General features: G+C 43.7%; 82 protein-coding genes, 1 other RNA gene and 1 pseudogene (1 of these 84 cut by a window edge). 31 read left to right on the forward strand and 53 right to left on the reverse strand.

Annotation, left to right across the window (positions count from 1 at the left end; all coding sequences use genetic code 11):
* The 8 genes from rseP to rpsB all read right to left on the reverse strand — a co-directional run.
* On the reverse strand, positions 1 to 450 hold the 5' end (the start) of the coding sequence (rseP, locus tag VEZ01S_RS00560; RefSeq protein WP_021712059.1) for a sigma E protease regulator RseP. The gene continues 906 nt to the left of window position 1, outside the view; the window shows 450 of its 1356 coding nt (coding positions 1-450); its start codon is at positions 448 to 450; the stop codon falls past the left edge of the window.
* Between the two features lie 11 nt (positions 451 to 461).
* Complete coding sequence (gene ispC / locus VEZ01S_RS00565; RefSeq protein WP_021712060.1) at positions 462 to 1658, reverse strand: 1-deoxy-D-xylulose-5-phosphate reductoisomerase; 1197 nt, start codon at positions 1656 to 1658, stop codon at positions 462 to 464.
* 24 nt (positions 1659 to 1682) lie between these two features.
* Positions 1683 to 2528 (reverse strand): phosphatidate cytidylyltransferase, encoded by an 846-nt coding sequence (locus VEZ01S_RS00570; RefSeq protein WP_021712061.1) that lies wholly within the window; start codon positions 2526 to 2528, stop codon positions 1683 to 1685.
* A gap of 10 nt (positions 2529 to 2538) precedes the next feature.
* Positions 2539 to 3294 carry an undecaprenyl pyrophosphate synthase gene (gene uppS, locus VEZ01S_RS00575; RefSeq protein ID WP_021712062.1) on the reverse strand — a complete coding sequence of 252 codons (756 nt, stop codon included), beginning with the start codon at positions 3292 to 3294 and terminating at the stop codon, positions 2539 to 2541.
* A gap of 102 nt (positions 3295 to 3396) precedes the next feature.
* Entirely contained in the window at positions 3397 to 3954 is a 558-nt protein-coding gene (frr, locus tag VEZ01S_RS00580) for a ribosome recycling factor (RefSeq protein ID WP_021712063.1), read from the reverse strand.
* A gap of 61 nt (positions 3955 to 4015) precedes the next feature.
* Positions 4016 to 4747, reverse strand: coding sequence for a UMP kinase (gene pyrH, locus VEZ01S_RS00585; RefSeq protein ID WP_021712064.1), 732 nt, complete (start codon positions 4745 to 4747; stop codon positions 4016 to 4018).
* A 167-nt stretch (positions 4748 to 4914) separates the two neighbouring features.
* On the reverse strand, positions 4915 to 5757 hold the full coding sequence (gene tsf, locus VEZ01S_RS00590; protein WP_021712065.1) for a translation elongation factor Ts: 843 nt from the start codon (positions 5755 to 5757) through the stop codon (positions 4915 to 4917).
* 130 nt (positions 5758 to 5887) lie between these two features.
* Complete coding sequence (gene rpsB / locus VEZ01S_RS00595) at positions 5888 to 6619, reverse strand: 30S ribosomal protein S2 (RefSeq protein WP_021712066.1); 732 nt, start codon at positions 6617 to 6619, stop codon at positions 5888 to 5890.
* Between the two features lie 346 nt (positions 6620 to 6965).
* Between rpsB and map the strand changes: the two genes are divergently transcribed.
* On the forward strand, positions 6966 to 7841 hold the full coding sequence (gene map, locus VEZ01S_RS00600) for a type I methionyl aminopeptidase (protein ID WP_021712067.1): 876 nt from the start codon (positions 6966 to 6968) through the stop codon (positions 7839 to 7841).
* A gap of 181 nt (positions 7842 to 8022) precedes the next feature.
* Here the strand turns inward: map and VEZ01S_RS00605 are convergent, their stop codons facing one another.
* Positions 8023 to 11160, reverse strand: a complete 3138-nt coding sequence (locus VEZ01S_RS00605) for an HD domain-containing phosphohydrolase (protein WP_040889865.1) — start codon at positions 11158 to 11160, stop codon at positions 8023 to 8025.
* 199 nt (positions 11161 to 11359) lie between these two features.
* On the opposite strand from VEZ01S_RS00605, the gene glnD reads away from it, so the two are divergent.
* Positions 11360 to 13984 (forward strand): bifunctional uridylyltransferase/uridylyl-removing protein GlnD, encoded by a 2625-nt coding sequence (gene glnD, locus VEZ01S_RS00610; RefSeq protein ID WP_040889866.1) that lies wholly within the window; start codon positions 11360 to 11362, stop codon positions 13982 to 13984.
* Positions 13985 to 14192: 208 nt separating this feature from the next.
* Positions 14193 to 14576: a DUF3461 family protein gene (locus VEZ01S_RS00615; protein WP_021712070.1), complete on the forward strand. Its 384-nt coding sequence runs from the start codon at positions 14193 to 14195 to the stop codon at positions 14574 to 14576.
* 47 nt (positions 14577 to 14623) lie between these two features.
* On the opposite strand, the gene truC is transcribed toward VEZ01S_RS00615, so the two are convergent.
* Together truC and VEZ01S_RS00625 are read right to left on the reverse strand one after the other, a co-directional pair.
* Complete coding sequence (truC, locus tag VEZ01S_RS00620; RefSeq protein ID WP_021712071.1) at positions 14624 to 15361, reverse strand: tRNA pseudouridine(65) synthase TruC; 738 nt, start codon at positions 15359 to 15361, stop codon at positions 14624 to 14626.
* Positions 15361 to 15678, reverse strand: a complete 318-nt coding sequence (locus VEZ01S_RS00625) for a YqcC family protein (protein ID WP_021712072.1) — start codon at positions 15676 to 15678, stop codon at positions 15361 to 15363. Before VEZ01S_RS00625 ends, truC begins: the two co-directional genes overlap by 1 nt.
* 80 nt (positions 15679 to 15758) lie before the next feature.
* Between VEZ01S_RS00625 and VEZ01S_RS00630 the strand changes: the two genes are divergently transcribed.
* The 5 genes from VEZ01S_RS00630 (at position 15759) to VEZ01S_RS00650 (ending at position 18318) form a co-directional block, all read left to right on the forward strand.
* Positions 15759 to 16802, forward strand: coding sequence for a DUF3549 family protein (locus VEZ01S_RS00630; RefSeq protein ID WP_021712073.1), 1044 nt, complete (start codon positions 15759 to 15761; stop codon positions 16800 to 16802).
* On the forward strand, positions 16803 to 17099 hold the full coding sequence (locus tag VEZ01S_RS00635; protein WP_021712074.1) for a DUF3301 domain-containing protein: 297 nt from the start codon (positions 16803 to 16805) through the stop codon (positions 17097 to 17099).
* A gap of 151 nt (positions 17100 to 17250) precedes the next feature.
* Positions 17251 to 17532 carry a hypothetical protein gene (locus VEZ01S_RS00640; protein ID WP_021712075.1) on the forward strand — a complete coding sequence of 94 codons (282 nt, stop codon included), beginning with the start codon at positions 17251 to 17253 and terminating at the stop codon, positions 17530 to 17532.
* Entirely contained in the window at positions 17532 to 17981 is a 450-nt protein-coding gene (locus tag VEZ01S_RS00645) for a YaiI/YqxD family protein (RefSeq protein WP_021712076.1), read from the forward strand. Before VEZ01S_RS00640 ends, VEZ01S_RS00645 begins: the two co-directional genes overlap by 1 nt.
* Before the next feature lie 115 nt (positions 17982 to 18096).
* Entirely contained in the window at positions 18097 to 18318 is a 222-nt protein-coding gene (locus VEZ01S_RS00650; RefSeq protein ID WP_021712077.1) for a TA system antitoxin ParD family protein, read from the forward strand.
* Positions 18319 to 18461: 143 nt separating this feature from the next.
* On the opposite strand, the gene VEZ01S_RS00655 is transcribed toward VEZ01S_RS00650, so the two are convergent.
* Positions 18462 to 20075, reverse strand: coding sequence for an NAD(P)/FAD-dependent oxidoreductase (locus VEZ01S_RS00655; protein WP_021712078.1), 1614 nt, complete (start codon positions 20073 to 20075; stop codon positions 18462 to 18464).
* Between the two features lie 304 nt (positions 20076 to 20379).
* Here VEZ01S_RS00655 and fdxA point away from each other — a divergent pair, with 304 nt between their 5' ends.
* Positions 20380 to 20703: a ferredoxin FdxA gene (gene fdxA / locus VEZ01S_RS00660; protein ID WP_021712079.1), complete on the forward strand. Its 324-nt coding sequence runs from the start codon at positions 20380 to 20382 to the stop codon at positions 20701 to 20703.
* A gap of 70 nt (positions 20704 to 20773) precedes the next feature.
* Here fdxA and VEZ01S_RS00665 read toward each other — a convergent pair whose 3' ends face one another.
* The 3 genes from VEZ01S_RS00665 to syd are packed head-to-tail and all read right to left on the reverse strand — an operon-like array spanning position 20774 to position 22885.
* Positions 20774 to 21511 carry an RNA methyltransferase gene (locus VEZ01S_RS00665; protein ID WP_021712080.1) on the reverse strand — a complete coding sequence of 246 codons (738 nt, stop codon included), beginning with the start codon at positions 21509 to 21511 and terminating at the stop codon, positions 20774 to 20776.
* Between the two features lie 47 nt (positions 21512 to 21558).
* Positions 21559 to 22335: a Zn-ribbon-containing protein gene (locus tag VEZ01S_RS00670; protein WP_021712081.1), complete on the reverse strand. Its 777-nt coding sequence runs from the start codon at positions 22333 to 22335 to the stop codon at positions 21559 to 21561.
* Between the two features lies 1 nt (position 22336).
* On the reverse strand, positions 22337 to 22885 hold the full coding sequence (syd, locus tag VEZ01S_RS00675) for a SecY-interacting protein (protein WP_040889868.1): 549 nt from the start codon (positions 22883 to 22885) through the stop codon (positions 22337 to 22339).
* Between the two features lie 86 nt (positions 22886 to 22971).
* Here syd and queF point away from each other — a divergent pair, with 86 nt between their 5' ends.
* The 4 genes from queF (at position 22972) to xni (ending at position 28531) form a co-directional block, all read left to right on the forward strand.
* Entirely contained in the window at positions 22972 to 23826 is an 855-nt protein-coding gene (queF, locus tag VEZ01S_RS00680) for an NADPH-dependent 7-cyano-7-deazaguanine reductase QueF (protein WP_021712083.1), read from the forward strand.
* A gap of 3 nt (positions 23827 to 23829) precedes the next feature.
* On the forward strand, positions 23830 to 26130 hold the full coding sequence (locus VEZ01S_RS00685; RefSeq protein ID WP_021712084.1) for a tetratricopeptide repeat protein: 2301 nt from the start codon (positions 23830 to 23832) through the stop codon (positions 26128 to 26130).
* A 187-nt stretch (positions 26131 to 26317) separates the two neighbouring features.
* On the forward strand, positions 26318 to 27679 hold the full coding sequence (gene ppnN, locus VEZ01S_RS00690; protein ID WP_021712085.1) for a nucleotide 5'-monophosphate nucleosidase PpnN: 1362 nt from the start codon (positions 26318 to 26320) through the stop codon (positions 27677 to 27679).
* Positions 27680 to 27760: 81 nt separating this feature from the next.
* Complete coding sequence (xni, locus tag VEZ01S_RS00695) at positions 27761 to 28531, forward strand: flap endonuclease Xni (RefSeq protein WP_021712086.1); 771 nt, start codon at positions 27761 to 27763, stop codon at positions 28529 to 28531.
* 51 nt (positions 28532 to 28582) lie between these two features.
* On the opposite strand, the gene rlmM is transcribed toward xni, so the two are convergent.
* From rlmM to thiI, 3 genes are all read right to left on the reverse strand, one after another.
* Positions 28583 to 29671 (reverse strand): 23S rRNA (cytidine(2498)-2'-O)-methyltransferase RlmM, encoded by a 1089-nt coding sequence (gene rlmM / locus VEZ01S_RS00700; protein WP_021712087.1) that lies wholly within the window; start codon positions 29669 to 29671, stop codon positions 28583 to 28585.
* A 63-nt stretch (positions 29672 to 29734) separates the two neighbouring features.
* Entirely contained in the window at positions 29735 to 30646 is a 912-nt protein-coding gene (locus tag VEZ01S_RS00705; RefSeq protein WP_021712088.1) for a transcriptional regulator GcvA, read from the reverse strand.
* Positions 30647 to 30981: 335 nt separating this feature from the next.
* Positions 30982 to 32430: a tRNA uracil 4-sulfurtransferase ThiI gene (gene thiI / locus VEZ01S_RS00710; RefSeq protein ID WP_021712089.1), complete on the reverse strand. Its 1449-nt coding sequence runs from the start codon at positions 32428 to 32430 to the stop codon at positions 30982 to 30984.
* Between the two features lie 260 nt (positions 32431 to 32690).
* On the opposite strand from thiI, the gene xseB reads away from it, so the two are divergent.
* The 3 genes from xseB to dxs are packed head-to-tail and all read left to right on the forward strand — an operon-like array spanning position 32691 to position 35721.
* Positions 32691 to 32945 (forward strand): exodeoxyribonuclease VII small subunit, encoded by a 255-nt coding sequence (xseB, locus tag VEZ01S_RS00715; RefSeq protein ID WP_040889840.1) that lies wholly within the window; start codon positions 32691 to 32693, stop codon positions 32943 to 32945.
* Positions 32932 to 33825 carry a (2E,6E)-farnesyl diphosphate synthase gene (ispA, locus tag VEZ01S_RS00720; RefSeq protein ID WP_040889843.1) on the forward strand — a complete coding sequence of 298 codons (894 nt, stop codon included), beginning with the start codon at positions 32932 to 32934 and terminating at the stop codon, positions 33823 to 33825. Before xseB ends, ispA begins: the two co-directional genes overlap by 14 nt.
* 27 nt (positions 33826 to 33852) lie before the next feature.
* The gene (dxs, locus tag VEZ01S_RS00725; RefSeq protein ID WP_021712092.1) at positions 33853 to 35721 is read left to right on the forward strand and encodes a 1-deoxy-D-xylulose-5-phosphate synthase; all 1869 of its coding nucleotides are present in this window, start codon (positions 33853 to 33855) and stop codon (positions 35719 to 35721) included.
* 48 nt (positions 35722 to 35769) lie between these two features.
* On the opposite strand, the gene pgpA is transcribed toward dxs, so the two are convergent.
* From pgpA to VEZ01S_RS00795, 14 genes are all read right to left on the reverse strand, one after another.
* Entirely contained in the window at positions 35770 to 36273 is a 504-nt protein-coding gene (gene pgpA, locus VEZ01S_RS00730) for a phosphatidylglycerophosphatase A (RefSeq protein WP_021712093.1), read from the reverse strand.
* A 34-nt stretch (positions 36274 to 36307) separates the two neighbouring features.
* Complete coding sequence (gene thiL, locus VEZ01S_RS00735; protein WP_021712094.1) at positions 36308 to 37276, reverse strand: thiamine-phosphate kinase; 969 nt, start codon at positions 37274 to 37276, stop codon at positions 36308 to 36310.
* Positions 37277 to 37366: 90 nt separating this feature from the next.
* On the reverse strand, positions 37367 to 37840 hold the full coding sequence (gene nusB, locus VEZ01S_RS00740; RefSeq protein WP_021712095.1) for a transcription antitermination factor NusB: 474 nt from the start codon (positions 37838 to 37840) through the stop codon (positions 37367 to 37369).
* A complete protein-coding gene (gene ribH / locus VEZ01S_RS00745; RefSeq protein ID WP_021712096.1) occupies positions 37840 to 38310 on the reverse strand; it encodes a 6,7-dimethyl-8-ribityllumazine synthase in 471 nt (156 codons plus the stop codon). Before ribH ends, nusB begins: the two co-directional genes overlap by 1 nt.
* Before the next feature lie 137 nt (positions 38311 to 38447).
* Entirely contained in the window at positions 38448 to 39557 is a 1110-nt protein-coding gene (gene ribBA / locus VEZ01S_RS00750) for a bifunctional 3,4-dihydroxy-2-butanone-4-phosphate synthase/GTP cyclohydrolase II (RefSeq protein ID WP_021712097.1), read from the reverse strand.
* A 44-nt stretch (positions 39558 to 39601) separates the two neighbouring features.
* Positions 39602 to 40258, reverse strand: a complete 657-nt coding sequence (locus VEZ01S_RS00755) for a riboflavin synthase (protein ID WP_021712098.1) — start codon at positions 40256 to 40258, stop codon at positions 39602 to 39604.
* A gap of 13 nt (positions 40259 to 40271) precedes the next feature.
* On the reverse strand, positions 40272 to 41366 hold the full coding sequence (ribD, locus tag VEZ01S_RS00760; RefSeq protein ID WP_021712099.1) for a bifunctional diaminohydroxyphosphoribosylaminopyrimidine deaminase/5-amino-6-(5-phosphoribosylamino)uracil reductase RibD: 1095 nt from the start codon (positions 41364 to 41366) through the stop codon (positions 40272 to 40274).
* Positions 41367 to 41372: 6 nt separating this feature from the next.
* The gene (nrdR, locus tag VEZ01S_RS00765) at positions 41373 to 41822 is read right to left on the reverse strand and encodes a transcriptional regulator NrdR (RefSeq protein ID WP_021712100.1); all 450 of its coding nucleotides are present in this window, start codon (positions 41820 to 41822) and stop codon (positions 41373 to 41375) included.
* A 361-nt stretch (positions 41823 to 42183) separates the two neighbouring features.
* On the reverse strand, positions 42184 to 43434 hold the full coding sequence (locus VEZ01S_RS00770; protein ID WP_021712101.1) for a glutamate-5-semialdehyde dehydrogenase: 1251 nt from the start codon (positions 43432 to 43434) through the stop codon (positions 42184 to 42186).
* 39 nt (positions 43435 to 43473) lie between these two features.
* A complete protein-coding gene (gene proB, locus VEZ01S_RS00775; RefSeq protein WP_021712102.1) occupies positions 43474 to 44583 on the reverse strand; it encodes a glutamate 5-kinase in 1110 nt (369 codons plus the stop codon).
* Between the two features lie 111 nt (positions 44584 to 44694).
* Positions 44695 to 45084, reverse strand: coding sequence for a sigma factor-binding protein Crl (crl, locus tag VEZ01S_RS00780; RefSeq protein WP_021712103.1), 390 nt, complete (start codon positions 45082 to 45084; stop codon positions 44695 to 44697).
* A 110-nt stretch (positions 45085 to 45194) separates the two neighbouring features.
* The gene (gene frsA, locus VEZ01S_RS00785) at positions 45195 to 46430 is read right to left on the reverse strand and encodes an esterase FrsA (protein WP_021712104.1); all 1236 of its coding nucleotides are present in this window, start codon (positions 46428 to 46430) and stop codon (positions 45195 to 45197) included.
* A gap of 117 nt (positions 46431 to 46547) precedes the next feature.
* Positions 46548 to 47012 carry a xanthine phosphoribosyltransferase gene (gene gpt / locus VEZ01S_RS00790; protein ID WP_021712105.1) on the reverse strand — a complete coding sequence of 155 codons (465 nt, stop codon included), beginning with the start codon at positions 47010 to 47012 and terminating at the stop codon, positions 46548 to 46550.
* Positions 47013 to 47037: 25 nt separating this feature from the next.
* Positions 47038 to 48330 (reverse strand): NCS2 family permease, encoded by a 1293-nt coding sequence (locus VEZ01S_RS00795; RefSeq protein WP_021712106.1) that lies wholly within the window; start codon positions 48328 to 48330, stop codon positions 47038 to 47040.
* Positions 48331 to 49260: 930 nt separating this feature from the next.
* Between VEZ01S_RS00795 and VEZ01S_RS00800 the strand changes: the two genes are divergently transcribed.
* Positions 49261 to 50733 (forward strand): aminoacyl-histidine dipeptidase, encoded by a 1473-nt coding sequence (locus tag VEZ01S_RS00800; protein WP_021712107.1) that lies wholly within the window; start codon positions 49261 to 49263, stop codon positions 50731 to 50733.
* Between the two features lie 81 nt (positions 50734 to 50814).
* On the opposite strand, the gene VEZ01S_RS00805 is transcribed toward VEZ01S_RS00800, so the two are convergent.
* Positions 50815 to 51351 (reverse strand): DUF3332 family protein, encoded by a 537-nt coding sequence (locus tag VEZ01S_RS00805; protein ID WP_021712108.1) that lies wholly within the window; start codon positions 51349 to 51351, stop codon positions 50815 to 50817.
* Positions 51352 to 51537: 186 nt separating this feature from the next.
* Entirely contained in the window at positions 51538 to 55431 is a 3894-nt protein-coding gene (purL, locus tag VEZ01S_RS00810; protein WP_021712109.1) for a phosphoribosylformylglycinamidine synthase, read from the reverse strand.
* 323 nt (positions 55432 to 55754) lie between these two features.
* On the opposite strand from purL, the gene mltF reads away from it, so the two are divergent.
* On the forward strand, positions 55755 to 57251 hold the full coding sequence (gene mltF / locus VEZ01S_RS00815; RefSeq protein WP_021712110.1) for a membrane-bound lytic murein transglycosylase MltF: 1497 nt from the start codon (positions 55755 to 55757) through the stop codon (positions 57249 to 57251).
* Between the two features lie 356 nt (positions 57252 to 57607).
* On the opposite strand, the gene tadA is transcribed toward mltF, so the two are convergent.
* Positions 57608 to 58138 carry a tRNA adenosine(34) deaminase TadA gene (tadA, locus tag VEZ01S_RS00820; protein ID WP_021712112.1) on the reverse strand — a complete coding sequence of 177 codons (531 nt, stop codon included), beginning with the start codon at positions 58136 to 58138 and terminating at the stop codon, positions 57608 to 57610.
* Positions 58139 to 58154: 16 nt separating this feature from the next.
* Positions 58155 to 59108, reverse strand: coding sequence for a LysR substrate-binding domain-containing protein (locus tag VEZ01S_RS00825; RefSeq protein WP_021712113.1), 954 nt, complete (start codon positions 59106 to 59108; stop codon positions 58155 to 58157).
* Positions 59109 to 59235: 127 nt separating this feature from the next.
* On the opposite strand from VEZ01S_RS00825, the gene VEZ01S_RS00830 reads away from it, so the two are divergent.
* Positions 59236 to 60375 (forward strand): S-(hydroxymethyl)glutathione dehydrogenase/class III alcohol dehydrogenase, encoded by a 1140-nt coding sequence (locus VEZ01S_RS00830; protein WP_040889871.1) that lies wholly within the window; start codon positions 59236 to 59238, stop codon positions 60373 to 60375.
* Between the two features lie 86 nt (positions 60376 to 60461).
* Positions 60462 to 61298: an S-formylglutathione hydrolase gene (gene fghA, locus VEZ01S_RS00835; protein WP_021712115.1), complete on the forward strand. Its 837-nt coding sequence runs from the start codon at positions 60462 to 60464 to the stop codon at positions 61296 to 61298.
* A gap of 83 nt (positions 61299 to 61381) precedes the next feature.
* Here the strand turns inward: fghA and VEZ01S_RS00840 are convergent, their stop codons facing one another.
* The 8 genes from VEZ01S_RS00840 to grpE form a co-directional block, all read right to left on the reverse strand.
* Positions 61382 to 62941 (reverse strand): AbgT family transporter, encoded by a 1560-nt coding sequence (locus VEZ01S_RS00840; RefSeq protein ID WP_021712116.1) that lies wholly within the window; start codon positions 62939 to 62941, stop codon positions 61382 to 61384.
* 289 nt (positions 62942 to 63230) lie between these two features.
* Positions 63231 to 63638, reverse strand: coding sequence for a prepilin-type N-terminal cleavage/methylation domain-containing protein (locus VEZ01S_RS00845; protein ID WP_021712118.1), 408 nt, complete (start codon positions 63636 to 63638; stop codon positions 63231 to 63233).
* Positions 63628 to 64521 (reverse strand): hypothetical protein, encoded by an 894-nt coding sequence (locus tag VEZ01S_RS00850; RefSeq protein WP_021712119.1) that lies wholly within the window; start codon positions 64519 to 64521, stop codon positions 63628 to 63630. The genes VEZ01S_RS00845 and VEZ01S_RS00850 overlap by 11 nt, the downstream gene beginning before the upstream one ends.
* Positions 64511 to 65086 carry a hypothetical protein gene (locus tag VEZ01S_RS00855; RefSeq protein ID WP_021712120.1) on the reverse strand — a complete coding sequence of 192 codons (576 nt, stop codon included), beginning with the start codon at positions 65084 to 65086 and terminating at the stop codon, positions 64511 to 64513. Before VEZ01S_RS00855 ends, VEZ01S_RS00850 begins: the two co-directional genes overlap by 11 nt.
* Positions 65080 to 65580, reverse strand: a complete 501-nt coding sequence (locus tag VEZ01S_RS00860; protein ID WP_040889845.1) for a hypothetical protein — start codon at positions 65578 to 65580, stop codon at positions 65080 to 65082. The genes VEZ01S_RS00855 and VEZ01S_RS00860 overlap by 7 nt, the downstream gene beginning before the upstream one ends.
* Positions 65581 to 65763: 183 nt before the next feature.
* A complete protein-coding gene (dnaJ, locus tag VEZ01S_RS00865; RefSeq protein ID WP_021712123.1) occupies positions 65764 to 66909 on the reverse strand; it encodes a molecular chaperone DnaJ in 1146 nt (381 codons plus the stop codon).
* Between the two features lie 259 nt (positions 66910 to 67168).
* Positions 67169 to 69079, reverse strand: a complete 1911-nt coding sequence (gene dnaK / locus VEZ01S_RS00870; protein WP_021712124.1) for a molecular chaperone DnaK — start codon at positions 69077 to 69079, stop codon at positions 67169 to 67171.
* A gap of 228 nt (positions 69080 to 69307) precedes the next feature.
* A complete protein-coding gene (grpE, locus tag VEZ01S_RS00875; protein WP_021712125.1) occupies positions 69308 to 69934 on the reverse strand; it encodes a nucleotide exchange factor GrpE in 627 nt (208 codons plus the stop codon).
* 149 nt (positions 69935 to 70083) lie between these two features.
* Between grpE and nadK the strand changes: the two genes are divergently transcribed.
* The 3 genes from nadK (at position 70084) to VEZ01S_RS00890 (ending at position 73264) form a co-directional block, all read left to right on the forward strand.
* On the forward strand, positions 70084 to 70968 hold the full coding sequence (nadK, locus tag VEZ01S_RS00880) for an NAD(+) kinase (protein WP_040889847.1): 885 nt from the start codon (positions 70084 to 70086) through the stop codon (positions 70966 to 70968).
* 103 nt (positions 70969 to 71071) lie between these two features.
* On the forward strand, positions 71072 to 72733 hold the full coding sequence (recN, locus tag VEZ01S_RS00885; RefSeq protein WP_040889849.1) for a DNA repair protein RecN: 1662 nt from the start codon (positions 71072 to 71074) through the stop codon (positions 72731 to 72733).
* Between the two features lie 171 nt (positions 72734 to 72904).
* Entirely contained in the window at positions 72905 to 73264 is a 360-nt protein-coding gene (locus VEZ01S_RS00890; protein WP_021712128.1) for an outer membrane protein assembly factor BamE, read from the forward strand.
* A gap of 69 nt (positions 73265 to 73333) precedes the next feature.
* Here VEZ01S_RS00890 and VEZ01S_RS00895 read toward each other — a convergent pair whose 3' ends face one another.
* Both VEZ01S_RS00895 and VEZ01S_RS00900 read right to left on the reverse strand, forming a co-directional pair.
* Positions 73334 to 73624, reverse strand: coding sequence for an RnfH family protein (locus tag VEZ01S_RS00895; RefSeq protein ID WP_021712129.1), 291 nt, complete (start codon positions 73622 to 73624; stop codon positions 73334 to 73336).
* Between the two features lie 6 nt (positions 73625 to 73630).
* A complete protein-coding gene (locus tag VEZ01S_RS00900; RefSeq protein ID WP_021712130.1) occupies positions 73631 to 74074 on the reverse strand; it encodes an SRPBCC family protein in 444 nt (147 codons plus the stop codon).
* Between the two features lie 102 nt (positions 74075 to 74176).
* On the opposite strand from VEZ01S_RS00900, the gene smpB reads away from it, so the two are divergent.
* Positions 74177 to 74662 carry an SsrA-binding protein SmpB gene (gene smpB, locus VEZ01S_RS00905; protein ID WP_021712131.1) on the forward strand — a complete coding sequence of 162 codons (486 nt, stop codon included), beginning with the start codon at positions 74177 to 74179 and terminating at the stop codon, positions 74660 to 74662.
* Between the two features lie 66 nt (positions 74663 to 74728).
* Positions 74729 to 75095: a transfer-messenger RNA gene (ssrA, locus tag VEZ01S_RS16455) on the forward strand.
* Between the two features lie 294 nt (positions 75096 to 75389).
* Here ssrA and VEZ01S_RS00910 read toward each other — a convergent pair.
* On the reverse strand, positions 75390 to 76292 hold the full coding sequence (locus VEZ01S_RS00910; RefSeq protein ID WP_021712132.1) for a DMT family transporter: 903 nt from the start codon (positions 76290 to 76292) through the stop codon (positions 75390 to 75392).
* A gap of 90 nt (positions 76293 to 76382) precedes the next feature.
* On the opposite strand from VEZ01S_RS00910, the gene VEZ01S_RS00915 reads away from it, so the two are divergent.
* From VEZ01S_RS00915 to VEZ01S_RS00935, 5 genes and pseudogenes are all read left to right on the forward strand, one after another.
* Positions 76383 to 77306 (forward strand): LysR family transcriptional regulator, encoded by a 924-nt coding sequence (locus VEZ01S_RS00915; protein ID WP_021712133.1) that lies wholly within the window; start codon positions 76383 to 76385, stop codon positions 77304 to 77306.
* Positions 77307 to 77339: 33 nt separating this feature from the next.
* Entirely contained in the window at positions 77340 to 77867 is a 528-nt protein-coding gene (locus VEZ01S_RS00920; RefSeq protein ID WP_021712134.1) for a DUF4823 domain-containing protein, read from the forward strand.
* A gap of 201 nt (positions 77868 to 78068) precedes the next feature.
* Positions 78069 to 79259 (forward strand): efflux RND transporter periplasmic adaptor subunit, encoded by a 1191-nt coding sequence (locus VEZ01S_RS00925; protein ID WP_021712135.1) that lies wholly within the window; start codon positions 78069 to 78071, stop codon positions 79257 to 79259.
* A 3-nt stretch (positions 79260 to 79262) separates the two neighbouring features.
* Positions 79263 to 82385: an efflux RND transporter permease subunit gene (locus VEZ01S_RS00930; RefSeq protein WP_021712136.1), complete on the forward strand. Its 3123-nt coding sequence runs from the start codon at positions 79263 to 79265 to the stop codon at positions 82383 to 82385.
* A gap of 72 nt (positions 82386 to 82457) precedes the next feature.
* Positions 82458 to 83075, forward strand: a pseudogene (locus VEZ01S_RS00935) (L-ribulose-5-phosphate 3-epimerase); the annotation flags it as partial.
* Between the two features lie 77 nt (positions 83076 to 83152).
* Here the strand turns inward: VEZ01S_RS00935 and VEZ01S_RS00940 are convergent.
* The 3 genes from VEZ01S_RS00940 to VEZ01S_RS00945 are packed head-to-tail and all read right to left on the reverse strand — an operon-like array spanning position 83153 to position 83984.
* Positions 83153 to 83545, reverse strand: coding sequence for a hypothetical protein (locus VEZ01S_RS00940; protein WP_021712138.1), 393 nt, complete (start codon positions 83543 to 83545; stop codon positions 83153 to 83155).
* The gene (yidD, locus tag VEZ01S_RS16460; protein ID WP_369370208.1) at positions 83545 to 83820 is read right to left on the reverse strand and encodes a membrane protein insertion efficiency factor YidD; all 276 of its coding nucleotides are present in this window, start codon (positions 83818 to 83820) and stop codon (positions 83545 to 83547) included. The genes VEZ01S_RS00940 and yidD overlap by 1 nt, the downstream gene beginning before the upstream one ends.
* Complete coding sequence (locus VEZ01S_RS00945; protein WP_021712139.1) at positions 83772 to 83984, reverse strand: DUF4177 domain-containing protein; 213 nt, start codon at positions 83982 to 83984, stop codon at positions 83772 to 83774. Before VEZ01S_RS00945 ends, yidD begins: the two co-directional genes overlap by 49 nt.
* 594 nt (positions 83985 to 84578) lie before the next feature.
* Here VEZ01S_RS00945 and VEZ01S_RS00950 point away from each other — a divergent pair.
* On the forward strand, positions 84579 to 85622 hold the full coding sequence (locus VEZ01S_RS00950) for a polysaccharide lyase family 7 protein (protein WP_021712140.1): 1044 nt from the start codon (positions 84579 to 84581) through the stop codon (positions 85620 to 85622).
* A 280-nt stretch (positions 85623 to 85902) separates the two neighbouring features.
* Here VEZ01S_RS00950 and VEZ01S_RS00955 read toward each other — a convergent pair whose 3' ends face one another.
* The 3 genes from VEZ01S_RS00955 to VEZ01S_RS00965 are packed head-to-tail and all read right to left on the reverse strand — an operon-like array spanning position 85903 to position 88077.
* Positions 85903 to 86754, reverse strand: a complete 852-nt coding sequence (locus VEZ01S_RS00955; RefSeq protein WP_084621657.1) for an amino acid ABC transporter ATP-binding protein — start codon at positions 86752 to 86754, stop codon at positions 85903 to 85905.
* Positions 86747 to 87412, reverse strand: coding sequence for an amino acid ABC transporter permease (locus VEZ01S_RS00960; protein WP_021712142.1), 666 nt, complete (start codon positions 87410 to 87412; stop codon positions 86747 to 86749). Before VEZ01S_RS00960 ends, VEZ01S_RS00955 begins: the two co-directional genes overlap by 8 nt.
* Positions 87413 to 87435: 23 nt before the next feature.
* Entirely contained in the window at positions 87436 to 88077 is a 642-nt protein-coding gene (locus tag VEZ01S_RS00965) for an amino acid ABC transporter permease (RefSeq protein WP_021712143.1), read from the reverse strand.
* Between the last annotated feature and the right edge of the window lie 24 nt (positions 88078 to 88101).

Consider the following 88101-nt stretch of genomic DNA (forward strand, 5'->3'; position numbering starts at 1 on the left):
TTCCATCCCCGGTTGGATTCCTGCTTGTGCAACAATGGAATTGGGAGTGACTTGACCAATAATGGGTTTTACGGCGGGAACGCCAATTAGAAAAACGAACCAGTATGCGACTAGTGCAAACAAAAAGTTCGCCATTGGGCCTGCGGCAACAATCGCACTGCGCTGCCATAATTTCTTTTGATCAAAGGCGAGCGGTTTTTCATGCTCTGCCACCTCTTCAACTCGGCTATCAAGCATTTTGACGTAGCCACCAAGAGGTATCATGGAAATAGAGTATTCGGTCCCAGTCTTGCCTATTTTTTTCCAAATAGACTTACCGAAGCCGATAGAGAATTTATGAACTTTTACGCCACAACGGCGAGCAACCCAAAAATGTCCGTATTCATGCACGGCAACTAAGATGCCAAGTGCCACAATAAATGAAGCAAAATTCCATAAAGCGGAAGTCATTACATCAATCCCTAATTTAGTTGCTCACTAGCAAAAGTACGTGCCATTTTATCTAGCTCAATCAAGCTTTCCAAGCTATCCAACTGATGAGCGTGTTCAGTTGCACAAACCTTGTTCATTACTCGTCGATTCACTTGTGCGATATCAGTGAATGCGATTTTTTGCTGTAAGAATGCCTGTACTGCAACTTCATTTGCCGCATTCAGTGCTGTGGTCGCATGCTGTCCACTATAACAAGCTTCAATCGCCAGTTCCAAACAAGGATAACGAGCAAAGTCGGGTTTAATGAAAGACAACTCTCCCATTTCGGTGAAGTCTAACGGCTTAACGCCTGCCTTCACACGATTTGGATAAGCGAGGGTTAATGCAATAGGGGTACACATATCTGGTTCACCCATTTGGGCTAAGGTTGAACCATCGTTGTACTGCACCATAGAATGAATCACAGATTGAGGGTGGATAACCACTTTCAGCTGCTCTTTACTCGCATTAAATAGCCAGCGCGCCTCAATGTACTCCAGCCCTTTATTCATCATACTCGCAGAATCAACAGAGATTTTAGGCCCCATAGACCAGTTAGGATGAGCAATGGCTTGTGCAGGCGTTACCGATGCTAATGATTCAATATCACTGTATCTAAATGGCCCGCCAGAACCTGTTAATAAAATTTTATGTACGCCAGCTTTATCTAATTCACAGTGCCCTAAATTGGTTTGAATACGTTCAGGCAGACATTGAAAAATCGCGTTGTGTTCGCTGTCGACAGGCATAAGCTCAGCGTTATATTTTTTCACTGCGTCGACAAAAAGCTGCCCAGACATCACTAACGCTTCTTTATTTGCCAATAGCACTCGTTTGCCGGCTTTTACTGCGGCCATCGTAGAGAGTAGACCGGCAGCGCCAACGATCGCTGCCATAACCATATCCACCTCGGGTAACTCAGCAATATGGCAAAGCCCTTCTTCTCCCGCCAATACTTGAGCCTTGTTGCCAACGGCACGCAGTTCTTTTTGCAGCGCAAGTGCGGCCGATTTATCCGCCATAGCGACGTATTTAGGTCGCCACTGCTGGCACAAGGTAAACATTTGCACATGGTTAGTGCCCGCCCCTAATGCGTACACCTGATAATGCTCAGGGTTTTCAGCAATGACCTTTAAGGTACTACTACCGATAGAGCCAGTAGCGCCAAGTATTGTGATATTTTTCATGCTTATTGACTCGTCAAGTGCCGTTTACTGCAACATGAAATAAAGGATAGTAAATACAGGAAACGCTGCCGTTAAGCTGTCTACGCGATCCAGTACACCGCCATGTCCTGGAATGATATTACTGCTGTCTTTAATTCCGGCAACGCGTTTAAACATGCTTTCGACTAAGTCACCCAAAACAGAAATAACGACAGTGACTAAAGTCAGTAATATCATCAGCCAAGGCGTTGAAAATTCAAGCTCAAACCAAGTGGCGAAACCCCAGCCAACCAACAAAGCGACGACTAAACCGCCAACCAAACCTTCAATGGTTTTATTCGGGCTCACATGCGGTGCCATTTTATGCTTACCAAAGCGTTTACCCGTAAAGTAAGCGCCACTATCCGCGGCCCAAACTAAGGCACATACGTACATAACAAGCTTAGCGCCATAGTAGAAGTCAGCATCGAGATTGACCGCTCTTAGCGCCACAATACTCCAGAAAAACGGCAATAATGTAAGCAAACCAAACGCAAACCTTAGAATGTCTGATTCTTTCCATAATGGGGCACTTTTCGGGTAAGTAATGGCCAATCCACTCGCGACAATCCACCAGATTGCGCCAATTAATATCACCACAGCTAACGCCCCACTTAATTCAGGGGACAGTACGGATTGAGAAGGTATGCAGGAAAAAGAGGTGAGAAAGCCAGTCAACAGCAAAATCATTTTGGTTGCACGATTGCCTGATTCAATAAATTGGGTCCACTCCCACAAGCCAATCAAAGTAATAGCGCCTAGCATCAGCATAAAACCAATAAATGGCAGCTGAAAGACGCCTAAAATGACCAGAGGGCCGAGGATTAAAGCCGTTATAATACGTTGCTTCAAGGCTACTTCCTTATTTGTTATCCATGAGTGCTTTGATCTGCTCTCCGGTACAACCAAAGCGACGCTCGCGATTGATATACCAAGAGATAGCTTCGGCTAAGCCGTCTTCATCAAAGTCAGGCCAGTGTTTGTCACAGAAATAAAATTCTGCGTACGCCACTTGCCATAATAAAAAGTTACTGAGGCGAGATTCGCCACTGGTACGAATCAATAGATCCACATCAGGCAAATCTGCGAGGCATATTTCTTGTGAAATCAGATCTTCGGTAATGTCAGTGGGTTGTATCTCACCACGTATTGCTTTTTCAGCAATGCGTTTTGTTGCCTGTGTAATATCCCATTTACCACCGTAGTTGGCCGCCACATTGATAACCAATCCAGTATTATCTTGTGTCAGTGCTTCTGCTTCCGCTATTTTTTTCTGTAAACGAGAATTAAACCCCGTTTTATCGCCAATGATTCTCAGTTTAAGATCATTTTTATGTAATCGCTTCACTTCGGTAGAGAGCAAAGTGATAAATAATTCCATTAATAGACTGACTTCTTCTTGTGGTCGGCGCCAATTTTCACTGCTAAACGCAAATAGAGTCACTGACTTAATACCCAGCTTAGCGGCTGCGGTAATGGTTTTTCTGACTGCGTTCACCCCTTTCTTATGGCCATAAACTCTAGGTTTGCCATGAGATTTCGCCCAACGTCCATTTCCATCCATGATGATGGCAACGTGTTGAGGAATTGAGCTAGGTGTTACTGAAGTGTCAGACATAAAGAAGATATTGAATAATTAACAGGTGGGAGATAATAGCAGAAAAAAACGCTGCACTGTAGATGTGCAGCGTTTTAACAATCAATCGACAGTCAGTTTTGCTTAAACTTCCATCAACTCTTTTTCTTTTGCAGCAAGAACTTCATCAACGTTCTTAACAGCAACGTCAGTCAGTTTTTGAATTTCTTCTTGTGCTTTACGATCTTCATCTTCAGAGATTTCTTTATCTTTTAAAAGCGCTTTAAAATCACTGTTTGCGTCACGACGGATATTACGGATTGCAACACGTGCACCTTCAGCTTCGCCACGAACGATCTTAACTAGATCCTTACGACGCTCTTCTGTTAGCGGTGGAAGTGGTACACGGATAACCGTACCCGCAGACATAGGGTTTAGACCTAGATCTGATTGTAGAATTGCTTTTTCAACTTTAGGCGCTAATTCTCTATCAAATACCGTGATGGCTAGAGTACGAGCATCTTCAGCAACTACGTTTGCTACTTGGTTAAGAGGCGTTGGTGCACCGTAGTACTCTACTGAAAGACCAGATAGAAGACTTGGGTGAGCACGACCAGTACGTACTTTTGAAAGAGTGTTCTTTAGCGCTTCAACGCTTTTGTCCATACGCTGTTGCGCATCTTGCTTGATTTCGTTAATCACGATTTCACCTTTGAAATTATCTAGGCCAAATACATGGCCATGCTAAGTTGTGCTAGGGCGATTATTCAGCGCTGCTGATAAGAGTACCTTCAGCTTCACCCATCACCACGCGACGCAGTGCGCCTGGCTTGTTCATATTAAATACGCGAATTGGCATGTTGTGATCGCGTGCCAATGTAAATGCGGCTAGATCCATAACTTTAAGCTCTTTATCTAGAACTTCATTGTACGTTAACTGGCTGTAAAGTTCAGCGTCTGGGTTCTTTGCAGGGTCAGCATTGTATACGCCGTCAACTTTTGTTGCTTTTAATACAAGATCCGCTTCGATTTCGATGCCGCGTAGACATGCTGCTGAGTCTGTAGTGAAGAACGGGTTACCTGTACCTGCAGAGAAGATCACTACACGGCCTTGACGTAATTCGCGAATCGCATCCGCCCAGTTGTAGTCGTCACACACGCCTTTCAGTTGAATCGCAGACATTACGCGAGCGTTAACATAAGCACGGTGAAGAGCATCGCGCATTGCAAGGCCGTTCATTACGGTTGCCAGCATACCCATGTGATCGCCTACTACGCGATTCATGCCTGCTTCTGCAAGACCTGCGCCACGGAAAAGGTTACCACCGCCGATCACAACACCCACTTCGACACCCAGTTCAACTAACTCTTTTATCTCCTGAGCCATACGCTCAAGAATCGTTGGATCAATACCAAAACCTTCTGAGCCCTGTAGAGCCTCACCACTCAGTTTTAATAGGATACGCTGATATGCTGGTTTAGGATTTGTAGTCATGAAGTATACCTTCTAAAAGAGTTATCGATTAACAGTTGAGAATAGAGACTCACTGATCTTGGAAAGATAGGTTGAATCCCAATTCTGAACCACTAAATAGTAGCGTTTATTCGTAAAAAGACCGCAGCATAAGCCACGGTCTTTTAAAATATTAACAAGGCTATAAATTAACCTTTTTGAACCGCTGCTACTTCGTCAGCAAAGCTCATTTCGGCAGCTTTCTCGATGCCTTCACCTACTTCTAAGCGAACGAAATCAGATACTGATGCGCCACGCTCTTTTAGGATTTCACCAACAGATTTCTTAGGTTCCATAACGAACGCTTGACCTGTTAGAGAGATTTCGCCAGTGAATTTCTTCATGCGGCCAACAACCATTTTTTCAGCGATAGCTTCTGGTTTGCCTTCGTTCATTGCGATTTCAACTTGAACCGCTTTTTCTTTCTCAACAACTTCAGCTGGTACGTCTTCTGGGTTTAGGAACTCAGGACGAGAAGCAGCAACGTGCATTGCTACGTGCTTAAGTGTTTCTGCGTCGCCTTCACCAGCAACAACTACACCGATTTTCTCACCGTGACGGTAAGAAGCGATAGCAGTACCTTCAACGTACTGTACGCGACGGATGTTGATGTTTTCGCCGATTTTAGCAACTAGAGCAATACGAGTGTCTTCGAATTGTGCTTGAAGTTCTTCAGCAGTCGCTTTAGAAGCTAGAGCAGCGTCAGCTACTTCGTTTGCAAATGCAGTGAAGCTTGCATCTTTAGCAACGAAGTCAGTTTGACAGTTAACTTCAAGAAGAACAGCAACGCCGTTTGCATCTTTAACAATGATTTTGCCTTCAGCAGCTACGTTACCTGCTTTCTTAGCAGCTTTAGCAGCGCCTGATTTGCGCATGTTTTCAATTGCTAGTTCGATATCACCGTCAGTCTCGTTAAGAGCCTTTTTACAGTCCATCATACCTGCGCCAGTACGGTCGCGCAGTTCTTTTACTAGAGCAGCAGTTACAGCCATTCTCTAATTCCTCAAGTTGATTCAAAAGGTAAAATTCAGGGGCCTAAATTGGGGCCCCTGATGTATACTAGCACTTAGTCTTTGTTAATCGGTATTCCGACAAACAACTAAGTGTGACGCGGAGCAGATATTATTCAGCTTCTTCTACGAAACCGTCTTTATCAGCAGCAGTTGCAACGTCTTTGTTACGACCTTCAGTCACAGCTAGTGCAGCCGCGTTAAGGTATAGTTGTACCGCGCGGATTGCATCGTCGTTACCAGGGATGATGTAATCAACACCGTCTGGATCAGAGTTAGTATCTACAACAGCGTATACAGGGATACCTAGGTTGTTCGCTTCTTTAACTGCGATGTGTTCGTGATCAGCATCGATAACGAATAGAGCGTCAGGTAGACCGCCCATGTCTTTGATACCACCAAGAGATTTCTCTAGCTTCTCCATTTCGCGAGTACGCATTAGAGCTTCTTTCTTAGTTAGTTTCTCAAAAGTACCGTCTTGAGCTTGAGCTTCAAGTTCTTTTAGACGCTTGATTGATTGACGAACAGTTTTGTAGTTAGTCAACATACCACCTAACCAGCGGTTGTTAACGTAGAATTGGTTGCTTGCGATAGCAGCTTCTTTAACAGCTTCAGATGCAGCGCGTTTAGTACCAACGAAAAGAACTTTACCTTTTTTCTCGCCAACTTTAGCAATTTCAGCTAGAGCGTCGTTGAACATAGGAACAGTTTTTTCTAGGTTGATGATATGAACCTTGTTACGAGCACCAAAGATGAATGGTTTCATTTTTGGGTTCCAGTAACGAGTTTGGTGACCGAAGTGAACACCAGCTTTTAGCATATCGCGCATTGATACAGTTGCCATTTTATAATCCTCTATTGGGGTTAGGCCTCCACATTCCCCATGAATTCGACTCCCTCAATTTGCTTAAGCAAACCGTGGAGCACCCCGAAACATGTGTCGAAATGTGTGTGATTTAAATTAAGTAAGTTTATGAGTTAGGTCGCCATATCGCCCTAACAAGTAGGAAGACAATGGAATCTATCTCGGCGCGCTTTATACCATATTTTTCGGTCTAATTACCAGAAATATCCTGTTTATTTTACTTTTAAGACTAAAGATGTCGCTAGCTGAGTTTTATTTTCATTTGCGAGTAAGCGCAGTATTGTTAGAATAAAGGCAATTGTAGCAAGAGTTAACTGAGTACAGCATGTCAATAAAAATTAAAACTGAAGCTGAAATCGAAAAAATGCGCGTTGCTGGTAAGTTAGCCGCGGATGTTTTAGAGATGATTGCCCCACACGTAAAAGAAGGGGTAAGCACCGAAGAATTGAATAAGATCTGCCATGAATATTCCTTAGAGCACGGCGCTTATTCAGCCCCATTGGATTACCACGGATTTCCAAAATCAATCTGTACTTCTATCAACCATATTGTCTGCCACGGTATCCCAGCCCTAGAAGATGAAGTGGGCAGTAACGGTCAGAAAAAACCCGCAGTGCTTAAAAATGGTGACATCGTTAATATCGATATCACTGTCATTATCCCAGATGATGAAAATGCCGACCTTAGCACCCGCCCTGAAGGCTACCACGGTGACACCTCTAAGATGTTTTTGATTGGCGATGTAGAGCCAAGCGACAAACGTCTATGTATGGTCGCTCAAGAAGCACTGTATTTGGGGATGAAGCAAGTTAAGCCAGGAGCTACGGTAGGCGCAATTGGCACCGCCATTGAAAAATACATCAAAGAAAACAACAAAAAGAACCCTCGTAATAAGTTCTCTATTGTTAAAGACTTCTGTGGTCACGGTATTGGCAATGAGTTCCATGAAGAGCCGCAAGTCGTTCACTATAAAAACTTTGATCGTCGCGTGCTTAAAGAAGGCATGTGTTTCACCATTGAACCTATGATCAATGCGGGCAAGTTCGGTTGTACTATCGATGCCAATGATGATTGGACTGTTTACACTGGCGACGGTAAAAACTCAGCACAGTGGGAACACACAATTGTGGTGACTAAGCAAGGCTGTGAAGTACTGACCCTGCGCAGTGATGAGTCGATTCCTCGCTTCATGATCAACTAGTTTTACGCATACATCAAACCTTCAAAAGCCAGCGTTTGCTGGCTTTTTTTATGCGCCACTAGATAGCCAATTCATACCCATCACAGTAAGTCAGTGATCAGAAGTAGCGCCGGAAAAATGCTCGAGAACAAAGCAGATTTTTTCGGTAAGCCGTTATTGAGTACGATAGGTATAACTGCGGTTAAACCCAGTAATCGTCAATATTCACATCGTCTATTTGCTCTGGCTCTAGGTATCTTTGGGCATAATATAAATAAGTCTTACTTTGTAAGAATAAACGGTACACGTCTTTATCTAGGTGCTCGTCCAACACCATAAATTTCATGATGGTTAATGACTCACTGAGAGTCTTTGATTTCTTATACGGCCGATCAGCCGCGGTAAGAGCCTCAAATACATCCGACAGTGCTAAGATTCGCTCAGGGATGGTCAACTCATCTCCTTTTAGCTTTCTCGGATAACCCGTCCCTTTCATCGTTTCATGATGGGTTGACGCATAACGAGGGACTTTTGATAAATCTTCAGGAAAAGGCATCGCCTCTAGCATTTTGATGGTACTAATAATGTGCTCATTAATCTTGAATCGATCTTCGGGGGTCAATGTCCCTCGGCGAATGCACAGGTTGTACAGCTCCCCTTGATTGGCAAGATACTCCGGTACTTCCATTTTAATGTTAAAGCTCGGGTCAAACTCAACCTTGTGTAAATGAGGGATCAGGTGCTCTGGTTTATCCGATAACACATTCTCCACCCCAGAGGTGTTGGCTTTCTGTTGCGCATACGTTTGAGCAAGGTGGCGCTGCTCCTCTGGAGATAGTCCAATGCGATTGTCCAAATATCGAACCCAGGTTTTTTGCGCAATTTGTTGAATGCGCTCGATGGCCTCATCGTCCATCATTTCTCCCCCGACATTGGCTTTCGCAACCAATGAAAACTCCTGTTTTAACTCCTCGATACTCGCTTGTAAATGAGCATCAAGGTCGGGATTAATTTGCGGAGACTGTTGCTGATAAAACGCAATAATCTGATCTCGAATCAGGACCTCAAAGCGGGTTCGAATCTCATGAATTCGGTTGTAATTCACTTCTAATTTTGAACCTTTGTCCACGATGTATTCTGGCGTGGTGATCTTCCCGCAATCGTGCAGCCAAGCGGCAATTTTGAATTCTCTTCGCTGCTCATCATTGGCAAAATTAAACTGCGCAAATGGGCCTTGTTGCGCATTTTCAGCCTCACTCACTAACTTAATGGCCAATTCAGGTACTCGGTTACAATGACCTGCGGTATACGGCGATTTATCATCGATAGCTTGAGCGATGAGCTGAATAAATGAATCCACAAATTCTTGTTGCTGTATCTCATAATGATTCAAGGCATCCGCCGTGGTTTGTATAGAGTTGGACAGCTCGTCCAATTCTTTAATCACGGTCGGGACCAACTCAACACTGCTGTATTTTCGTTCTCGTACTTTACTGGTCTGGCGAATCAAAGCGTGGATAGGTTTCACAATCGGATTTGAAAACACGTGAGAAAGAGGAATAAGAAGCAACAAAATAGCGGCTGAACTGAGAGTCACAGTCATGACATTGCTTAATGCGACTTCTAACAACGCTTCGGCAGGGATGGTAATACTGAGAAATTCAGTTCCATCTTCAAATAGATCCAGCTGCTGAACAAAGCCAAAATAAGGCACACCATTCACATCAAACTGAGACAATTTATTACGTAAACTGGGGGTGCGAATCGCATCAATCAGAAACTTATGCGGCACAACACTGCTTGGGCTATCTGCCCCAAACCATTTGTTTTCCAAAAAATGAATTTCGCTCGGGGTTAAACTTTCCACCGCTAAGTTCATAATATCGACAAGCTTAGGATCGAGTCTATTCGTCACAAAATGAAATGAATTTTTAGCTTGTAATTGGCTGTCCGCTTTGAGTTGATGAACACGGATCCCCTCTAAAAAATGCCGGTTTATTTTGCTTTGCAAGATCACTGACAGATCCATTACCGCATCTAGCTGACCTGTTTTTAACTGTGTGAGTCCAATATAAATGTCCTCTAACTCCACCAGCTCGATTGAAGGGTGCTCTTGCCTGATCTCATCAATAATCGACCACCCTTGCAAAATACCGATTTTCTTACCGTGTAAATCACCTATGCTAACAGTGCTGTTATCTGATGTCGCAAGGGCAAAATCAAAACGAGCCAAAGGTGAGCTTAAGCGCCCCAAACTCTGGGTTTTCGCGTTATGTGCCATCGGATAGAGAACTTCAATATCTCCTCTCTGATAAGCTTCGACCATCTCCTGCCAAGTCAGCCCATTAATGAACTTAAACTGAATGCCCGTTTTTAATGACACAATGCGCATCAGATCGACAAAGTATCCGGTAGGCTTACCCGAAACCGCAAAATCCAACGGTGACCAATCGGTCTGATTTGATATCTCAATGGCGTCTGATTCAGCCACTACCGTTTGCTGAGAAGGCGTTAAACTCAAAGGACGAACGCCAGGTAGTAATGAAAATTGCTCTTCATGAGAAGACGCTTTTAACATGCCCGTTTCATCATAAATATAAAATTGAGCAGACACATGTGTTTGTACAGGCCCTAGACTAGATTTTACTTCATGAGCTAGCGAGGCCACCACTACATCGATACCCACCACACTGCCAAATTTTGAATTTTTAATCCGTGAGGCGTAAGTTTGACCATTTAATTGTATGTTGTGGAATAAATAAGGCTCGGTTTTGAATACTTCGGCATGACTTGCTCCCACAAACCAAGGGCGTTCTACTGCGTTATACTTACTCTTCTGTTGAACGCTTTCTCTAAGCTCAAAAGTATCGCTATAGTAAGAAGTGACTTTACTGTTTCCTTGGCCGTTGTTTTTGATTTCCACCAGCGCCCAACGATCCTCACTGCGCGCACCAATCCTCGAACGCAGCGCTTCCACAGAATCCAAATTAATTAACTGGTAAAAGTGTCCGTTATTTCTTGCCAGATAAACACTATAAAACCATGGGCTATTTTCCATCAGCTGCGCAAATGCATTTCGCGCAATGTGGTTGTGTTCAAATTGCTCTAACTCTTGCTCAAGACTGGCTAATACTTTGGTTATATTGGTGATGAACTCATCAAACTCACGCACTTCGGTACCGACGCTGTAAGCGATGTTTTGATATTTTTCTAAAGCGGTATAAAGGGCTTGCTGCCGACTAAAATAGTATTGCAAACTGATCGCAACACCCGCCGTTATACAGGTTGTCAGAATAAAGAGACTGATGACCGTCACCTTTATTGAAAATCGCCTTTTCATCTCACCCTCATCCATGAAGAATCTACCTAGTTAGATTAGAACAAGATTTATGAAAGTGTATGAATATATTGGTTTTTTATTGTAATTAGCGGTGTATAACCTATTTTGATTTCGAACTTTATCTTGCTATCACTGACAATTTCAGGAAATATCAATTGCAGTAACTCTACTGCATAAAAGGACTTAGTGCGTGCCAAACATCGATGCTCTATCCCCAGCTCAACTGTCTGATGAACAGCTTGATATCCAAAATCTACGTCATTTACTGCACAACTTTAGTGAACAGCAGAAAAGTGCCTTTTTAGATCACCAACCTGTAGCAGCCTTAGTTCAGCAGCGCAGTGATTTCATGGATTCGTTGTTAGAACGGATCTGGACCTACTTTGGCTTTCACAATATCGAAGGAATCTCACTGATTGCCGTGGGCGGCTACGGTCGCAGCGAACTGCACCCTCTGTCAGATATCGATATTCTGATCTTGTCTAAGCGAACACTAAAAGAAGAACTCATTCCAAAAATCAGTGAATTTGTCACTTTGCTTTGGGATTTGCGACTTGAGGTTGGGCACAGTGTGCGCAGCGTTAAGGAATGTCTTGAAGTCGCAAAAGATGACCTAACCGTTGCAACCAACTTGCAAGAATCACGTCTTATTTGTGGCAGTCAAGATTGCTTCCAACTGTTAAGAAATGACATTCATGCCGACAGCTTTTGGCCAAGCGCCCTATTTTATAGCGCTAAGCTAGAAGAACAAAAACAGCGTCATGCTCGCTATCACGATACGGGCTACAACCTAGAACCCGATATTAAATCAAGCCCTGGTGGTTTACGTGATATCCATACGTTAAGCTGGGTCGCCAGACGACATTTTGGTGCTTCCTCTTTGCTAGAGATGAGCCATCATGGCTTCTTAACCGACGCTGAATACCGAGAATTACAAGAATGCCAAAACTTTCTCTGGCAAGTTCGATTTGCCCTACACATAGAACTCAAGCGCTATGACAACCGCCTCTCTTTTGCCTACCAAGCAAAAGTGGCTGAAAACCTAGGCTTTACTGGAGAGAAAAACCAGCCTGTTGAACGCATGATGAAAGAGTTCTATCGAACCTTACGTCGCATCATAGAGCTGAATAAAATGCTGCTTAAACTGTTTGATCAAGCCATTTTAAATCAAGGTAAATTGGTGCCTGCGGAAATTATCAATGAAGACTTCCAACGCAGAGGTCACCTCATTGAAGCTCGCAAGCCAGCGTTATTCCAAGCTCGCCCCGATACCATTTTAGATATGTTTATTCATATCGCTAATGACTCAACCATCACTGGCGTGGCACCCCCAACTCTGCGCCAATTGCGCACCGCAAGAAGACGACTCAATCGCTTTTTACATGATATTCCAGAAGCTCGTGAAAAATTCATGTTGTTGGTTAGACACCCTAACTCACTCAATAGAGCCTTTCGTCTCATGCATCAACTGGGGGTCTTATCAGCGTATCTGCCACAATGGAGCCAAATAGTAGGTCAAATGCAATTCGACCTTTTCCATGTCTACACGGTAGATGAGCATAGTATGCGACTGCTACAGCATATTCATAGATTCAGTGATATCGCCAACCGAGATAAACACCCTATTTGCTGTGAAGTACTGCCCAGAATTCAAAAGCCTGAATTACTGATCATTGCTGCTATTTTCCATGATATCGGTAAAGGTCGCGGTGGCGATCATTCTGTCATTGGCGAAGGTGAAGCCTATGATTTTTGTATTGAGCATAATCTCTCCATACCCGAAGCAAAACTGGTCTCTTGGTTAGTCAGACACCATCTATTAATGTCCGTCACCGCCCAAAAGCGTGATATTCAAGATCCTGAGGTTATTGCGGATTTTGCGAAAAAGGTCAAAACGGAAGAGTATCTAGAATTTTTAGTCTGTCTGACCGTGGCCGATATTTGTGCGACCAATCCAGAGCTATGGAACAGCTGGAAACGATCCCTTCTTACTGAGCTATTTTATTCGACACAACGAGCATTGCGACGCGGGCTTGAACACCCTGTCGATGTCAGAGAAAGGATCCGTCACAATCAACAGCAAGCCTCAGCAGTGCTAAGAAGTCAGGGCTTTACCCCAAGAGAAATCGAAGTGCTATGGCAACGTTTTAAAGCGGATTATTTTTTACGCCACACACCACAACAACTGGCGTGGCACGCTCAGGCTATTTTACAACAAGAAGATCCAGACTCACCTCTGGTTCTGATCAACCCGCAACCCACGCGCGGTGGCTCTGAGCTGTTCGTGTACACCAAAGATCAACCGGTATTGTTCGCCAGCGTTGTCGCAGAGCTCGACCGTAGAAATTTCAATGTGCATGATGCGCAAGTCATGATCAGTCGTGATAAGTATATTTTAGATACCTTTATCATCTTAGATCAAAACAACCAGCCGTTAGAAGAGAACCGTCATGAGGGGATCATAAAGCAGCTGCAAAACGTCATTAAAGATGGTCGATTAACAAAAATTAAACCAAGACGTACCCCGCGAAACTTAGTGCACTTTAAGGTCAACACCCGCACTGAGTTTATTGCCACTAAAAATAATAACCAAACCTTAATGGAGCTTATCGCACTGGATACTCCGGGATTATTAGCCGCAGTGGGAGCAACCTTTGCTAAGCTCGACTTACATCTGCACGCAGCAAAGATCACGACCATAGGTGAACGAGCAGAAGATTTGTTTATTATTACCTCTCCAGAAGGCAAAAAATTAGACGAACAACTTCAGCAAACACTGCAAAGCAAGTTAATTGAAAATATCAGTAAACTGGCGCCTCATTAAAGTGTGAATAAGAGCAGAGTTGCGAGGGAAGTCTCTACCTAAGTTGTTGCTTCCCTGTTAAATTGAGGATTCCTTATAAAAGGCGTCCTCTTTTTATATTCGTCATAGTAAGTCCGCTTTCCGTGGTCACATTCGCCCACTAGCACGGTTTATGACTGACGACGATGAGTACAGCTGCCTTTTGTTCTATTTGTCTATAGAGGTGCCTATGTATCAACATCTAACCGGGTTGGGAATCAATGAGCCAACACAGATTGAGCGCTACTCTTTACGCCAAGAAGCTCAAAAAGATGTACTGAAGATCTACTTTAAAAAGCAGAAAGGTGAATTGTTTGCAAAGAGCGTTAAGTTTAAATACCCAAGGCAAGTAAAAAGCGTGTTACTGGATGACGGTAGCGGTCAGTATCGAAACAAAACTGAGGTCAATCGTAATTTAACTTTACTCATCGATGAGCTTAATACACTGACAAAACCCATCAAACCGAGCGAACTTGATACCAAGCAAAAAATCTTGTCTGATTTGCGCCACTTAGAAAAAGTCGTTTCCAGTAAAATTGCTGAAATAGAAGCGGATATAGAAAAGCTACAATAACCCTTTTGATTAAAGCTCATAGCCTACTATGAGCTTTTTTACGCTGATCAGCATTCGCTTTCAGCCAACGCCTCTTGCCAAGCAAAGCGCTCAATTAGCTGACGCCATGTATCATCAAATTGCGCTTCTAACACCAGCTGAACCCCCGTGTAAGGGTGTTCAAACTGCAACCTTGACGCATGCAATAGTAAGCGGTCACTCGCAAGGTTATCCTTGAACAATCTATTATGTTTACCATCACCATGGGTTGTATCACCCACAATAGGGTGACGTAAATGCTTCATGTGGCGACGCAGTTGGTGCTTACGCCCCGTTAGCGGTTGCAACTCCATCAAACAATAGCGAGAGGTAGGAAAACGCCCCGTTGAAAACGGCACCTCTACACTGGCTAAGGGCTTATAATCGGTAATAGCCTCTTGTGCTTCTTTATCTTTATTGGCGAATTTATCGGCAATTTTGTCGTATTCCACTTTCAGGGCGTAATCGAGTCTAGCCCCTTCTTCAATCCACCCGCGCACAATCGCATGATAGGTCTTTTGCATTTGATGCTCAGCAAACATAGGCATCATCTGTGAAGCCACTTCACTGGATAAAGCAAAAACCAACACTCCAGAAGTAGGACGGTCTAAACGATGTAAAGGAAACACATGCTGACCAATTTGATCACGTAAGGTCTGCATGACAAATTGCGTTTCTTTTTTATCTAACCAAGAGCGGTGCACTAACATACCCGCCGGCTTATTTACCGCCACTATGTAGTCGTCTTGATAAATAATATCTAACATTATGCGCACACCTCATCAATCTGTCTTAATACATCTAACACTGGATACCAACGAATATCATCGCCGCATGCTTGCTCAAAATAGGGCGTAATCTCAAAGCCACTCGGCAAGGTTAAGTTCATCGTTATCAATTGCTGCATTTTGGGGATGAAAATCCATTGCAACCATTGCTCTGGGCGCAAAGTATCAATCGCGAACGGTTGCAAACTACTTAACGCTTCCTGAGAAGGCATATTCGCTTCCCACAACCCAGCATCTTCTAGGCGACTTTGTGCAGATAATAGCAATTTTTGCATTTGTTTAGAGATAGTATTCAAGGTATTTCTCATTTGCTCTTGAAATTCGGCGCAAGATTACCATGTTATAGGGAGAGTATGGGCTATTTAGACGCAGGCAAATGAAAACTATTTCTACACTGACACAAATTTTGAACGACAGCGACTGTCAATTTAAAGTGCATGACCTAGGTCGTCGCATTGAACTGATAGCCAATGAAGAGTTTGAGAACATCGAATTAGGCCGACAAGCCTACCCTTATCCTATTCAGCGCCAAGCTCAATTTGCGATTACTTATTGGAATGAGAAAAAACAGCCGTGGATATGGTTCCTCAAATTCGATCTCGATGAGCGTGGCCTATTAAGCGCAACCGATATCGGCAACTTTATTAAATTTGTACTTGAAGCTATGGGCTCTCGCTTACAAAAAGATCTCAGCGAAGAAGCGCAAGAACAACTGGCAAATAACCCATACACCTTTAAACCAAAAGAAGACAAATTAGCCGTCTTTAATAGCCAAGTTAGCGCAGAGCTTGAGCTGTCCGCTAGCCAATACTACGCGCATGCACTGACTTACTTTAAGGGTGATTTAGGCTGGAGCAACTGGCAAACCGTTGGACTGCAAGGCATTACTGATATTTGTGCACGCTTAAAAGAATCCGGTAATGAGCTTATGGTGAAGAAAAGCTTACCTCATTTGCCAACCCAACCTCTATACGCACTACTCGGTGCATTAGAGCACTGTGATATTAGCGACTCTCTGGCCGCTAGATTGTACGACTTAGCCTTAGAGCAGTTGAATAACCCACAAGGGGATTTATTTTTGCTATCGGCTTTAGCACGCGCACTTGCGGGAGATAAAGGTCATAAACTCTCGTCATTAGTCACGGCAATACTGTCAGAAACTAAATACTGTCACCAAGAAGTATTGATTGCCATTGCCGGTCGCTGTTGGGCGCCGCTACAAGACAGTACGCTGGCTGAGCAATTCCTAATACGCCTTGCTGAGACAAATAATCAAGAGTTGTTCAACCAACTGTTTGCTGATTTGGTCATGCAGCCACAATTACGTATGGTGATACTGCCAATGCTTCATCAAGCACCGTCTAAAAAGCTGGCTGAGGCACTCATCCACTTACAAAATCGTGCAAAAGGGCAACGCTAAATGGAGCATCTGCTGGCGATATTGGGATGCACCCTAGTACTGACCTTGTTTTGGCAACATAGGCGACAAGCCGAACTGGCTAAAGTCGCCATCTCACGCCACTGTAAGCAACTTGAACTGCAAATTGTCAGTATCTCATCGGGTAGCCATCGAATTCGTTATCCTAATGGTAAACTGGGCTGGCATACTGTTTTTTGCTTCGAATTTTCAGCCCTAGGAGATGATTGCTATCAAGGTGAACTGACGATGACTGGTATGCGACTGGCACACTTCTATACCCAGCCCTATCGTATTTAACCCAATAGGTTACCCCTCATAACATAACCTAAGAGACTGACATCAGTTCTCTTAGGTTTGTACAGCTCATCGAGATATGATCGTCGAGACAGTGTACTCGTGATACCGATTTCGATAGGATGAACCTAAACCTTCAACGAAAAAACAGACTATGCCAACCAAAGAAGTGACAGACGAACTCAACCAAGTGTTCCTATCCCTAGAAGCAGAAGGCAAAGAGCCGACTTTAGCGCTCGTCAAAGCGCGCCTAGCAAGCAAAATTCCTATGCCCGCTCTGATTAGTGCGATTAAAAATTGGAAGAGCAGCAAACGCGTACCTAAAATTGAAGTGGCTGATGACAGTCGCAGCGCCGACGGCAAAATCGAAGCCCTTGAACAGCAAATAGTGGCGCTAACTCGTCGTATAGAAGCCCTAGAAAAAGGACAGCAGTAATGAAGATTTGGGTTGATGCTGATGCTTGTCCAAAAGTGATTCGAGAAACCTTAATTCGCGCCTCAGAGCGCACCGGTATTGAGTGTATTTTCGTTGCCAACCACCCTATCCCGCTCCCGCAACGAAACACCATTCGTTTTGTTCAGGTAAGCCAAGGCTTTGATATCGCCGATGACGAGATTGCTCTGCGCATCGAAGCGAATGATCTGGTAATCACCTCTGACATTCCCTTAGCTGATGAAGTCATAACCAAAGGCGGGCAAGCCCTGAGCAGTCGCGGTGAGCTATTTACCAAAGACAATATTAAAGCACGCCTTAACGTGCGTGACTTTATGGATACCATGCGCTCATCAGGCGTACAAACCGGTGGCCCTAGCGCATTGTCCCAAACAGATAGACGCGACTTTGCCAATGCGTTAGATAAAATTCTTGCACGTGCTCCGAAATAACTCTCATTTTTTGCAGATAGTAGTACCTAGAGATAGCCACTTACAGATGTAGCAACTTGCTACATTTGTAGCTATCAACAACAATTCCATATTAGAACCACTATGAGGCTAAATTATGGCAACAATAAGTGTACGAATTGATCAAGAGCTCATCGATAAAGCGGCGATCATGGCAAAAGCTCTAAACCGAACAACCTCTAAGCAAATTGAGCATTGGGCAAAGATCGGAAAGATGATGGAAGATAATCCAGACTTGCCTTATGAATTAGTAAAACAAGCTATCACAGCTAAAGCAGAAAAAGACACAGGCAAACTTGAGGCTTACAGCTTTGACTAAAATTACTACTGTTCTTCATAAAAACCAAAAAGGCTAGAGCATATTTTTGCTCTAGCCTTTTTATCTGATGACATAATAACCAGTAACAGGAATGCACAATGCTTGAGCCTTGCGACTATTTCCTCTTACTATAAACGCAAAAATTAACCTTGCGCTTTCTCAACCATAGACAGTGCTAACGCTTCTGCGACTTTAATACCGTCGATGCCGGCAGACAAAATACCGCCCGCATAACCAGCTCCTTCACCCGCAGGATAGAAGCCTTTTAGATTAACGCTTTGATAGTCTTTATCACGCTTAATGCTAAGCGGTGATGAGGTGCGCGTTTCTACGCCAGTCAATAAACCATCGGCGCTAGCAAAGCCTTTAATTTTCTTATCAAAAGCAGGGATCGCTTCACGAATCGCTTCGATAGCGTAATCAGGCAGTGCTTTGGAAATATCCGTTAGCTTGATGCCCGGCGTGAATGACGGTTCAACATTACCAATCGCTGTTGGATCTGAGCCTTTTAAGAAGTCGCCAATTTTCTGCGCGGGCGCATCGTAAGTTTCGCCGCCCAGTTTAAAGGCACCTGACTCCAACTCTCGTTGTAAACGAATACCGGCCAGTGCATCACCTGGGTAATCTTGCTCAGGTGAAATGCCCACCACAATAGCGCTGTTTGCGTTACGCTCGGCGCGAGAGTATTGACTCATGCCATTAGTCACTACGCGCCCTTCTTCTGAGGTTGCCGCAACCACAGTGCCGCCTGGACACATACAGAAGCTGTATACCGTGCGACCATTTTTACAGTGATGCACTAGTTTATAATCCGCCGCGCCCAAAATTGGATTACCCGCATTTTTACCAAAGCGAGCTTCATCAATCATGGATTGTTTATGTTCGATGCGAAAACCCACTGAAAACGGTTTGGCTTCCATGTATACGCCACGCTCATGCAGCATTTCAAACGTATCACGCGCACTGTGTCCAACCGCCAACACCACATGACGAGATTTGATCTCTTCGCCATTAGACAGGGTAACGCCCGTCAGTTGACCATCTTCGATGTGCAAATCATCCACGCGCGTACTAAAGCGGATTTCACCGCCCAGTTCGATAATTTTAGCGCGCATTTTTTCAATCATAGTCACCAGCTTAAAGGTGCCAATGTGTGGCTTGCTAACGAATTTGATTTCGGCAGGAGCGCCCGCATCGACAAATTCATTAATCACTTTGCGGCTATAAAACTTAGGGTCTTTGATTTGGCTGTATAACTTACCATCAGAGAATGTACCTGCGCCGCCTTCACCAAACTGTACGTTAGATTCAGGGTTCAGATTACGCTTACGCCAAAAACCAAAAGTATCCTTGGTGCGTTCACGCACTTCTTTACCACGCTCAACAATGATTGGGTTAAAGCCCATTTGCGCTAGCACGAGTCCAGCAAACAAACCACAAGGGCCAAAGCCAATCACTACTGGACGCTCGGTCAAATTCTGTGGCGCTTTCGCAACAAACTTGTACTCCATATCAGGAGTCACTTTTACGTGCGGATCGCTCGCAAAGGCTTCTAACAGCTCAGCCTCGTTGGCCACTTCAACATCGAGTGTGTAAATCAATAAAATCTTAGATTTTTTACGAGCATCATAGCCACGTTTAAATACATTAAAGGAAAGAACTTCTGCTGCGGTAATGCCAAGCTTTTTAGTAATGGCTGCCTGAATCGCCTCTTCCTTATGATCTAAAGGAAGTTTAATTTCGGTTAAACGTATCATAGTGATGTCTCGTAGTCGGTGTCTTAGCTAGGTTTTGACTATTCGGTTGTGGTAACAAGCGGTGAATAATTGTACGCCCAGCTCACAATGGCAGGGATTTTACGCCAACTTGAAGGTGCTGTCATATTTATTCCCTATCACCTGCCTAACCACGATCACCCACCTAACCACTATGCCCTACGTAAGTGCTAAACTGAGCCATACCACCAACAGGGGATATGGATATTTTCGGTGACAAATATTGTTTTTTCAAACGGTATCCGTATCATCGCCCCTCAGAAAAATAGAACATAGAGAGCTCATCATGGCGTTTGTCGTAACCGATAACTGTATACAGTGTAAATATACTGACTGCGTGGCTGTATGCCCTGCGGACGCGTTTTATGAAGGGCCTAATTTCATGGTCATCAGTCCTGTTGACTGTATTGACTGCGGGTTATGTGTGCCAGAGTGTGATGCGCAAGCTATCTTTCAAGAAGATGAATTAACGCCAGACCAAGAGGTTTTCATTGCGTTAAACGAAGAACTTGCCGAAGTTTGGCCGAACATCACAGAAGTAAAGCCAGCACTGCCTGAAGCTGAAAAGTGGAATGGTGTTGCCAATAAATTGGATATGCTGGAAAAATAAAGTCTATATAAACAAAATAGAGCCGATGATCGGCTCTATTTATTCAGGTTAGCAGTTTACTGTATCGCTGCTATTTACTGTGCTGACGGCGAATATTATCCAAAATAATCCCCGTTGCCATGGCAACATTTAGCGACTCTGCCTGACCAAACGCAGGAATGGTCACTTTATCAGTGACAAACTTTGCCGCAGCCTCACGCACGCCGTGCGACTCGCTACCCATCAGTAAAATCCCCTCACTGCTAAAGGCTTTTTGATGAGTACTTTCCCCTTCCAAAAATGCGCCATACACAGGAATTTGTGCTTGCTCTAAATAGCTCGGCAAATCTAACTGACTGACGAATACGCGCCCAAAACTGCCCATAGTGGCACTGATGGTTTTAGGATTGTATGGGTCTGCGCAATCGGTGCTGGCAATAATGTGCTTAATGCCATACCAATCTGCAACGCGAATAATCGTGCCTAAGTTACCCGGATCGGAAACGCCATCTAAAGCGATCATCAAACCTTGTGCGGCTGGCGTTGCAACGGTTGGGATCTCCACCACCGCTATGGCCGCATTGTTGCTGACCAAAGTGCTGGCTTTAGTTAAATCATCAAGAGAGGCTTCTACGCAGTCAAAATTTTGCAGAGCTTGACCGTTTGCCTGTAAAAACTCTGAAGTCGCAAATACAGTTTTAACGACTAACTGGCTATTACACAGCTCCAACACGTTTTTCTCACCTTGTACTAAAAACAAGCCATGAGCTTTACGTTGTTTCTTTTGCCCTAACGCGCGCAGAAGTTTAATTTGGTTTTTCGAGATCATTCTTTTTCCACTCAGTTGTCTCACATCTAAAATCCCTCATTACCGGGCTATTTTAGGTGATCCCATGAAATATTAGACAGCAAACGGCATTGGTCGCATTTAAAATGAAACATGTCATGCAAAGGCTCATCTAAGCGCCATTCACCACCACATTTAGGGCATTTTCGTTGCTGCTCTTGTTGCAAGCTTTCTCCACCTACTCGATATAGATAGTAGTAGGTTGGGATCTTAGTAATATATTCAATGCGGCCGCGCAAATCCCAACCACGACGATAAATATCACTGTCGATAGAGGTAAGTTCACGCAAAGCAGCAAATTCGGCCTTACAGCCACCCGCCATTTGCAACTCATCGCAGGCTTGCCATTCCGTTTGCCATTTTACAATGGACTTATGGTCACCATTTAATGTTGGTGGATTACGATACAGCGGTATGGGCATAAAAGAGTCGCCACTGCGCAGCGGAGAGCAGGTATGCACATAAGTGGTGTACAAAATTTGCCAGCTTGGCTGTTCATCTGGCGCAGTTTGCTCTGAGTTAAGATCTTGCCCTAGCACGCGGATCTTCGGCGTTAATACGCCCGCTTCAGAAAGTTTAGCCAGTGAAAAACGCACAAAATCCGAATGATTTCTAGGGTGTAAACTGTCCTCTTCAGGGCAAACACAGCGCAGGCTAAAACTGGCGTCGTCCATAGCTAATGGAAATTCTCGACCGAGCACTTGCCCATTAAAGCGCAACGCTTCCATTAAGCCATTTATTGATTTTTCTACTGCGGTAATCGTGGTGTTTTCAAAGCACTCGAACTGCATTTCACACACGAACATATTAAACCTCTACGTCTAATGCTGACAAAAACTCTACCAGATTGTCAGCCAGCACTTCTCGTTTGCTAGTACCTAGCGTTTCCAAAACCACATTCCCGCTCAGATTACAGATAGAGATAACATCCAGATCGGAGTCAATGGCGGCAATAAAGATGGTGGGTTTAATTTTTAAACGACGCTGAGTCACTAGGTGCCCTAAGATGTTTTCTTGTAGACGCACATAATCTTCATCACTCCACACTTGCAAAAGTGTCAAAGGTTTACCTTTCCAGCTCATCTCAAGATCAGCGCTATAGTAGCTACCATAAAACTCAGCAATACTTGGATGAAGCAACAACTCAATGCCCTGCTCTACATTGCTAAGATCGGCTTGCGGATCTCGTTGAACAGGTTTCCAATACACCACCTCTCCTGCTTTCGTTTCTTCAATACAAGGAGAAGCTACCCCGACTAACTCAGCACTAGCGGGCAAAGTACCATGCTCTTGCTCAAACGTTTTTAGATATTGTTGATGAATTGAGCTAAGTGAACTAGCGATTGAATTTGACATAAGTAACCCTACAAGCGTTCCGTTGATGACATCTAAGTATCTATTCAGTAAAATTCCCAACATTCTACTCTATAACGCAGTGTAAAATGAGCAAATATTCAGACGCAAAAGAACTCGCCGGCCTAACACTGGGACAGAAAACACAATATTCGTCGTCCTATGACCCAAAACTGTTGCAAGCCGTACCAAGAAGTTTGAACCGAGATGACCTGGAGCTTGGTGATACATTGCCGTTTAAAGGGCACGACATTTGGACGCTTTACGAGCTTTCTTGGTTAAATAATAATGGCTTACCACAAGTAGCGGTTGGGCACGTGGTGATTCCGGCCAACACGCCAAACCTCATTGAATCAAAATCGTTCAAGCTCTACCTTAATAGCTACAACCAAACCCAATTTGCGCATTGGGATGACGTACAAACGCAATTGATTCAAGATCTCTCTGCATGTGCCGGTGGCGATGTTTCTGTCACTCTCAGTAAAGTACAAGATTTTAACCAACAGCCCATTATTGATATGCAAGGTACTTGCATTGATGAGCAAGAGATTAGAGTGACCAGTTACGAATTTAACGCCGACTATTTAAAAGACAGCGTCAGTGAAGAGTGGGTCACGGAAACGTTACACAGCCATCTGTTAAAATCAAACTGTCTCATCACCAATCAACCGGACTGGGGCAGTGTAGAGATCCGCTACACGGGCAAAAAAATCAATCGTGAAGCACTGCTACGCTACTTAGTTTCTTTTCGTGAACATAATGAATTTCACGAACAATGTGTGGAGCGTATTTTTACTGACATTCGTTCGCTATGCCAACCTAAAGAGCTGTCTGTGTATGCTCGCTATACTCGTCGTGGAGGATTAGACATCAATCCTTTTAGAACCAGTCTGCACAGTGAAAACTCTTCACCTGACAATACTTTGCGTTTAGCGAGACAATAAAATATGCCCCGTTTACTCAGGCTCATTCCGCTGTCACTTTTTGTGTTTGTACTGTTTTCATTTTCCACGCCTTCTGTGGCCAATGAATCCAGTATTTACATACCAAAAACACTGCTCGATGCGCGACGCTTGGTGAAAATCACCCCTTTGCAATCCAAAAACAAAGCCAAGATGTTCCTGAGTGAACAAAACAACCCCAACTACGACGAAAACTTTTCAACCAGTGGCGTAAAACGAAAGGTCACTCCACTGGCGAAAGCGCGTAATCAGATCCACGCTTATCAGACCATAGGTATTGCCGATTATATTCTGGGGAATTACCGCTCCTCTTTGAACATCTTAGAAAAAAGCCTTTCTATTTCTCAGAGTAAACACCTGCTCGTCCCAGAAATTGAATCAAAGATCTTGCGGGTCAGTCTATTATGGAAGATGACCGCAGATTTACGTAAAGTCGAGCAACCTTTAACTAAAATTGAAGAGAAGCTTAACGCTTCACACATGAAAAACGACCAAAAAGAGCGATTGGAATATTGGCTGAGTCTGACCCATGCCAAAATATACTCAGATCTTGGTAAAAATGAGCAAGCCGAAAAAAGCTACCTTTTTGCCAAAGACTATGCCAAAACCTCTGGTAACTATGAAGATGGCCTAGAAGCAAGCTTAAGGCTAGGTAAGCATTATCTCAAAGCCCATCACTTTAATTTAGCGTTAAAAGAGTTGATTGAAAGCTATTGGATTGCGATTGGGAAAGACAACGCACAGTACATTGCCCGCGCCAATCACCTGCTGGCAGACCTGTACCTAGAATGCAAAATTTATGACAAAGCTCAAGAGCACCTTTCTCAAGCTGCCAGTTTTTATGGGCACTATGAACAATCGCCAATGTTTGCCAATGTATTGCAAAAACTGGCCGATGTGTACTTTATCCAAGGGCGCTACAACCTTGCTCTCGTGCACTATTTCAATGTGTTGGACTTAGAACTTGCGGAAAAAGACATCAGTAAAATCATCGATCTACGCCTAAAGTTGACCGAAACGTATCTTAATTTATATAACTTTACGCTCGCAAAACGCTATTTAACTCGAGCTTCTGATCTTCTTGAATATGCCGACATAAAAGCACAAAAAACCAGAGCGACCCTACTCACGGCTAAACTAAACTTCTTACAAAAACACTCGAAGGAAGCAGAAGATCAAGCCAAATATGCATTGCAACAAGCACAAGCGATTGAGAATAATGACATCCAATTGCAAGCCTTGTCACTACTGCACCTTATTACCAAATCAACCGATAATACCAAGGATTCACTGCACTACCTTGAAGAATACAATCGATTGGCTGCCGTCAACCTTAAAGAGAAAGATGAACAACTCAGCCAAAGTTTTCTCAATCAGATCACCTCTATTGAGCAGTCTTTGCACTACAAAGATCAAGTCAATGAATTTACTAACCTGAGCACTGACTACAGCAAAACTAAGACATTGACCCTCATTCTTGGAATATCGTGTACGGTGCTGTTCTTTTTATTCGTGATGAAATCACGCCGATTAGGGCAAAAAAATAAACTGATTCGTGAACTGAATAAAGAATTGTATACGCATCCTCGCTCTGGGCTAAAAAACCTAAGAATGCTCACTCGTAAACTGCCTGATTCATTAAATCGTTCTACTCGAAGTTATGATCAATGGCGCTTTGGGCAATTAATCAATGAACCCTTAAACGATCGTCTAAAGTTTTCGCTCATTGATATCCCTATGCTTTCAGATATCTATATCACGCATGGCTATAAAGTGGGACGCATCGAAGAAAAATCCTTTGGTGAACACATTGCAAGTTTAATTCCTAATAGTGCTCGTCTGTACCACTTATCTGATCGTTCATTCTTGTATATCGAACCCAATCCAGAAAAACGACATCAACCCGAGAAACTGTTTGAGCAATTTAAGCAGATTATTGACAGCTTTGAGACCGAGGTTGCGGTAAATCGTGTATTTAGCATCAGCATTGCTGACTACCCATTTTTACCGCGCGCTTACACCGCAATCAATGATGAAGACCTGATTGACTTATTGTTATTAGCATCGGACATTGGTAATACCTTGGTTAGATTCGAGCAGCAAAGCCAATGGGTCTCTTTTACCGCGATACCGTTGGCTCCAGCGGCGAGCTTTGCACAAAACGACATGCGCCGCTCTAGCCTCAACGCAATCCAAAAAGGCCTGATCAAAGTACACACTTCAGGCGCTGAAGAAAACCTTGCGACCATACTCAGTGAACTGCCTAAACATGAGCAAGACGAATAGCGGTAAACATTGAGGTAAATAATTCATTCTATTGGATTTTTACATTGCTATTGTAGATGAGGTATCTAGTATAAAGGTGAGGCTATTGGTGAATAATACCCCCAAATGGCCTCATGAGAGTTTTCTCATGAACCCCATCACTGAACGCGCCAACGCGTAAAGCAAGGGTAGTGAACAAGGAGCCGCTATGATAACAACGATCAATCCTGTCGGAAGTATGGATCTTCTCTCTCAACTCGAAGTTGAGCGTCTCAAAAAAACCGCCTCTAGCGAACTGTATACGCTGTACCGAAACTGTACTCTTGCGGTACTCAACTCAGGCAGCCATACCGATGACAGTAAGAAGTTACTCGAACAATATCAATCATTTGATGTCAATGTACTGCGCCGTGAACGCGGCATAAAACTCGAATTGAACAACGCGCCAGAAGAAGCGTTTGTCGATGGTACTATTATCAAGGGGATTCAAGAACACCTGTTTTCAGTGCTGCGTGATATCGTCTTTGTGCACATGAACATGGCGCAAAATACCACCTTAAATCTTGATAATCCTGTGCACGTAACCAACCTTGTATTTGGTATCTTACGTAATGCCAAAGTGTTAATTCCCGGAATAGAGCCTAATCTCATCGTGTGTTGGGGCGGGCATTCAATCAACGAAATTGAATATCAATATACTCGCCTCGTGGGACATGAACTTGGCCTAAGAGAACTGGATATTTGTACCGGTTGTGGACCCGGCGCAATGGAAGGCCCAATGAAAGGCGCCGCCATTGGTCACGCCAAGCAAAGACACAAACAAACTCGCTATATTGGCTTAACTGAACCGTCAATTATTGCCGCAGAGCCGCCAAACCCGATAGTCAATCAACTGATCATCATGCCGGATATTGAAAAGCGTTTAGAAGCTTTCGTACGTATTGCACACGGTATTGTCATTTTCCCGGGAGGCCCAGGCACCGCTGAAGAGCTGCTGTACGCTTTAGGCATTATGATGCACCCAAAAAACAAGCATCAGCCACTGCCGATTGTATTAACCGGCCCGAAAGAAAGCGAAGCCTACTTCCGCTCTATTGATCAGTTTATTCACGATACCTTGGGCGAAGAAGCACAAAAATACTATGAGATCGTTATTGATGATCCCGCTAAAGCAGCACGCATCGTAAAAAGCGCCATGCCTGCCGTTAAGCAGTACCGTAAAGAAAACGAAGATGCCTACAGCTACAACTGGTCTTTATACATCGACCCTGAGTTTCAAAAGCCCTTCGACCCCACTCATGAAAATATGCACAACTTAGATCTACACTTAGATCAAGCACCAGAGCGTTTAGCAGCAAACCTTCGCCGCGCCTTTTCAGGCATAGTGGCGGGCAATGTAAAAGCAGAAGGCATACTTGAGATAGAGAAAAAAGGCCCCTTCATCATCGACGGTGATAAAGAGTTGATGAAGAAAATGGATGTCTTACTGGGTGACTTCGTCAAACAGCAACGCATGAAGTTGCCAGGCTCTAAATACACCCCCTGCTATCAAGTGCAAACCTCAGACTGATTCTGGCTCTGTGATTTAACATTAAACAGTTTCAGCTGTTTTCGATACAATAGGGCTACGGCCCTATTTTTTATTGATTTTATGTCTATACATCTGGTTATCATTGATGCATTGAATCTCATTCGCAGAGTACACTCAGCACAGCCTGATGAAACGGATATCCAGCGAACGATAGAAACGACCTCTCGCACGCTAAAACGTATCCTAAGTGAAACTGAGCCTAGCCACATTATTGCGGTGTTTGATCACCACCAGCAAGTGCGCGGTTGGCGAGAAGAACGCTTTCCTGAGTACAAACAAAACCGCAAGCCTATGCCTGAACCGCTGGCATTAGGTTTAGATGCCATTCAGCAAGCTTGGTGGCAGCTAGGAATAGACTCTTTACTTTCTGATGGCGATGAAGCTGATGATTTAGTGGCAACCCTTGCCGTTAAACTGGCTAAGCAGCAACATCAAGTCACCATTATCTCTACCGATAAAGGCTACTGCCAGCTACTATCACCGTCATTGCGTATCCGAGATTACTTCCAGCATCGCTGGCTTGATCAAGCGTTTGTCGAAAAAGAGTTTGCTGTGAAAGTCGAACAGCTGAGTGATTATTGGGGACTGACAGGCATCAATGGTACAGGTTTAAGTGGCATTACAGGCATTGGCCCTAAAGCGGCGCGGGAAATATTGGCCAATCACGACACTTTAGAACAAGCTTTTGCCGATGAAGAGTTGCCAGATAAATACAAAAAGAAAATTGCAGGTAACGAACAGCATGCGCTGTTGTGCCGAGAATTGGCGTCTTTAAAAACCGACCTTGAGTTAGGCTTTAATTTACAAGATTTACGCTGGACTAAACCGTAGACACTGCCAATAACGCAGGTCTACGATTTTATCCTTGCGATCAAAGCGGGATTACCAACCTAAATTGGTATGCGCTTGCACATGTACCGTGATCTCTTCGCGGTCATGGTAAAGATGCTTAGCTTGTAGGGTAAACTTAATGCCATTCTCTTTTAAGAAGACTTTTAAGTTTTCAATATCACCCAACACTTCATCATAACGGCCTTTCATTGGCAGTTTCAGATTAAAAATGGCCTCTTTACACCAACCTTGAATGATCCACTCACCCATCAATTGTGCAACACGAGAGGGTTTTTCGATCATGTCACAAACAAGCCAAGTGACGTTCTTACGAGGTGGCTCAAACTTAAAACCATCCGCCTGATGGTGTTTCACCTGGCCCGTATCCATTAAGCTTTGTGCCATCATGCCATTATCAATGGCGTGTACAAACATAGAACGTTTCACTAACTGATACGTCCAACCACCAGGACATGCGCCTAAATCAACAGCCCACATACCGGAAGCCAATCTTTCATCCCACTCATTTTTAGGAATAAAGACATGAAACGCTTCTTCAAGTTTCAGCGTTGAGCGACTTGGCGCATCCGCAGGGAATTTCAAACGAGGAATGCCCATAAAGAACTGAGAATTATTGTTTGGGTAAGAGTACCCAACATAACACTTACCCGGCTCTACAAAGCACAGGTGCATAACGGGTTTGTTGAGGTTGTCTTTCTTATATAACAGCCCTTTACCACGCATAGCTTGGCGCAGAGGCACCGTAAACTTACGGCAGAACTTCAACAACTCTTTAGCTTCGTTGGTATCTGGGGTCTCAATACGCAAATCGCCACATGTCGGAACAGACTCCTGCTCAGACAACGCCTCTAAAATTGGCGTAATACGGTCAGCAACAGGTAAGTCTTCTAAACTGGCTGCCACTGCGAACATCTGACGTGCAAAAATCAACGTTTTAAAATCAATCTCGCGAACCAGACGGTTTGCATCACCTTCTGTATAACATTCAAATAAAACGTAACCACTGTTGCGTTTTACACGTGGAAAGCCAAACACTTCAATATTGTTTGCTTTATCTTGAATCTCACCAGCACAATCTTTTTCAAAGCCAGCGCGACAATACAAAATAACCTGTTTCAAGTTAAACCTCGTTTTCATGCGATGAATCTCTTCATCGCGCGACGCACATGCGTCAAAAATAAATTAGTGTTGACCGATGGAAGGATCGCCTTCACTGGCCGCGATGCTCAGCATCCAATCTCTAAATGTAGCAATCCGTCCTACATCAGCTTGTTTTTCATGACATACCACATAAAACGCATTTTTGCTGACCAGTACTTCGTCAAATGGACTGATTAATCGGCCTGCTTCAATGTCCGGTTGCGCTAATACATTGTTGCCCAGCGCAATCCCCTGCCCATGCACAGCCGCTTGCAATACCATCGTTGAGTGACTAAATATAGGCCCGTAGTTAACATTGATATGATTTAATCTATGCTCCCTCACAAACTGCTTCCAATCTTTACGAGAAGTGTCGTGCAATAAGGTGTGGCCGGCTAAATCACTCAATGAATTGAGCGGCTTATGACTATCTAATAAACGGGGTGCGCATACAGGAATCAAATACTCTTGATAGAGTTTGTCAGCTCGTAATCCTGGCCAATTTCCTCGCCCATAGTAAATCGCAACATCCACATCATCGGTTAGAGAACTGTCATCCATATCCACCGCTTTGATTCGCACATCGATATCAGGCTCTTGAGCATTAAAGTCAGCCAGTCTAGGTACCAACCACTGAATGGCAAAGCTGGGTTGTAAACTGATGGTCAAAGAACCTTTTTCACTGCGTTCTAGTACCTTATCTGTCGCCTCTGATAGTGACGTAAAGATATCTTTAATATCTAAAAAATAACTCTGCCCTTCTTCAGTTAATAACAAGGAACGATTGCGTCTTCTAAACAGCTTTAAGCCTAAAAACTCTTCTAGGGCTTTTACCTGATGACTGACTGCGGCTTGAGTAACAAACAGCTCTTCCGCTGCTCGAGTAAAGCTTAAGTGTCGAGCCGCAGCTTCAAAAACCTTCAATGATTTTAATGGGGGTAATCGTCTTGCCATTCACTCTTATCTAGCATTAGTTTTTCTTATGTGAAACATTATAAATTGTCCGTTGCTCAACAGCCAGAGAAAATCTATATTGCGTCCCAAGCGATAGGGTCTAAACGGCATGCCTTTGGCATGGACTCGATTCGCAATGTTGTGTTTGTGAGCTCACTTTGAGCACGGTAGTTTCTACCATGACTTTGGATATACCCCAAAGCGACCTATTTAATGAACTTGTCTGTCATTTTCAACACCGCTCTTTATGAGCGGTGTTTTTTTATGTGCGCAAAAAATAAGGCCGGAGCCAGCTAGTTGGCTGACTCCGACCCTACAATGTTCCATCCCTTTAATTAAGGACGATACACCTTCACGTTATTAAAGCCTTGCTCTTGAAGATACAATGCTTGCAAACGGCTCATTACGCCTCGATCACAATATAACAAGTAAGTTTTCGCTTGATCTAAATCGCCAAACTTAGTCGCTAATTTGTAAAACGGAATGTGTTTTACTTCGACATTCTCTATCTCTAGAGGGTTGTCTTCTTCTTCGTCTGGGCTGCGAATATCCAATACTACCGCTTGATCTTGAACCGCATTCACCTGCTCAACTTCTGGCGCTTGCTCCAAGCTTTCTTTTTCAATATCTCGGATATCCATAACGCGGGCTTCGCTGACCACTTTTTCCAGTACAGAGAAATCAAACTTCTCTTCTTCAGCTTCTAGCTTACCTTTCACCGCTTTCACTGTAGGACGACGAGAAATCACGCCACAGTATTCAGGCATTACTTTGGCAAAATCTTCAGTGCCGATAACGCGAGACAAATCGATGATGTCTTCTTTATCCCAGTTGATAAGTGGACGTAAAATTAAAGAATCGGTCACGCCATCAATATGACGTAAGTTAGTCAGGGTTTGGCTAGAGACTTGACCTAGAGCTTCACCGGTAACCAAAGCTTCAATTTTAAAACGATCGGCAATCATGCCGCCGGCACGCATAAACATACGTTTTAGGATAACGCCCATTTGTCCGTCTTCGACGTTTTCTAGGATTTCCGCAACCACAGGTTCAAAATCAACCGCAATGAACTTCACTTTTGCTGAAGAACCGTATTTGTTCCACAAGTAGTGAGCCACTTGCTTAACACCGATTTCGTGCGCAGGACCACCTAAATTAAAGAAGCAGAAATGCGTTTTAGAACCACGTTTAATGTGCAGATAGCTGGACACGCCAGAATCAAATCCACCTGAAATCAAGCTCAGTACATCTTCTTGTGTTCCTAGAGGGAAACCGCCAAGACCTTTATGACGAGCCAAAACTTGGTTAAGTTTTTCACCCGCTACTTCGATGTTAACCGTCACTTCAGGGCGTGTTAGCTTAACCTTGGCACTGGCAACCGCTTGGTTTAAACCACCACCAACATAACGCTCTAACTCTATTGAGCTAAAGTCATGCTTACCGCGACGCTTAGCGCGCACAGAGAAAGTTTTACCTTCAATTCGGCTTGCGCTTAGCTCAAGTACTTGCTCGTAGATGTTATGCATATCAGTAAAGTCTGTTTGCTTAACTTCTAAAGAGTGGTGAATACCCGGAGTGCGAGTTAAAATCTCAAGCACTTGTGGGTAAAATTCATCGCTCTCAGCAGAAACCTCAATATGATCTCTACGATTGAATACCGCCACAGATTCCGTGCGACGTTGGATGATAATCCTTAGATTGCACTCCAAAATGCGTGTAAAGCGCTTCCTAACTGATTCGCTTTTTACAAAAATTTCCGGATGTGGTTTTACGATAAACTTCATAGATAATTTCACTTCTGATTAGTCAATGACTCGAGTCTAGCCTAAATTATTTCGCCAACTGCTACAGCGTACACAATTGAGGGCGACGAATTATATACTATTTAGAGCCGAGTAAAAATAAAACAATATGATAGGCTGTTCATTAATCTAGCGATAAATGAACTAAAGTTAGTGTTGAAGCAGGATTTTTAACTGCGAAAATTGACCCTAACCCTTGGCTGAGTTACCTTTCCCAGATCCTAGTGTAGAAAAGAATGACCATGGCGACCAAAAAACCAGAAAACATGAGTTTTGAAGAGTCTCTTAAAGAGCTCGACAACATCGTAAATCAGCTTGAACAAGGCGATCTAGAACTTGATTCTGCACTGAAAAATTTCGAACGAGGCATTGCTCTTGCTCGTGCAGGACAAACCAAGTTAGACCAAGCAGAACAACGTGTTTCAATCTTGATGGAAAATCAAGTCGAAGCAACTCCTCAGGATTTCAAACTTGAATCTGGCGATGACTCTTTTTAAACAACAACTAGAACACTATCAAATACGAAATAACCAACAACTCGAAACTTGGTTAGACTCTTTACAGATGCAAGATAATAGCCTTATTCGCGCAATGCGCTATGGGCTGTTGTTAGGTGGTAAAAGGGCGAGACCGTTTTTGGTCTACGCAACTGGCGCAGTATTTGGTATTGATAATGAAGCGTTAGATACGCCAGCGTCGGCTATCGAGTGTATTCATGCTTATTCACTCATTCATGACGATCTGCCTGCGATGGACGACGATGAATTGCGCCGTGGACAAGCCACCTGTCATATCGAATTTGATGAAGCAACCGCCATTCTTGCCGGTGATGCACTGCAAACTCTTGCGTTTTCTATCTTAGCGGAAGGGGCTTTAGCTCCTCAGGCAGAAAGTTATCGTATAAAAATGGTACAAAGTTTAGCCTCGGCTTCTGGTGCATCCGGCATGTGTCTTGGGCAGTCTTTGGATCTAGAAGCAGAAAATAGACAAGTTTCTCTTCAAGAATTAAAGGTTATTCATCGCAACAAAACCGGAGCTTTGATAAAATCAGCGATTCAACTTGGCGCTTTAGCCGCTGGTGAAGCTGGAATTGAACAGCTACCACGACTCAATCAATTTGCAGAAAAGATAGGGCTCGCTTTTCAAGTTCAAGATGACATCTTGGATATTACTAGCGATACTCAAACTCTAGGTAAACCACAAGGCTCAGATATAGCCTTAAACAAGTCAACCTACCCCTCTCTTCTCGGATTGGAAGGCGCACAAGAAAAAGCAGCCCTGTTGTTAAAAGAAGCTTTATTAGAATTAGAGAGCATCCCATACAACACCGATCTCTTAGAGCAATTTGCTCGTTACGTGATCGAACGAAAAAACTAACTCATTAACTTATCAGCGCGAATACTTATGACTCTTGATATCTCAAAATACCCTACATTGGCATTAGCCAACACGCCTGATGAGTTGCGCTCTTTGCCAAAAGAAACGCTACCAACACTTTGTGACGAATTACGAACCTATCTATTAAACAGCGTTAGCCAATCGAGCGGACACCTAGCCTCTGGCTTAGGTACTGTTGAGCTGACCGTGGCTTTGCACTACGTCTACCAAACCCCTTTTGATCAACTACTCTGGGATGTAGGTCACCAAGCCTATCCGCACAAAATTTTAACGGGTCGTCGTGAACAAATGTCGACCATTCGCCAAAAAGAGGGGCTGCACCCATTTCCTTGGCGTGGTGAAAGTGAATATGACGTGCTGTCTGTAGGGCACTCATCTACCTCAATTAGTGCAGCATTAGGCATTGCCATTGGCGCGCAAAAAGAAGCTAAGAACCGCAAAGTAGTCAGCGTTATCGGTGATGGTGCAATTACCGCTGGTATGGCTTTTGAAGCCATGAACCATGCCGGAGATATTCATCCTGACATGTTAGTGGTGCTCAACGACAACGAAATGTCTATTTCAGAGAACGTGGGTGCACTCAATAATCACCTTGCGCAGGTGCTATCAGGTAGCCTTTACACCTCCATTCGTGAAGGAGGCAAAAAAGTCTTATCTGGCGTTCCACCGATTAAAGAACTAGTGCGACGCACCGAAGAACACCTAAAAGGCATGGTTGTCCCAGGCACCATGTTTGAAGAGCTAGGCTTTAATTACATTGGGCCTGTTGACGGTCACGATGTGCTTGAGCTTGTTAAAACGTTAAAGAATATGCGTCACCTAAAAGGGCCGCAATTTCTGCATATAATGACCAAAAAAGGCAAAGGCTACGAGCCGGCTGAAAAAGATCCTATTGGTTATCATGGCGTTCCTAAGTTTGATCCAGCCGAAAGCTCACTGCCAAAAAGCAAAGGGGGCAAACCAAGCTTTTCTAAAGTGTTTGGTGACTTCTTGTGTGATATGGCGGCCAATGACCCTAAACTAATGGCAATCACACCTGCCATGCGTGAAGGCTCTGGTATGGTGCGTTTTTCTAAACAATTCCCTGAACAATATTTTGATGTGGCTATTGCCGAGCAGCACGCGGTTACTCTCGCGACAGGCTTGGCTATTTCTGGCAACAAACCGATTGTGGCAATCTACTCGACCTTTTTACAGCGTGGCTACGACCAACTGATTCACGATGTAGCTATCATGGATCTGCCTGTGTTATTTGCTATCGACCGTGCAGGATTGGTTGGCGCTGATGGTCAAACTCACCAAGGTGCATTTGACCTTAGCTTTATGCGTTGTATTCCTAATATGACCATTATGGCGCCAAGTGATGAAAACGAATGTCGTCAAATGCTCTACACAGGTCATCAACATACTGGACCTGCTGCGGTTCGTTACCCTCGTGGTAATGGTATCGGCGCTGAGATTCAATCGAAATTTACCGCGCTTGAGATAGGCAAAGGTCGCACCGTTCGTCACGGTAACGGCAAAGTGGCTATTTTAAGCTTTGGTACTTTCCTCGACAACGCAATGCAAGCCGCTGAGCATCTTGATGCCACAGTGGCCGATATGCGCTTTGTGAAGCCTCTGGATGAAGCACTCATCCTTGAGCTTGCTGATAAGCATGAGGTTTTAGTGACCATTGAAGAAAACGTGATAGCTGGCGGTGCAGGCAGTGGTGTAGTGGAATTTCTGATGAGTCAAAAACAGTTAAAACCTGTGCTAAATCTAGGCTTACCCGATCGTTTTGTTGCACAAGGAACTCAGCAAGAGATGCATGAAGAGCTCGGTTTGGATGCGCAAGGCATTCAGCGTAGCATTGAAACCTATTTAGCAAAATAATGTTTTGTTAGTCTTAGAGCAACCCGCTCTAAGACTAACGCTTAATGTTTAAATCCAGCCTGAAACAAACCCTAAAATCGCTAAACAAATCCCTGCCATAACACCCGCAAGAATATCGTCTACCATAATGCCAAAGCCACCATGGACATGTTTATCTAAGTAGCTAATAGGCCACGGTTTGATCATATCGAAAGCACGAAACAGTACAAACCCCGCAATCAGCCACTTCCAATCATTGGCAGCAATACCCAGTAAAGGGACAACACTCATGGTAATCCAAAAGCCAGCAAACTCATCCCATACAATTGAGCCATGATCGTGTACGCCCATATCTTTAGACGTTACATCACATATTTTAATACCGACGATACAACTGATAATCACAATGATCCAATACGCACTTAAAGGAAGCTGAACTAGAGCCAGATAAAGTGGAATAGACGCTAAGGTTCCCATCGTGCCGGGAATAATCGGTGAAAGCCCACTACCGAAACCAGTTGCTAACAGATGCCATGGGTTATCTAACGATATTTTATCAAGGGGGTTGCTCATTGAGAGTATCTCTAAGTCGTTATATCAAATAGGGTTAAGAACGAAAGTGGTCAAATCCAAGCATCTCATTCTCTATTGCTTGTCCATTGTCAAACAAGCTTAAGCGCTGAGAATCGGTGATCTCTCCAATCTCAGTAATCATCAAATTTTGCTGTCTGGCAGCTTGATGCACAGACTCTACCAGATGTGATGGCAGGGTAAAGCACAGCTCGTATTCTTCACCACTTTTTAGCGCGTATTGCTGGGCAATTCGTTTGCCTTGTGTAAATTCAATAAGCTCAGACGAAACAGGAAGTTTATCACAATGCAATTTAGCGCCGACATTTGAACCTTGCATGATGTGCTGTATATCAGAGACTAAGCCATCTGATATATCAATGCAGCTACTGGCCTGCCCTCTCAGTAAGATGCCCAGTGCGACTCTAGAGCTTGCACAATAGTGACGACGCTCTAACTCACTAGCATGAGGCTGCTGTTGTTTACTCGGCTGTAAAATCACTTCAAGGCCAGCATGGCTGTCACCTAGGTAGCCACTCACAAACACTTTATCACCCACTTTAGCGCCAGAGCGTAACAGGGCTTTTCCTTGCGGTACAAAGCCTTGTACCGTCAGCGTAATTCCCAGTGGACCGCGAGTAGTATCTCCCCCGATCAATTGCAGATCATGTGCATTCGCAAGCTCAAAGAAGCCCTTACAAAAGCCCTCAAGCCAATCGTCATCAGGAGAAGGTAACGTAATAGCCATAGAGACCCAAGCAGGTTCAGCGCCCATTGCAGCAAGATCGCTTATGTTCGAGGCCAAAGCTTTGTGTCCCACCCACTGCGGGTTGGCATGTTCAAGGAAGTGTGTGCCCGCAATCAAAGAATCGGTACTGACCGCAATATGAGTATTCGCTGGTGCCACCAGCAACGCACAATCATCCCCTTGAGAGAGTGCTACATCACTGCGCGTTACTTGCTGATGGGTAAAATACTTATTGATAAGGTCAAACTCTCCAGCCACATCTTTTCCTTAAAATTCAATTGAACACATACAAAAAAGGCCAGCAGATGCTGACCTTTTCACTATAGAGTTTTCAACAGTCTATTTCGACTATTTTCTATTTTTACAAAGCGTTGGTGCAGCTTTATCAAGTACACCATTCACGAACTTATAGCTGTCTTCAGCAGCAAATACTTTCGCCAATTCAATTGCTTCGTTAATTACAACTTTATGAGGAACGTCTTCACGACGAGTCATCTCATAAACGGCTAGACGAAGAAGTGCTAATTCCATCATATCCAAGTCCTGCATAGGACGAGAAAGGAATGGACGTAGCTTACTGTCAAGCTCTTGGTGAGACAGTGCAACACCAGTTAACAGGTCACGGAAGTATGCTACATCTGTTTCTTGTTCGTTCAGTGCCGGCTCATCAGCTTGGGTTTCTTCTTCCCCGTACTTCCCTGCGGACAAAAACTGTTCTTCTACAGTTGCGATATTCTCTTTAGTGATCTGCCAAGAATAAATAGCTTGTAGAGCAAATTGACGTGCATTACGACGTGCGGCTGGTTTCACACTGGCCCCCATTAGGAATCGATTTCAGAAAGAACGTTGATCATTTCAAGCGCGCTTAGTGCAGCTTCAGCACCTTTGTTACCTGCTTTGGTTCCAGCACGCTCGATAGCTTGATCTATGGTATCAACGGTCAATACACCAAATGCAACGGGTAGACTGTACTCCAGTGACACTTGCGCAAGACCTTTATTACACTCACTACAAACATAGTCAAAATGTGGCGTTCCACCACGGATAACTGAACCTAGAGAAACGATAGCATCGTATTTCTCGGTACGAGCAACACGTTGAGCAACGAGAGGTAATTCTACCGCACCAGGACAACGTACTACTGTTATGTTTTCTTCTGCAACCTGTCCATGGCGCTTCAAGGTATCGATAGCACCAGACAATAAGCTTTCGTTGATAAAGCTATTAAAACGCGAAATTACTATAGCAATTTTAGCATTAGGGGCTGGAAATCCACCTTCGATGACTTTCATAAGTTTTCCTTCAACTATCTCATGAGTGAGAATCGCCGGATTCTAGCACAATTATGTGACTAGGATCTAATCTCATTTCAGCAAATTCTCTAGTTATTGATTAAACGGGTCGAATTGCGACCCGTCCATGTTAAATGTTATTCACACACATACTCTACAACGTCCAAGCCAAAGCCAGACAGAGAGTGGTAACGCTTATTGCTTGATGACATTAATTTCATCTTGCTTACGCCCATATCAGCTAAAATTTGTGAGCCGACACCCACTCGACGTGACGTCCCTTGTTTCTTAGCCATAGCAGGCGCTTCGCCTTTGTCTTGCAGTTCAAAGGCTTTTAATTTGTGGATTAATTGCTCACTGGTTTCTTCATTTCCCAGTACCACCAACACCCCACCTTCATCACCGATGCGCTGCATCGCTTTGTCCAAAGACCAGCTGCGATCAGAGTTACGATTTGAGTTCAGTAAATCGGTAAACGTATCTTGCAAATGTACACGTACTAAACAAGGGGCTTCAGAAATGTCACCTTTACGCAGTGCGTAGTGAATTTGGTTATCAATCGTGTCACGGTAAGTCACCATGTCGAAATCACCAAACTCAGTGGGCATTTTGCACTCAGCGACACGCTCGATGGTCGTTTCGGTGTTGTTACGATACTCGATCAAGTCGGCAATAGTGCCTAGCTTAACACCGTGCTTCTCAGCAAAAATCTCTAGATCAGGACGACGTGCCATTTCACCATCGTCTTTTAGGATCTCAACGATAACCGATGCTGGCTCGCAGCCCGCTAGACGTGCTAAATCACATCCGGCTTCTGTATGCCCTGCGCGAGTTAATACACCGCCATCTTGTGCTGATAGAGGGAAGATATGACCCGGTTGCACCAGATCCGCCGCTTTAGCATCTGCCGCGACTGCTGCTTGCACTGTAACCGCGCGATCGGCTGCCGAAATACCGGTAGTCACACCTTCAGCCGCTTCAATCGATACCGTAAAGGCGGTGGAGTATTGAGCGTTATTGTCTTGAACCATAGGTGGAAGACCTAAACGAGCACAGCGCTCTTGAGTCATAGTCAGACAAATAAGACCGCGTCCGTAGGTCGCCATGAAGTTGATCGCCTCTGGAGTAATGTGCTCCGCAGCCATGATAAGGTCGCCTTCGTTTTCACGATCCTCATCATCCATTAGGATAACCATCTTACCTAAGCGAATATCTTCAATAATTTCTTGTGGTGAGCTGATAGGCATCTTTTATTTCCTGTTTAAGAGTCTGTCACACGCGTGAATCACGCCTATGCAAAGCCGTTTTGTTGTAAAAATTCCATAGTGATATTCGAGGTGTTTTGTGATTGCTCCGAACCCACACCGAGCAGTCGCTCCATATACCGAGCAAGTACATCAACCTCTAGGTTTACTTTTCTTCCTACCGCAAACTCATCAATAATAGTTTGCTCACTAGTGTGAGGTACGATAGTTAATTTAAAGCCATTCTTACGCAGATCGTTGACAGTTAAACTAATGCCATCCACCGTAATTGAGCCCTTTTGAGCCACATAACGTTCTAATTCACTAGGCAGTTCAACCCAATATTCAACCGCACGACCGACAGGGATTCGTTCTACAATCGTCCCCATACCATCAACATGCCCGGACACAATATGACCGCCAAAGCGTGTGGTCGGAAGCATGGCTTTTTCGAGATTCACTCTATCGCCAACTTGATACTGACTAAAGCCCGTTTTGTTGAGTGTTTCTACAGAAAGATCAGCGGTAAACGAACGCTGATCAAAACGAACAACCGTCAGGCAAATACCATTGGTTGCAATACTGTCCCCCAGTTGTACGTCCGACATATCTAAAAGCCCAGTATCCACTGTAATAGAAATATCTTCGCCCTGATTGGTAATGGCACTGAGAGTGCCAACGGCTTCGACGATACCGGTAAACATAGTAATTCCTGCTCTATTTTGATGATTTAAAAGTAGCGACCAACTTAATATCAGGCCCTACTTGGGTAAGTTGTTCAATATTTAATGCTATTGCCTGATCCATTTCGGTTAACCCGGTTAGATTGATCAAACTTTGCGCATCACTTCCCATGATCTTTGGGGCTAAATAAACGATAAGCTCATCAACCAAGCCTTGTTCAATAAAGCTTGCGGCTAGCGTTGCTCCCGCTTCAACCCAGATATGGTTGATATTGTGTTGCGAGGCTAAGTTTGCAAGCAGTTGCGGTAATTCTACTGCTGAATCGATACTGCCGTCTTGTTTTTCTTGCTCAGAAACTACCAAGATCTCACCAGAGGTCGCAAACAATCGTAAATCCGAAGTCAGACGCTGCCGACGATCAAGAATCACTCGGAGCGGCTGTCGCACTTCTCCTGCGGGATAATGCACGCGCACATCCTCGGCAAGTTCATCTAAACGGACGTTTAATGAGGCATTATCATCAATTACCGTTTTTGACGTGGAAAGTATCGCCCCCGCTTGAGCTCGATACCCTTGTACATCTGCACGAGCCAGCGCACTGGTGATCCACTGGCTATTGCCATTTTCTAACGCCGTTTTACCGTCAAGACTGGCGGCCATTTTCAGTTGAACCCATGGCATACCTGTGCGCATCTTTTTCAAGAAAGGTCGGTTGATGCGCTCAGCGTCAGCCTCTAGCAGCCCAACTTGTACTTCAATGCCCGCCTCTTTGAGCATGGCGATACCATTACCTGAAACGGATGGATTAGGGTCTTGCATCGCGCAAATAACACGCGCAACACCGGCCTCAATCAAACCTTTAGCGCAAGGGGGTGTGCGTCCATAGTGTGAGCAGGGCTCTAAGGTGACATAAGCGGTAGCGCTTTTGGCTTGCTCGCCAGCCATCGCCAGTGCATGAACCTCAGCATGAGGTCCACCGGCACGAATATGGTAGCCATGGCCGACTATGGTTTCGCCTTGGGTAATCACACAGCCAACATTGGGATTAGGATGGGTGGTAAATCGGCCTTTTTCAGCCAATTTAATCGCCTTTGCCATCATCTGGTGATCGAATACAGAAAAATTCATTTCGATTTAGTCTTCTAGTCTAGCGATCTCTTCGCCAAACTCTTTAATATCTTCAAAACTGCGGTACACAGAAGCAAAACGAATATACGCAACCTTATCCAACTCTTTGAGCTGATCCATAACTAGGTTACCTATCATGTCGCTCGACACTTCTCGCTCACCAGTGGCGCGCAATTTAGATTTAATCATACTCAGGGACAGTTCAACCGCATCGGCACTCACAGGACGTTTCTCTAACGCGCGATGTAAGCCATTTGCCAGTTTATCTTCATTAAACGGTTCACGGTTGCCATTGGATTTAATGACCTTTGGCATCACTAATTCTGCGCTTTCAAAAGTGGTAAATCGCTCATTACAAGCAATGCATTGGCGGCGGCGACGTACTTGATGCCCGTCAGCAACCAATCGAGAGTCGATGACTTTAGTCTCATTTTCTGAACAAAATGGGCAGTGCATACAAGCTCCATAATTGTGATAAAAAGGAAAGGAACTTTGCAGTGAAGCATATTATCTAAATCACAGTCAGTGGAGCTCAACAAAGGCTCATAACACCTTGGAATAGTTCAATAAAGAGTCAATCGACAATCGACACTCTCACGTCACTATCAAGTATTTGTAGCGACTGTCTGTGATATCAAATATACCTTAAACACCACAAGGCAACTGAATCTTATAGTGTAACGGATTTAGCGGATTGATTCGAGCAAGTTGCTCCAAGCAAATAAATGAAAAAAGGGCTCTGTGATAGAGCCCTCATTACTGCCGCTGTAAATAACACTATCAATGACTTAGTCAGCGAATACTAAGTCGAGCCAACTTATGGGCGAGGCAGGTAATTTCCTTTCCCTACCCACTTGTAGCTAGTGAGTTCTTCAAGCCCCATAGGACCGCGAGCGTGCAGTTTTTGAGTCGATACAGCTACTTCTGCGCCCAAACCAAATTGAGCTCCATCAGTAAATCGAGTAGACGCATTCACATACACGGCAGCTGAGCCTGCTGCATTGATAAAACGTTCTGCATGATTAAGATCATTGGTCATAATCGCATCAGAGTGACTCGCATTATGATCGCGCATATGTTGAATCGCAGCATCTACATCATCAACCACTTTAACCCCAAGCACAAACGCTAGCCATTCAGTATCAAAGTCACCTTCTACCGCTTCCCTTACTTTGTTCGCATGAGTTAGATACGACAATGCAGAGTCATGAGCAACAAATTCGACTTTGTCTTTAAGTGATGTCACCAATTGGCTTAAGAATTCAGCGGCGACCGCTTTATGTACTAATAACGTATCCAAAGAGTTACACGCCGATGGACGTTGTACTTTCGAGTTTGCCACCACTGTCACTGAACGTTCAATATCAGCGCTTTCATCCACAAAAATATGTGAAATGCCAAAGCCGCCAATAATCACTGGGATAGTGCTGTTTTCTTTACACATTTTATGTAATCCCGCACCGCCACGAGGGATAATCATATCTACGTATTCATCCAGCTTTAGCAATTGAGACACTAATTCACGATCCGGCTTTTCGATATATTGAACCGAAGCGGTAGGGAGCCCCGTTTTCTCTAGTGCCGTTTGAATCACCTTAACCAGTGCCATATTCGAATGAAAGGTTTCTCGACCACCACGTAAAATGCTCGCGTTGCCTGTTTTAAGACACAAGGATGCAATATCAATGGTGACATTCGGTCGGGCTTCGTAAATAACCCCGACTACGCCGAGCGGAACACGGCGACGTGACAGTGATAAACCATTTTCCAATACACGGCTGTCTAACTCACTGCCAATCGGATCATTTAAGGTAATAACATTGCGAACATCACTGGCGATCGCTTTTAGGCGATCTTCATTCAGCAATAAACGATCCAGCAGTGCTTCGCTCATACCCGCATCGCGAGCGGCTTGAATATCGATAGCATTGGCTTCAAGAATGGTGTTTGATTGCTTTTCCAGTTCATCGGCCATGACCGCTAATGCATTATTTTTAGTGGCGGTTGTGGTGGTAGCAAGTGCAAATGATGCTTGTTTTGCGCGCTGTCCTAATTGAATTAAGTCCAAAATACTGTCCTCTATAATATTATCTTGGCTGGTCAGCCGTTAATCTTGCATCATGACTAAATCGTCACGGTGGATGATCTCTGAGCCATAATCATGCCCAAGAACCTCGCCAATTTCTTTGCTGTGCATACCTTGAATTTGAATCATATCTTCGCTGGAATATTTAACTAATCCTTTGGCAATGAGAGTGCCTGATTGATTCACAATACGTGCAACTTCGCCACGGGCAAATTCACCGTTGACCTCTGTCACCCCTTTTGCCAGCAAGCTACTGCCTTTACGTTGCAATGCATTCACTGCGCCATCATCAATGACAATGTCACCAGAAGCGGCAGGTCCTGCCAATATCCAACGTTTTCTGTTTTCTAAAGATTCAGGTAAAGGTAGGAAGCGGGTACCGCACGGCGAAGAAGACACGCTTTCTAAAATCACGTTGTCTGCACTGCCTGCCGCTATAATGACCTCAATACCAGAGCGTCGAGCAATATCCGCCGCTTGCAGTTTCGTGGCCATGCCGCCCGTCCCCAGAGTCGTGCCACTGCCACCGGCAATTTTAATCAAGGTTTCATCAATGGTAGACACTTCACGAATCAATTTAGCGTCAGGATTATTTCGTGGATCAGCGGTAAATAAACCCGGTTGATCAGTGAGCAATACCAACGTGTCCGCACCACACAAAATGCCGACTAATGCAGACAAATTATCATTGTCTCCCACCTTTATTTCGGTGGTGGCTACCGCATCGTTTTCATTGACGATAGGGATAATATTATGTTCAACCAAAGTATTAATGGTGTCGCGCGCATTTAAGAAGCGCTCTCTATCTTCAAGATCCGCACGGGTCAACAACATCTGACCTATCTTCAAGTTGTAGATAGAAAAGAGAGACTCCCATACTTGGATAAGGTGTGACTGACCGACAGCCGCTAGCAGTTGTTTGGTGGCCATTGATTTCGGCAAACTGGGGTGTCCCAATTGTTCTCGACCTGCGGCAATCGCACCAGAAGATACCAACACCAAATGATAACCACGTTGCTTCAACTCTGCGCATTGACGCACTAGCTCAACCATGTGCGCACGATTAAGAAATTGAGACCCGCCGGTTATGACACTTGTGCCCAGTTTTACAACAACTGTCTTAGCTTGCATTTATAACTCGTTCATCTTGATAAAGGAGTGTCTTTTTTAACAAGCTAAGCACTGTTTCACAAGCAAAAAAGCAAAAAGGCACCCTTAGGTGCCTTTATTGTCAGATTTTCACTATGCTACGGCTTCAGAATTCTCATGAAGTTCAAATTCTAATGCGAACTGTTCGCTGAGTTGAGTCTGCAACTTTGTTTGAAAAACAGACTGCGTGCGTTTCACTTCTTCAGTGGCCGCTGCGGGCAGTTTCTCGTCTACCCAAGCACCTGACGCATTGTATTTACCATAATGAAAATGCGCGATGCACGTTGGCGCCTCGTCTTGTTTTTCAAGCTCCATCCACCAGCCCCAAAACTCACGACACTCTGGCGACTTTTTGTCATCGACGCAAACAGACAGGCAATCAAACAAATATAAGTTTGGCTTGCACTCTGATTCACGTAAATATGGACCAATCGCTTTAAGCTTTGCGATCATACGATGATAAGTTGGTTGCTTCCCTAGCATAATAACTCCATTTATTATTTTTTCGCCCGTTATAATACGTACCGAACGTTTTATTGTTGCTCATCAGTTACATAAGCTGGAGTTATAGTGCCATTAAATTAACATTGTTGTCACGATTTTAATTCATTTAACAACCAATCAACGGCTAAATCTAACGATTTTTGATAACCTTGACTCAAATTCTTAGATGGAACTTTGACTGCTTGACCGACTTTGCTCGACATGGAAATCAACTTATTGTCACTATGTGGCGCAATGGGATCACCATCTAGAGAGATCGCTAACAACGGCACGCTAGTGCGCCTAGAAGCCAGTAAGCCTTGTGTTTTTAAAGACCACGCTGACATTTGCCCTGCTAAGCTTTGGATATCAAGCGGTGACTTACCTAGCCGAGATCCTAGTACATCCAAATACATCTTAGGCATGCTTGCCACTTTATCGGGAGACGCAAAAACATCATGCACTGGTGCACCGATAGTGACGCAGGCTTTAATGCGGCTTTGCTCTAAAAAGCTCAACCTAACCAATGCATTACCACCAAAGCGGAAACCCAATAACCCCACGTTCCAGTGATCGATAAAAGGCACTTGTGGTAAATGATCTAATACCGCTTTATGCAGGCAACTTGAATCTTCCGACAATGTCCATTTACTGCTTTTGCCGATTGATGGCATATCAATGGTCAGCATCGCAAACTCATTCGGAGCAAGGTGCTCTAGGAAAAGTTTCCACATATCTGTTTGTACACTATCAAGACCGGCGCAGACGATAACCACGGGCAATGGGCGCTCAGTATGTGGCAGGTGCAAATTCGCTTGAATGGTTTTGCCTTTGTACGGCACATTAATTTGCTTAAACACGTACTTGCTTAACCGTGAGGCTTCATCATAGGCTTTATTGGCCAGCACCTGAGCTTGTGATGCAAGGTTATCACCTTTGATGTGTGGATAAGCGGCAATGCTAAAGTACAAACTGGCTTTATACAGCGCCAGCGCAGCTTCATCGCCTTGTAACTCATGGGCTTTACGCTGATGAGTCATACCTGCTTGAGTCCACTCATAAGCCCAATTTCCCGAACGAAACCCAGTAACAGTATCGAGCCACTCATCCTTAGAGCGGGAGTGTGTTGACGAAGAAATACGCGCTAATACTTGTTCCTGCTCAATAGGATCAGCACCTTGCCAAATCCACTGCAAACGACGCAGATTGCGATACCACGATTGTGCTGGTTTGTCTTCTAATTGGCTGAGGCTGCTCGGCATGTAATGCGTTAAGCATGAGGTTTCTTTGGCTTTTAAATGTTTGGTAAACAGTTTTTCAGAAAGGTTCTTGTTGTCATCATTCATAAAGGGGCGTCTACATATTGAACTTATCACTAAGCATAAACAAAAAATGCCTCTAAGATAGAGGCATTTTGCATAAATTTTATTTTAAGGCATTAAGCAAAAGCTCAATGGCCTTAACTACTTGCGTTTGCGATTGATAGGCTCAACAAACGTTAGTTGCATGTCCCATGGTTGCTCAATCCAGGTTTCCTGCTCAATGTCGACAACGTAGTCGTCTAACAGGTCAGCGCCAGAAGGTTTTGCACAAACCGCAATCAGTTTAGCTTTAGGGTACATTTCACGTAATTTACGTGCTGTGTCACCACTATCGACTAAATCTTCAACGATAAGGAAGCCTTCACCATCACCCTCAGGAGCTTTGAGAACGCTCATATCACGTTGGTGATCATGGTCGTAACTTGAGATACAGATAGTATCCACATAACGAATACCTAATTCGCGAGCAAGGATAGCAGCAGGAACTAAGCCACCACGGCTCACACCCCAAATTCCTTTCCATTGTTCGGCAGGCATTTGGCGCGCAGCAAGCTCGCGACAACTGGTCTGCATTTCATCCCAAGTAATGATGTGTTTTTTTGGCATAACGGGTAAACCTATTTAAGACTAATTAACCGGCAAAAGCATATTTTAAAATAAAGATAGCAGACATAATCCAAACACTAACGGATACATCGCGTCCTTTACCGCTTAACAATTTAATTGCAGCGTAAGAAATAAAGCCTAAAGTAATGCCCTCAGCAATAGAGAATGTAAGTGGCATTAGCAAGCAAGTAACAACAACGGGAGCGGCTTCTGTAATGTCACTCCAGTCAATGTTAACTAGACCAGATAGCATCAGTATTGCTACGTAAAACAGTGCGCCCGCTGTCGCATAAGTCGGAATCATACTCGCTAATGGCGAAAACAGCAAAGCTAATAGGAAAAGTACGCCAACAGTCACCGCTGTTAGACCAGTACGACCACCGGCCGCTACACCTGCTGTTGATTCTACGTATGAAGTCGTATTTGAAGTACCCAACAGAGCGCCAACTGAAGTTGCGGTTGAGTCCGCTAGCAGTGCTTTGTTTAGACGAGGCAGTTTACCGTCTTCTTTAATTAAGTTTGCTTTGCTAGCGACACCCACAAGAGTACCGGCTGTATCAAACAAATCCACGAATAAGAAAGCAAATACCACTGAGATCATGCCCACTTCAAACACACCCGCAAAATCGAGTTGCATGAACGTTGGAGCAAGGCTCGGAGGTGGTGCCATAATGCCGTGATATTGAACGTCGCCGAAAATCATGCCTAAAACCGTTACACAAAGGATAGCAATCATAACCGCGCCACTTGTTCCGCGATGAACAAGAGCAATAGTAATAAAGAAGCCCACGGCAGCTAAGATAGCGTGCAGACCGGTAATATCACCTAGAGAGACCAATGTTGCTGGGTTATCAACAACGATACCCGCATTTTTAAGACCGATAAACGCAAGGAAAAGACCAATACCTGCTGAGATACCAGTACGCAGTGACATAGGAATAGAGTTAATAATCCACTCACGAACGCGACATAGGCTCAATAGGATAAACAGAATACCTGACATGAATACCGCAGCTAGCGCGACTTGCCATGTATACCCCATACCGAGAACAACGCCATACGTAAAGAAGGCATTTAGCCCCATACCTGGTGCTTGAGCAATTGGGTAGTTCGCGTATAAACCCATAACAAAACAGCCAATAGCCGCTGCTAAACACGTTGCTACAAATACAGCGCCGTGATCCATACCTGTTGCTGACAACATAGTAGGGTTTACAAAAATGATGTAAGCCATTGTCAGGAACGTCGTGATCCCCGCAATGATTTCTGTGCGAACGGTTGTACCATGTTCACGTAATTTGAATAGCTTCTCGAGCATTATCAATTCCTAAAAATATATAAAAGTAAACGTTTGCGTAAATAAATTGGCGTGAATTATAGAGAGTAACATGCTGAAATACCATACTAATTCCGCTATTTATTCCATATTGAGCGATGAGCTTTCTCTGATCCTAAAAAGTAAAAACCGTAAACCACTGATATTTATAAATATAAATCTATTAACATCATAAGATTATTTTGTGTGTTTTTTAGTCTCTTTAAAAGTTTCAGTGATGTAAAAGCTAAATATTTGTTCGTGTAGCACATAAAAACCGCCAACTCGTACACTGAAATCAGCCAGAGCAGTTAAAGTGCATGATTTAGATTTTAAAATGAGAGAAATGCAGACGAAAAAAAAGCCGCTCTAGTATGGAACGGCTTATGAAATCAGTAATTAATTTCTAATATATCAGGGGTGAACCGAAGTTCAATCACATGCTTAAAAACCCTATAACAGGGTTGAAACTGTAGGTAATTCATCATCTCGACCGACAAGTCAGATAACTCAAATCTAAAGCTCCAAGGCTAACCAGTTGATAAACAACAAGTTTGCGCTTTAATTTAGCATTGGTACAGACAAAATAATGAGTGGGGTGACTCACAGAAGGGTTGTCTGTATCGACAGAAAAGATATTACCAATGCTGTAATTTAATTACAAGTGCATTTATTCAATTACCACAAAATTTCTAATTAGAGTGTTTTTTCGCCACCTTTCTGTAATTTAATTTCAGCAATAAAATAAATTAACTAAATACACATTGATTACCATTGCGTAACAACCGGTGATAACTAGCTCCCACATAACCTACCTTTGCCTGTCCAACCCTACCCCCTAGTGATATCCTAACCTCATTCAACTGGGCAACACGATGCCAGTCAAAGCGCCGTCTTTAATGAGCGCACTTTTATGCATGAAGGAGTATCACCATGTCTACATTTCTTAGCGAGATCACCAAGCAAACTCAAAACCCGATCTGGCCATTTTTCGATACCATTTGCTCGATTCCTCACCCATCAAAACATGAGCAAGCACTTTCTGATCACATTGTAGCCTGGGCAAAAGAGCAAGGTCTTTCCGTCAAGTCTGATGCCGCTGGTAATCTGTTTATTAAAAAACCTGCCACTGCAGGAATGGAAAATAAAAAAGGTGTTGTACTACAAGCGCACATCGATATGGTTCCGCAAAAAAACGAAGATACCGAACACGACTTTACCCTTGATCCTATCCTTCCTTATATTGATGGCGAGTGGGTAACGGCCACCGGCACAACCCTTGGCGCGGATAACGGTATTGGTATGGCATCCTGTCTTGCTGTGCTAGCCGCAACTGATATTGAGCATGGCCCACTTGAAGTACTGCTAACGATTGATGAAGAAGCCGGTATGACTGGTGCGTTTGCCCTTCAAGAAGGTTGGCTAGAAGGCGACATCCTACTTAATACCGATTCAGAGCAAGAAGGTGAAGTCTACATGGGCTGTGCTGGCGGTATTGACTCTAGCCTTGAATTTGACGTGCAACGTGAGGCAATTCCAGAAGGCTTTGTCGCGAAAAAGCTGATTTTAAAAGGCTTAAAAGGCGGTCACTCTGGTTGTGATATCCACACCGGCCGTGGCAATGCCAACAAGCTATTGGCTCGCTTCCTTGCCGATCACGCTTTGCAACTTGACCTAAAATTGATTGATTTCAATGGCGGTAGCCTGCGCAACGCTATTCCTCGTGAAGGCTCTGTGACTCTCGCCGTTGCAACGCAAAACATTGGTAAATTAGAAGCAGCACTTGCCGAATACACCAAGACCTTAACCGCTGAGTTAGGGGCCATTGAAACGACTATCGCGACTTTCATTGAAGATGTAGAAGCGCAGTTCGGTGTGTTCTCCCAGCAAAGCCAGCAAACGTTAATTGCCGCGCTAAATGCGTGCCCGAACGGCGTCATTCGCATGAGTGATGCCATTGAAGGTGTGGTTGAAACCTCGCTAAACCTTGGCGTGATTACTACCGAGCAAGATAAAGTGACTGCCCTGTGCTTGATTCGTTCTTTGATTGATTCAGGTCGTCGCCAAGTCGAAAGCATGCTCACTTCAGTGGCAACTTTGGCTGGCGCAAAAGTGACTTTCTCTGGCGCTTACCCTGGCTGGAAACCGGATGCAGATTCAGAAATCATGGCGGTATTCCGCGATATGTATCAGCAAGTATACGGACACATCCCTAACATTATGGTTATCCATGCCGGTTTAGAGTGTGGCCTATTCAAAAAGCCTTACCCGAATATGGATATGCTGTCGTTTGGCCCGACTATCCGCTTCCCTCACTCACCAGATGAAAAAGTAAAAATTGATACCGTTGATCTTTACTGGGAACAAATGGTCAATCTACTAAAACACATTCCAAATAAAGGCTAGTTAGCGCTGTAATAGCAATTAACTGCTTCTTAAACGACAAAAGCCGAGCAATGCTCGGCTTTTTCTATTCTATAACCAACACTAAGCTTTAGTTGCGGCTAGCTCTTGCAGTTGTGCAAGTGTCGTTTCTGCGACTAAGTCACCATTGTAGTAATAGCTGACTTTGTCACCGTCACGAACACCTTCAATAAGCGCTTTGTCACCATTGTTATAAGTGACATTCATTTGCACGGTATTGGCATCAATCGCTTCAAACGTCGATGATTCAACCTGACGCATACTAATAGGATCTAGCGGCGCTTCGGTCAGTGACGGATCAAGATCATCATTCATGTTGTACATAGTTTCAACTTTTGAGTCGAAGATATGCGGTTTACCATTGAGCGGGTTTTTACCTGCCCAGAATTCGATAGAGTTGAAGATCAATGTATCCGCAGCCACTGACAAAGCATACACAGGCGCAAGTAGCATGTTCACACCACCACGAGCGTAACGGTTATCCACCACTTCAAGGTTAAACTTCATCACATAACCTGTCACCGCATTGGTACCAATACAACCAGTCAACGATGCGGCTAACACAGCAGCGCCAATGGCTTTCAAACAAAATTTTCTCATACAAACAATCCTTTATAGAGCATAGAAAAATTAATCAGCTCTATTAAGGTAGTTCACTTCTGAACCTTTACTATTGAAAACTAAGAAAAATTTACATTTTTTATCCATATTGCACGACAAGATCGCATTTATAAAAAAAGCGACCGTTAAGGTCGCTTATTAAATAATGTTGCTATGGCTTAGTTATTAGCCGATGTTCTTACGAACATTACGGAACATGCGCATCCAAGCAGAATCTTCACCCCAAGACTCAGGAGCCCAAGAGTTTGCCACTGTTCTAAATACACGCTCTGGGTGAGGCATCATGATAGTCACACGGCCATCTGCGGTTGTTAGACCTGTGATTGCGTTTGGTGAACCGTTCGGGTTGTTCGGGTATTGTTGAGTCGCGTTGCCGTTGTTATCAACGTAGCGAAGCGCAACCGTACCTGAGTTCTCAATCGCATTCAGGTGAGCGGAGTCTTTCACTTCTACGCGGCCTTCACCGTGAGAAACAGCGATTGGCATGCGAGAGCCCGCCATACCATCAAAGAATACGGAGTCAGATTTTTGCACTTCAACCAAGCTAAAGCGAGCTTCAAAACGCTCAGATTCGTTGCGTACAAAACGCGGCCATAAGTCAGCACCAGGAATCAACTCTTTAAGATTTGATAGCATCTGACAACCGTTACATACACCTAGAGAGAAAGTGTCTTGACGGTTGAAGAAGCCAGCGAATTGGTCACGAGCTTGCGCATTGAACAATACAGACTTAGCCCAACCTTCACCCGCGCCCAGTACGTCACCGTAAGAGAAGCCACCACAAGCCACTAAGCCTTGGTATTCTTCAAGTACCGCTTGACCAGTTAAGATGTCGCTCATGTGGATATCCACAGAATCGAAACCAGCACGGTCAAAGGCTGCTGCCATTTCTACGTGAGAGTTCACGCCTTGCTCACGCAAGATAGCCATCTTAGGTTTAACGCCAGTAGCAATGTAAGGCGCTGCAATGTCTTCGTTTACATCAAAAGTCAGATCCACGTTCAGACCAGGGTCTGAGTTGTCTTTCTTGGCTGCAAACTCTTGGTCAGCACACACAGGGTTATCACGCAGTGCTTGCATCTTATGCGTAGTTTCAGCCCAGATAGTACGTAGCTCAGTACGTGAACGGTCAACAATGGCTGAGCCGTGAGCGTAGATTTCTACTTTATCGGTTGCTTCAACTGTGCCGATAACATGAGAACATGCTTCTAGGCCGTTGCTTGCCAGTACAGTGCGTACAAAGTCTAGGTCGTCATTGTTAACTTGAACAACTGCGCCTAACTCTTCGTTAAATAGTGCTGCTAGAACGTCTTCGCCAAGCTCAGAGATATCTGCTTTCACGCCACAGTGACCGGCAAATGCCATCTCTGCAAGCGTAACAAATAAACCACCGTCGCCTTTATCGTGGTAAGCCACTAGCTTGTCATCACGAACCAAAGTTTGCATTGCATCGAAGAAGCCTTTTAACTGCTCTGCGTTGTCAACGTCAGCTGGCTTGTCACCCAGTTGTTTGTACACTTGCGCTAGCGCTGTTGCGCCTAAACGGTTCTTACCGTTACCAAGGTCAACCAATACTAAGCTTGATTCGCCTTTGTCAGTGCGTAGCTGAGGAGTCACAGTCTTGCGAACATCTTCAACACGACCAAATGCAGTGATTACCAGTGAAAGAGGAGAAGTCACTTCTTTGTCTTCGCCGTTTTCATTCCACTTAGTCTTCATTGACATTGAGTCTTTACCCACAGGGATAGTTAGACCCAGTGCAGGACATAGCTCTTCGCCTACCGCTTTAACCGCTTCGTAAAGACCCGCGTCTTCACCAGGGTGACCTGCTGGAGACATCCAGTTAGCCGAAAGCTTAATGCGTTTAATATCGCCGATATCAGTACCTGCGATGTTAGTTAGAGACTCACCTACCGCCAAACGTGCAGATGCGCCAAAGTCTAACAGAGCAACCGGAGTACGCTCACCGATAGACATAGATTCGCCGTGGTAAGTATCGTAACTTGCCGCGGTTACCGCACAGTTAGCCACTGGAACCTGCCAAGGGCCGACCATTTGGTCACGAGCTACAAGGCCCGTTACGCTGCGGTCACCGATGGTGATAAGGAAGGTTTTCTCTGCAACCGTTGGCAAACGCAGTACGCGATCAATGGCTTCGTTTAGCTCAACACCGTCACGGTTAATAGCAGGGCTATCGACTTTTAGTGTTTTCGCATCACGGAACATCTTCGGTGTTTTGCCAAGCAACACATCCATCGGCATATCGATTGGTGTATTATCAAAATGAGTATCTTCTAGCGTTAGTTCACGCTCTTCAGTTGCAATACCCACTACCGCGTACGGTGCACGCTCACGCTTACAAATAGCGTCGAACGTTGCCATGTTTTCATCAGCAACCGCCATTACGTAACGTTCTTGAGATTCGTTACACCAAATTTCAAGTGGGCTCATACCCGGCTCATCGTTTGGCACATCACGCAGTTGGAATTTACCACCACGCTCACCGTCATCCACAAGCTCAGGAAGTGCGTTTGAGATACCGCCAGCGCCCACATCGTGGATAAAGGCGATTGGGTTTTCTTCACCAAGCTGCCAACAGCGGTCAATCACTTCCTGACAACGACGTTCCATCTCTGGGTTTTCACGTTGTACTGAAGCAAAATCAAGATCTTCTGCCGATTGACCTGAAGCCATAGAAGAGGCCGCGCCGCCGCCAAGACCAATGTTCATAGCAGGGCCGCCAAGAACAATCAGTTTGGCGCCCACTGGAATTTCACGTTTTTGCACGTGCTCGTCACGGATGTTACCCATGCCACCTGCCAACATAATAGGCTTGTGGTAACCACGGATTTCTTCACCAGCGTGAGACGTCACTTTTTCTTCGTAAGTACGGAAGTAACCCAATAGGTTTGGACGACCAAATTCGTTGTTAAATGCTGCGCCACCTAGTGGGCCTTCAGTCATAATATCCAACGCCGTTACGATGCGACCTGGCTTACCAAAGTCCGTTTCCCAAGGCTGTTCAAAGCCAGGAATGCGTAGGTTAGAGGTGGTAAAGCCCACTAAACCTGCTTTTGGTTTACCACCAATACCAGTTGCGCCTTCATCACGAATTTCGCCACCAGAACCGGTAGAAGCACCCGGCCAAGGAGAAATAGCGGTTGGGTGGTTATGAGTCTCAACCTTCATTAAGATGTGCGCATCTTCATGATTGTAAGAGTATTGACGAGTTTCTGGATCTGGGAAGAAACGACCTACTTTAGAGCCTTCCATAACCGCTGCGTTATCTTTATAAGCAGACAATACGTGGTCAGGAGTCACTTCCATGGTGTTTTTGATCATTTTGAACAATGACTTGTCTTGCGCGACGCCATCGATTGTCCAATCTGCGTTAAAGATCTTATGACGACAATGCTCTGAGTTTGCTTGAGCAAACATCATCAGCTCGATGTCGTTTGGATTACGGCCTAGTTTATTGAAGTTTTCAACTAGGTAATCAATTTCGTCTTCGGCTAATGCAAGACCTAGTGTGATGTTTGCTTCTTCAAGGGCTTTACGGCCACCAGCAAGCAAATCAACCACAGTGTGTGGCGCAGGTTCTGCAACCGTAAATAATGCTGAAGCTTGTTCCATCTCATTAAAGACCACTTCCATCATGCGGTCATGAATCAATGCTTTCACTGCTTTGATTTGAGCTTCATCTAACGCTACTGATGTCTCAACATAGTAAGCCGTACCACGTTCTAGACGCTTCACTGTGTCTAGACCACAATTGTGGGCAATATCAGTCGATTTAGATGACCATGGGGAGATGGTGCCAGGGCGTGGAGTAACAAGGAATAAAGTCCCTTGAGGTTCATGCTCTTCGATCGTTGGACCATAGGTAAGCAGTTTTTCTAGCTTATCTGTCTCTGAGGCGTCAAGTTCTGCACTTACGTCTGCGAAGTGCATAAACTCAGCATAAATACCTGTAACAGGTAGGCCTTGTTCACGACAAAGTTCTAGTAATTTTTGTACACGAAACTCAGAAAGAGCTGGGGAGCCACGCAAAATTCTCATGTGCTTAGGTCTCTTGATGATGGATTAAAGATAATATTCAAGTAAAAACAATAGGTTATAATTTTTTATTATTTTTACTTCAGTATTGCCTCTGCTGTTTCGGGCGTATTATAAAGCAAATCTTTTTGTGAAGTAACACAAAAAGCAACCGTTTGCGCAAATTTTTGCGTCAAAGGCTTAGTTGAAGATAAATTGCACCTTGTAAAAAACGAAACTCTGACTAAACGCATGCTAATACTGTTTCACTTCCCCCTTGGTATTGGGTTTGATATAAAGGCATAGTATTAAAATAATCCCCCTTTATTTTGGAGTTGCAAAACACTATGCGTACGTCGGTGTTAACTAAATTTTGTACATTGGCTATCGCCGTAGTGGCCTTGCTTTTTGTTGCTGGCTGTCAATACGACACAGATACAAAAACGGAACTGCAAAAAATTCAAGAACGTGGCGTTCTGCGAGTAGGCACGCTCAATAATCAACTCTCCTACTATATTGGCCCTGATGGCCCTACCGGGATGGAGTATGATCTTGCTTCGACATTTGCCAAACAACTGGGTGTGCGCTTAGAAATCAAACCTGCTTATCGTCTATCGGAGCTATTCCCTGCCCTGCAAAATGGTGAAATCGATATCGTTGCTGCTGGGTTAACTCAAGCGCCAAACCGAGTAAAAACATTTCGCGCAGGCCCTGCATATTATTACGTAAGCCAACAAGTGGTGTATAAAAAAGGCACCTGGCGACCTCGTAATCTAAAACAGCTCATCGACAGCGGAGAGTCAATTACCGTAGTAAAAGGCTCGCACTTTCAACAAACCTTACTCGATTTAGCCAAAAAGCACCCCAACCTGAAATACACCATTACCGACAGTTACGACACCAATGATCTGTTAAAACAAGTTTCCAATGGGGAGCGTTTGTTTACTGTGGTGGATTCTATCGAACTGTCTCTGGCGCAGCGCATCTACCCAAACATCGCATTAGCATTTGAGCTAACCGAAGATCAGCCCACCTCATGGTATTTACCGCGAGGAGGCGACGAAAGCCTGTATGCCTTGGTCATTGAATTCTTTGGCAACATTCATCAAGACGGTCAGTTGCGTCTGATTGAAGAAAAATACTTTGGTCACATCGATGATTTTGACTATGTAGACACTCGCGCTTTTGTGCGAGCTCTGGACAGCAAGCTACCAAAGTGGGAAGCACTCTTCCAAAAGTACGCAGGCGAATTTGATTGGCGTTTGGTCGCAGCCTTAGCCTATCAAGAATCGCACTGGAACCCTCAGGCTAAGTCCCCTACTGGCGTGCGAGGCATGATGATGTTAACCCTACCAACAGCCAAAAGTGTAGGGGTAAAAAATCGCCTTGATCCTGAGCAATCAATACGCGGTGGGGTTGAGTACCTAAGAAAAATCGTTAATAGAATTCCGGACAGTATCAATCAGCATGAAAAAATCTGGTTTGCTCTGGCGTCTTATAATGTCGGATATGGGCATGTGATGGATGCAAGGCGCATTACCAAAGCACAAGGCGCAAACCCTGATCTGTGGAGTGATGTAAAAACTCGCTTACCCAAACTGCGCAAAAAAGGCTACTACGAATACACACGTTATGGCTTTGCCCGTGGGGATGAAGCTCTAAATTATGTCGAAAGTATTCGTCGCTATTACCAAAGTATCATCGGCCATATCGATCAACGTGATCATAATAAGGTGGAAACGGGAACCGATGATCTAACCGTGATTGAAGCGCCTCTAGTGACACGTTCACAAGCTGCGAACGTAAATAAGGCCAGCGAAGAAAAAACGTCCTCGAAACAGTAGAGGAAGCTCACAATTTGAATGCAAAGACATACTGGCTTGCTTTATTTGAGAGATGTTTCCTTTGTTTGATTTAATATTACGGTAACAATCATACTCTATATATGAGTACAGCAAATGACAAAAAAGTCAGTAACTCAGACATTTGCTACTATAAATCCCATAGGAGATTGTTCGTTGAAACTGAAAAGAAAACTATCGAAAAAGTTATCAAGCAGTACTGTTTCAGCTAACCGTCGTAAGCGTATGCGAGCCAACAATAAGAAGAAGCTTCTTTGGCGAAACCGTTCTTACGTAACGTTAGCTATTTAGTCAAAACCGCGAGCAAACATTTGGTGCCTAATAAGCTAAATGTTTGCCTAATCCCCCTTCAGTTGTGCCTCTTTTTGTAAACGCTTTAACTCTTTTTGCTCCTTTCTACGTCGCTTGAAAAACGCTTGTAATTGCTCCCTGCACTCTTGCTCTAATAAACCCGACTCCACATCAGCAAAGTGATAAGCCGCTTGGCTAGAGAAAAGATCCAACACTGTCCCTGCCGCTCCCGCTTTTAAATCAGGTGCACCAAATACAATACGTTTAACCCTACTGTGTAACAGTGCCCCCGCACACATTGGGCAAGGCTCTAGCGTAACGTACAAGGTGGTATCGAGTAGACGATAATTTTGTAGTGACTGTCCCGCTTTTCGTAACACTTGGATCTCGGCATGAGCCGTCGCATCGTGCCCGCCAATGCAGCGATTCCACCCTTCAGCAATAATGTCATTACCTCTCACTAGAATGGCACCAACGGGGACCTCACCTTCACTTTCAGCGTTCTGTGCCAACTCAATGGCTCGACGCATAAATTGCTCATCTTGTTTGGAAAACTGAGGGGGTTTTACTTCATTCACGGCATTACTCACTGTGTTAATGGTCGGTCTTATTAAAGGTTGTGGAAGAGTTAGTTGTAGCATACTCATTTACAGCAGATGCACTAGCGTAAAACGCGCCTTGCGCCAACTGTGCACTTAAAAACTCAATGACGAGTTTTATTTTTGGCGATAGATGCCTATTTTGTGGGTAGAGAGCCCAAATATTCTCTTTCTCTGCGCGATAATCCGTTAACAACTCAACTAAACGATGATCTTGTAAATAAGGAGCCACATAGAAATCCGGCAATTGAACGATGCCATGATCTTGCAATACGGCTTGCGTGAGTACATTACCACTGTTACAGCGTAAACGCCCTTTCATGGTCAGGTTTAACGGTTTACCGTCTTCAGTAAATCGCCACGTAGAAGACGAACCCAATAAGCAGGGGTAGTCAGCCAATTGTAGCGGATGTGTTGGCCCCCCATTTTCAGCAATGAACTTAGCGGAGGCGCAAATATGTTGTTGACGTTCAGCCAGTTTTTTCGCAATCAATGAAGAGTCAGGCAATACGCCAATACGAATCGCAATATCAAACTTATCGGCGATGAGATCTAAGCGTTTGTTGCTCAGTTGCAAATCCAGCTCTAACTGAGGATACCGAGCGACAAACTCTATGAGCAGAGGCGCAATAACGCTCTCACCATAAGTAGTCGGCGCCGTTATACGCAAACGTCCTATAGGCTGAGAATGCACTTGAGTCACCTCTCTTTCTGCCTCAGCTAACCCATCAAGCAGCATACGACAATGCTGAGCATAGCCTAATCCCGCTTCGGTAACAGACACTCTACGAGTAGTTCTTTGTACCAGTTTAACCCCTAAACGCGCTTCTAATGCGGAAAGTTTACGGCTCACTTGTGCCACTGACGTATTCAGTATTTGTGCCGCTTTAGTAAAACTTTCGCTATCGGCGACCGCGACAAACTCTTCAATACCTTCCCACTGCGACATTATTACACCTGTGTAAAAGTGATTTTCATATAGGCTAGTTTATCACCAGAAAAGAAACAATATAATCACCCTCATAGTCTAAAGTTTTAATTCATAGTTTCACCAATAGGAAAACACGATGACCGATATGACCACTCGCCCAGACCAATTCATCAAGTCACGCGCCGCTGTTGCATGGGGCCCAAACCAACCACTAAAAATGGAAGAAGTGGATGTAATGCTCCCTAGAAAAGGTGAAGTTCTGGTTAAGATCATCGCTACAGGGGTATGCCATACCGATGCTTTTACCTTATCAGGTGAAGATCCTGAAGGTATTTTCCCGTCAATTTTAGGACATGAAGGTGGCGGCATTGTGGAAATGGTCGGTGAAGGGGTGACCAGTGTTGCCGTTGGCGATCACGTCATTCCACTGTACACCGCAGAATGTGGTGAGTGTAAGTTCTGTAAATCTGGAAAAACCAACCTTTGCCAAGCGGTTCGTGAAACACAAGGAAAAGGCTTAATGCCTGATGGCACCACTCGTTTTTACAAAGATGGGCAGCCTATTTACCACTATATGGGATGCTCAACCTTCTCAGAGTTTACTGTGTTACCTGAAATTTCACTGGCGAAGGTCAACAAAGAAGCGCCCCTTGAAGAAGTCTGTTTGTTAGGTTGCGGCGTCACTACAGGTATGGGCGCGGTGCTCAATACTGCTAAAGTTGAAAAAGGCGACAACGTAGCAATCTTTGGTCTAGGTGGCATCGGTCTTTCCGCCATTATTGGCGCAAAAATGGCAGGGGCAAAACGCATCATCGGTGTTGATATTAATGAAAGTAAATTTGAGCTGGCTAAACAGCTTGGCGCGACCGATTGCATCAACCCTAAAAATTTCGACAAACCCATCCAAGAGGTGATTGTTGATATGACCGATGGCGGCGTGGAATATTCGTTTGAATGTATCGGCAATGTCGATGTGATGCGCTCTGCACTCGAGTGTTGTCATAAAGGCTGGGGGGAATCTGTGATTATTGGCGTGGCAGGCGCAGGGCAAGAAATTTCCACTCGCCCATTCCAGTTAGTCACCGGTCGAGTATGGCGTGGCAGTGCTTTTGGTGGGGTAAAAGGTCGCTCTGAATTGCCAGAAATTGTTGAGCGTTATATGGCGGGTGAATTTGGCCTGCAAGATTTCATTACCCACACTATGGGTTTAGAAGATATCAATGAAGCTTTTGAGCTGATGCACAACGGTGAAAGTATCCGCACTGTGATACATTTTGATAAATAGATCTTTCTTTTAGGCGCTGTACATTATTTATTAATCGCAGCGCCTTTTCTTACTTATTAAAAAGCATTATTACTACAGGAAACACTATGTCCATCCAACTTCTCAGTCAAAATACCGTGTTTGGTGGACGCCACCAACGATACACCCATCAAGCGCACTCAACGAATACCCAAATGACCTTTGCCATTTTTTTGCCGCCGCAAGCACAGCAACACGCAGTGCCCGTATTGTATTGGCTATCAGGGTTAACCTGTAACGATGAAAACTTTATGCAAAAAGCAGGCGCATTTCGTAAAGCCGCCGAACTCGGCATTGCCATTGTTGCGCCAGATACGAGCCCCAGAGGCGAGACTGTCGCAGATGATGCTGAGCAGGCCTACGACTTAGGTTTAGGCGCAGGCTTTTATCTCAATGCCACTCAAGCACCTTGGGATAAACACTATCAGATGTATTCCTATATTGTGGATGAACTGCCCGCACTCATTGCAGAGCACTTCCCTGTCACCAATAAACAATCACTCGCAGGGCACAGCATGGGCGGTCATGGTGCATTAACCATTGGCTTAAAAAACTCACATCAATATCAATCGATTTCAGCGTTTAGCCCTATCACAAACCCAACAGAATGCCCGTGGGGCATCAAAGCATTTTCTCATTATCTGGGGAATGACCAAAGTACATGGGCCGAATATGATGCGTGTAAACTGCTTGCCAAACACGGCAGTCGTTTACCTATCCTGATTGACCAAGGTGACGCGGATGGCTTTTTAGAAGAGCAACTCAAACCGAACCACCTTATTGATGTCGCCGCGCAGCAAGACATCGACTTTGAACTGCGCATGCAAGCGGGTTATGACCATAGCTACTTTTTCATTTCTAGCTTTATCGATGATCACTTGAGTTTCCACGCCAAATATTTGTAACAACCAGCGCTTTGGTTTAAACACAAAAAACCCGCTATACAACATAGCGGGTTTTGTTTATTAGAATCCGTTTATCGCAACGCTTACATTGTGTAAGTGTAAGGTGCTTGAATACCTAGCGGGATACCCAATGCCCAGTAAGCAAGCAAGAATATTGTCCAACCAATCAGCATGGCAATGGAGAATGGCATCATTAGTGACGCAAGCGTACCAATACCCGTATTCTTCACATATCGCTGACAGTACACCACCACTAGTGGGAAGAACACCATCAATGGTGAGATGATATTCGATACTGAATCACCTACACGATAAGCCGCTTGAGATAGTTCAGGAGAAATCCCTACCGCCATCAACATAGGTACAAGGATAGGACCAATCAATGCCCATTTCGCCGATGCAGAGCCTACCAGTAAGTTCACCATTGCAGTAAGCAAGATCATACCTACAACTGTCGCTTCACCAGGAAGGTTCATCGCTTTTAGGCCTTCCGCGCCATATAGCGCAAGCATAGTACCAATGTTAGATTGACCAAATGCCACCAAGAACTGCGCACAGAAGAATGACATCACCATGTAAGCACCCATAGTGTTCATGGTGTCAGACATCGACTTAATCACATCATTACTGCTAGAGAACTTACCGACTACGCGACCATAAACAATGCCCGGAATGATAAATAGGATAAAGATCAATGGCACAATCGACTGCATGATAGGTGCAGAGAATGCGGTAATTTCACCTTCAGGTGAACGTAGCGCCGAGTTCTCAGGCATGATAGCAAACACTAACAGTGCAATACCGGCCATCATTGACCAACCAGCGTATTTGAAGGCTTTTGATTCAAGCTCGGTCATAGAACCCAAATCAGGCGCTTCTTCTGCGTCTTCGTCAACCGTAGTAGTAGCGTTCAGGCGAGGTTCAATAATACGCTCAGTAACGAACCAACCAATAGCTACAATCAGTACTGAAGATAGTCCCGTAAAGTAGATGTTAGCCAACGGGTTAACAATATACTCAGGGTCTAATACGTTCGCTGCGGTCTGAGTAAACCCAGCCAACAGCGGGTCAATACCAGAAGGAATAAAGTTAGCAGAGAAGCCTCCTGATACACCCGCAAACGCGGCCGCGATACCCGCTAATGGGTGACGACCAGCGGCGTGGAAAATAATACCGCCTAATGGGATAACCAACACATAACCAGCATCTGCGGCCGTGTGAGACACAATCGCCACTAGAATTAGCATTGGCGTTAATAGTTTTGCTGGCGTAAAGCTCAGCATTTTTTTCAGGCCTGTCGTAATAAAGCCTGAAGAGTCAGCAACGCCAACACCCAGCATTGCCACTAAAACGATGCCTAGCGGTGCAAAACCGGTAAAGGTTGTGACCATATTGGCTAAGAAACTTGCTAACGCATCACCAGTTAAAAGGTTGGTAATTTCAAGAGGACTACCAGTGCGTGGGTTAACTAAGTCAAAAGAAACATTTGATAGTAAGGCAGAAGAGACCCAAACTATTATCAATGCCCAAAAGAATAAGATTGCGGGATCAGGAATCTTATTACCTGCTTTTTCTATCAGGTTTAAGAAGCGATCCATACCACCTTGTTTAGGTGTAGCTGTATCGGCTAATTGGTTGCTCATTGGGTTACCACCGTATAAGGTTACAAAAATGTAAAACAGTAAAATATAAGTATTATTTTAATTTCGGTGGATATTCTAACCAACTAGCAAGTCAAAAACAGAATCTAAGTTTGCATAATGTGTTATTTGGCGAATATTTTGCAAACAAAAAACAACAGCAAAACAAACTTAAAACAAAATAAACCACACTGACAAACAGAACACTAACTAGTGATTCACCTTTGCTTTATTCCCTCTATAAAAACCACTTCATATACAAAAATCGCCACCATAACAAAAAACAAACAATCTACTCTTTAAATGCCACCCAAGTCGCAAGAGACAGCTGTTGCGTTTGGTGCCATGGATCGCGCCATTGTGCGCTAACCTGAATATAAGTACCGACAACCCCTAAAGAGGAAAACTCGACTTTTTGTTGATGAGTAATGTGTAAACTGGGGATCTCAAGCATTAACGACCAAGTATCCATACTCTCAGTGATGCTCTCGTTCAATAGCACTTCCATTCGCTGCAACTCTAATCGATTCTCAAGGTGATTTAATACCTGCATATTTTGCTGGGCTAATTTTGAGTCCCTTTGTATAAAAAGTCCGCCTTCTATCAATAAAACAGACAACAACGAAACTAAAGCACTTGCGCTAAGCACTTCCAATAAACTAAAACCTACCTGCGATTTAAACCCTGAGTTAAAAGTCACGCCAGCTCCCCACCCGCCAACTCCGCTTAGCAAACTTAAAACGAGCCTCCTGAAGCCGCTGTGTATTCTCACGTATAACCCATCCAGGCTCGCTTGCCTCTATAACCTGTAGAAGATGCAGGTGTAACCCGCCGTCTATGCTAAGAGATCCCGTAATGTTGACCTGCATGTCCACAGATTCTGTTTGCCATATCGCAAGTACCCCTTGCAATGTACTCGATACCGACAGATCAAATGACGAACCAATAAACAGTAAGTTAACTGGGGTGAGCTGAGAGATATTAGTCATTTGCTGCCACTGCTGAGCACTCACAGCGCAGCTTCCTTTAATCACAACATCCCTTTGAGATTGCTGTAAGCGCGCCAGCAATTCATCCCCACATGTCGGCTTAGATGCCACCTCTAACACGCTCCCCCATCGATGCTGTAATGATTCAATACTGTCGTAACCATAAAATGAAAGTAGCCCTGCGGGGTCCACTAAGCTTGAAGTCGTACTATATGAATGACTCACCGCGATATTAGAGATCATGGCGTAGTCTTGCTCCCTTTCTCCAAGCTGCATCACTGCACTCGTGGCAACGCTGTTCTTGCTCACCTGAATTTGGAATTGATTACGTTGAGATAGTGGCTCAATTAAGACCTGTATTTCAGGGGCTTTGGGGCAGTCATCTGTAGACGGGGGCTGCATCGAGCTCAAATAGACCGCGACACAATTGAGCATTGACTCCAACTGCCAGTCTAAACGGGCTCTTTTTTGATACATATAGGACTGGCTACTTATTGCGTTGGCAAGATATCGAGCGTTATCCAAGGCTAAAAACCCAAGGACAAACAATAGCGTCAATACCATCAACAACACATAGCCTTTATTAGAATTCATTGTCTTGCTCACCATTGAATACATCGCTATTGCGCGATGTTGTAAGCAACTGGTGAGAAACAGGCGACTCCCCTTTAATGGCAATGGCATAGTCAATACGCAGCAACTGCCCCGATGAACCAATACCTGACACCTGCCACTGTCTTAAAGACAGCAACTTGTCATTCAACATTGAATAATTGATGTTCTGTGCGCAGGTTTGCGCAAGTGGTTGCGATGCAAGCGTAGCATCTGCGCAGTATTTAAGCTTATATTGCGAAGCGTCACGCCAAATAAAGAAACGGCGATAATCCCCTTGCGCATCTTGATACCCTACTCCTAAGGCTGATGCTTCTATATAAGTAGACTGTAACTGCTGATAGCCAGAACGGCGGATTTCACCTCGCAAATAACGAGTTAAATATTGGCTTTCAATCAACAACTGAGTTTGCTTAATTTGCACTGACAACAACTGCTGCTGATGTATTAGCACAGTGCACACCGCTAGCAATAACACGCTAGACAAACCTAAGCTCAAGATCAGCTCAAGCAGTGACACTCCTGTTTGAGCAGAGCGCCTCAACATGCAGGATAACCATACGCTCGCCCCTCCACAGAACAGATCCGTATTCGACCTGTAATGTCGTGGAAGATCACCTTCAGCAACACTTTGCCATCGACAGCTAAGCTAATATTCCCATTGCCGTAAGGCCTGCCAGTCACACCACTAAAGCGCAGCATACTGAACGTCGGCACTACCGATAAATTGGCAATAGATTGTGGATGCATTGCCCCATTAAATAACAACTCCGGAGGACGCTCGACATTATCAAGGTGTAAGGCAAATAAGCGATGAGACGTAGCAGATACCTGAGTGTGCAACCAAAGATCTTTTTTCATGCCAAAGGCTGCATCACTTGCGCTTGTTAGCACAGCATGCACTTGAGCCGTTGCCGTTTTTATTTTTAGACTGTCTAATTGCTGCGTCATTGAAGAGACCATCCACTGACCAGTAACGCCAAGTACTAGACAGCAAATTACGACCTCTAAAATTGAAAAACCATAGGATATCTTGTTCATTTGCCAAGCGTAGTCTACTTCGTTAACCGTAAACTGATGGCACAAATGCTATTGGAGGTAACTCGCAACCATTCATACTTTTTAGGCACAAAAAAGACCAACACTGGGTTGGCCTTTGTTTATACCATTATGTCACTAGAACGGTGCGTTCAGAATGAGCATAGAAATTGGCAAGTACAGATATTAGCTTGTTAAGTCATCAAAGAACTTTTTCACACCGTCAAAGAAACCCTTTGATTTCGGCTTGTGCTTGTTTGCAGCATCGCCACCACAAGACTCTTCAAACTCTTTAAGCAATTCTTTTTGACGAGCGTTTAGCTTCACCGGTGTTTCCACCACTAGCTTCACGATCAGGTCGCCTTGAGGGCCACCACGTACGCCTTTCACACCTTTACTGCGCATGCGGAACATACGACCTGTTTGTGTTTCAGCAGGGACTTTTAGGCTGACTCGACCATCTAAGGTTGGTACTTCAACTTCACCACCTAAAGCGGCCATAGTAAAGCTCACAGGTACTTCACAGTACAAGTTGCTACCGTCACGCTCAAAGATATGGTGCTCTTTAACATGAACTTGCACGTACAAATCGCCCGCTGGAGCACCGTGCTCTCCTGCTTCACCTTCGCCAGAAAGACGAATGCGATCGCCTGTATCAACACCCGCAGGGATTTTAACGTTAAGTGATTTAGTTTTATGCTTACGACCTTCGCCATGACATGAGTCACAAGGGTCTTTAATAATCTTACCTTTACCATGACACGTAGGACAAACCTGCTGAACAGCAAAGAAGCCTTGACGCATTTGCACTTGCCCATGCCCATGACAGGTACCACAAGTTTGTGCAGAAGAGCCTTTCTTAGCGCCAGAACCGTCACATACGTCACAGCTCACTAACGTTGGAACTTCAATTTCTTTAGAGCAACCACGAACGGCTTCTTCTAGAGTAAGCTCCATGTTGTAACGTAAGTCTGAACCACGTTGTGCACGCTGCTGACCACCGCCACGACGACCGCCGCCAAAGATATCGCCAAACACATCACCAAAGATATCGCCGAAGTCACCACTGCCGCCGCCAAAGCCGCCGCCACCGCCCATACCACCTTGCTCAAAAGCGGCATGACCGTATTGATCGTAAGCTGCGCGTTTTTGAGAGTCGGTTAGAATCTCATACGCTTCTTTCACTTCTTTAAACTTCTCAGCCGATGCTTCATCACCGTGGTTTCTATCCGGGTGGTACTTCATCGCAAGACGTTTATACGCTTTTTTGATATCACGCTCAGAAGCATCTCGGGCTACGCCAAGTACTTCATAAAGATCACGTTTAGACATGTGTTTCGTCACCAATTTGTTTACTGTAAACGGAGAGACCGTTTAGTGTTTATATCGATATAGATGGCGGTTCTAGGTTCTTTCTAAAACTATCATCTATAGCGACAACGCTTTTACAAACAGAAGGGCGTTAAGGTTTCCCTAAACGCCCAACTTCAATATTGAAGAGCAAGCTTCCCCGAGCGGGAAACTTTACTAAAGAGATCGCTATTTAATTATCTATAGTGAATCAACCGTCGACCTCTTTAATCGGGAAGAATTATTTCTTCTCGTCTTTCACTTCTTCAAATTCAGCATCAACAACGTCGTCGTCTTTCGCTTGCTCTTGACCTGCTTCAGCACCTTGTTGTGCTTGAGCTTGCTGTTGAGCAATTTCCATTAGCTTTTGAGCTGCTGTCATAAGCGCTTGAACTTTAGCGTCGATAGCTTCTTTGTCGTCACCAGACTTCACTTCTTCAAGCTCAGTAATAGCGGCTTCGATCTTCGTTTTCTCGTCAGCTGGAAGTGCGTCACCCGCTTCTTCGATTTGCTTACGAGTACCGTGGATCATTTGGTCAGCTTGGTTGCGAGTAGTCACTAACTCTTCGAACTTTTTGTCCGCTTCTTTGTTAGCTTCTGCTTCTTGTACCATTTTCTCGATATCGTCGTCGCTTAGGCCACCAGACGCTTGGATAGTGATTTTTTGCTCTTTACCAGTTTGTTTATCTTTCGCTGATACGTGTAAGATACCATCCGCATCAAGGTCGAATGTTACTTCGATTTGAGGCATACCGCGTGGTGCAGCTTGGATACCTTCTAGGTTAAATTGACCTAGAGATTTGTTGTAAGACGCTTGCTTACGCTCACCTTGAAGAACGTGGATAGTTACCGCATTCTGGTTGTCTTCTGCTGTAGAGAAAACTTGGTTCGCTTTAGTTGGGATAGTGGTGTTTTTCTCAACTAGCTTAGTCATTACGCCACCCATAGTCTCGATACCTAGAGACAGTGGAGTTACGTCAAGAAGTAGTACGTCAGTAACGTCACCCGCAAGTACACCACCTTGAACTGCAGCACCCATTGCTACTGCTTCGTCAGGGTTAACGTCTTTACGTGGCTCTTTACCGAAGAACTCAGTAACCTTAGCTTGAACCATAGGCATACGAGTCTGACCACCAACTAGGATTACGTCAGTGATTTCGCCTACAGTTAGGTCAGCATCTGCTAGAGCAACTTTAAGTGGCTCAAGAGAACGTTGCACTAGGTCTTCAACTAGAGATTCTAGTTTTGCACGAGTCACTTTAACGTTCATGTGCTTAGGACCAGTTGCATCAGCAGTAACGTAAGGTAGGTTTACGTCAGTTTGAGAAGTAGAAGAAAGCTCGATTTTCGCTTTTTCTGCTGCTTCTTTAACACGTTGCATTGCTAGTGGATCGTTCTTAAGATCGATACCTTGTTCTTTTTTGAACTCGTCAACCAAGTAGTTGATCATGCGAGTATCGAAGTCTTCACCACCAAGGTGAGTGTCACCGTTAGTTGCTAGAACTTCAAAGGTTTTTTCGCCTTCAACTTCGTCAATCTCGATGATTGAGATATCAAAAGTACCGCCACCAAGGTCATAAACTGCGATAGTGCGATCGCCGCCTGACTTGTCTAGGCCGTATGCTAGAGCTGCAGCTGTTGGTTCGTTAATGATACGTTTAACATCAAGGCCTGCGATGCGACCTGCATCTTTAGTTGCTTGACGCTGTGCATCGTTAAAGTAAGCAGGAACGGTAACAACAGCACCAGTCACTTCTTCACCAAGGAAATCTTCAGCAGTTTTCTTCATTTTCTTAAGAACTTCTGCAGATACTTGAGGAGCCGCCATTTTTTGGCCTTTCGCTTCTACCCATGCATCACCGTTGTCAGCCTTAACAATTTTGTAAGGCATGATTTCGATATCACGCTGAACTTCTTCGTCTTCAAAACGACGACCGATAAGACGCTTGATTGCAAATAGCGTGTTCTCTGGGTTTGTTACCGCTTGACGTTTAGCAGGCTGACCAACCAAAGTTTCGCCGTCTGTGTAAGCAATAACAGAAGCGGTTGTACGCTCGCCTTCTGCATTTTCGATTACGCGTGGTGCGTCACCGTCTAGAACTGAAACGCATGAGTTAGTTGTACCTAAGTCAATACCAATGATTTTACCCATCAGGCTATCTCCAAGAATTTAATTATCTGTTTCTTTATACCCCATAAGTGGGGATGATTGGCTCGGTTTCAACCCCAAGCCTGAAATTTTTTAAAGCAGTTAGCTTATGATTAATTGCTCTGCACCATAGATAGGGGCTCGATTCTCTGTTTCAAGACTTCTTATAGAAAAAAAACAAAAAAGAGGCTGAAACAGCCTCTTTTATTGAGTGCAATCAATCGAAGTCGGTTATTTAGCAACCATAACCATTGCCGGACGAACGACACGGCCATTCAATTCATAGCCTTTCTGTAGCACGATAGTCACCATGTTACTTTCGTGATCTGGGCTTTCCACCATAGAAACCGCATTATGCAGTTCAGGGTTAAACGCCTCACCTACAGGGTTAATTTCTTTCAGGCCATTTTTAGACACAACATCAATAAACGATTTATGCGTCATTTCAATACCTTCAAGGATAGGTTTGATCACTTCATTTTCAGCATCAGCGGCTTCAATCGCACGCTCAAGGTTATCGATAACAGGTAGCAATTCTTCAGCAAACTTGTTGATCGCAAACTTACGCGCTTTTGACATTTCTTGCTCTGTACGGCGACGCATGTTCTCAACTTCAGCTTTGGCGCGAATCACGCTATCTTGCTGTTCTTTCAAACGCGTTTCAGTTTGCAATAAAGCGGCTTCTAATTGAGCAACTTTAGACTCTTCAATCTCTTCGGCTGTCTCAAATTCCCCATCTAGATCACCGTCATCACCGATAATTTGTGCTTCTTCAGCCGTTTCTTCTACAACTGTTTCAGCTTCATTCATCGCTTGTTCTAGCTCTTCTTCGTTAATTTTATTTTCTTTATCGCTCATGATATCTCCGATATGGGTACGCAAATTTCTGAAAGTGCTATTATTTTCACAGAAATGTACCCATAAAAATTAGCATCTAAATTCAACTTGCCTTTATTATGGGGATCATCGTTTCTGAATCAAGCCTAACCAATTATTTTGGGACTAAAATGAGTAACCAGTTCTCTACAATCGCTATTTTAGGTAAACCTCGCGACCTCAGTGCCATCCAGACTCATAAAGAGCTCTATCATTGGCTCGCTGAGAAAGAGTATCAAATCCTGATTGACGACCGACTTCAAGACCTTATGCCTGAAATAGACAGCAGCGCATTTTGTACCTTGATGCAAATTGGTCAAAAAGCCGACTTGGCGATTGTGGTCGGTGGTGACGGCAATATGTTGGGCGCGGCGCGAGTCCTATCTCGATTTGATATTTCGGTTATTGGTGTAAATAAAGGAAACCTTGGTTTTCTCACCGACTTAGACCCTGAGAATTTTAAAGCGCCTCTTGAAGAGGTATTAGCCGGAAATTATCTTAAAGAACAACGCTTTCTTTTAGAGACAGAAATTCATCGTCATGGACTAATCAAAGGGCAAAATTCAGCATTAAATGAAGCGGTTCTTCACCCTGGAAAAGTCGCACACATGATTGAGTTTGAAGTTTACATTGACGATTCATTTGCTTTTACACAACGCTCTGATGGCTTAATTATTTCTACGCCAACAGGCTCTACTGCATATTCTCTCTCTGGCGGGGGGCCCATTTTATCTCCCAGCCTGAACACCATTTCTTTAGTACCTATGTTTCCACACACCTTGTCGAGCCGCCCGCTCGTGGTTGATGGGAACCGACAAATAAAACTGGTGCTTGCTCCTGACAATCGCGGCACACAAGAGGTGAGCTGTGATGGGCAAGTCTCTTTACCCGTAGAGCCAGGGGATGAAATCCATATTTACCGTAGTGATAACGTCCTACAACTGATTCATCCAAAAGACTACAGCTACTACCATGTATTGCGAGAGAAGCTAGGTTGGTCGAGTAAACTTTTTTAACTTGTAGCAAAAATCACGAAAAAAATTCACCACTCGACTTTACTGTATGTAAAACCAGTATATACTGTTTCTATATACAGTATTTTGGTGAATGGAATTCCGTATGCTTGCTCATCTAAGTGTTAATAACTTTGCTATTGTAAAATCACTACAAATTGAACTTCAATCAGGTATGACAACCATTACTGGTGAAACCGGTGCGGGTAAGTCTATCGCTATCGATGCTCTAAGCCTTTGTCTAGGAAGTCGTTCTGACAGCTGCATGGTTCGTCAGGGTGAAGACAAAGTCGATCTGTGTGCCAGCTTTGTCATTGACAATAACCTCACGGCTCAGCGCTGGTTGGAAGACAACAAATTAGCTGACAGCGGTGAGTGTATCCTGCGCCGAGTTATTAGCAAAGATGGGCGTTCTCGCGCTTTTATCAACGGCAATCCAGTACCTGTATCTCAGTTAAAAAGTTTAGGTCAAACACTGGTCAGCATACACGGACAACATGCGCACCATCAGCTACTAAAAAAAGAGTATCAACTCAACTTGCTGGATCAGTACGCAGGGCATCAACATTTAATTCAGCGTGTTCAAACGCATTATCAATCATGGCGTCAGGCTGACAACACTCTGAAACAAACCATCAAAAATGGTCAGCAAAATCTTGCTCAAAAACAGCTTCTTGAATATCAAATTAATGAGCTAGACGAATTAGCTCTATCTGAAAATGAGTTTTCTGAACTAGAAGATGAGCACAAAAAACTCTCCAATTGTGGTGAGCTGCTGTCTTTAACTCAACTCAGTCTTGAGCTTATTACTGACAATGAAGAAACCAACGCCACTAGCTTATTGCACACCACAATCAATCAAACCCAACAGCTAACCGAATTAGACGGCAGTTTAAACGGTGTGAACCAAATGCTTAATGAGGCACTTATTCAAATAGAAGAAGCCGGAAGTGAACTAAGAAATTACCTTGATTCTATCGATATGGATCCTATGCGGATGAAAATGGTCGAAGAACGTTATTCACTTGTTTTATCACTGGCTAAAAAGCATTTAGTGTTGCCAGAAGAGCTTTATCAACATCATCAAGATCTCGCCAAACAAATTGAAATGCTTGATTGTTCTGACGAACGGATTGCTCAGCTGCAATCCGAAGTTGATAACACCCATGCCAAATACCTCAAAAGCTCAGAAAAACTCAGCACCTCACGTAGGCGCTATGCAAAAGAGCTCAATAAGCTGATTTCTCAAAGCATGCATCAATTGAGCATGGAAAAAGCACAGTTTGATATTCGTATCAATAGTGATGTGACCTACACCTCTCCTCTTGGTATTGATGATGTTGAATATTTGGTGTCGGCTAACCCAGGGCAACCCCTACAGCCTTTAGGTAAAGTGGCCTCGGGTGGTGAGCTGTCTCGAATCTCTCTCGCAATTCAAGTGATTACTGCGCAAAAGGTAGAAACCCCAAGCCTTATTTTTGATGAGGTGGATGTCGGTATTAGTGGCCCTACCGCAGCAGTTGTCGGGCAAATGCTAAGAAAACTGGGGGAAAGCACACAGATCCTTTGTGTCACTCACCTACCTCAAGTAGCGGGTAGTGGTCACCAACAAATGTTTGTAGCGAAGAAAACCAAAGCTGGCACGACAGAAACACAGATGTTCACTTTGAATACTGAACAGCGCGTTGAAGAACTGGCCCGTTTATTAGGTGGCAGTGAAATCACATCAACCACATTGGCTAACGCAAAAGAATTGATGGCAGCCTAAAGGGAACTCATCTTATTTTTTAGGGTCAATAACTCTGAAAACTTGGGGAATGTCATGTTTTACACCCTCGACAATAGACAATCCCCACTCTCATGGCTGTTTCTCTATACAAGCAGGCTTAGCTTGTTTATTATCTGCCAAGTTTTATTTAGAAGTTAAAGATCTGATTATATGCAGTTTAAAAAATGGTTAATCGCAGTCCCACTAGCGCTTTCAATGCTAACGGGCTGTTCTATATTAGAGAGATTGGTTTATCGAATCGATATTAGCCAAGGCAACTATGTTGAACAATCAGCTGTAGATCAACTTCGCGTGGGTATGTCTAAAGAGCAAGTTCGCTATGTCTTAGGTTCTCCTATGTTGATAGAAAATGGTAAACCCAATAAATGGTACTATATCTATCATTTCACTAAAGGACATGAAGATCCTATCCAAAAAAATCTGTTTGTTTTCTTTGGTGGCAACGACCGCTTAGAACGCATCGAAGGTGACTTCAGCGTGGGTGCGGACTTCAATCAAGCGATTCAATAATCAGCGTATCTAATATAAAGAAGGGGGAGCATATTATGCTCCCCCTTCTGCTTTTCCATAGCGTCGTTTTTACTTAACCGCTTTTTGCGCCGCCTGCTGTGCACGCTTACGCCTAATCTCTTTTGGGTCAGCCAGTAATGGTCGATAAATTTCAATACGATCATTATCTCGAACTAACGCATCCAACTTGATATTACGACTGAATACACCCACCTTATTCACGCTAAGGTCAATTTCAGGGAATAAGGTTAATAAACCCGAACGCTCAATAATCTGCTCAACCGTCAATTCTTTATTGACCACCAGCGATACGACGCGTTGATCGTCAGGCAGTGCATACACCACTTCTACATGAATCATATAATATTAATACTCATAACACGGATACACTTGTTTAGCTCTTTGGGTAAAAGCGTTAACCATATTGGAAGTTAACTCATTAAATATTTTCCCAAAAGCAATCTCTATCATGCGACTTGAAAACTCAAACTCAAGTTTAAGCTCAATCTTACACGCCCCTTCATCTAAAGGAGTAAAGAACCAGCCACCCTGTAAACGTTTAAACGGCCCATCAACCAAGTTCATCTCAATTCGACTGCCTGTGTGCAATACATTATGAGTGGTAAAGGTTTTACTAATACCTGCTTTTGAGACATCGACAGAAGCGACCATTTTGTTCTCGTCCGCTTCATGGATTTTAGAACCTGAGCATCCAGGCAAAAATTCGGGATAGCGCGCGACGTCATTGACCAAATTAAACATCTGCTCAGCGCTAAACGATACCAATGCTGAACGGGTCACCTGCGGCATAACTGCTCCTCCACGACTAAATCGCTAATTTTTCAGACCTTTACCCTAAACCGAGTAAAAAGAATTTCCCTATAATAAGGCAATACGTATAATGAGCCTATTATGGCAAAGAAAAAATCAAAAACCAAAGCGACTAGTAATACTATTGCGCTAAATAAAAAAGCCCGTCACGAGTATTTTATCGCAGACGAGCTTGAAGCTGGCTTAGAGCTCCAAGGTTGGGAGGTGAAATCTCTACGTCAGGGTAAAGCGAATATCGCCGAAAGTTACGTCTATTTAAAAGATGGCGAAGCCTTCATTAGTGGTATGAGCATTATCCCGCTTAACCAAGCGTCTACTCACATAGTAGCTAACCCTACTCGTATCCGTAAGCTTCTGCTTTCGCGTAAAGAGCTAGACAACCTTTTCGGTAGCATTAACCGAGACGGCATGACCCTAACAGCACTCTCTCTGTACTGGTCACGCTCGTGGGTTAAAATCAAAATCGGCGTAGCTAAAGGTAAAAAGCTACACGACAAACGAACCGATCTTAAAGATAAAGACTGGGCGCGCGATAAAGCACGAGTTATGAAGAGTAAACTGCGCTAATATTGAGCATACAGTCAGCATGGTGCTAGACAGGCTAGTCTTTTCTGGTACTATGCAAGAACACTAGGGGCTGATCTAGGATTCGACGGGAATTCTGAAGTCTGAGGTGCATGTCGTGGGGCGGTTGGCCACGTAAAAAGCCGCAAAAAAATAGTCGCAAACGACGAAAACTACGCACTAGCAGCTTAATAACCTGCTGAGAGCTCTCTTACCCTAGCTTCCGCTTTTAAGACGGGGACCAATAAGAGATCAAACCCAAAAGAGCTAGCCCGGATTCTCCCGCCTGAGAGATGAACGGCGAATTATAATTCAGGATAGTCATTTACTAGCGTGTCGGTTCGCAGGTACTTGGTGAATTTAAAGATCGACTAAGCATGTAGTACCAATGATGAATGATTTTCGGACGCGGGTTCAACTCCCGCCAGCTCCACCAATCGATTGGAACGGGACACCTCAGGGTGTCCCGTTTTTTTGTATCTAAAGCCTTGTTTTACATAGCATTACAATCCTAATTCAACTTGGTTCTGCCAAATACTGAAGAAAATCACGGTGAGGCTGCTCTCAATGCAGAGGTGGATGCACACCTAAGCTACGAAAAACATCAGCCTTCTAAGTCCAATCATTGCCGCAATGGCAAGAGCAGTAAACTCGTAAAAACCGAAGATATATAGTTTGAATTCAATATTCCTAGGAATCGCCTTGGTTCGTTGGAACCCAAGTTACAAATCTAGGATTTTATCTTTATCGAAGTCATCAACACACAAAACAGGATTATCACTCCTCCAAACAATTGGATTGTACTCATTGATTCGTCAAGCCAGTGCATCGCGAACATTGCTCCGAATAGTGGTTCACTTCCCATCAATAAAGAAACACGTGTCGGTGAGGTTCGACGAACAGCGTAATTTTGGACAAAAAATGCAAACAACGTGCAACACAACACCAAATAAATAAGAATAAACCAAAATTGAGGTTGTTGAGGAATCATCAATTGACTCATAGGTGAGTAGAGACTTGCTATTGCCAATGTGACTAAAGCAACCGTTAGTGATTGTAAGGAAGTTAGCGTACTTGTAGTGATTGATTTACCTTCAACTAAACATTTAGTTGTCGTAACCATTATCGCCCTTAATACTGCCGCACCTAAAATAAAATAATCACCTACGTTTAAGCTATATGTATTACCGGGTTGATAGGTAAGCAAGAAAACACCGAATACACTAGCAAAGCTCATCCCCCATAAGAGCAACGATACCTTTTTCTTGTTGATTAATAGTTCTGCAAATGTCGTAAAGATCACCGATAAACTAATCAAAAAAGCGGCATTAGATGCTGACGTCTGTGATATACCAAACACTTCGCAGAAGAAGATCGCAGATAGAACCAAGCCTGTGGGAATAGCGACTTTCCAATCTTTATTAAGATCTTGCTTAAAGTCTCTTATCACAGTGGGTAACATCACCAGAAAGGTCAATAAAAAGCGTAATATGATAAAAACTAAGACGCTGGAATAAACTAATGCCTCTTTTGTTAGCCCATAACTGGTTCCCCAGAAAATCGCAACTAGAAGCAACATTGGCTCAGTAAATGATATGGTACCTCTCTTATCTCGGAGTAATTTGGCTATCATCTGTTACCTTCCTTTATCTATTGACGACATTAGTATCCAAAAGTAACCTCAGATTAACAATCCACTGAATATGCAAAGGAATTTTGCGTTTTGAACATAAATCAGATGATTTCTTTGTTGCCAGAAATGGCTATGTTTGTCCATGTTGCGGAGTCTGAAAGTTTCTCTCGTACCGCTAAGTCTTTAGGGGTGGCGCCGTCATCAGTGAGTCGATCTATCACCCGACTTGAAAATGCTCTAGAGCAAAAATTATTACACCGCACTACACGAAAAATGCGCTTAACCAACAAAGGCGAAGAAGTTTATCTTATCTGTCGTGACATAATGAACAGCGCCAAACTCGTCACAAACGCTGTTAAATCAGACGATACTGCAATTAGTGGCTCTCTAAAGGTTGCCGCACCTAAAGCACTTGCCAAGCAAGTTTTAATGCCTGTAATCCTTGATTTTATGACTCAGTACCCGAGAGTTGATTTTCAACTCAAAGTTACAGACCAGCATGTTGATTTAATTCGAGATGATATCGATTTACTGATTCATATTACTGATACCCCTATTGAAGCACTTGTGGGAAAAGTACTATCAGAGTGCCGATTAATTATGTGTGCTAGCCCAATGTATATTGCTCAGAATGGCATACCTCAATCTCCACAAGATCTATTGAAACATAATTGCCTATGCCTTGGTGAGGATCTTAAAGATCGCTGTTGGGTATTAACCTCTTCGAATCAAACTTGTTCAGTGAATGTAAGGGGAACATTTCATGTCAACCACAGTGAAATAAGAAGAGAAGCCGTTTTACGTGGTCTAGGTATTTCGATTTTCCCAGAGTTTTCTGTTCATCAATACATCCTTTCTGGCGAAGTTGTACCTTTATTCGATAACTGGCACATCAGTGGCAATTACCAAGGCAACGTTATCGCGCAGTATCCACAATCAAAATATTTACCGACGCAATTAACGCACTTTATACAATATTTGGTGGAGTACTTTCAAAGAGGTAAGGTAGACTAAAACCAAAATAAATTAATCTAAATAAGGTGCTATATGAAATTAAAAACATGGTTACTTTCGTTGTTGTTCCTTCCATTTTTATGGGGTTGTGCCGATTCTCATAACCTTGAGTTAACGACACTAAATACCAATATTAAGCTGAAGTCGAATGACTCTGTATACATTGCCCAATCAAAAGATGGCGTATACGGGAATAAACACTATCAAGGTTCAGGCCAGATGGTAAACCAAGTCATTCAAGCTGAGCTGGTCACTAAGCTAAATCACATTGATACCGCGACGTCATACCGCTCCTATAAAGATGCCGTTCAATACGCGACTGACAATGACTATGACTACCTTATTTACCCTACTATTTTACATTGGGAAGATCGTGCGACGGAGTGGTCTGGTATCCCTGATAAAGTGAAGCTAAAAATCACAATTCTTGACTTAAGAAATCATATTGAAGTGAAAACAGGCATTATCGATGGAAAAAGTGGGCTTGCTACGTTAGGAGGCGATCACCCTCAAGATTTGTTACCTGAGCCTATTAAAACGTTTATGCAAGACATTCTATAAAAATCATCATTACTTACCGGTATTAAAGTACCAACTAAAGACACCGCCCCCCTAAAGGAGCGGTGTTTTTTATTCTCCCTAGAAAACAGAGTATCTCCCCTATATTTAGATATTTTTACTTCCTTAACCCACGCTTAACCATTTAATTGCTATGCTATTTTTATACTTGGGTTAAATCTATCATTGAAAGGTGTCCTCTCTATGTCTTTATCTAAATCGCTAAGGTTTTCTTGGTGTTTACTACTGTCTTTTCTTTTGCTTGGTTGTGGGGAACACGGTCGAGATCACAGACCACCGCAAGGCCCTTTACATGTAGATGTTTTAACCCTAGCACCCACTACGTTACGCTTAACTCGCGAATTACCAGGACGTGTTGCGGCATTTAAACAAGCCGAAGTACGACCGCAAGTCACGGGTATTTTGCAAAGCCGTCTTTATAAAGAAGGGAGTCAAGTAAAAGCAGGGGATGTGCTGTATCAAATAGACCCTTCAAGCTATCAATCTACAGTAAAAAGTGCACAAGCTCAGTTGGCTAAAGCAAAGGCAAGCGAAGCGTCCAGTAAAAAAACCGCTGACCGTTACGCTCAGTTATTAAAGAAAAAGCTGACCAGCCAACAAAACTATGATGATGCCGATGCAGCTTATCAAGAAGCAAAAGCAGAAGTCGCTATTCGCCAAGCGGATCTCGATTATGCCAATTTAGAGCTTTCTTATACTCAAATTAAAGCACCTATCTCCGGTCAGGTGGGTTTATCTCAAGTTTCGGAAGGTTCACTACTTACGGCTCAACAAGCCTCTTATCTGACGACGATTATTCAAACATCAAACGTTTATATTGATATGCAGCAATCTTCGCTTGCACTTTCTAAGATCAAACAAACGTTTGCAGGGTTAGATAAAAAACCAAAAGACATCCCTATCTCAATTATTCTAGAAGACGGCACGACTTACGATCAAACCGCGTATTTAGAGTTCTCTAGCACGAAAGTGTCTAACTCAACGGGTACCGTTACTTTACGTGCGATTGTGTCAAACCCACAAAACCGTCTATTAGATGGCATGTATGTACGTGCTCACATTGCCCTACCAGAAGCTCGTGATTACTTAGTTGTACCGCAATCTGTTGTGGTAAGAAGTCAATCAGGTCAACCTTTTATCTTTACTGTTGACCAAAACAATAAAACCGTTAAAAAATCAGTCGTGTTAGGTGATGAAGTCGATAATGGTTGGATTGTTGAAGAAGGTCTGGTTGCGGGTGAGAAAGTGGTAATCAGCAACCTAAGCAACGTAAAAAGTGACATAGAAGTGGTGATCGATAGTGGCTCTGATGATGCACAAGCAACCCCTGCTCCTCAATCTGCGCCTAAGTCAGCACCTGCGGTAGAGGAGTAAGCAATGTCTCTTTCTAGATTTTTTATTCAAAGGCCTATTTTTGCTTGGGTAATTGCCATTGTTATTATGCTCACGGGCATCATTTCAATTGTCACATTACCCGTAGCGCAATACCCAAGTATTGCGCCACCTGCGGTGAAAATTTCAGCCACCTACCCTGGTGCCTCCGCTAAGGCCATTGAAGACAGTGTGACGCAGGTTATTGAGCAAAGTATGACTGGCCTCGATAACTTGCTATACATGTCATCAACCAGTGACTCAGCGGGTAACGCTAGCATTACCTTAACCTTTAGTGCCGATACTGACCCTGATACCGCTCAGGTACAGGTACAAAATAGCTTACAACAAGCGACCAACCGCTTACCTACCGCGGTGCAAAACCAAGGTACAAAAGTCACTAAAAGTAGTTCTGGCTTTATGTCAGTAACCAACCTTTATTCTCCTGATGGCAGTATGAGCGCGGCGGATATTCAAGACTACGCCAATACCAGCCTCAAAGATGTGCTTAGTCGCGTAAGTGGTGTGGGCAGTGTAACCGTATTTGGTCCTTCTTACGCTATGCGTATCTGGCTTGACCCTGCCAAGCTAAATAGCTACAGCCTAACCCCTGTTGATATTTCTAGCGCAGTATCAGTACAAAACAGCCAAGTGACTGTGGGTCAACTCGGTGGAACACCTGCGGTTGATTCACAGCTTATCAATGCCACTATTACTGCTCAGAGCTTATTAACAACCGTTGACCAATTTAAAGATATCCTTATTAAAGTTGACGCTGATGGTTCACAGATCAAGCTTAAAGATGTCGCTCGTGTAGAGCTTGCCAGTGAAGATTCATCGATGGTCCCTAGCTATCAAGGGTTAGAAGCATCCGGTATTGCAATTACACTCGCAACAGGGGCGAACTCGCTAGATACACAAGCGGCGGTTGATGCAAAACTAGCTCAACTAGAAAAAGGCTTTCCTGAAGGCTTAGCGATGGTTAAGTCAATGGATAGCAACTTGTTTATCCGTCTGTCTATTAGTGAAGTAGTTAAAACCCTATTTGAAGCTGTCGGCCTTGTATTTTTGGTCATGTTGCTGTTTTTACAAAACCTTCGCGCAACCTTAATTCCAACCATTGCAGTACCAGTCGTACTACTTGGCACCTTTGCTATCATGTCTGTACTTGGCTTCTCTATCAATACCTTAACCATGTTTGGTTTAGTGCTCGCCATCGGCTTGCTAGTTGATGATGCCATCGTTGTAGTAGAAAACGTGGAACGGATCATACATGAAGAGAACCTGTCACCGTTAGAAGCCACCAAAAAGTCTATGGATCAGATCACCAGTGCTCTGATTGGTATCACCATGGTGCTGTCGGTAGTATTCATCCCGATGGCCTTTATGTCTGGCTCAACCGGGGTAATTTATAAGCAGTTCTCCTTAACCATAGTGTCAGCAATGGTGCTTTCGGTCATCGTGGCGCTGGTCTTAACGCCAGTACTTTGTGCAACGTTACTTAAACCAACGAAAAGTGAGTCAAAGCTTAAATTCTTTGGCGGTTTCAACCGCTTCTATGACAAGTTGTCATCGAAGTACCGTGGTTCAATTAATCATGTACTACTGCGCCCTGCCCGCTTTATTCTGATATATATCGCTTTAGTCGGCGGTATGGCGTACATGTACCATTCCTTACCTAGTTCTTTCTTACCCAATGAAGACCAAGGTGACTTTGTTGTTATGGTGCAAGCTCCAACAGGTGCAACGCTAGCTCAAACCCAAAAAGTGATGTTAGACGTTAAAGATTATCTGGAGCAAGAAGAACCAAACACCGTAAGTCATGTATTTACCGTGGCAGGCTTTAACTTCTCAGGGAAAGGTCAGAATGCAGGCATGGGGATCATTAGCCTTAAAGATTGGAGCGAAAGGACTACTCCAGAGACCAGTCTTGATGCCGTACTACAGCGATTCATGGGCCATTTCTCTGGCTACAAAGACGCGAAAGTATTCGCCTTTGGTAGTCCAGCAATCAGGGAGTTAGGTCAATCAACGGGTTTTGACTTCTACCTAGAAAACGTCGGTTCTCTAAGCCATAACGAACTGATCGCCATGCGTAATCAACTATTGGGTAAAATGGCGCAGAGTCCGATTTTACAAAATATCCGACCAAACGGATTAGAAGATACTGCGCAGCTGTTCTTAGATATTGATTACGAAAAAGCAAAAGTACTGGGAATATCTATCTCTGATATTAACCAGTCACTGTCTATTGCTTGGGCTTCCTCTTACGTAAATGACTTTATAGACCGCGGTCGCTCGAAAAAAGTTTACATTCAAGCTGACGCTCAATATCGCATGACTCCAGAAGATCTCGATTTATGGTTTGTACGTAATAACCAAGGCGAAATGGTACCTATCTCAGCCTTTAGTACGACCCATTGGGGACAAGGTTCACCGCAATTAACTCGTTACAACGGTAACTCTGCTATCGAAATCTTAGGTGAAGCAGCTCCTGGCTACAGCTCAGGTGAAGCGATGGATGAAATTGAACACCTTGCAGCGGAACTGTCAGACCAAGTTCAAGTGAGCTGGACAGGCATGTCATACCAAGAGAAAGAAGCGGGTAATCAGGCTCCTATCTTATATGCCATCTCTATCTTAATGGTATTCCTATGTTTGGCCGCGCTTTATGAAAGCTGGACAATCCCGATTGCGATTATTCTTATCGTACCATTAGGTATTCTTGGTGCACTATGTGCCATCACACTACGTGGCCTTGAGAATGATGTTTACTTCCAAGTAGGCGTGCTGACCACCATAGGTTTGACCGCTAAAAATGCCATCTTGATCGTAGAGTTTGCCAAAGAGTTGTATGACAAGGGCACTAACTTACTGGATGCCACGGTACAAGCTTGTGAAATGCGATTGCGCCCAATCATCATGACCTCTTTGGCATTTGGATTAGGTGTATTGCCACTGGCGATAAGTACGGGCGCTGGGGCAAATGCCCGAAATGCTATCGGTACTTCGGTAATGGGTGGCGTAATGGCGGCAACTTTATTGGTTATCTACTTTGCACCTCTGTTCTTTGTATTAATTATTAAACTGATAAGATCAAGAAAATCAGAGCAAATAGAAGCTAAATAGTCATAATAGAGTGACGCTATACTCACTCTATTTACTCGACAAAATAAAAGGAGCCTAGGCTCCTTTTATTTTTATATGCAAAAGGCGATTTTATTGGCTTATAAGCTCGGGATTCGTACCATTCAGCTAGCGGGTTACGACGTATATTATGAACCGGCTAATCAACAGACCCACGATCGTTTTATTGAGGGAATGAAGCTCTGTGCTCAACTTGCTGAGCGCTCTGGTGTCATGTTGGCAGTAGAGATTATGGATACTGACTATCTAAACTCTTTAAGCAAGTTTGAAGTATTAAATAGAGAAATTAATTCTCCCTTTTTCAGTGCTTATCCCGATGTAGGAAATATCTCAGGGTGGAACTACGACATTGTCACTGAGCTTAAATTAAGCAAACCTCACATCACTCAAATTCACTTAAAGGACACCTATAAGGTCACCCCTAACTACCAAGGACAATTCAGAGATCTGGTTATTGGGGAGGGAGAAGTGAACTTTACGGCCATTTTCAACACCCTAAGAGACACCGAGTGTTACGTGCCATTAGTGATAGAAATGTGGGCCAATGATGATAACTGGAGAGAAAACATTATTTTCGCGCAACATCGTTTAAATGAAGCGTGCCGTCAGGCTCAATTACCATGGCTATTTGAACTCAAGCCTGATACTTGCCTAAAGGCCATCTTTCGCTAACCCTCTTTCGCGAACAAAGTGAATAAGCCATTGAAGCTGGCAACGGGTGCAATTTATGGTTAAGCACAAATTGCACCTTATTTGCCCGTATGTAAATCGCGGTAAATCTGGTAGGAAACCTTGTAGTTGTAGTTTCTAGCAATTCTTTGTGAGAAAAACAGTTGCGGCAGTTCAAACAGAAATAACGCAATAAAAAACCAAATACCCCAAGTTTCTCCTAGTAAAAAACCCAGCAATGCAAAAATTGAGCCCAATAGTTCAGCAAGAAAAAGCCCATATCGTTTTAGGTAGCAGTGATGGATACCGAATAAAAAGAACCAATTTAAACAGGCATAAGTATCAGGATCTTTAAGCTGTTTTGATTGCCGCTGAAAATACGATTTTCGGCGGCTATCTGACAGTTTAGCCACCAGCAAACGCAGTTGTTCTTCTTTATGTTCCAGCTTTTCCAGTGAATCATAAAAATACATTACGGTACCTTATCTACGATTTTTTCGACTAAATCAGGTTGGCTACAGCGTTTAATCCGAGCCAAACCTAACTGCCAGCCCTTTCGAGCTCCATACTTTTGAATACATTGCTTCGTATATTCAGAGCAGGTTGGCTCAAAATTGCACTCAGTATTAAAATATCGCCGAGAGCCACCGCCGGCTTGATAACGCTTAATTAACGCTAAAGAGATAATCTTAAACAAGATTAGCGGCCTAAAGTAATGATGGCCGCTTCTCGTGACCAAAATAACCAAAAGCGTTTATGCTCAATAACCTGAAACACCATTTGCCAGCCATCTTGCGCGTATTTATTAAGTTCTGCCTCAATTTTTTGCATAGGCAAGCCACTTGAGCCTAACAAAATGGTTCCGCAGCCACCTTCGACAATATGCACGACTTTGTATTCACTGTATCTCATTGATAACTCCCTCTTGTAATAACCATTTATTCTGCATAGCCATTATCTTACTCTAATTCAAGGTGCAATATAACCTTGTGAGGCTATAAGAGAAAAACACCAGTAACTCAAACAATAAAATATAAAAACAAAATAAAACTTAAAGATGAAAAACTTATTTTTCTTCAGACTTAAAACATCCAGTTAATTTATTATTTTCGATTACAAAGCTCTCAGTAAATTAAAAACAAATAAATATCACATAATATTATCCACACTAATCTCTAATTAATACCTATATCCTGCTTATTCTTTAATTTAAATAGCAGAGGATAAATATCACAAAAAAGTGACTCATCATCGACGTGAATATCAGCGCGAGATCACATAAAAATGATATAAAAATGTAATTTCACGTTTATTTTGTACTATTAAACAAAGGGATATAGAGCACCAGACATAGATCACTTTGAACTCTTCAGTACTCAATTTTCAAGATTCAATATGGCTTAGTTTTTAATTTGTGATCAAACAAACATATCCTAACTTAGAGACTTTTTTTTTATGTCGACCTACCTATTATGTATGACAATAATACTTACACGGAGTTACATTATGAAGAAAAGTCTCGTTATAGCTGGTTCACTTTTATTTGCGGTTCCTGCTTTTGCAAACATGAATAGCAATGGAGTTTCTCATCCAGTTCCTGCTGACAAATTTGATATGACCAACTGGAAAATCACCATTCCTTCTGACATAAACAAAGATGGCAAAGTCGATGAGATTGAAGGCGTAGCAATGCTTAGCTACTCTCACGAGGATTTCTTTCATCTTGATAAAGACGGTAATCTTGTTTTTGAAGTACAAAACAAAGCCATTACGACTAAAAACTCAAAAAATGCCCGCTCAGAGCTGCGTCAAATGCCTCGCGGAGCAAACTTCGACAACATTCTTACAGATTCAAAATTAAACCAATGGGCTCTATCTAGCCACCCACAAGCGGATCAATACAGCGCGGTTGGCGGAACATTAGAAGCAACATTGAAAGTGAACCATGTTTCTATTCACGCGAAATACCCAGAAAAATACCCAGCATTCTCAGTGGTTGTAGGGCAAATCCACGCTAAGAAACATAACGACTTGATCAAAGCTGGCACAGGATATGGTCACGGCAACGAACCATTGAAAATTTTCTACAAAAAATTCCCTGGTCAAAAATACGGTTCAGTATTTTGGAACTACGAACGTAACCTAGCGAAAAACGATCCAAATCGTGAAGATATCTCATACCCTGTTTGGGGCAACACTTGGGAAAACACCGCAGCCCCTGGTAAAGCAGGTATCGCACTTGGTGAAGAATTTAGCTACGCGGTGAAAGTTGAAGGCACTATGATGCACCTAACTTTCAAAACAGCAAGACACGATACAGTGACTTACGACATCGACCTAAGCAAAGGTATTGATAAGAAAGACCATGCAACAGGTTATGCTGAAGATGATTTCTACTTCAAAGCCGGTGCATACGGTCAATGTAGCGTACAAGAAAAACACCCTGTTTGGGGTCCAGGTTGTGCCGGTACTGGTGACATTACTATCGACAGACAAAATGGCGATTACAACAGTGTGACCTTCTCTGCTTTGAAACTAAATGGTAAGTAATATTGTAGAACACCTTCCTAGCAATATTTAACTCCCCACTTTGGCCTTTCACGCACCTACCGTGAAAGGCCTTTTTTATCCTTGTCTTTTTCCTTATTTTCTCTTGAGCAATAAAACTCATACCAATTACACTCATTAAGTGAACAGAAATAGCACAGGAAAAATGCTCGAGAGCAAGGCAGAATTTTTCGATAAATAGTGATTCTACAATCAAAAATTCTAGCGCCGTTATCGAGTATTTTAACAAGCTAGAATGAGCCGTTATTTAGTACGATTGGTATCAATCCAGTTTCAAAAACTGCCTTACCCTTGGCGAGTCTGGGTTGGTAAAGAATTTTTGAGGAGGACTTTTTTCTATCAATATTCCTTTTTCTAAAAACACCACTTGGTTAGATACGTTTCTCGCAAACTCCATCTCATGGGTCACTACCACCATAGTGTAGCCCTCTTTTGATAACTTCTGCATAACCAGCAGCACCTCTTCCACCAGCTCAGGGTCCAGAGCGGAGGTAGGCTCATCAAACAATAATACCTCTGGCTCCATTGCCAATGCTCTTGCAATAGCGACGCGCTGCTTCTGCCCGCCAGACAGCATGCTAGGGTAGCTATCGAGTTTATGTGACATGCCAACTTTCTCTAACTGTACTTTTGCAATCGCTTCCGCTTCTGGCTTCGACATTTTTTTAACGTGTAATAAAGCTTCCATCACGTTTTTCAGTACGGTTAAATGTGGCCAAAGGTTAAACCCTTGAAACACCATTCCAATGCGCTCTCGCATTTTCGCTAACTCGCGATATTTCAAAGGTTTATTGGTTTTTGGGTTAATGCCTATGCGCTCTTCTCCAACATGAATGGTGCCTCTCTCAGGCTGTTCAAGCCAGTTCATGCAGCGTAACAATGTGGATTTTCCTGATCCAGAAGAGCCCAAAATACTGACAACTTCTCCCTTTTTAATGGTTAAATTGATGTCTCTTAACACCTCAATGCCATCAAATTGTTTTGATAGGTTGAACACCTTCACAATATCTTCCGCTGCCAATGCAGACTCAGGTGGCTTAACGGGTAATTCAACCACAGAGGCTGCCTCTTCATAAGACTCAACTGACTGGGTTTCTCTCTTCTGATTAAGCATGACTTAGCCCTCTTTCCTGAACTTTATTTAGCGTAATTTTAGACAGCTGCTCAATGACAATACTGATCAACCAATACAAAGCGATGGCGACAATAAACGCATTCAGCGGGATGAAATAGGTAGATTGGATGCTGTTCGCAGCGGCGGTAATTTCCCCTACCGTGATAATGCACAAAAATGCGGTATCTTTAAGGCAAATAATCAACTGATTGGCAATCAAAGGCACGGATTTGAACAGCACATTCGGAACGACAACACGAGTGAATATTTTAAATTTCGAAAACCCACACGCTTGAGCTGCCTCTATGTACCCCGAATCTAGCCCCTTGCGAATACCACGAAAAATCTCGCAAAAATAGGTACCATGATAGAGGCTTAGCGAAATAACCCCTGCGGTAAATGCGTCCATACGAACGCCCACTTGTGGCAAGCCGTAATACAACAGATACGCTAAAATTAAAAAAGGCAACGTACGCATCATATTTATCGCTAAGATCACCCCAGACTTTAGTCCTTTCGCCCCATTTTCTAGTGCATATAGCAATGCCATTCCTAGGCCAAAACTGACAAATGACGCAACAATAAATAGAAGGAAAGTATTGCTAAACCCAGAGATAAATATCTCTCTTTGCTGCCAGATGATTTCCCATTCCGCCATAATAACTCCTTAATATGATGATCTTAGCTAGTTAGATAGTCCGCTTTACGTTCAGCAATCTGTTGCAACTTAATCAACACGCCGATAATGAGCATATACAATACGCCAGCACATAAAATAGGAAGCAGAGGCTCATAGGTCACCGCGGCAATTCGGTTGGTGACCCGAGTGAGATCAACGACTCCAATCACTGCAATAGCAGGGCTTCCTTTGATCAAAAAAGACATTTCATTCACCAAAGCAGGAAGACTCATGATCACCATTTGAGGAAACATAATGCGCCGAAAATACGTGAGACGTTGCATGCCTAGAGCTTCTGCCGCCTCTTTTTGACCATTCGAAAAGTTGATGAAGGCATTTCTCCAGATCTCGGCATTAAAGGCTGAGGTATTCAGGGTTAAACATAAAATGGCCGAAAAATGTTTATCTAAACTAATGCCAAAAGAAGGAAAAGAGAGAAATATAAACAAGGCTAACGTGACTAAAGGCGTTGCTCGCGCCCAGCTGACATAGACGCCAAGCACTTGGTCAATGATTGGTAATTTAGCCATTCTTAATAGTGCAATCACGAGCCCAATAACCACTCCGAGCGCAATGGAAACCATTGATATCCATGCTGTGGTCCATGCCCCATGAAGCAATTGCATCCATGCGTAGTAATCCATATACACCTACTTGTCTGCTTAATA

It is taken from the genome of Vibrio ezurae NBRC 102218 (assembly GCF_000467185.1).
GTDB classification, from domain to species: domain Bacteria; phylum Pseudomonadota; class Gammaproteobacteria; order Enterobacterales; family Vibrionaceae; genus Vibrio; species Vibrio ezurae.

Bases quoted from the DNA above. Each gene is read 5' to 3' on its own strand.
- ispC (WP_021712060.1), bottom strand. From the start codon at position 1,658: ATGAAAAATATCACAATACTTGGCGCTACTGGCTCTATCGGTAGTAGT.
- uppS (WP_021712062.1), bottom strand. From the start codon at position 3,294: ATGTCTGACACTTCAGTAACACCTAGCTCAATTCCTCAACACGTTGCC.
- pyrH (WP_021712064.1), bottom strand. From the start codon at position 4,747: ATGACTACAAATCCTAAACCAGCATATCAGCGTATCCTATTAAAACTG.
- tsf (WP_021712065.1), bottom strand. From the start codon at position 5,757: ATGGCTGTAACTGCTGCTCTAGTAAAAGAACTGCGCGACCGTACTGGC.
- rpsB (WP_021712066.1), bottom strand. From the start codon at position 6,619: ATGGCAACTGTATCAATGCGCGATATGCTAAAAGCTGGTGTTCACTTC.
- map (WP_021712067.1), top strand. From the start codon at position 6,966: ATGTCAATAAAAATTAAAACTGAAGCTGAAATCGAAAAAATGCGCGTT.
- VEZ01S_RS00605 (WP_040889865.1), bottom strand. From the start codon at position 11,160: ATGAAAAGGCGATTTTCAATAAAGGTGACGGTCATCAGTCTCTTTATT.
- VEZ01S_RS00615 (WP_021712070.1), top strand. From the start codon at position 14,193: ATGTATCAACATCTAACCGGGTTGGGAATCAATGAGCCAACACAGATT.
- truC (WP_021712071.1), bottom strand. From the start codon at position 15,361: ATGTTAGATATTATTTATCAAGACGACTACATAGTGGCGGTAAATAAG.
- VEZ01S_RS00630 (WP_021712073.1), top strand. From the start codon at position 15,759: ATGAAAACTATTTCTACACTGACACAAATTTTGAACGACAGCGACTGT.
- VEZ01S_RS00635 (WP_021712074.1), top strand. From the start codon at position 16,803: ATGGAGCATCTGCTGGCGATATTGGGATGCACCCTAGTACTGACCTTG.
- VEZ01S_RS00640 (WP_021712075.1), top strand. From the start codon at position 17,251: ATGCCAACCAAAGAAGTGACAGACGAACTCAACCAAGTGTTCCTATCC.
- VEZ01S_RS00645 (WP_021712076.1), top strand. From the start codon at position 17,532: ATGAAGATTTGGGTTGATGCTGATGCTTGTCCAAAAGTGATTCGAGAA.
- VEZ01S_RS00650 (WP_021712077.1), top strand. From the start codon at position 18,097: ATGGCAACAATAAGTGTACGAATTGATCAAGAGCTCATCGATAAAGCG.
- VEZ01S_RS00655 (WP_021712078.1), bottom strand. From the start codon at position 20,075: ATGATACGTTTAACCGAAATTAAACTTCCTTTAGATCATAAGGAAGAG.
- fdxA (WP_021712079.1), top strand. From the start codon at position 20,380: ATGGCGTTTGTCGTAACCGATAACTGTATACAGTGTAAATATACTGAC.
- VEZ01S_RS00665 (WP_021712080.1), bottom strand. From the start codon at position 21,511: ATGATCTCGAAAAACCAAATTAAACTTCTGCGCGCGTTAGGGCAAAAG.
- VEZ01S_RS00670 (WP_021712081.1), bottom strand. From the start codon at position 22,335: ATGTTCGTGTGTGAAATGCAGTTCGAGTGCTTTGAAAACACCACGATT.
- syd (WP_040889868.1), bottom strand. From the start codon at position 22,885: ATGTCAAATTCAATCGCTAGTTCACTTAGCTCAATTCATCAACAATAT.
- queF (WP_021712083.1), top strand. From the start codon at position 22,972: ATGAGCAAATATTCAGACGCAAAAGAACTCGCCGGCCTAACACTGGGA.
- VEZ01S_RS00685 (WP_021712084.1), top strand. From the start codon at position 23,830: ATGCCCCGTTTACTCAGGCTCATTCCGCTGTCACTTTTTGTGTTTGTA.
- ppnN (WP_021712085.1), top strand. From the start codon at position 26,318: ATGATAACAACGATCAATCCTGTCGGAAGTATGGATCTTCTCTCTCAA.
- xni (WP_021712086.1), top strand. From the start codon at position 27,761: ATGTCTATACATCTGGTTATCATTGATGCATTGAATCTCATTCGCAGA.
- VEZ01S_RS00705 (WP_021712088.1), bottom strand. From the start codon at position 30,646: ATGGCAAGACGATTACCCCCATTAAAATCATTGAAGGTTTTTGAAGCT.
- thiI (WP_021712089.1), bottom strand. From the start codon at position 32,430: ATGAAGTTTATCGTAAAACCACATCCGGAAATTTTTGTAAAAAGCGAA.
- xseB (WP_040889840.1), top strand. From the start codon at position 32,691: ATGGCGACCAAAAAACCAGAAAACATGAGTTTTGAAGAGTCTCTTAAA.
- ispA (WP_040889843.1), top strand. From the start codon at position 32,932: ATGACTCTTTTTAAACAACAACTAGAACACTATCAAATACGAAATAAC.
- dxs (WP_021712092.1), top strand. From the start codon at position 33,853: ATGACTCTTGATATCTCAAAATACCCTACATTGGCATTAGCCAACACG.
- pgpA (WP_021712093.1), bottom strand. From the start codon at position 36,273: ATGAGCAACCCCCTTGATAAAATATCGTTAGATAACCCATGGCATCTG.
- nusB (WP_021712095.1), bottom strand. From the start codon at position 37,840: ATGGGGGCCAGTGTGAAACCAGCCGCACGTCGTAATGCACGTCAATTT.
- ribH (WP_021712096.1), bottom strand. From the start codon at position 38,310: ATGAAAGTCATCGAAGGTGGATTTCCAGCCCCTAATGCTAAAATTGCT.
- ribBA (WP_021712097.1), bottom strand. From the start codon at position 39,557: ATGCCTATCAGCTCACCACAAGAAATTATTGAAGATATTCGCTTAGGT.
- VEZ01S_RS00755 (WP_021712098.1), bottom strand. From the start codon at position 40,258: ATGTTTACCGGTATCGTCGAAGCCGTTGGCACTCTCAGTGCCATTACC.
- ribD (WP_021712099.1), bottom strand. From the start codon at position 41,366: ATGAATTTTTCTGTATTCGATCACCAGATGATGGCAAAGGCGATTAAA.
- nrdR (WP_021712100.1), bottom strand. From the start codon at position 41,822: ATGCACTGCCCATTTTGTTCAGAAAATGAGACTAAAGTCATCGACTCT.
- proB (WP_021712102.1), bottom strand. From the start codon at position 44,583: ATGCAAGCTAAGACAGTTGTTGTAAAACTGGGCACAAGTGTCATAACC.
- crl (WP_021712103.1), bottom strand. From the start codon at position 45,084: ATGCTAGGGAAGCAACCAACTTATCATCGTATGATCGCAAAGCTTAAA.
- frsA (WP_021712104.1), bottom strand. From the start codon at position 46,430: ATGAATGATGACAACAAGAACCTTTCTGAAAAACTGTTTACCAAACAT.
- gpt (WP_021712105.1), bottom strand. From the start codon at position 47,012: ATGCCAAAAAAACACATCATTACTTGGGATGAAATGCAGACCAGTTGT.
- VEZ01S_RS00795 (WP_021712106.1), bottom strand. From the start codon at position 48,330: ATGCTCGAGAAGCTATTCAAATTACGTGAACATGGTACAACCGTTCGC.
- VEZ01S_RS00800 (WP_021712107.1), top strand. From the start codon at position 49,261: ATGTCTACATTTCTTAGCGAGATCACCAAGCAAACTCAAAACCCGATC.
- VEZ01S_RS00805 (WP_021712108.1), bottom strand. From the start codon at position 51,351: ATGAGAAAATTTTGTTTGAAAGCCATTGGCGCTGCTGTGTTAGCCGCA.
- purL (WP_021712109.1), bottom strand. From the start codon at position 55,431: ATGAGAATTTTGCGTGGCTCCCCAGCTCTTTCTGAGTTTCGTGTACAA.
- mltF (WP_021712110.1), top strand. From the start codon at position 55,755: ATGCGTACGTCGGTGTTAACTAAATTTTGTACATTGGCTATCGCCGTA.
- VEZ01S_RS00825 (WP_021712113.1), bottom strand. From the start codon at position 59,108: ATGTCGCAGTGGGAAGGTATTGAAGAGTTTGTCGCGGTCGCCGATAGC.
- VEZ01S_RS00830 (WP_040889871.1), top strand. From the start codon at position 59,236: ATGACCACTCGCCCAGACCAATTCATCAAGTCACGCGCCGCTGTTGCA.
- fghA (WP_021712115.1), top strand. From the start codon at position 60,462: ATGTCCATCCAACTTCTCAGTCAAAATACCGTGTTTGGTGGACGCCAC.
- VEZ01S_RS00840 (WP_021712116.1), bottom strand. From the start codon at position 62,941: ATGAGCAACCAATTAGCCGATACAGCTACACCTAAACAAGGTGGTATG.
- VEZ01S_RS00850 (WP_021712119.1), bottom strand. From the start codon at position 64,521: ATGAATTCTAATAAAGGCTATGTGTTGTTGATGGTATTGACGCTATTG.
- VEZ01S_RS00855 (WP_021712120.1), bottom strand. From the start codon at position 65,086: ATGTTGAGGCGCTCTGCTCAAACAGGAGTGTCACTGCTTGAGCTGATC.
- VEZ01S_RS00860 (WP_040889845.1), bottom strand. From the start codon at position 65,580: ATGAACAAGATATCCTATGGTTTTTCAATTTTAGAGGTCGTAATTTGC.
- dnaJ (WP_021712123.1), bottom strand. From the start codon at position 66,909: ATGTCTAAACGTGATCTTTATGAAGTACTTGGCGTAGCCCGAGATGCT.
- dnaK (WP_021712124.1), bottom strand. From the start codon at position 69,079: ATGGGTAAAATCATTGGTATTGACTTAGGTACAACTAACTCATGCGTT.
- grpE (WP_021712125.1), bottom strand. From the start codon at position 69,934: ATGAGCGATAAAGAAAATAAAATTAACGAAGAAGAGCTAGAACAAGCG.
- nadK (WP_040889847.1), top strand. From the start codon at position 70,084: ATGAGTAACCAGTTCTCTACAATCGCTATTTTAGGTAAACCTCGCGAC.
- recN (WP_040889849.1), top strand. From the start codon at position 71,072: ATGCTTGCTCATCTAAGTGTTAATAACTTTGCTATTGTAAAATCACTA.
- VEZ01S_RS00890 (WP_021712128.1), top strand. From the start codon at position 72,905: ATGCAGTTTAAAAAATGGTTAATCGCAGTCCCACTAGCGCTTTCAATG.
- VEZ01S_RS00895 (WP_021712129.1), bottom strand. From the start codon at position 73,624: ATGATTCATGTAGAAGTGGTGTATGCACTGCCTGACGATCAACGCGTC.
- VEZ01S_RS00900 (WP_021712130.1), bottom strand. From the start codon at position 74,074: ATGCCGCAGGTGACCCGTTCAGCATTGGTATCGTTTAGCGCTGAGCAG.
- smpB (WP_021712131.1), top strand. From the start codon at position 74,177: ATGGCAAAGAAAAAATCAAAAACCAAAGCGACTAGTAATACTATTGCG.
- VEZ01S_RS00910 (WP_021712132.1), bottom strand. From the start codon at position 76,292: ATGATAGCCAAATTACTCCGAGATAAGAGAGGTACCATATCATTTACT.
- VEZ01S_RS00920 (WP_021712134.1), top strand. From the start codon at position 77,340: ATGAAATTAAAAACATGGTTACTTTCGTTGTTGTTCCTTCCATTTTTA.
- VEZ01S_RS00925 (WP_021712135.1), top strand. From the start codon at position 78,069: ATGTCTTTATCTAAATCGCTAAGGTTTTCTTGGTGTTTACTACTGTCT.
- VEZ01S_RS00930 (WP_021712136.1), top strand. From the start codon at position 79,263: ATGTCTCTTTCTAGATTTTTTATTCAAAGGCCTATTTTTGCTTGGGTA.
- VEZ01S_RS00940 (WP_021712138.1), bottom strand. From the start codon at position 83,545: ATGTATTTTTATGATTCACTGGAAAAGCTGGAACATAAAGAAGAACAA.
- VEZ01S_RS00945 (WP_021712139.1), bottom strand. From the start codon at position 83,984: ATGAGATACAGTGAATACAAAGTCGTGCATATTGTCGAAGGTGGCTGC.
- VEZ01S_RS00950 (WP_021712140.1), top strand. From the start codon at position 84,579: ATGAAGAAAAGTCTCGTTATAGCTGGTTCACTTTTATTTGCGGTTCCT.
- VEZ01S_RS00955 (WP_084621657.1), bottom strand. From the start codon at position 86,754: ATGCTTAATCAGAAGAGAGAAACCCAGTCAGTTGAGTCTTATGAAGAG.
- VEZ01S_RS00960 (WP_021712142.1), bottom strand. From the start codon at position 87,412: ATGGCGGAATGGGAAATCATCTGGCAGCAAAGAGAGATATTTATCTCT.
- VEZ01S_RS00965 (WP_021712143.1), bottom strand. From the start codon at position 88,077: ATGGATTACTACGCATGGATGCAATTGCTTCATGGGGCATGGACCACA.